The sequence below is a fragment of the Xanthomonas sp. NCPPB 1638 genome, assembly GCF_041475635.2.
GTDB lineage: Bacteria > Pseudomonadota > Gammaproteobacteria > Xanthomonadales > Xanthomonadaceae > Xanthomonas > Xanthomonas cucurbitae.
Window position 1 is genome coordinate 4342055 of sequence record NZ_CM192984.1, and the last position, 111251, is coordinate 4453305.

General features: G+C 66.0%; 109 protein-coding genes, 1 tRNA gene and 1 pseudogene (2 of these 111 running past the window's edge). 51 read left to right on the forward strand and 60 right to left on the reverse strand.

Features of this window, described 5'->3' with window-relative positions; genetic code table 11:
* From ACCQ13_RS18855 to speA, 3 genes are all read right to left on the reverse strand, one after another.
* Positions 1 to 718 carry the start of a non-ribosomal peptide synthetase gene (locus tag ACCQ13_RS18855; RefSeq protein WP_372372432.1) on the reverse strand. Its footprint begins 3209 nt before the window's first position, so the window shows 718 of its 3927 coding nt (coding positions 1-718); it begins with the start codon at positions 716 to 718; its stop codon lies off the left edge, out of view.
* Between the two features lie 23 nt (positions 719 to 741).
* Positions 742 to 882 carry a hypothetical protein gene (locus ACCQ13_RS18860; RefSeq protein WP_158251425.1) on the reverse strand — a complete coding sequence of 47 codons (141 nt, stop codon included), beginning with the start codon at positions 880 to 882 and terminating at the stop codon, positions 742 to 744.
* Positions 883 to 1476: 594 nt separating this feature from the next.
* The gene (gene speA / locus ACCQ13_RS18865) at positions 1477 to 3363 is read right to left on the reverse strand and encodes an arginine decarboxylase (RefSeq protein WP_104601833.1); all 1887 of its coding nucleotides are present in this window, start codon (positions 3361 to 3363) and stop codon (positions 1477 to 1479) included.
* Positions 3364 to 3595: 232 nt separating this feature from the next.
* Between speA and speE the strand changes: the two genes are divergently transcribed.
* Positions 3596 to 4453: a polyamine aminopropyltransferase gene (gene speE / locus ACCQ13_RS18870; RefSeq protein ID WP_104601834.1), complete on the forward strand. Its 858-nt coding sequence runs from the start codon at positions 3596 to 3598 to the stop codon at positions 4451 to 4453.
* A 216-nt stretch (positions 4454 to 4669) separates the two neighbouring features.
* Here the strand turns inward: speE and ACCQ13_RS18875 are convergent, their stop codons facing one another.
* The 4 genes from ACCQ13_RS18875 to ACCQ13_RS18890 all read right to left on the reverse strand — a co-directional run bounded on the left by ACCQ13_RS18875 (position 4670) and on the right by ACCQ13_RS18890 (position 9410).
* Positions 4670 to 5275, reverse strand: a complete 606-nt coding sequence (locus tag ACCQ13_RS18875; protein ID WP_159407764.1) for a PH domain-containing protein — start codon at positions 5273 to 5275, stop codon at positions 4670 to 4672.
* 192 nt (positions 5276 to 5467) lie between these two features.
* Entirely contained in the window at positions 5468 to 6256 is a 789-nt protein-coding gene (locus tag ACCQ13_RS18880) for an outer membrane beta-barrel protein (RefSeq protein WP_104601998.1), read from the reverse strand.
* A gap of 424 nt (positions 6257 to 6680) precedes the next feature.
* A complete protein-coding gene (locus ACCQ13_RS18885) occupies positions 6681 to 8648 on the reverse strand; it encodes a glycoside hydrolase family 84 protein (protein WP_104601836.1) in 1968 nt (655 codons plus the stop codon).
* A 387-nt stretch (positions 8649 to 9035) separates the two neighbouring features.
* Entirely contained in the window at positions 9036 to 9410 is a 375-nt protein-coding gene (locus tag ACCQ13_RS18890; protein WP_274392113.1) for a P-II family nitrogen regulator, read from the reverse strand.
* A gap of 149 nt (positions 9411 to 9559) precedes the next feature.
* On the opposite strand from ACCQ13_RS18890, the gene ubiK reads away from it, so the two are divergent.
* The 3 genes and pseudogenes from ubiK (at position 9560) to ACCQ13_RS18905 (ending at position 12251) form a co-directional block, all read left to right on the forward strand.
* Positions 9560 to 9844 carry a ubiquinone biosynthesis accessory factor UbiK gene (gene ubiK, locus ACCQ13_RS18895; RefSeq protein ID WP_104601837.1) on the forward strand — a complete coding sequence of 95 codons (285 nt, stop codon included), beginning with the start codon at positions 9560 to 9562 and terminating at the stop codon, positions 9842 to 9844.
* 15 nt (positions 9845 to 9859) lie between these two features.
* Positions 9860 to 11380: a YifB family Mg chelatase-like AAA ATPase gene (locus ACCQ13_RS18900; protein WP_104601838.1), complete on the forward strand. Its 1521-nt coding sequence runs from the start codon at positions 9860 to 9862 to the stop codon at positions 11378 to 11380.
* A 361-nt stretch (positions 11381 to 11741) separates the two neighbouring features.
* A pseudogene (locus ACCQ13_RS18905) lies at positions 11742 to 12251 on the forward strand (lipocalin family protein).
* 171 nt (positions 12252 to 12422) lie between these two features.
* On the opposite strand, the gene ACCQ13_RS18910 reads toward ACCQ13_RS18905, so the two are convergent.
* Positions 12423 to 12599 carry a hypothetical protein gene (locus tag ACCQ13_RS18910; protein ID WP_104601839.1) on the reverse strand — a complete coding sequence of 59 codons (177 nt, stop codon included), beginning with the start codon at positions 12597 to 12599 and terminating at the stop codon, positions 12423 to 12425.
* A 367-nt stretch (positions 12600 to 12966) separates the two neighbouring features.
* Here ACCQ13_RS18910 and ACCQ13_RS18915 point away from each other — a divergent pair, with 367 nt between their 5' ends.
* Positions 12967 to 14574 (forward strand): EAL domain-containing protein, encoded by a 1608-nt coding sequence (locus ACCQ13_RS18915; protein ID WP_104601840.1) that lies wholly within the window; start codon positions 12967 to 12969, stop codon positions 14572 to 14574.
* A 135-nt stretch (positions 14575 to 14709) separates the two neighbouring features.
* Here ACCQ13_RS18915 and ACCQ13_RS18920 read toward each other — a convergent pair whose 3' ends face one another.
* Positions 14710 to 15831 carry a fatty acid desaturase family protein gene (locus tag ACCQ13_RS18920; protein WP_104601841.1) on the reverse strand — a complete coding sequence of 374 codons (1122 nt, stop codon included), beginning with the start codon at positions 15829 to 15831 and terminating at the stop codon, positions 14710 to 14712.
* 8 nt (positions 15832 to 15839) lie between these two features.
* A complete protein-coding gene (locus tag ACCQ13_RS18925) occupies positions 15840 to 16916 on the reverse strand; it encodes a ferredoxin reductase (protein WP_104601842.1) in 1077 nt (358 codons plus the stop codon).
* A 92-nt stretch (positions 16917 to 17008) separates the two neighbouring features.
* Between ACCQ13_RS18925 and fabR the strand changes: the two genes are divergently transcribed.
* From fabR to ACCQ13_RS18955, 6 genes are all read left to right on the forward strand, one after another.
* Positions 17009 to 17656, forward strand: a complete 648-nt coding sequence (gene fabR, locus ACCQ13_RS18930; protein ID WP_104601999.1) for an HTH-type transcriptional repressor FabR — start codon at positions 17009 to 17011, stop codon at positions 17654 to 17656.
* Between the two features lie 294 nt (positions 17657 to 17950).
* The gene (locus ACCQ13_RS18935; protein WP_159407765.1) at positions 17951 to 18751 is read left to right on the forward strand and encodes a hypothetical protein; all 801 of its coding nucleotides are present in this window, start codon (positions 17951 to 17953) and stop codon (positions 18749 to 18751) included.
* A 607-nt stretch (positions 18752 to 19358) separates the two neighbouring features.
* A complete protein-coding gene (locus ACCQ13_RS18940; RefSeq protein WP_104601844.1) occupies positions 19359 to 19640 on the forward strand; it encodes a hypothetical protein in 282 nt (93 codons plus the stop codon).
* 55 nt (positions 19641 to 19695) lie between these two features.
* The gene (locus ACCQ13_RS18945) at positions 19696 to 19962 is read left to right on the forward strand and encodes a hypothetical protein (RefSeq protein WP_167526967.1); all 267 of its coding nucleotides are present in this window, start codon (positions 19696 to 19698) and stop codon (positions 19960 to 19962) included.
* Positions 19963 to 20039: 77 nt separating this feature from the next.
* Positions 20040 to 20633 (forward strand): DUF4142 domain-containing protein, encoded by a 594-nt coding sequence (locus ACCQ13_RS18950; protein WP_104601846.1) that lies wholly within the window; start codon positions 20040 to 20042, stop codon positions 20631 to 20633.
* Between the two features lie 221 nt (positions 20634 to 20854).
* Positions 20855 to 21742, forward strand: a complete 888-nt coding sequence (locus tag ACCQ13_RS18955; protein WP_159407766.1) for a TIGR01777 family oxidoreductase — start codon at positions 20855 to 20857, stop codon at positions 21740 to 21742.
* Between the two features lie 166 nt (positions 21743 to 21908).
* Here the strand turns inward: ACCQ13_RS18955 and ACCQ13_RS18960 are convergent, their stop codons facing one another.
* Positions 21909 to 22688, reverse strand: coding sequence for a histidine biosynthesis protein HisIE (locus ACCQ13_RS18960; RefSeq protein ID WP_104601848.1), 780 nt, complete (start codon positions 22686 to 22688; stop codon positions 21909 to 21911).
* Positions 22689 to 22936: 248 nt separating this feature from the next.
* Between ACCQ13_RS18960 and ACCQ13_RS18965 the strand changes: the two genes are divergently transcribed.
* The 9 genes from ACCQ13_RS18965 (at position 22937) to ACCQ13_RS19005 (ending at position 31160) form a co-directional block, all read left to right on the forward strand.
* A complete protein-coding gene (locus tag ACCQ13_RS18965) occupies positions 22937 to 24373 on the forward strand; it encodes a Do family serine endopeptidase (protein ID WP_104601849.1) in 1437 nt (478 codons plus the stop codon).
* A gap of 116 nt (positions 24374 to 24489) precedes the next feature.
* Entirely contained in the window at positions 24490 to 24852 is a 363-nt protein-coding gene (locus ACCQ13_RS18970; RefSeq protein WP_104601850.1) for a hypothetical protein, read from the forward strand.
* A 3-nt stretch (positions 24853 to 24855) separates the two neighbouring features.
* Positions 24856 to 25344, forward strand: coding sequence for a phage holin family protein (locus tag ACCQ13_RS18975; RefSeq protein ID WP_159407767.1), 489 nt, complete (start codon positions 24856 to 24858; stop codon positions 25342 to 25344).
* Entirely contained in the window at positions 25341 to 25724 is a 384-nt protein-coding gene (locus ACCQ13_RS18980; protein ID WP_104601852.1) for a hypothetical protein, read from the forward strand. Before ACCQ13_RS18975 ends, ACCQ13_RS18980 begins: the two co-directional genes overlap by 4 nt.
* A gap of 203 nt (positions 25725 to 25927) precedes the next feature.
* Positions 25928 to 27034 carry an AI-2E family transporter gene (locus tag ACCQ13_RS18985; protein ID WP_104601853.1) on the forward strand — a complete coding sequence of 369 codons (1107 nt, stop codon included), beginning with the start codon at positions 25928 to 25930 and terminating at the stop codon, positions 27032 to 27034.
* A gap of 115 nt (positions 27035 to 27149) precedes the next feature.
* The gene (locus ACCQ13_RS18990; RefSeq protein ID WP_159407768.1) at positions 27150 to 27875 is read left to right on the forward strand and encodes an HAD family hydrolase; all 726 of its coding nucleotides are present in this window, start codon (positions 27150 to 27152) and stop codon (positions 27873 to 27875) included.
* A gap of 52 nt (positions 27876 to 27927) precedes the next feature.
* Positions 27928 to 29298, forward strand: coding sequence for a leucyl aminopeptidase family protein (locus ACCQ13_RS18995; protein ID WP_104602000.1), 1371 nt, complete (start codon positions 27928 to 27930; stop codon positions 29296 to 29298).
* 231 nt (positions 29299 to 29529) lie between these two features.
* Positions 29530 to 30621, forward strand: coding sequence for a catalase family peroxidase (locus ACCQ13_RS19000; RefSeq protein ID WP_104601855.1), 1092 nt, complete (start codon positions 29530 to 29532; stop codon positions 30619 to 30621).
* Positions 30618 to 31160, forward strand: coding sequence for a cytochrome b (locus tag ACCQ13_RS19005; RefSeq protein WP_104601856.1), 543 nt, complete (start codon positions 30618 to 30620; stop codon positions 31158 to 31160). The genes ACCQ13_RS19000 and ACCQ13_RS19005 overlap by 4 nt, the downstream gene beginning before the upstream one ends.
* An 88-nt stretch (positions 31161 to 31248) precedes the next feature.
* Here ACCQ13_RS19005 and ACCQ13_RS19010 read toward each other — a convergent pair whose 3' ends face one another.
* The 3 genes from ACCQ13_RS19010 to ACCQ13_RS19020 all read right to left on the reverse strand — a co-directional run bounded on the left by ACCQ13_RS19010 (position 31249) and on the right by ACCQ13_RS19020 (position 33995).
* A complete protein-coding gene (locus ACCQ13_RS19010; RefSeq protein ID WP_159407769.1) occupies positions 31249 to 32037 on the reverse strand; it encodes a ThuA domain-containing protein in 789 nt (262 codons plus the stop codon).
* A gap of 91 nt (positions 32038 to 32128) precedes the next feature.
* Positions 32129 to 32728 (reverse strand): response regulator transcription factor, encoded by a 600-nt coding sequence (locus ACCQ13_RS19015; protein ID WP_104602001.1) that lies wholly within the window; start codon positions 32726 to 32728, stop codon positions 32129 to 32131.
* Between the two features lie 79 nt (positions 32729 to 32807).
* Positions 32808 to 33995: a sensor histidine kinase gene (locus ACCQ13_RS19020; RefSeq protein WP_104601858.1), complete on the reverse strand. Its 1188-nt coding sequence runs from the start codon at positions 33993 to 33995 to the stop codon at positions 32808 to 32810.
* Between the two features lie 402 nt (positions 33996 to 34397).
* Between ACCQ13_RS19020 and ACCQ13_RS19025 the strand changes: the two genes are divergently transcribed.
* From ACCQ13_RS19025 to ACCQ13_RS19045, 5 genes are all read left to right on the forward strand, one after another.
* A complete protein-coding gene (locus ACCQ13_RS19025; protein ID WP_167526968.1) occupies positions 34398 to 35642 on the forward strand; it encodes an efflux RND transporter periplasmic adaptor subunit in 1245 nt (414 codons plus the stop codon).
* Positions 35643 to 35820: 178 nt separating this feature from the next.
* Positions 35821 to 36510, forward strand: coding sequence for an ABC transporter ATP-binding protein (locus ACCQ13_RS19030; protein WP_104601859.1), 690 nt, complete (start codon positions 35821 to 35823; stop codon positions 36508 to 36510).
* A 12-nt stretch (positions 36511 to 36522) separates the two neighbouring features.
* Positions 36523 to 37683, forward strand: a complete 1161-nt coding sequence (locus tag ACCQ13_RS19035) for an ABC transporter permease (RefSeq protein ID WP_159407770.1) — start codon at positions 36523 to 36525, stop codon at positions 37681 to 37683.
* A gap of 7 nt (positions 37684 to 37690) precedes the next feature.
* On the forward strand, positions 37691 to 39016 hold the full coding sequence (locus ACCQ13_RS19040; RefSeq protein ID WP_167526969.1) for an ABC transporter permease: 1326 nt from the start codon (positions 37691 to 37693) through the stop codon (positions 39014 to 39016).
* Positions 39017 to 39194: 178 nt separating this feature from the next.
* Positions 39195 to 40310 (forward strand): alpha/beta hydrolase family protein, encoded by a 1116-nt coding sequence (locus tag ACCQ13_RS19045; RefSeq protein ID WP_159407771.1) that lies wholly within the window; start codon positions 39195 to 39197, stop codon positions 40308 to 40310.
* A gap of 72 nt (positions 40311 to 40382) precedes the next feature.
* On the opposite strand, the gene rarD is transcribed toward ACCQ13_RS19045, so the two are convergent.
* Entirely contained in the window at positions 40383 to 41300 is a 918-nt protein-coding gene (rarD, locus tag ACCQ13_RS19050; protein WP_159407772.1) for an EamA family transporter RarD, read from the reverse strand.
* Positions 41297 to 42193, reverse strand: coding sequence for a drug/metabolite exporter YedA (gene yedA, locus ACCQ13_RS19055; protein ID WP_159407773.1), 897 nt, complete (start codon positions 42191 to 42193; stop codon positions 41297 to 41299). Before yedA ends, rarD begins: the two co-directional genes overlap by 4 nt.
* Before the next feature lie 120 nt (positions 42194 to 42313).
* Here yedA and ACCQ13_RS19060 point away from each other — a divergent pair, with 120 nt between their 5' ends.
* Positions 42314 to 42703, forward strand: coding sequence for a Rap1a/Tai family immunity protein (locus ACCQ13_RS19060; RefSeq protein WP_104601864.1), 390 nt, complete (start codon positions 42314 to 42316; stop codon positions 42701 to 42703).
* A gap of 84 nt (positions 42704 to 42787) precedes the next feature.
* Here ACCQ13_RS19060 and ACCQ13_RS19065 read toward each other — a convergent pair whose 3' ends face one another.
* The 7 genes from ACCQ13_RS19065 to rocF form a co-directional block, all read right to left on the reverse strand.
* A complete protein-coding gene (locus ACCQ13_RS19065; RefSeq protein WP_167526970.1) occupies positions 42788 to 44440 on the reverse strand; it encodes a M28 family metallopeptidase in 1653 nt (550 codons plus the stop codon).
* Positions 44441 to 44527: 87 nt separating this feature from the next.
* Positions 44528 to 45466 (reverse strand): MBL fold metallo-hydrolase, encoded by a 939-nt coding sequence (locus ACCQ13_RS19070; protein ID WP_159407775.1) that lies wholly within the window; start codon positions 45464 to 45466, stop codon positions 44528 to 44530.
* Positions 45467 to 45549: 83 nt separating this feature from the next.
* Entirely contained in the window at positions 45550 to 46839 is a 1290-nt protein-coding gene (locus ACCQ13_RS19075) for a tryptophan--tRNA ligase (protein WP_167526971.1), read from the reverse strand.
* A gap of 154 nt (positions 46840 to 46993) precedes the next feature.
* Positions 46994 to 47203: a CsbD family protein gene (locus ACCQ13_RS19080; RefSeq protein WP_104601868.1), complete on the reverse strand. Its 210-nt coding sequence runs from the start codon at positions 47201 to 47203 to the stop codon at positions 46994 to 46996.
* A gap of 233 nt (positions 47204 to 47436) precedes the next feature.
* A complete protein-coding gene (locus ACCQ13_RS19085) occupies positions 47437 to 47571 on the reverse strand; it encodes an entericidin A/B family lipoprotein (protein ID WP_016904515.1) in 135 nt (44 codons plus the stop codon).
* A gap of 77 nt (positions 47572 to 47648) precedes the next feature.
* A complete protein-coding gene (locus ACCQ13_RS19090) occupies positions 47649 to 47801 on the reverse strand; it encodes an entericidin A/B family lipoprotein (RefSeq protein ID WP_003486606.1) in 153 nt (50 codons plus the stop codon).
* 109 nt (positions 47802 to 47910) lie between these two features.
* The gene (rocF, locus tag ACCQ13_RS19095; protein WP_104602004.1) at positions 47911 to 48834 is read right to left on the reverse strand and encodes an arginase; all 924 of its coding nucleotides are present in this window, start codon (positions 48832 to 48834) and stop codon (positions 47911 to 47913) included.
* A 319-nt stretch (positions 48835 to 49153) separates the two neighbouring features.
* On the opposite strand from rocF, the gene ACCQ13_RS19100 reads away from it, so the two are divergent.
* The 6 genes from ACCQ13_RS19100 to ACCQ13_RS19125 all read left to right on the forward strand — a co-directional run bounded on the left by ACCQ13_RS19100 (position 49154) and on the right by ACCQ13_RS19125 (position 54364).
* Complete coding sequence (locus ACCQ13_RS19100) at positions 49154 to 49606, forward strand: roadblock/LC7 domain-containing protein (protein WP_372372320.1); 453 nt, start codon at positions 49154 to 49156, stop codon at positions 49604 to 49606.
* A 67-nt stretch (positions 49607 to 49673) separates the two neighbouring features.
* Positions 49674 to 50033, forward strand: a complete 360-nt coding sequence (locus ACCQ13_RS19105; RefSeq protein WP_104601870.1) for a roadblock/LC7 domain-containing protein — start codon at positions 49674 to 49676, stop codon at positions 50031 to 50033.
* A 94-nt stretch (positions 50034 to 50127) separates the two neighbouring features.
* Positions 50128 to 51045 carry a hypothetical protein gene (locus tag ACCQ13_RS19110; RefSeq protein ID WP_159407778.1) on the forward strand — a complete coding sequence of 306 codons (918 nt, stop codon included), beginning with the start codon at positions 50128 to 50130 and terminating at the stop codon, positions 51043 to 51045.
* Positions 51042 to 51581: a GTP-binding protein gene (locus ACCQ13_RS19115; RefSeq protein WP_104601872.1), complete on the forward strand. Its 540-nt coding sequence runs from the start codon at positions 51042 to 51044 to the stop codon at positions 51579 to 51581. The genes ACCQ13_RS19110 and ACCQ13_RS19115 overlap by 4 nt, the downstream gene beginning before the upstream one ends.
* A gap of 539 nt (positions 51582 to 52120) precedes the next feature.
* Complete coding sequence (gene tmk / locus ACCQ13_RS19120; protein WP_104601873.1) at positions 52121 to 52801, forward strand: dTMP kinase; 681 nt, start codon at positions 52121 to 52123, stop codon at positions 52799 to 52801.
* Positions 52802 to 53173: 372 nt separating this feature from the next.
* On the forward strand, positions 53174 to 54364 hold the full coding sequence (locus ACCQ13_RS19125; RefSeq protein ID WP_274392008.1) for an ATP-binding protein: 1191 nt from the start codon (positions 53174 to 53176) through the stop codon (positions 54362 to 54364).
* A gap of 221 nt (positions 54365 to 54585) precedes the next feature.
* On the opposite strand, the gene ACCQ13_RS19130 is transcribed toward ACCQ13_RS19125, so the two are convergent.
* The 5 genes from ACCQ13_RS19130 to birA all read right to left on the reverse strand — a co-directional run bounded on the left by ACCQ13_RS19130 (position 54586) and on the right by birA (position 57904).
* Entirely contained in the window at positions 54586 to 54945 is a 360-nt protein-coding gene (locus ACCQ13_RS19130; protein ID WP_208800414.1) for a DUF1902 domain-containing protein, read from the reverse strand.
* Between the two features lie 290 nt (positions 54946 to 55235).
* Positions 55236 to 55311: transfer RNA gene (locus ACCQ13_RS19135), tRNA-Thr, on the reverse strand.
* 32 nt (positions 55312 to 55343) lie between these two features.
* Entirely contained in the window at positions 55344 to 56204 is an 861-nt protein-coding gene (locus ACCQ13_RS19140) for an SPOR domain-containing protein (RefSeq protein ID WP_159407780.1), read from the reverse strand.
* Positions 56205 to 56213: 9 nt separating this feature from the next.
* Positions 56214 to 56942 carry a type III pantothenate kinase gene (locus ACCQ13_RS19145; protein WP_104601875.1) on the reverse strand — a complete coding sequence of 243 codons (729 nt, stop codon included), beginning with the start codon at positions 56940 to 56942 and terminating at the stop codon, positions 56214 to 56216.
* The gene (gene birA, locus ACCQ13_RS19150) at positions 56939 to 57904 is read right to left on the reverse strand and encodes a bifunctional biotin--[acetyl-CoA-carboxylase] ligase/biotin operon repressor BirA (RefSeq protein ID WP_159408040.1); all 966 of its coding nucleotides are present in this window, start codon (positions 57902 to 57904) and stop codon (positions 56939 to 56941) included. Before birA ends, ACCQ13_RS19145 begins: the two co-directional genes overlap by 4 nt.
* 90 nt (positions 57905 to 57994) lie before the next feature.
* Here birA and ACCQ13_RS19155 point away from each other — a divergent pair, with 90 nt between their 5' ends.
* Positions 57995 to 58300 (forward strand): hypothetical protein, encoded by a 306-nt coding sequence (locus ACCQ13_RS19155; protein WP_159407781.1) that lies wholly within the window; start codon positions 57995 to 57997, stop codon positions 58298 to 58300.
* Positions 58267 to 59064 (forward strand): M90 family metallopeptidase, encoded by a 798-nt coding sequence (locus tag ACCQ13_RS19160; protein WP_159407782.1) that lies wholly within the window; start codon positions 58267 to 58269, stop codon positions 59062 to 59064. The genes ACCQ13_RS19155 and ACCQ13_RS19160 overlap by 34 nt, the downstream gene beginning before the upstream one ends.
* A gap of 106 nt (positions 59065 to 59170) precedes the next feature.
* Here the strand turns inward: ACCQ13_RS19160 and ACCQ13_RS19165 are convergent, their stop codons facing one another.
* The 12 genes from ACCQ13_RS19165 to aroE all read right to left on the reverse strand — a co-directional run bounded on the left by ACCQ13_RS19165 (position 59171) and on the right by aroE (position 72986).
* On the reverse strand, positions 59171 to 60355 hold the full coding sequence (locus ACCQ13_RS19165; RefSeq protein ID WP_159407783.1) for a DUF1501 domain-containing protein: 1185 nt from the start codon (positions 60353 to 60355) through the stop codon (positions 59171 to 59173).
* A gap of 41 nt (positions 60356 to 60396) precedes the next feature.
* Positions 60397 to 61977 (reverse strand): DUF1800 domain-containing protein, encoded by a 1581-nt coding sequence (locus tag ACCQ13_RS19170; protein ID WP_159407784.1) that lies wholly within the window; start codon positions 61975 to 61977, stop codon positions 60397 to 60399.
* 122 nt (positions 61978 to 62099) lie between these two features.
* Positions 62100 to 63470 (reverse strand): ATP-binding protein, encoded by a 1371-nt coding sequence (locus tag ACCQ13_RS19175; protein WP_208800720.1) that lies wholly within the window; start codon positions 63468 to 63470, stop codon positions 62100 to 62102.
* A 74-nt stretch (positions 63471 to 63544) separates the two neighbouring features.
* Positions 63545 to 64228 (reverse strand): response regulator transcription factor, encoded by a 684-nt coding sequence (locus ACCQ13_RS19180; RefSeq protein ID WP_002808458.1) that lies wholly within the window; start codon positions 64226 to 64228, stop codon positions 63545 to 63547.
* A 71-nt stretch (positions 64229 to 64299) separates the two neighbouring features.
* Positions 64300 to 64605: a hypothetical protein gene (locus ACCQ13_RS19185; protein ID WP_223214472.1), complete on the reverse strand. Its 306-nt coding sequence runs from the start codon at positions 64603 to 64605 to the stop codon at positions 64300 to 64302.
* Positions 64606 to 64927: 322 nt separating this feature from the next.
* On the reverse strand, positions 64928 to 65932 hold the full coding sequence (gene dusA / locus ACCQ13_RS19190) for a tRNA dihydrouridine(20/20a) synthase DusA (RefSeq protein ID WP_159407786.1): 1005 nt from the start codon (positions 65930 to 65932) through the stop codon (positions 64928 to 64930).
* Positions 65933 to 66377: 445 nt separating this feature from the next.
* Entirely contained in the window at positions 66378 to 66602 is a 225-nt protein-coding gene (locus ACCQ13_RS19195; RefSeq protein WP_167526973.1) for a hypothetical protein, read from the reverse strand.
* Between the two features lie 265 nt (positions 66603 to 66867).
* Positions 66868 to 67443 carry an ankyrin repeat domain-containing protein gene (locus ACCQ13_RS19200; RefSeq protein ID WP_372372321.1) on the reverse strand — a complete coding sequence of 192 codons (576 nt, stop codon included), beginning with the start codon at positions 67441 to 67443 and terminating at the stop codon, positions 66868 to 66870.
* A 56-nt stretch (positions 67444 to 67499) separates the two neighbouring features.
* Complete coding sequence (gene katB, locus ACCQ13_RS19205; RefSeq protein ID WP_208800416.1) at positions 67500 to 69005, reverse strand: catalase; 1506 nt, start codon at positions 69003 to 69005, stop codon at positions 67500 to 67502.
* Between the two features lie 412 nt (positions 69006 to 69417).
* Complete coding sequence (gene dinG, locus ACCQ13_RS19210; protein WP_159407788.1) at positions 69418 to 71553, reverse strand: ATP-dependent DNA helicase DinG; 2136 nt, start codon at positions 71551 to 71553, stop codon at positions 69418 to 69420.
* Positions 71554 to 71770: 217 nt separating this feature from the next.
* Positions 71771 to 72124 (reverse strand): hypothetical protein, encoded by a 354-nt coding sequence (locus ACCQ13_RS19215; RefSeq protein WP_159407789.1) that lies wholly within the window; start codon positions 72122 to 72124, stop codon positions 71771 to 71773.
* Between the two features lie 10 nt (positions 72125 to 72134).
* The gene (aroE, locus tag ACCQ13_RS19220; RefSeq protein ID WP_104601885.1) at positions 72135 to 72986 is read right to left on the reverse strand and encodes a shikimate dehydrogenase; all 852 of its coding nucleotides are present in this window, start codon (positions 72984 to 72986) and stop codon (positions 72135 to 72137) included.
* Between the two features lie 52 nt (positions 72987 to 73038).
* On the opposite strand from aroE, the gene ACCQ13_RS19225 reads away from it, so the two are divergent.
* On the forward strand, positions 73039 to 73920 hold the full coding sequence (locus tag ACCQ13_RS19225) for a TolB family protein (protein ID WP_104602009.1): 882 nt from the start codon (positions 73039 to 73041) through the stop codon (positions 73918 to 73920).
* A 61-nt stretch (positions 73921 to 73981) separates the two neighbouring features.
* Here the strand turns inward: ACCQ13_RS19225 and ACCQ13_RS19230 are convergent, their stop codons facing one another.
* Positions 73982 to 76516, reverse strand: coding sequence for a PepSY domain-containing protein (locus ACCQ13_RS19230; RefSeq protein ID WP_104601886.1), 2535 nt, complete (start codon positions 76514 to 76516; stop codon positions 73982 to 73984).
* 196 nt (positions 76517 to 76712) lie between these two features.
* On the opposite strand from ACCQ13_RS19230, the gene ACCQ13_RS19235 reads away from it, so the two are divergent.
* Positions 76713 to 77465, forward strand: a complete 753-nt coding sequence (locus tag ACCQ13_RS19235; RefSeq protein ID WP_104601887.1) for a DNA/RNA non-specific endonuclease — start codon at positions 76713 to 76715, stop codon at positions 77463 to 77465.
* Between the two features lie 161 nt (positions 77466 to 77626).
* Here the strand turns inward: ACCQ13_RS19235 and hemB are convergent, their stop codons facing one another.
* Positions 77627 to 78622 (reverse strand): porphobilinogen synthase, encoded by a 996-nt coding sequence (hemB, locus tag ACCQ13_RS19240; RefSeq protein ID WP_104601888.1) that lies wholly within the window; start codon positions 78620 to 78622, stop codon positions 77627 to 77629.
* A gap of 154 nt (positions 78623 to 78776) precedes the next feature.
* Positions 78777 to 78980: a hypothetical protein gene (locus ACCQ13_RS19245; protein WP_208800722.1), complete on the reverse strand. Its 204-nt coding sequence runs from the start codon at positions 78978 to 78980 to the stop codon at positions 78777 to 78779.
* A gap of 248 nt (positions 78981 to 79228) precedes the next feature.
* On the opposite strand from ACCQ13_RS19245, the gene ACCQ13_RS19250 reads away from it, so the two are divergent.
* Together ACCQ13_RS19250 and ACCQ13_RS19255 are read left to right on the forward strand one after the other, a co-directional pair.
* A complete protein-coding gene (locus tag ACCQ13_RS19250; protein ID WP_104601889.1) occupies positions 79229 to 79684 on the forward strand; it encodes a hypothetical protein in 456 nt (151 codons plus the stop codon).
* 279 nt (positions 79685 to 79963) lie between these two features.
* Positions 79964 to 80317 (forward strand): hypothetical protein, encoded by a 354-nt coding sequence (locus ACCQ13_RS19255; RefSeq protein ID WP_104601890.1) that lies wholly within the window; start codon positions 79964 to 79966, stop codon positions 80315 to 80317.
* 80 nt (positions 80318 to 80397) lie between these two features.
* On the opposite strand, the gene ACCQ13_RS19260 is transcribed toward ACCQ13_RS19255, so the two are convergent.
* The 3 genes from ACCQ13_RS19260 to ACCQ13_RS19270 form a co-directional block, all read right to left on the reverse strand.
* Complete coding sequence (locus ACCQ13_RS19260) at positions 80398 to 82212, reverse strand: DUF885 domain-containing protein (RefSeq protein ID WP_104601891.1); 1815 nt, start codon at positions 82210 to 82212, stop codon at positions 80398 to 80400.
* 174 nt (positions 82213 to 82386) lie between these two features.
* A complete protein-coding gene (locus ACCQ13_RS19265) occupies positions 82387 to 83337 on the reverse strand; it encodes an IS30 family transposase (RefSeq protein WP_159407712.1) in 951 nt (316 codons plus the stop codon).
* Positions 83338 to 83431: 94 nt separating this feature from the next.
* A complete protein-coding gene (locus ACCQ13_RS19270) occupies positions 83432 to 85660 on the reverse strand; it encodes a S9 family peptidase (protein WP_159407790.1) in 2229 nt (742 codons plus the stop codon).
* A 265-nt stretch (positions 85661 to 85925) separates the two neighbouring features.
* On the opposite strand from ACCQ13_RS19270, the gene ACCQ13_RS19275 reads away from it, so the two are divergent.
* Together ACCQ13_RS19275 and ACCQ13_RS19280 are read left to right on the forward strand one after the other, a co-directional pair.
* Complete coding sequence (locus ACCQ13_RS19275) at positions 85926 to 86249, forward strand: helix-turn-helix transcriptional regulator (RefSeq protein ID WP_159407791.1); 324 nt, start codon at positions 85926 to 85928, stop codon at positions 86247 to 86249.
* A 4-nt stretch (positions 86250 to 86253) separates the two neighbouring features.
* The gene (locus tag ACCQ13_RS19280) at positions 86254 to 87519 is read left to right on the forward strand and encodes a type II toxin-antitoxin system HipA family toxin (protein WP_274392009.1); all 1266 of its coding nucleotides are present in this window, start codon (positions 86254 to 86256) and stop codon (positions 87517 to 87519) included.
* A gap of 143 nt (positions 87520 to 87662) precedes the next feature.
* Here the strand turns inward: ACCQ13_RS19280 and ACCQ13_RS19285 are convergent, their stop codons facing one another.
* The gene (locus tag ACCQ13_RS19285) at positions 87663 to 88352 is read right to left on the reverse strand and encodes a glutathione binding-like protein (protein ID WP_159407793.1); all 690 of its coding nucleotides are present in this window, start codon (positions 88350 to 88352) and stop codon (positions 87663 to 87665) included.
* A 252-nt stretch (positions 88353 to 88604) separates the two neighbouring features.
* Here ACCQ13_RS19285 and ACCQ13_RS19290 point away from each other — a divergent pair, with 252 nt between their 5' ends.
* The 5 genes from ACCQ13_RS19290 to ACCQ13_RS19310 all read left to right on the forward strand — a co-directional run bounded on the left by ACCQ13_RS19290 (position 88605) and on the right by ACCQ13_RS19310 (position 96170).
* A complete protein-coding gene (locus ACCQ13_RS19290) occupies positions 88605 to 91619 on the forward strand; it encodes a TonB-dependent receptor (RefSeq protein ID WP_159407794.1) in 3015 nt (1004 codons plus the stop codon).
* A gap of 154 nt (positions 91620 to 91773) precedes the next feature.
* On the forward strand, positions 91774 to 92475 hold the full coding sequence (locus ACCQ13_RS19295; RefSeq protein ID WP_167526975.1) for a SapC family protein: 702 nt from the start codon (positions 91774 to 91776) through the stop codon (positions 92473 to 92475).
* Positions 92465 to 93478 (forward strand): cupin-like domain-containing protein, encoded by a 1014-nt coding sequence (locus ACCQ13_RS19300; protein WP_159407795.1) that lies wholly within the window; start codon positions 92465 to 92467, stop codon positions 93476 to 93478. Before ACCQ13_RS19295 ends, ACCQ13_RS19300 begins: the two co-directional genes overlap by 11 nt.
* 9 nt (positions 93479 to 93487) lie before the next feature.
* Positions 93488 to 95032 carry a tryptophan halogenase family protein gene (locus ACCQ13_RS19305; protein WP_159407796.1) on the forward strand — a complete coding sequence of 515 codons (1545 nt, stop codon included), beginning with the start codon at positions 93488 to 93490 and terminating at the stop codon, positions 95030 to 95032.
* Positions 95033 to 95162: 130 nt separating this feature from the next.
* Complete coding sequence (locus ACCQ13_RS19310) at positions 95163 to 96170, forward strand: energy transducer TonB (RefSeq protein ID WP_104601899.1); 1008 nt, start codon at positions 95163 to 95165, stop codon at positions 96168 to 96170.
* Positions 96171 to 96669: 499 nt separating this feature from the next.
* Here the strand turns inward: ACCQ13_RS19310 and ACCQ13_RS19315 are convergent, their stop codons facing one another.
* From ACCQ13_RS19315 to ACCQ13_RS19340, 6 genes are all read right to left on the reverse strand, one after another.
* Positions 96670 to 97863: an ABC transporter permease gene (locus ACCQ13_RS19315; protein ID WP_104601900.1), complete on the reverse strand. Its 1194-nt coding sequence runs from the start codon at positions 97861 to 97863 to the stop codon at positions 96670 to 96672.
* Entirely contained in the window at positions 97860 to 98606 is a 747-nt protein-coding gene (locus tag ACCQ13_RS19320; RefSeq protein WP_104601901.1) for an ABC transporter ATP-binding protein, read from the reverse strand. The genes ACCQ13_RS19315 and ACCQ13_RS19320 overlap by 4 nt, the downstream gene beginning before the upstream one ends.
* 31 nt (positions 98607 to 98637) lie before the next feature.
* Positions 98638 to 100194, reverse strand: coding sequence for an alpha/beta hydrolase (locus ACCQ13_RS19325; protein ID WP_104601902.1), 1557 nt, complete (start codon positions 100192 to 100194; stop codon positions 98638 to 98640).
* Between the two features lie 62 nt (positions 100195 to 100256).
* Positions 100257 to 100454, reverse strand: coding sequence for a helix-turn-helix transcriptional regulator (locus ACCQ13_RS19330; RefSeq protein WP_104601903.1), 198 nt, complete (start codon positions 100452 to 100454; stop codon positions 100257 to 100259).
* On the reverse strand, positions 100451 to 101038 hold the full coding sequence (locus tag ACCQ13_RS19335; protein WP_372372322.1) for a hypothetical protein: 588 nt from the start codon (positions 101036 to 101038) through the stop codon (positions 100451 to 100453). Before ACCQ13_RS19335 ends, ACCQ13_RS19330 begins: the two co-directional genes overlap by 4 nt.
* A gap of 453 nt (positions 101039 to 101491) precedes the next feature.
* The gene (locus tag ACCQ13_RS19340) at positions 101492 to 101764 is read right to left on the reverse strand and encodes a metal/formaldehyde-sensitive transcriptional repressor (RefSeq protein WP_104601904.1); all 273 of its coding nucleotides are present in this window, start codon (positions 101762 to 101764) and stop codon (positions 101492 to 101494) included.
* Between the two features lie 65 nt (positions 101765 to 101829).
* Here ACCQ13_RS19340 and dmeF point away from each other — a divergent pair, with 65 nt between their 5' ends.
* Entirely contained in the window at positions 101830 to 102807 is a 978-nt protein-coding gene (dmeF, locus tag ACCQ13_RS19345; RefSeq protein ID WP_104601905.1) for a CDF family Co(II)/Ni(II) efflux transporter DmeF, read from the forward strand.
* 88 nt (positions 102808 to 102895) lie between these two features.
* Here dmeF and ACCQ13_RS19350 read toward each other — a convergent pair whose 3' ends face one another.
* Positions 102896 to 103618, reverse strand: a complete 723-nt coding sequence (locus tag ACCQ13_RS19350) for a ferredoxin--NADP reductase (RefSeq protein WP_267313094.1) — start codon at positions 103616 to 103618, stop codon at positions 102896 to 102898.
* A 140-nt stretch (positions 103619 to 103758) separates the two neighbouring features.
* Here ACCQ13_RS19350 and ACCQ13_RS19355 point away from each other — a divergent pair, with 140 nt between their 5' ends.
* The 5 genes from ACCQ13_RS19355 (at position 103759) to ACCQ13_RS19375 (ending at position 108140) form a co-directional block, all read left to right on the forward strand.
* Positions 103759 to 104754, forward strand: a complete 996-nt coding sequence (locus ACCQ13_RS19355) for an ABC transporter ATP-binding protein (RefSeq protein WP_104601907.1) — start codon at positions 103759 to 103761, stop codon at positions 104752 to 104754.
* Entirely contained in the window at positions 104751 to 105563 is an 813-nt protein-coding gene (locus tag ACCQ13_RS19360; protein ID WP_208800418.1) for an ABC transporter permease, read from the forward strand. The genes ACCQ13_RS19355 and ACCQ13_RS19360 overlap by 4 nt, the downstream gene beginning before the upstream one ends.
* Positions 105527 to 106315, forward strand: a complete 789-nt coding sequence (locus ACCQ13_RS19365; RefSeq protein ID WP_104601909.1) for a DUF3800 domain-containing protein — start codon at positions 105527 to 105529, stop codon at positions 106313 to 106315. Before ACCQ13_RS19360 ends, ACCQ13_RS19365 begins: the two co-directional genes overlap by 37 nt.
* Before the next feature lie 115 nt (positions 106316 to 106430).
* Complete coding sequence (gene panE, locus ACCQ13_RS19370; protein ID WP_159407798.1) at positions 106431 to 107369, forward strand: 2-dehydropantoate 2-reductase; 939 nt, start codon at positions 106431 to 106433, stop codon at positions 107367 to 107369.
* 255 nt (positions 107370 to 107624) lie between these two features.
* A complete protein-coding gene (locus tag ACCQ13_RS19375) occupies positions 107625 to 108140 on the forward strand; it encodes a hypothetical protein (RefSeq protein WP_104601911.1) in 516 nt (171 codons plus the stop codon).
* A gap of 6 nt (positions 108141 to 108146) precedes the next feature.
* Here ACCQ13_RS19375 and ACCQ13_RS19380 read toward each other — a convergent pair whose 3' ends face one another.
* The 6 genes from ACCQ13_RS19380 to ACCQ13_RS19405 form a co-directional block, all read right to left on the reverse strand.
* Positions 108147 to 108554: an acyl-CoA thioesterase gene (locus ACCQ13_RS19380; protein WP_159407799.1), complete on the reverse strand. Its 408-nt coding sequence runs from the start codon at positions 108552 to 108554 to the stop codon at positions 108147 to 108149.
* A 256-nt stretch (positions 108555 to 108810) separates the two neighbouring features.
* Positions 108811 to 109137: a thioredoxin family protein gene (locus ACCQ13_RS19385; RefSeq protein ID WP_104601913.1), complete on the reverse strand. Its 327-nt coding sequence runs from the start codon at positions 109135 to 109137 to the stop codon at positions 108811 to 108813.
* The gene (locus tag ACCQ13_RS19390) at positions 109109 to 109603 is read right to left on the reverse strand and encodes a flavodoxin (protein ID WP_104601914.1); all 495 of its coding nucleotides are present in this window, start codon (positions 109601 to 109603) and stop codon (positions 109109 to 109111) included. The genes ACCQ13_RS19385 and ACCQ13_RS19390 overlap by 29 nt, the downstream gene beginning before the upstream one ends.
* 226 nt (positions 109604 to 109829) lie before the next feature.
* A complete protein-coding gene (locus ACCQ13_RS19395; protein ID WP_104601915.1) occupies positions 109830 to 110300 on the reverse strand; it encodes a hypothetical protein in 471 nt (156 codons plus the stop codon).
* Entirely contained in the window at positions 110300 to 110998 is a 699-nt protein-coding gene (locus tag ACCQ13_RS19400) for a DUF3800 domain-containing protein (RefSeq protein ID WP_104601916.1), read from the reverse strand. Before ACCQ13_RS19400 ends, ACCQ13_RS19395 begins: the two co-directional genes overlap by 1 nt.
* 41 nt (positions 110999 to 111039) lie before the next feature.
* On the reverse strand, positions 111040 to 111251 hold the 3' portion of the coding sequence (locus tag ACCQ13_RS19405) for a ribonucleotide-diphosphate reductase subunit beta (RefSeq protein WP_208800724.1). Its footprint extends 832 nt past the window's final position; 212 of the gene's 1044 nt are visible here — the last part of the coding sequence; its start codon lies off the right edge, out of view; the stop codon is at positions 111040 to 111042.

Here is a 111251-nt window from a genome sequence, read left to right on the forward strand (position 1 = left end):
AGGCCGCAATCAGCGAAATCAGCATCTGCGGCAGGCTGGCGCCGTACTCCTTGCCCAGCGCACGCAGGCGCACCATTTGCTGCGGCGAAAACTGCCCGATGCCACGCAGCAGCCCGGTGGACAGGTGATTGCCCGGCCGCGCCAGGGTCACCGGCGGCGGGAGATCGGCCAGCTGCTGCATCCAGTAACTGCGGTCGCGCTGAAAGCGATCGGAGTCGCGGTACTGTTGTTCCATCTCGATCAGCGACAACGCGCTGCCGTACTCGGCAGGCTCGGGCTCCACGTTCGCCGCATAGGCGTTATAGAGCACCGCCATCCGCTGCATCATGATCGAGGCGCAATAGCCATCCATCACCAGGTGGCTGACGCACTGCACCCACATGTGGTGATCCTCGCCGAGGCGGAACACCGCGCAATGCCACAGCGGCCCATTGCGCAGGTCCTCAGGCTTGCGGATCTCCTCGGCCACCCAATGCTCGGCGGCATCGCGCGGCGCCGGGTCGTCGCTGACGTCGAAGAACGGCACTGGCGCGGTGTAGTCGGGCAGCACGACCTGGTGCGGCATACCCTCGTGCTCTTGGATGCACAGGCGCAGCGTGTCGAACTCGCGCGCCAACTGCAGCGTGGCGCGGATCAACAACGCAGGATCCAGTGGGCCGAACAACTCCAGTGCTTCGGACAACATCAATGTGTTGTCGGTATATAACTTACTGGTCACCCACAGGCCACGTTGTGCCATGGTCAGGGGAAACGATTGAACAGCGTCAGCGCGCATTGCAGGCATCCTTCTGTGTGGCGCACGATCGAACGGCGTGCCTGCATCGCAATGCGGCAAAGAACACGCCGGATCAGCGCCTGGCGATATGCGGGGTCGTTGAACATCGACGACTGCCGACAGTCGTCGGCAATGCACGATGGAAACGCACAATGAAACAAGGCGCACAACCAAAGCCACGACAGGCAGGCAGGTTGTTTAGGCGCTTGTCCCCGAACAAATTAGGACCAGGCTAGCAACTCGCGAATCTTTTGGACCGTGCAACAATCACGAAATGCATGCATCCAAGGAAATTCATTCTCAAAAATGTGATTTCTGATATCCATCAGAAAGCATATCGGCACTCATTCCCGGTTCTGCAAACCACCGGTCACTGTGCGAGCGGAAGATACCGAACGCACCTGATCCTGAAGCTGGACAACACACTTGCGTCGAGGCGGCAAGCATGACGCCAAGCAGCGGCACGTGCTTCCGTTGAGCATCATCGGCAGTTGCAGACACCATCCGGCAGCATCGCTGCGGGCACTGCTGACCATCACGGTGACGCACGTGCAAGATCGTCAGTCCATCACATCACATGCGTCTTGCACGTAGATGACAAAGAACATCTCGCGACGATACGCACACCGCTGTTTCGATTGGCATGTATCAGCGCCCTCGGCGCACGCTGCGGCACGCAGGCCGCAGCGCGTGAGCAGACTTCAACTCAAGGGTTCGTCGGACAGGTAGGTGTAACCAGTCAATCCGGCTTCCAGCGCCTGGCTCAACTCCTGCGCGCGTTCCGGCGTCAGCTGCGCGGCGGCGATGCGCTCGGCATAGGTCGCGCGCAACGTGTCCAGGTGATAGCCCACGTAATCGAGCATCACATCGGTGGTATCACCACGCCGCTGCTGCACGATGCGATATCCATCGCCGTCCACCGCTACTTCCACCGCGTCGGTATCGCCGAACAGGTTATGGATGTCGCCCAGGATTTCCTGGTAGGCACCGACCAGGAAGAAGCCGATGCGATAGCTTTCGCCGGCATTGAGACTGTGCAGCGGCAGCGAGCTATCCAGGCTTTCGTTCTCGACATAGGTCTTGACCATGCCATCCGAGTCGCAGGTCATGTCGGCGATGATGCCGCGCCGCTGCGGCGCCTCGTTCAGGCGCTCGATCGGCACGATCGGGAACACCTGATCGATCGCCCACACATCCGGAATTGATTCGAACACGCTGAAGTTGACGAAGTACTTGTCCACCAGTCGCTCGTTGAGCTCGTCCAGCACCGGGCGGTGGCTCTTTTCGTCGAAGCTCAAACGTGCGCGCACGCCGTGGGCAATGGCATAGAACAGGTCGTCGATGCGCGCGCGGTGGGTCAGGTCGATCTGGCCCAGCGCATAGGCGCTCAAGCCTTCGGCATGGAAGTGCTGGGCCTCCTGGAACAGTTCCACCGCCGGACGCACGTCCAGTTCGCCGTGGATCTCGCGCAGGTGGCGGATGGCCGCCGGCTCGTCGTCGTGCGCATCCGGCACGCGGCCTTCCGGCGCCTGCTCCACTTCGGAGACGTTGGCGATCAGCACCGCGTGGTGGGCGGTCATCGCGCGGCCGCATTCGGTGACGATGCGCGGTGGAGTCAGGCCGTGTTCTTCGCAGGCGCTGGCCAGCGGCTGCACGATATTGCTGGCGTAGGAATGCAGGCCGTAGTTGATCGAGCAATAGCTGCGCGAGCGCGTACCTTCGTAGTCGATGCCCAGGCCGCCACCGACGTCCACGTGGCTGATCTTCGCGCCCAGGCGCGAGAGCTCCACGAAATAGCGCGTGGCTTCGCGCATGCCATTGGCGATGTCGCGCACGTTGGAAATCTGCGAACCCATGTGGAAATGCAGCAGGTTCAGGCTGTCGGCGTATTCGGTGTCACGCAGCGACTTCCACAGGTCCAGCACCTGACGCGGCGACAGCCCGAACTTGGCCTTGTCGCCGCCGCTGTTCTGCCATTTGCCCGCGCCCAGCGAGGCCAGGCGCATGCGCACGCCCAGGCCCGGCTTGATGTCCAGCGCGCGTGCCTCTTCCAGCACCAGCGTCAGCTCGGACGGCTTTTCGATGACGATGAAGGTCTGCAGGCCCAGCTTGCGGCCGATCAGCGCCAGGCGGATGTATTCGCGGTCCTTGTAGCCATTGCAGACGATCAGCCCACCCGGACGCGACAGCGCCAGCACCGCCATCAGCTCCGGCTTGCTGCCCGCTTCCAGGCCGAAGCCCTCACCGTGATGGCCGGCCAGGGTGCCGGCCACGCCACGGTGCTGGTTGACCTTGATCGGGTACACGGCCGTGTAGCCGCCGGCGTAGTCCCATTCCGACTGCGCCTGCGCGAAGGCCGCCTGCAGCTTGCCCAGGCGCTGGCCCAGGATGTCAGGGAAACGCAACAGCAGCGGCAGTTTGGCCCCGGCCGCACGCGCGGCATCCACCACTTCGGGCAGCGACACTGCCGGGCCATCGGCGGTCGGTTTGACCACCACATGGCCGGCGGCGTTCACATCGAAATACCCATCGGCCCAATGCGGGATCGAGTAGGTCTTGCGGGCTTGGTCGAGGGACCAATCGCTCATTTCGTTGTCTCGGCTGGGGCAAAAGGGCGTGAATTGTAACGCCTGGCATGGACAGGGTCCGTTACAATCCGCGCCGACTTCACGCCCCGCTCCTGGTCGGATCGGGCCGAGCAAGGGTCAGCCGCTGCGCCATCTGACTGCACGCGGCTGCGCCCAGCCCTCATCCGGCGCTTTGCGCCACCTTCTCCCGGTGGGAGAAGGGACAGCTCCCCTTCCTTTTTAGGATTTTTGCATGAGCAGCAACGACAACTGGTACATCGAACACTTCCAGCCCACCGGCTCGGCCATCGGCTTTCGCATCAGCGGCAAGCTGGACGAGGTGCAGTCCCCGTTCCAGAAGATCGAGATCTACCAGACCACCGATTGGGGCAAGCTGATGCTCATCGACGGCGCGGTGATGCTGACCAGCCGCGACAATTTCTTCTACCACGAGATGATCAGCCACCCGGCGTTGTTCACCCACCCCGCGCCCAAGCGCGTGGTCATCATCGGTGGCGGCGACTGCGGCACGCTGCGCGAGGTGCTCAAGCACCCGGGCGTGGAAAGCGCCACCCAATGCGATATCGACGAGCAGGTCACACGCATGTCGGAGAAATATTTCCCCGAGCTGTGCGATTCCAACCACGACGCGCGCGCCGAGCTGCTGTTCGACGACGGCGTGGCCTACATGGCCAACTGCCCGGCCGGCAGCGTGGATATCGTGATCGTCGATTCCACCGATCCGGTGGGGCCAGCCGAAGGCCTGTTCAACAAGGCGTTCTACGAGAGCTGCTTCAAGGCACTGAAGGACGACGGCCTGCTGGTGCAGCAGTCCGAATCGCCGCTGGCATTGCTGGACCTCATCAACGCAATGCGCACCGAGATGGGCAAGGCCGGCTTCCAGTCGTTCAAGACCCTGCCGTTCCCGCAGCCGTGCTACCCCACCGGCTGGTGGAGCGTGACCATGGCCAGCAAGCAGGCCAGGGCCGATTTCGCGTTCCGCAAGGCCGATGCGCAGGCCAAGGGCTTCGACACGCTGTACTACACCGCGCACCTGCACACCGGCGTGCTCGTGGCCCCGCCGTTCGTGGCCAAGGCGCTGGGTGAGTAAGCGCGCTTGGCATCGCGGGTGCCGCTGCGCGCTCGCGATGGCCTGGTCACTGCCGGCCTTGCGTAGGCACCAGAGTCAGGCGGAAAGGTCGTTGTCAGCGGCCTGCCGGCGGAGGCATCACCGGTCACGACCGTGCTGCTTCCCACACGTTCGCAGGTGCACCTGCCTGTCGGCCTCGCCGTCGTGTTTTCACGTCACGCCCAGCGGCGCGGCCGCTTACAGCCTTGCCAGTACCTCAGCCTTCTTCGCGTCGAATTCCTGCTGCGTGACCAGCCCGGCATCGAGCAGCTGCTTCAACTTGCCCAGTGCCTGCATCGGATCCTCTGCCGCAGGCGCTTGTGGCGCCGATGCGGGTGGAAGGTGCGCTGGCGGTGCGTGCACCACCACGCCACCGGCCGACACGCGCAGCTTCTCGATTTCCAGCTGCTGGCGTTTCTCGTAGGCGGCCTCCTCCACTTGCTGCGCGTAGGCGTACACCCGCCGCGCCTGCTTCTTGGGCAGGCTATCCACTGACAGATAGGCGCCCTGCGTGGTGCGGCACATGACCGTCGCCCCCAGCATCTGCTCGCTCATGTGTACATCGAGCACTTCACGCCAGGGGACATCACGAAACGTCATGCCGAACAACTTCGGATAGACCACGATGAACCGGCGGTTGGTCAGCACCACTGCATCGGGCGACAGGTTCATCACCATCTTCTTCTGCACGGCGATGTACTCGACCTGCTCGTCGCGGGTCAGCAACTCGGTGACCTTGGGCAGGATCTTGCCCACGGCCACCGGGTCTTGCTCGTCTGTCAAAAATTGCGCCAATGCGTCCATCTGCCCTTTCCAATGGCTGAGTCACTGCGTTGACCGTGACACTACAATACCCCGCATGGATGCCTGTGCAACGCCGGTGACCGTGAGCGGTGCGGCTCAAACAGGATCTTTGGCTGCAGCGTTGCTGATGCCACGCTGCCTGGGGCAGAAGGGCGGACGCTGCAGCCCGCCCTTCTGGACTATTCGCTCAGCTTAGAAACGGACTTCGAGTGAGGCGTTCAACACATCGGCTCGGTTGATGGTGAAGTCTTCTTCGCTGTAGTCGTTGGCGTAGAGATAGCGCGTGAACTGACCACTTAAACTGACATGCCGGCCAAGATCGATGCCCAATCCAGCGCCCAGATAAGCCCCATAGAAACGATCGCCGTCATAGCCGACAGACTCACCGCCCCAGTAACCCAGGCGAACCGAGGCGAACACCGGGCTGTCGCCGAAATTGAACCGCGCGTTCCCACCTAATCCTCCGAAACGAGCAGATGGGGCGAAAGCATCATCGGAGCTAAAGCGCTCGATATGTCCTGCAAAAGCCTCGATGCCGATCAGCGTGACCGCACCAGCACGCCAGCGATAGCCCACGCTCCCGCCAAGCATGTCCTGTTTGACGTCTTCAAACACCTCTGCCCTGCCACCCTGCACACCAAGGAAGACACCGCTTTTGAGGCGCTGTTCTTCTTCGCGCGGCGGCGGAGGTACATAGGCAGGCGCGACAGGCGCTGCCACTGCCGAGGTCTGCTCAGTCACCGTGCTGAAACCACTGGGCTCACCCGTTCCGCTTCCACCGACGGCCACCGGCGCTCCGCCGGTGCCGGCTTGCGCAGGGCGCGCCGATGGCGCTGCCGGCGCGGCGGCGCCCTGAGTGCCGGCCTGCTGCTTTTGCTGTTGACGATAATTATCCCAGCCGCGCGACAAGGATTGCGCTGAGGCCTGAGCCGTGACGCCAAGCGCCGTGCAGGCCAATAGCAGTGTTGCGGTCCTTTTCATCACATCCCCCTGAATGGTCGTCCCTCGTTTCCGCATCCTTACGCGCGCAGGCGGACCTGACGGGCGTCGGAAGTGGCATCGCTGCCGGTCATCTTTCGGGGGCGTCCCCACAGCGCGCGATACCGCCAAACCATCGCAGGCGACCTGGACAGGTATGCAAGCATGGGCGCGCTGCAGCCCCCTTGACCGCAGCGCGCACAGTGTCTGGAGTCGTTGTCGCTGTCAAGAAGCGCTCGGCCTGGTGGGCGACCGGGAGCGAACCCTGGCCGCACCTGCCCGCTGACTGGGTGCGTTCGAACGTCTCCATCCCGCGATACCAGCCTGTCGCAACGGAAGCCGCAGGCGACAGGCTGGTTCAGGGCACGCCCGTCTCGGGTACCCGCCAGGTCACCGAAGCGGGGCATGCCCGCCGCCACGCCCGCCGCTATGGTGTGGTGGCAGACGCCGCCGCTGGCGACCGATACGCGATCAGCTGCGGCGCCTCGGCCACGAACCGATCCAGCACGCCATCGGCGATCTTGACCGGTCCGCCGAAGCGCGTGGCGCCGGGAATCGATGGAATCGCGGCCGCCTTGGCCGCAACCGCGGCCGCATCGGCAAACAACGCCGTTGCCTCGCTGCTGCCGCGATTGGCCGCCTCCAGGCCGGCTGCGGTCTGCCGCAGCGCGCGGCCCCAGCCTTCCATCGCCTCCAACCACGGGCGTGATTGCTCGGCAAAGCCCTTGTCGGACACGCCGTCGCGGATGCGTTGCGGTGCGGCGGCGATCTCGTCGGCGGTGCGCGCCAATTCGGCAATCGCCTGGCTGCGTGCTGCCGTATCGCCCAGCGCGATCGCTTCGCGCACATGGTCGAGCACGGCCTTCAGGCGCGGCGCCTGTTCCTGCCACGGCTGGCTGCCGAAGGTGGGCGCCAGGTGCTGGGTATCGAAGAAGGTCAGCAATGCCGCCGTGACACGCGCATCGCCACCGGCCAGGTCGCGCGCCGCCGCATGCCAGGTGCGTTGCGCGTCGTAGCCTTTGTCGTTCCAGGCGTACGCCGTCAGCCCCATCACCGCAACGCGGCTGGGTACTTCCTGGTTCATCGGGTTGGATACGATGCCCGACAGCTCGGCCGACAGCCCCGCCTCGCGCCGTGCATACGGCGCCATCAGCAGGCGCCCGGCCGAGGTTTCGAAATCGTTGACCGGGTAGTTGTCCCACAACAGCGTCTTGCGGCCGAACGTCTTGGTGGCCGCGCGTGCATCCGGAATGGAAATGGCCGGCGGCACCACGTCGGTACCGGTCCACTGCACCACGATCTTCGGGTCCAGATGCTTGCGCAGCGCTTCCTTGTACGGGCTCTCCTTGGCGTCGAAGTATTCGGTGGGCACCATGATGAGTTCCGATGCCGCATCGTGGCGGGCAACCAGATCGGCCTGCACCAGGTTGAGCAGATGCGATTGCGCAATGCCTGCCGCCTGTGCGCCAGACTCACCGAAGGTGGTCTTGTCACGCTCGCAGTTCCATTTGGTGTATTCGATATCGTCCAGCGCCACGTAGAAGCTGCGCACGCCCAGCGCGCGGAAGGCATCGAACTTGCGCAGCAAGGCCTTGGCATCGGCCGGGTCGGAGAAGCACACCGTCGGACCCGGCGAGATCGCGTAGACGAAATCGACATGGTTGCGCTTGGCGGTGGCCACCAGTTGGCCCAGCGCCTTCAGGGTCGCCTTCGGGTACGGCGCGCGCCAGCGGTCGCGCGCATACGGGTCGTCCTTGGGGCTGTAGATGTAGGTATTGGCCTTGGTGCGCGCAAGGAAATCGATGTGCTTGATGCGATCGCTCATCGACCACGGCGCGCCGTAGAAGCCCTCGATCGTGCCGCGGATCGGCATGGCCGGGTAATCCTGGATCGTCAGCGTCGGAATGGCCGGCCGCTCGACCAGCTGGCGCAGCGTCTGCGCGGCATGGAACAGGCCATCGCCGTCGTGGCCGGCCAGCGTGATGAGGCCGCTGCCCAGCGCCACGCTGGCCAGCGTATAGCCTTCGGCATGGGTGTCCTGGCTGGCCTTGCTACGCGTCAGCGCATCGCGCACCACCTCAGCCTCGCCGGTCCCGACCACCACATGCGGACGGTCGAAGCTGGCAGGCAGACGCGAGGCAGTGGCAATCTTGGAGACCCCGGCCGAACCGAGCACGCGGCGCACCAGCGCGACTGCGGCCGGGTCGGCGCCCGGCGCCACCACCAGTACCACCGAGTCTCCCAGCGTGATCGTCCGGCCATCCAGGCTGATCGACACCGGGGTGGGGAAGATGGGCGGCTGTGTGACCGGTTCGGCCAGCGCCGGCAATGCCAGGGCCAGCGCCATCAATACCGGGAGCAGGCGCGCGCCCCGCTGCCTGTTGCCTAGCCGCATATCGAACTCCGGTATTGGAATGGTATTACTGCCTAGAGTAGGCAACTCGCGCCCCCGCGACAAGCGCAACCGGTTCTGCGCCCGCGCACCTTCTCAAGCAAGCTGGCACAGTCTCCGGCAGTCCGTGAGATCACTCAGACATAGCGACAGCCGAGCGTCTTCGGTATTGAAATGGTATGAATTCCGGGATCATTCGCGGCCTGCCGCGCCCGCAGCGCGCCCAGGCCGGCCACTACCGGCACGGCCAGCATCGCGCAGAGGTGGTTTCAAGACGCCAATGGAGCAGCCGGGGGCTTGCAACATGAGCGTGCAAGGTGATTCCAGGCACCCTCGCAGGCGCCGACCTGGCGACACTTCCGTCAGGTGGGCACGCCGGCAGCGTGCGCGTTACAGCGCGTCGCCGTCCAGCTCGCCGGTGCGGATGCGCACCACGCTGCCCAGATCGTAGACGAACACCTTGCCATCGCCGATCTTGCCAGTGCCCGCCGCAGCGACGATGGCTTCGACCACGCGCTCGGCCTGGTCGTCGGTCACCGCCACTTCGATCTTCACCTTGGGCAGGAAATCGACCACGTACTCGGCACCGCGATACAGCTCGGTGTGGCCCTTCTGGCGGCCGAAACCTTTCACTTCGGTCACCGTGATGCCTGCCACCCCGCAGCCGGCGAGCGCTTCGCGCACATCGTCGAGCTTGAACGGTTTGACGATGGCCATAATCATCTTCATCGGTGCAGGTCCCAGGGCGTGGCGGGCGCGCAGCATACCGTGGACGGCTGCAACACTCATCCACGCCGGCCCCTCCGTTTGGACGACAGCCGAATGGGACTATCCTTACCGCCTGCCGACTGCCTTGCCGATGTCCCGCGTGTTCCGGCCTGCATTAGGCTTCTGACGAACCTGCGGAGACCACCATGATCGATTTCAATCAGCTCGACGACCTCGCCCGCCGCCTCAGCGACCTGGTGCCGCCGGGCCTGCGCCAATCGCGCGAAGAACTGCAGAGCACCTTCAAGGGTGCCTTGCAGGCCGGCTTGGGCAAGCTGGACCTGGTCACCCGCGAGGAGTTCGACGTGCAGCGCGCCGTGCTGCTGCGCACGCGCGAAAAACTCGACGCACTGGAGCAGGCCGTCGCCGCCCTGGAAGCACGCGCAACCGGCACGCCGCCCAGTGCGGCGCCCGCCTCCAATACCCCCTGACCCGAGCCTGCCGCCATGAGCCTGGCGCTGGTGCACAGCCGTGCCCGCGTGGGAGTGCACGCGCCTGAGGTTCGGGTGGAGGTGCATCTCTCCGGGGGACTTCCCTCCACCCAGATCGTGGGCCTGCCCGAAGCCGCCGTACGCGAATCGCGCGAACGCGTGCGCGCTGCGCTGCTGTGTGCGCAGTTCGAATTCCCGGCCCGGCGCATCACCATCAATCTGGCACCGGCGGATCTGCCCAAGGAGGGGGGCCGCTTCGACCTGCCGATCGCGCTCGGCATCCTGGCCGCTAGCGGGCAGATCGACCGGCAGGCGCTGGCCGAGTACGAGTTTCTGGGCGAGCTGGCGCTGACCGGCGAGCTACGCGGCGTGGACGGCGTGTTGCCAGCCGCCCTGGCCGCCGCACAGGCGGGACGACGGCTGATCGTGCCACTGACCAATGGCGCCGAGGCGGCCATCGCCGGGCATGTCCAGGCCTTTACCGCACGCACCCTGCTGGAGGTCTGCGCAGCTCTCAACGGCACCCAGCCGGCGCCTGCCGCGGAACTGGCGGTTGCCGCAGTCGGCGCGCGCGCGCTGCCGGACATGGCCGATGTGCGCGGGCAGCCGCATGCGCGCCGCGCCCTGGAGATCGCCGCCGCCGGTGGGCACCATCTGCTGCTGGTCGGCAGCCCCGGATGCGGCAAGACCTTGCTGGCCTCGCGCCTGCCCGGCTTGCTGCCGGACGCCAGCGAAGCCGAAGCACTGGAAACCGCCGCCATCAGCTCGGTCAGCGGCCGCGGGCTGGATCTGGCCCGCTGGCGCCAGCGGCCCTACCGCGCCCCGCACCACACCGCCAGTGCGGCTGCGCTGGTCGGTGGTGGCACGCATCCGCGCCCCGGCGAAATTTCGCTGGCGCACAACGGCGTGCTGTTCCTGGACGAATTGCCCGAATGGCAACGGCAAACCCTGGAAGTGCTACGCGAGCCTTTGGAATCGGGACTGGTCACGATTGCGCGTGCGGCGCGCAGCGTGGACTTTCCGGCACGCTTCCAGTTGGTCGCCGCCATGAACCCCTGCCCCTGTGGCTGGGCCGGTGATGGCAGCGGGCGTTGCCGCTGCAGCAGCGATAGCATCCGCCGCTACCGCAGCCGCATCTCCGGGCCGCTGCTGGACCGTATCGACCTGCATGTGGAAGTGCCGCGCCTGCCGCCCCAGGCGTTGCGTAGCGGCCACCCTGGCGAGGACAGCGCCAGCGTGCGCGCCCGCGTGGTCGCCGCACGGCAGCGGCAGCTTGCGCGCGGCGCCCTGCCCAACGCACAGCTCGATCAGCCCGACACCGACCGCCACTGCCGGCTGCACGGCGACGACCAGTTGCTGCTGGAACGCGCGATCGAGCAGCTGCAGCTGTCCGCACGCTCGATGCACCGCATCCTGCGGGTGGCGCGCACCATCGCCGACCTGGACGACAGTGCGGCAATTGCCACCGGTCATCTCACCGAAGCCATTGGCTACCGCAAGCTGGATCGCGCGCCGGGTACTGCCAGCGCGGCATAGGCGCAACCGCGACCGGGCTGCCTGACAGCAGCGCAACCGGCCCCCGGCAAGCGCTGTGCCGTATTGGCCGCTTGCCGCACCTGCAACTGGCACAGCGGCCGCCCCAGCCATTGCCGCCCCATCGCAGAAGGACAGCCTCCACGACGCTACCTGCCGCCATCCGCAGACTTGCACGATTGCCGGAATAGGCGATCGCCTGATTGCAGGACGCGATCGGCGGAGACCGGGTGGGCGAGCGATCGCGAACGCCATGGCGAGGGCCGCGGCTCCATGCGCCGTCGGTCGCCACAGGCCGTATCCCGACATGCACTTCATGGCCGTGCACGTACAACATCAATCATCCACCTGTCCGGAAGCCGTCATGCGCCAGCACCCCGAATTGTCCACTGTCACGTCGCTGGATCTGGATCGCTATCTGGGCACCTGGTACGAAATCGCCCGGCTGCCGATCCGTTTCGAGGATGCGGACTGCACCGACGTGTCGGCGCTTTACACGCTGCAAGACGATGGCTCCGTACGTGTGCAGAACCGCTGCCTGTCCGTGGACGGCAAGCTGGAAGAAGCCATCGGCTAGGCGCGGCCCATCGACGACTCCCGCGCCCGACTGGAGGTGACCTTCCTGCCCGAAGGACTGCGCTGGATTCCCTTCACCAAGGGCGACTACTGGGTGATGCGCATCGATGCCGACTACACCGCCGCCCTCGTCGGCAGCCCGGACCGCAAGTACCTGTGGCTGCTCGCACGTCTGCCGCAACTGGACGAGAACATCGCCCAGACCTATCTGTCGCACGCCCGCGAGCAAGGCTTCGACCTGGGCGCGCTGATCCATACCCCGCATACGGGGCGATTGACCGAACAGCCCCTGTCCTGAGTCCCGACAGCCGCGCCAGGCAACCGCCGTTGGCGCGATCGGGCGGGCGCCATGCGTCGGGTCCGATCGATCCGGCAACGCCAGGACCTGGAACGGCGGGGCGTCCTACCGACTGCATCACCGACCGCCCCGCCATCACGCCGGCTCGCCCTTGACCGACAGGCGCATGTTTCACCGGTTGAGCGTATCCAGATCCCTGGCCGCTGCCTGCGCGCCCTCCAGGCTGTCGAACGCAACGCCGGTCTCGCCGACCACGTACTTGATGAGTTCGCCATCGCGGGTGGTTTCGTGCATCTTGAAAATCGGCACCGCGTCGGTGCCGCCGACGCGCTCTTTCTGTGTTGTCATGAGTCGTTCTCCACTGCGGGGAGCGGGCCGAGCCGGTGAGCCCGGCAAAACCCGCATGGATGCATACGACCCTAGCGCGTGCACGCACGCGTGCGCGTGAACGTTGCCGCGACCGATGGCAATGGGTGCAAGAGGCGGCGATGGCTAAGGAATTCATCATTAATTCGCAGCGACAGCGCGCGCAGCACGCGCGCGTGGCGTACATTCGCCGCGTGCAGGCTCATCCGTTCCCATCCGTGTTCTTCATCGCATCGTGCTCCATGCATCGAGGCCGTTCCGTGACCAAGTCCGATGCAACACCTGCATGTCTGGCGCGTCAGTCGACGCGCCGCCATGCCGGATGCTTGCCACGCCTGCGGGCAGACGGGTGAAGCGTCAGCGCATCATCCGCGTCACCGTGCTGTTGGTCGTGTTGTGCGCCAGTGTGCCGGTCGGCCTGTCCTACTACTTGGCCTGGCGCCTGGCGCTGTCGCGCGAGCAGAGCAGGCTCAGCCAGTTGGCGTCGCTGTCGATCCGGCGCACCGAGGCCGCCTTTGGCCAGGCGCATGCCATGCTGCTGGACATGGCCAAGACGCGCACGCCGGCGTGCTCGCCCGCGCATCTGGCACAGATGCGCGCACTGGTGCTGACCAGCCCTGCCATCGAGGAGCTGGGGCACTTTCGGCAGCAGCGCCTGCGCTGTACCTCGTGGGGCAAGCTGCCCAAGGCACTTCCCCAGGCCCCGGCAGACTTCCTCGTGCGCAGCGGCATCTCGGTCACCACCCGGCTGCGCCCATTGGCCAATCCGCAGCACCCGCTGATCGCCCTGCGGCTGGGCGATTACAACGTGCTGATCGATCCAACCACGTTGGTGGATATCGATGTCCCGCCCGGCCTGCAGCTGGCAGTCGGAACACCCGAGGGGCACATCCTCAGCAGTACCGGCGCTGCGGCCGAGCGGCTGCTGACGGCTACGCATGCGCAGCCCACCGCACACGCCACGCAGGAGCAGGAACAAGAGCAGGTGCTGTACGGACGCGATCGACGGGGCGATTGGGTCGCCGTGGTCACCGAGCCGGTGGCCTATCTGCGTGGGCCGCTGGCAGCGGCTCGTTTGCAGGTGGTGCCGGCAGGCATCGCCGTGGCGGTGCTGCTGGTGACGCTGGTGCTGTGGGTATCGCGGCGGCGATTATCGCCATTGGCGCGGCTGCGGGTCGCGGTGCGGCGCGGCGAATTCGTGGTGCACTACCAGCCGATCATCGCGCTGGAGAGCGGCGCCTGTGTCGGCGCCGAGGCGCTGGTGCGCTGGCAGCAGCCCGATGGCCCGCTGGTGCCGCCGGACGCCTTCGTTCCGCTGGCCGAAGAAAGCGGCCTGATCCTGCCGATCACCGACCTGGTGGTGGCGCAGGTGGTGCGCGAACTCGGCCCCACCCTGGCGGCCGATCCCACCCTGCATGTGGCCATCAACGTCTCGGCCGAAGACATCAAGAGCGGCCGCGTGCAGTCGCTGCTGGCCGAGGCGCTACGTGGCAGCGGCGTTGACAGCGGGCAACTGTGGGTGGAGGCCACCGAACGCAGCCTGATGGATATCGAGGCCGCGCGCGCCACCATCATCCACCTGCGCGGTGCCGGCCACACGGTGTCGATCGACGACTTCGGCACCGGCTACTCGAGCCTGCAATACCTGCAGGGCCTGCCATTGGATGCGTTGAAGATCGACAAATCCTTCGTGGACACCATCGGCACCCACTCGGCCACCAGCGCAGTCACCGCGCACATCATCGACATGGCCAAGACACTGCGGCTACGCACCATCGCCGAAGGCGTCGAGCGCCAGGAACAACTCGACTACCTGCGCGCGCACGGCGTGGATCTGGCACAGGGCTGGCTGTTTTCCCGCGCACTACCGGCACTGGGTTTCATCGCCTACCACGCACGCGCCCGCGCGCGGGGCGCAGCGCAACACGCTAGAACCAGTCCCGCGCAGCCCGGTTGATTGTCCGCTGCGATGTCGAACGCGCATCGGCATCACATGCCTCGCGCGCCTGCCACGATCCGCCCCCCGCGCCTGGCCGCCACCGCTGGCCGCACGCCCACAACGCAGAAGGCCGCCCACCGGCGGCCTTCTGCGTCACGCGCGCTGCAACGCTGCGCTGTCCTGGGCAACCGGCCTGGGCCGGCTGGGGAAGGCATGCCGCACGATCCGCCACATCACCTGCCCGAACTGCCGCGGCAGCGAGCCGGTGTTGTAGTGCTGGCCGTAGCGCGCACAGACCTGCTTCACGTCGACCGCAATCTGCGCATAGCGGTTGGCCGGCAGGTCGGGATAGAAATGATGTTCGATCTGGTGGCTCAGGTTGCCCGACAGCACGTTCATCAGCTTGCCGCCGGTGAGGTTGGACGAGCCACGCAGCTGGCGCAGGTACCAGTGACCACGCGATTCGTTGCGGATCGACTCTTTCGGGAACACTTCCGCATCGGCGGTGAAGTGGCCGCAGAAGATGATGACGAAGGTCCAGATGCTGCGCAGCACGTTGGCGGCCAGGTTGCCCAGCAGCACGGTCAGGAAGAACGGACCGGCCAGCGCTGGGAACACGATGTAGTCCTTGAGCATCTGGCGGCCCATCTTGCGGCCGACCGGCAGGAACGAGGCGCGCAATTCGGCCGCCTTCATCTTGCCGGCGAACCAACGGCCCAGACGCAGGTCCTGGATCGCCACGCCCCATTCGAACAGCAGCGCGAACACCACCGCGATGAACGGCTGCAGCAGGTAGAACGGGCGCCAGCGCTGCTCGGGGAAGATGCGCAGCAGACCGTAGCCGATGTCATCGTCCATACCGCGCACGTTGGTGTAGGTGTGGTGCTTGTAGTTGTGCGTCTTGCGCCAGTTGTCGCCGGTGGCAACGATGTCCCACTCGTAGGTATTGCCGTTGAGCTGCGGGTCGCCCATCCAGTCGTACTGGCCGTGCATGACGTTGTGGCCCAGCTCCATGTTCTCCAGGATCTTGGACAGTGTCAGCAGCAGCACGCCGGCGATCCAGGCCGGAATCAGCACGCTGTGCACGAAGGCGCCCAGGAACAGCAACGCGCGGCCGGACACACCGGTCCAGCGCACCGCGGCCACGATGCGGCGGATGTAGCGCGCGTCGTCGGCGCCCACCTGGCGCTGCACGCGGGCGCGGATGGCATCGAGCTCGTCGCCGAAGGACTGCAGTTCGGCAGCAGACAAGGCGCGGTTATGGACTCGGCTCATGAGGTTCCTTACAGATCCAGGATCAGGTCGGTGCTTGGGGCACTGATGCACAGGCGCACCTGTGCGGTGGGTTCGTTGCTGCGCTCGCCGGTCAGCAGATGGCGCGTGGTGCCGGCCTGGCGCGCGCAGGCGCAGCTGTTGCAGATGCCCATGCGGCAGCCGTGCTTGGGCCGCAAGCCCTGGGCTTCCAGCCCTTCCAGCAGCGACTGGCCGCGCGACAGGCTAACGGTGCGGCCGCTGCGTGACAGCTGGACCTGCACCTGCCCGGCCTCTGCCTGTTCCAGCGTCGGCACGCTGAAGGCCTCGGCCTGAAATGCCGCCACGCGGCCCTCCAGGCGTGCACGTGCGGCCTGTACAAAGCCGCCCGGGCCACAGGCCATGACATGGCGCTGGTCCAGCGCGGCAATCTCATCCAACGGATAGGTGTCGATACGTGCAGCCGGTGTCTCGCCTTCGCGGGTGGTCAGCAGCTGCACATGCAGGCGCGGGTGCGCTGCAGCGAGCGCGTGGAACTCGTCCAGGAAGCAGGCGTCTTCGCGCTCGCGCACCCAATACAGCAGGTCGATGTCAGCCGGCATGCCGGCCTGCGCTGCGGACCGCAGCAGCGCACGCATCGGCGTGATACCGGAGCCGGCGGCCAGCAGTAGCAAGGGGGTCGGCGTAGCCGGCAGCAGCATGTCGCCAAACGCCGGGTCCAGCGACACCACCGTCCCCAGCGCGACCGCGTGTGCCAGGTAGCGGCTCACCTGCCCGCCCTCGATCGGCTTGACCGTGATCGCCAGGCGGCCGTTGTCCAGCACCGTCGGGCTGTAGCTGCGCAGCAGACGACGGCCGTCGATCTCTACGCCCAGGCTGACGTGCTGGCCGGCCTGCAGACCCTGCCAGTGGCCATTGGGCTGAAACACCAAGGTCACCGCATCGCGGCTGGCCGCACTGCGCTCGACCAGGCGGGCCATCGGCCGTTCCAGTGTCCACAGCGGGTTGATCCGGGTTGCCCAGAAGTCGAACAACTGCGGCGACACCAGGCGGCGCGCCAGCCGTGCGGGCAGCGGGGGGGAAGACTTGAGGGGAGGTGCCAGGCTCATGGAAGGAACTATACGCGTGCATGCACAGCCGTGTATACACTTGTATACTGAAGTAAGCGGCTATGATTCAGGCCCAAGCCTGGCTGTTGCCCATGACCTCCATCGCCCTGCCGTCTCACGACGCGTCGCCGTCACGCAAGCCGGCGATCTCACGCGAAGACCTGATTGCCGCCGCGCTGTCGCTGATCGGCCCGCACCGCAGCCTGTCCACGCTGAGCCTGCGCGAGGTCGCGCGCGAAGCCGGTATTGCGCCCAACAGCTTCTATCGCCAGTTCCGCGACATGGACGAGCTCGCCGTGGCGCTGATCGACCTGGCCGGGCGTTCGCTGCGCACCATCATCGGCCAGGCCCGCCAGCGCGCCACCTCCACCGACCGCAGCGTCATCCGCGTCTCGGTCGAGGCCTTCATGGAACAGCTACGCGCCGACGACAAGTTATTGCACGTGCTACTTCGCGAGGGCGCGGTGGGCTCGGATGCGTTCAAGCAGGCGGTGGAGCGCGAGCTCGCCTACTTCGAAGACGAGCTGCGGCTGGACCTGATCCGCCTGGCCGCCGCCGACAACGCCACCCTGCACGAACCGGCGCTGGTGTCCAAGGCGGTCACCCGGCTGGTATTTGCGATGGGCGCAGTGGCGATGGACCTGCCTCCGGAGAAGGACCCCGCGCTAATCGAGCAGATCTCGCAGATGCTGCGCATGATCCTGACCGGCGCACGCACGCTGGGCACGCACGGCCACTGAGCCCGACCGCCCGGCGCCAGCGGGCAATGGCCGTGGCCACGAACAGCGTCCGCGGGCCGACAGCATCCAAACCCGCATGGCGCAATCGGGCCTGGCAAGGGCGCCGCACAAGCGGCGCTTATCGTCCACAGCGGTGCAAGGCAACCTCATCCGCATGCGACCTGCATGGTTCAGTCATGTGGCCGCAGTACTCACCTCTACGCACATCCGTTTTACTCCTGCGACGCCATCGTGGCCCCACATTCGCGAGCCTGCCATCAGTCAGGACGCGTCCTTGAGCAACCCGGAGGCGACATGACCAGTGACGACAAGCAGCAACGCAGAGCAGAAGCGCAGGACCTCAACCGCGACCCAATTTCGGGTGCACCCGGGTCACATCCCGTGGGTGTGGGTGTAGGCGGCATTGCCGGCGGCGCGGCAGCAGGGGCGCTGGCGGGCACAGTGTTCGGGCCGCTGGGCACCTTGATCGGAGCCGCTGTGGGCGTGGTTGCAGGCGCCGCCGCCGGCAAGGGCGTCGCCGAGCGCCTGGACCCCACCGTGGAAACCGAATATTGGCGCCAGGAACATCGCAATCGCTCCTACTACAAGGAAGGCACTGATTACGACCGCGACTATGCCACGGTCTATGGATTCGGCCTGCAGGCGCGCGAGACGCGGCCCACCAGTACCTGGGAAGAAACCGAAGCCACGCTGGCGGGCGAGTGGCCGCGTAACCGTGGCCAGTCGCGCCTGGAATGGGACGACGCCCGCCATGCGGCGCGCGATGCGTGGGATCGTGCCGATCGCACCCACGCCGTGTACCGCGATGGCGATACCCATTATGAGGGCCGCTTCGATAGCGCCAGCTACCGCGATTCCGAATATTCCTACGACGATTATCGCCCCGCCTATCGGTACGGCATGCAGGCGCGCCAGCAACATGCCGGTCGCCAGTGGGACGATCATCTGGAGCGCGATCTCGGCGACGGCTGGGACCGCTTCAAGGCCGGTTCGCGGCTGAGCTGGGAAAAAGCCAAGCACGCGGTACGCGACGCATTCGATTCGGATCGTCACGACGACGCGGCACGGCGCTATTCCACCGACCCGCGCGTCTGATCCATTACACCAGTCCAGCTTCAATCGCTGCAGCGAGGACGGGTCTCAAGCGACCCGTTCTCGCACGCGGATCGACGTTGCTCATTGCACCATCAGGCACAGGCCAAGGACGAGCAAAGCGACGACGACAAGGCTAAGGATCACGCGCCCGCCTCGCAATTCCAGCAAGGCATGCCACCACGGGTTCGCTGGCGGTGTAACGCTCGCGGTGTGCCGTTGGCCACGACCGTCCTGACTCTCCTGCATCCTGGATGCTCGCTCCATTGCGTCCTCAGCGCACCGTAGCAACCGGACGTTACAAGTGCGTGGAACGCAGCAATCAGCGTGCGTGAACTGACAGTGCCGTGGTCGGATTGGCAAGCTGGCGACCGCTCACACGCAAGCTGCGCGTCTGCATGCATGCGCGTCGATTCACACCCGCAACGCCGCAGCTAATCGCACGCTGCCCATCGCATGCATGCGAAGCGTGTACATCCTGGACGCAAGTCTGACCAGTTAAGCGCATCGGCCTGCGCGATGGCGACATGGTCCGGTTCGATGATCGTCCGTTGACATAGCCGCAGCTACCCTGCGGGTCAAGTTTGTTTACGTTGGACTATTTCAGATCATGAGCAGAGACCCATCCGTCATCGATGTGCAGGCCGAGATCGCGCATTGGCAGGCGCGGCACGCCCAGGGCAATCTGGGTGCAGGCAAGTTCAGCGAACTGTCCCCGGTGGTGAAGATGGCCTGCGACATCTATCTGCAGGCGCCACGCTCCAGCGATCAGGAACGGCTACGGCTGTTCCGCGATCGCCTGGAGCATCACTTCATTTCGTCCAGCACCCAGTCCAACTACGAACAGTTGGCAACCGATTGCTGGCAACGCCTGGGCGCAAGCAACAACTGAGCATGCAATCGCTGCAACCGTGTAGAGCAGCACCCGTTATCCCTTGGAGATCGTCATGAAAACCCCGTATCAAGTGCAGCAGGAGCTGGAACGACTGGAGCGGCTGGTGCCGCACATCATCAGCGACCAGGGCGACCGCGCGGAGGAAATCCTTGGCTTCCATGTTGCCTGCCTGCTGGGCAGCGCACCTGCCAGCGAACACGGTCTGGTTCGCGAACGCACTGCGCGGATGGCGCGCCAGTGCCGCACCGCGCAGGATGCGCTGCGGGCACCGGTCCGCTCCTTGGGGATTGGCGCGGTCGCGCAGCCGCAGTGGGCCTGATCGACATCTCCCCGATGCCGCGCGGCGGCTGTTTCACATTTCAACGCCGGCACCTGCCGGCATATGTCAGGACATCCATGAAATCCCTTCTTGTCGCTGCTTCACTGTTGACCGTACTGTCCCTGACTGCCTGTGATCGCCCTGGCGGCGACGCGTCGCGCACTGCCCCTGCGGTGTCACCCAAGCCGACCGCTGCGCCGGTTGCCGGTAGCGGCACGACGGAATTGGCCAAGGGCGATGGTGGCGCGTTGGGCGTGTTGGCAGCCATCGACGAGAACGAAATCGCGCTGGCCAAGCAGGCCATCGCACAGGACCTGGGTGGTGCGGCCGGCCCATTCGCCGAACAGATGCTGCATGACCACCAGGCCAATCTGGAAAAGACCAAGGCGCTGGGCGCAGCCGACAGTCCGCGTGCGCAGGCCATCCGTGCCAAGGGCAAGGCAGCGACCGATGCGCTGACCCAAACGCTGACCCTGCCCGATGGCAAGGATGCGTACCGCAACGCCTTCATGCGCACCATGGTCAGCGACCACGGTGACGCCATCAAGATCCTCGACGCCGAGCTGCTGCCCGCCGCCGAAAGCGCGCCGGTCAAGCAGCATCTGGAACAAACCCGCCGGGTGGTCTCGGCGCACTTCGAGCGCGCTCACGCGGTGTCCTCGTCGAGGTAATCCGGCCGCACGTTCCGCCGAGCAACGAACGCGCCGGCTCGCCCGGCGCGTTCGCGTGAGCCAGCAAGCGATGCACTGACGGTTACTGCCAACAAGGATGCGCCGCTGACCCCACGGCACCAGGCGCAAACCGTCAGCGCGATCATGTCATCGCGTAGCTTCACCCGACTTGGGTGCACGCTGGCCTATCGTGCCGCATCGACTCGCTCCAGGACTTGCGCATGCGTCTGCTCATTACCGGTGGCACCGGCTTCATCGGCCAGGCCTTGTGTCCGGCGTTGTCCGCTGCCGGCTACCAGGTCTGCGTGCTGACCCGGGATGTGCAACGGGCCACGCGTCACTTCCCCGACATCGTCGCCGTGGACACGCTGGAGGGCGTGCAGGCCGATGCGGTCATCAACCTGGCCGGCGAGCCATTGGCGGAAGGCCGCTGGAGCGCCTCGCGCAAGCGACGCTTCCGTGACTCGCGGCTGGGCACCACGCGCCAGCTGCACGACTGGATCGAACACCAGCCTGCTGCGCAGCGCCCGACAGTGCTGATCTCCGGCTCGGCCGTGGGGTACTACGGTGAGCGTGGCGACACTATCCTGACCGAAGCCGATGATGCCGGCGACGACTTCGCCGCAGTGCTGTGCCGCGACTGGGAGCACGCCGCAGCCGGGATCGCGGCACTGGGTCCGCGCGTGAGCTGGGTGCGCACCGGCATCGTGCTGGACCGCGACGGCGGTGCGCTGGCGCGCATGCTGCCGGCGTTCCGGCTTGGCGGCGGTGGGCCGTTCGGCAATGGCCGGCACTGGATGAGCTGGATCCATCGTGGCGACATGGTCGCGTTGCTGTCATGGCTGCTACAGCACGGCCAGGCAGGCGCCTACAACGCCACCGCACCGACACCGGTCACCAACGCCGAGTTCGCACAGACGCTGGCCCGGGTGCTGCGGCGCCCGGCCATGCTGACGCTGCCAGCCGGCTTGCTGCGCCTGGGCCTGGGCGAAATGGCCGATCTGCTGCTCATCAGTCAGCGTGTAGTACCGCAGCGTGCGCTGGAGGCGGGCTTCGACTTTCAACATGTCCAGCTGGAGACCGCACTGCGCGCGATTCTGCTGCGCTGAAGCAGCACGTCGTCCGCTCACGCCTTGACGCGGCGGCGCGCGGTGATCCAGACACTGAAAACAGACGCTGCCACGCGGCCATTGCAGCGCGGGAAGTGCGCGCGGCCGCGACCGCCGCGCACTGCGTCACCCTGGCCTGCAATGACCACGACAACCGCGCTGCCTGTCAGCGGGAGACGCGCTTGGCGACTTTCTTGCCAACCGCCTTGCGTGCCGCCGTGGTCTTGGCCACCGCGCGCGTTGCCGGGGTCTTGGTCACCTTGGCGGCCTTCTTCAATGCGGTCTTGGTCACCGCCTTCTTGACAGCGACCTTCTTGACGGCGGCTCGGCCGGCCGCCGGCGCCTTCTTGGCAACGCTACGGGCCACCGCCTTCTTCACCGCTGCCGAGGTCGCGGCGGTTTTCTTCGCTGCGGTTCGGGCACCCACCTGTGCCACTGCCGTCTTGCGTGCGGCGCGCTTGGCGGCCGTCTTGCTGCTCAGCGCAGCGGCATCGGCCTTGGCGTTGGCCTTGGCGGTTTCCAGCTTGTGCCTGGTGGCAGCCTTGCTGTCGGCGATCTTTTTCCTGGCGGCAGTCCCGGTGTTGCTCAACGCCTGCTTGGTCGCTGTCAACCGCTGCTTGGCCGCCTCCTTGGTCGCAGTGAGTTTTTCCTTGGCCGCGTCTTTGGACGCGCTCAGCGAGCGCTTGGTCCTGGCAACGCCGCGCTTCACGGCACCTGCCGCCTTGCTCGCCTTGTCCACAGCACTGTGCTCTGCCGCAGCAACGGCCTGACGCGCCTTGCGCACGCGCGTCTTGACCTCGTCCACCGCCGCGCCGGCGGCCTGCTGCACATTGCTGGCCGCCGCACTGGTGGCGGCGGAGAGGGTTTCGCTCAGTTCGTTGGCTGTGTTCTTGACGCCATCGACGGCGTCGGACAGCGTTGTGGTGACACCATTGCCGTTGCTCATAGACCCTCCTTCAGGGCGTCAGTGCTGAAACCGCGAGCGATGCGCGACGGCATGCGTGAATGCTGAACAGGCATCGGATCAAGCGGACGCTACGCCCGGCATCTACCGCTGTCAACGCGGCGGCACCATCGGCGGCCAGTTGCTTTCACCGGCAGTTACATTGCCGGCCGGCACTCTCGTTCAGCTTGATTTATGCCGTCAGACGCCCTAATTGTCTTTCGCCCATCGCGTAACCCGGAATCCGTTCCATGCGACCGCTTCCCACCCTGCTGACGCTTTCGCTGGCCGCCGCGTTCGGTGGCTTCGCCGCCACCGGCATCAACGCCTGGCTCGACAACCGCGCCGAGGCCACGCCCCCCGGCAATGCCGCTGTTACCCTGCCGGCGACGGCGGCGTTGCCCGCCGCCGCCGCCGGGCAGCCGGTGCCTTCACTGGCGCCGATGCTGCAGCAGGCGATGCCGGCGGTGGTGAGCGTGAACACCAAGCAGGTGGTGCGGGTGCGCAATCCCTTCTTCAACGACCCCATCCTGCGCCGGCTGTTTCCCGAGATTCCGCAGGAGCGCATCAACGAGTCACTCGGCTCGGGCGTCATCATCGATGCGCAGAAGGGCTACGTGCTCACCAATCACCATGTCATCGAGAATGCCGACGACGTGCAGGTCACGCTCGGCGACGGACGCACGGTGAAGGCCGACTTCATCGGCTCCGATGCCGACACCGATATCGCGCTGATCCGCATCAAGGCCGACAAGCTCACCGACATCAAGCTGGCCGATAGCGACCAGCTGCGCGTCGGCGATTTCGTGGTGGCCATCGGCAACCCGTTCGGCTTCAACCAGACCGTCACCTCCGGCATCGTCTCGGCGGTGGGCCGCAGCGGTATCCGCGGGCTGGGCTACCAGAACTTCATCCAGACCGATGCGTCGATCAACCCCGGCAATTCCGGTGGTGCGCTGGTGAACCTGCAAGGCCAACTGGTGGGCATCAATACCGCCAGCTTCAATCCGCAAGGCAGCATGGCCGGCAACATCGGCCTGGGCCTGGCGATTCCGTCCAACCTGGCACGCAACGTGGTCGAGCAGCTGGTGACCAAGGGTGTGGTGGTGCGCGGCACGCTGGGCCTGGAAACCCAGAACCTCACCCAGCAGATGTCGCAAGGCCTTGGCCTGGAATCGCAACGCGGCGCGCTGGTGACGCGTGTATTGCCGGGTTCGGCCGCAGCCGCGGCCGGGGTGCAGCCAGGCGACGTCGTGGTGGCCGCCAACGACCAGCGTGTGGACAGCGCCGAAGCCCTGCACAACTATGAAGGTCTGCAGGCGGTCGGGAGCGCGGTGACCCTGGATATCCGCCGCGACGGCAAGCCGCTCAAGCTCAAGGCGACCCTCAAGGAACAGGACCGCACGGTCGCCGGCGACATGCTGGACCCACGCCTGGGCGGCGCGACGTTCGCAGACCTGCCCGAGTCGCTGCGCCAATCCGGTATCAGTGGGGTCATGGTCAGCGAGGTCAAGCGCGGCGGGCGGGCGGCGGCCAACGGCCTGGTCTCTGGCGATGTGATCGTGGCCAGCAGCGTCGGCGAGGTGACCGACCTGGCCAGCTGGCGTGCCAACTTCCAGCGCAAACCGCAGCAACTGGTGGTGCGCATCCTGCGTGGCAACGCGCAATACGACGCATTGATGCGTTGAGGTGATGTGCAGTGCGACGGCATTCCACTAACACCTCCTACACCATCTCGATGCTATTGCTATTGCACGACCGCACGTGAGTGGCGGCTGCCATCAACGACCGAAGGAGATATCGCATGAGCCCCACCAATACCGAACAGCTGAAGGACAACCTGAGCGAAGCCGGCACCCACCTGAAGTCGGCTGCCAGCGCCGCCGGTGAAGCCGTCAAGGGCGCCACCAGCGCTGCTGGCGACGAACTCAAGCTGGGCCGCGCCAACGTCAAGGCCGAGCTGTCCGACACCGCGCTGGCCGGCATGGCCGCCGCCGAGTTCGGCGGTGCCGCCGCCAAGGAACAGATGGACGTGCTGGTCGCCAAGGGCAATGACCTGCTCGATAGCGCCACCGACCTGATTCGCGAGCGCCCGCTGGCCGCGTTCGGCGTGGCATTCGCCGCTGGCTGGGTCATTGCCAAGCTGGCACGCAGCAACGACAACTGATCCGTGAGCGATCAGGCTTCCACGGCGCCCGGTCCGGACGCCCCCGACGGACGCGGCGCAACGCCGGGGTTGGATGAAAGCGTACGCGCTGTCGGCACAGCCGGCCGCGCGACGCTGGGGTCGGCCAAGGACACCGGTCGCGCGCTACGCCGGCTGGTGTCGGCCGATCTGCAACTGGCCCGCAGCGCCTTCGGGCGCGGCCTGGCCTGGGCGTGCGTGGCGGTGGTGTTCGGCGCCTCGTCCTGGCTGTTGCTGGCGGGTGCGATCATCGCCTTGTTGCAGCGTGCCGGGTTGTCGTGGTTCCAGGCCATGTTCTTTACTGCGTTGGCCAGCTTGGTGGTCACCGGCATCGCAGCGTGGCGGGTGTTCTTCTACTTCGACCACACCGGCCTGAACGCTACGCGGCGTCAGCTGGTGGAACTGGGCATTTTCGATGACGGCAGCGGTGACGAGGACACAACGTCCTCGCCCGCCAGCGGAGGACGCGCATGAAATTCGGCACCTTGCGTCAGCGCGTGGATCGCGCTGAGCTGTTGGTTGAAGGCCGTGCGCAGGAAACACGCGCACACTGGGGTCAGTTGCGGGACAGCTGGCGCGCCGGCTGGTCGCCACTGCGGATTCTGGCAGTGGGGTTCGGAGTGGGGTTTGTCACCGGCCGTAACGAACCGCAGGCCGCACTCGGCAGCATTGCCGGCAAACTGGGCGGCATTCCCAAGATCCTGCAGATGATAAGCACGCTCTCTGCGTTGTTCACCGCCCACCGCGCGCAGGAGGCCTCCGAGCAGGCCGAACGTGCTGCGGACAACGCCGAAGAGGTGGCGGCCGATCCGCCAGTGACGGTCGTGCAGGTGCCGGTGGAACGCGCAGCCTGAGCCAGTCCTGCATTGACGATGTGGCCAACGCGCAGACAGCCAGTTGGCCTACCAGGGCGATCATCGGCATTGCATCTCCGCTACGGTCTCCCCACACGGGCGCGTGGTGAATACTGCACGCACATGTTCTGTGCGCGCTGTTGACACAGTGTGCCGATAATGGCGCACCGCTGGCAGCACGCCAGTCTGCTGCCAGGGCGCGCATGTCTCTTCCCATCGATTCACCCGATCCTGCCGCACCGGCAGATCCGCTCCCGCCGACACCGGCACCTCGCCCGCGCGCTCCCGCCTCGTTGGTGGTGCTGGCGACCCTGGCAGTGGGTTTCACGCTGTGGGCGGCGCAAACCATCATCCTGCCGATCATGCTGGCAGCGTTCTTTGCGCTAATCGGTAACCCCATCCTGCGCGGGCTGCGCAAGCTGTACATTCCGCGCTTCCTGGCTGCGTTGATGGTGTTGTGCCTGGGCCTGGCCGCCACCGTGGCGTTGGCGGTGCAGCTGGCGGGTCCGGCAGCGGAATGGGTGCAGCAGGCGCCGCGACAGATGCGCCAGATTGCGCGCGACGTGCACGACCTCACCAAGCCGGTAATGCAGGCCAACCAGGCGGCGGAGAATTTCGCGCGTGCGGCCGGCGGTGGCGGGCAACGCGGCGTGCAGATCGTGCGCACGCAGATGGATGACCCGTACAAGATGCTGGTGCGCACACCCAAGCTGGCCGCCTCGGTGCTGGCGGTGGTGCTGCTGACTTTTTTCTTCATGGTGTATGGCGAGAGCCTGCAACGGCACGCGATCGCCCTGCTGCCCAATCGGCAGCAGCAACGCTTCACCACCGAAATCATGCTGGATATCGAGCGCGAGGTATCGCGTTATGTGCTCACCATCAGCGTCATCAATACGCTGGTGGGCCTGGTGTTCGCCGGCATTCTCTACGCGTTGCAAATTCCCCTGCCGGAAGCGCTGTTGTGGGGCACGGTGGTGGCGCTGCTCAATTTCGCGCCGTATGTTGGCCCGCTGATCGGCGTGATGCTGATGTTGCTGATGGGCTTTGTGGAATTCCGCACCACGCTGTCTTCGCTGCTGCCCGCCATCCTGTACCTGGCGCTGCATACCATCGAAGGCCAGGTGGTGACCCCCATCGTGCTGGGCCGCCGCATGGCGATCTCGCCACTGATGCTGATCCTGGCGCTGATGCTGTTCGGTTGGTTATGGGGCATGGTCGGCCTGCTGCTGGCGGTACCCCTGCTGGTCTGTATCAAGATGGTGCTGAGCCGGGTGGAGGGCACGCAGCGCTGGGCAAGGTTGCTTGAGTAGCCGGGAATGGGGAATGGGGAATGGGGAATCGCAAGAGCAGTGATGCGGCCCGCAGCTGCACTGCTCTACCGATTCCCGATTCCCCATTCCCACGCTACAGCCGTAAAATCGCGTGATGAGCTTCCAGATCAGCGCCATCACCCTCGACCTCGACGATACGTTGTGGCCTTTCGCACCGATCGGTGCGCGCATCGACCAGGTGTTATACGACTGGATGCGCGAGCATAGTCCGGTGACCGCCGAGCGCTTTCCGGTGGAGGCCATGCGCACGCTGCGCGAGCGCAGCTTCGCCGACAACCCGCAGCTGCATCATGACCTGAGCGCGCTGCGCCGGTTGACGCTGGAAATGGCCTTGCGCGAAAGCGGCGGCGATCTGGCGCTGGTGGAGCCGGCCTACGAAGTGTTCTATGCCGCACGCAACCAGGTGGAGTGCTACCCGGATGCGCTCGACGCGCTGGCACGCATGGCCCGGCACGTGCCGGTGGCCGCGCTCAGCAACGGCAATGCCGACCTGCAGCGCATCGGGCTGATGCACCACTTCGCCTTCCAGCTGGGTTCACGCGAACACGGCAGCGCCAAGCCGGAGGCGAGCATCTTCCTGGCCGCCTGCGCACGCCTGCAGGTACCGCCTGCACAGGTGCTGCACGTAGGCGACCACGAGCGCATGGATGTACTCGGCGCGCTGGATGCCGGGCTGCGCGCGTGCTGGATCAACCGCGACGGCGCGCAGTGGTCGCATCCCACCCAGCGACCGGATCTGGAATTCGACAGCCTCACCGGGCTGGCCGATTGGCTGGATGCCCAGCACCCGCACCCCGGCGGCGCGCGCGATGGTATCTGACCTCCCGCCTGAGCCGCCCCCATCTGGCGCACGGCGCCATTGAAGGATGTCCATGTCGCACCTCACCGGTTTCACCGATCCCACCGCCGCCGCGCTGCCGCTGCACGTACTCGACCGCGAAGGCTTCGCGCAGTGGTGCGCCGCGCAGCCCACGCGCGTGCTGGCGTGGGCGCAGGCACAGCGTTTCGATGCCGCACCGGGTAGCGTGTTGCTGCTGCCGGACGAGCAGGGCCTGGCAGGGGCGGTCATCGGGATCGGCGACCGCGCCGATGCCTACGCCTATGCGCATGCGCCGATGGCGTTGCCGCCGGCCAGCCGCTGGACCGTGGCGACTCCGCTGGATGCTGCCGAGCAAGCGTTGCTGCACCTGGGCTGGGGGCTGGGCGCCTATCGCTTTGCGCGCTACCGCAAGGTACCGCGCGCACCTGCCGAACTGGCGGCCACGCCGTCTGCGGCGACGCGCGCGTTGATCGAGGCCTGCATCCGCGTGCGCGACTGGGTCAACACGCCCACCGAAGACATGGGCCCGGAACAGCTGGAAGCGGCCACCCGTGCCGTGGCGCAGGCCCACGGCGCGCAGGCGGAGGCCATCGTGGGCGATGCGCTGCTGGCGCAGAACTTCCCCACGATCCACGCCGTGGGCCGCGCCTCGCATCGTGCGCCGCGGCTGATCCAGCTGCAGTGGGGCGATGCCGCGCATCCGCACTTGGTGCTGGTCGGCAAGGGCGTGTGCTTCGACACCGGCGGGCTGGATCTCAAGCCCGCCGATGGCATGCGCAACATGAAAAAGGACATGGGCGGCGCCGCGCACGCGCTGGCGTTGGCCGGGCTGGTGATGGCGCAGCAACTGCCGGTTCGGCTCACCCTGCTGATTGCGGCGGTGGAAAACGCCGTGGGCCCGAATGCCTTTCGCCCCGGCGAAGTGCTCACCACCCGTGCCGGCGTCACCGTGGAAGTGGACAACACCGATGCCGAAGGCCGTCTGGTGCTGTGCGATGCACTGAGCTACGCCACCGAGCAGAAGCCCGACCTGATCCTGGATTTCGCCACCCTCACCGGCGCGGCGCGCATCGCGCTGGGCCCGGATCTGCCGGCGTTGTTCGCCAACGACGATGCGCTGGCACAGGCCTGGATCAGCGCCGGCGAGCAAACCCGCGACCCGGTCTGGCGCATGCCGTTGTGGCGGCCTTACCTGCGCTATCTCAACAGCCATGTGGCCGATCTGGCCAACGCCGGCTCGCGCATGGCCGGCGCGGTGACCGCCGCGCTGTATCTGGAGCGCTTCGTCGCACCGGGCCAGCCATGGGCGCATCTGGACGTCTACGCCTGGAACGACAGCGACCGACCGGGGCGCCCGGCCGGTGGCGAAGCGCTGGCGCTGCGCTCGGCGTTTGCGATGCTGCAGCAACGTTACGCCGGCTGAGCAGCCTGGCGCCGTTGGGCTGCGGCGCGCCTGGACACCCGCCCGCCCTGTGCGCGGCAGCGGTAGCGTCTGTCTGGAACCACCTGGCGTGCCAGGCGCTGCGCCGCGGCGCTGGCCTCACACGCCCACCGCAGCGTGTTGCGGATGATGCGCCCAAGGCGTGGTCGGCGGCGGCGAAGGCGCGGCCGCACGCCCTGCCACACGCCGCCCATCGCCCCGCCGGAGCCAGCCATGACATTGCCACCTCCCTCCCCCCAGCGCGCGCGCCATCCGGTGCTGCCGCTGCTGGGCATTGCGGCTATTGCCGGTGGCATTGCCATCGCCTTCGCGTGGACCGCTGGCTGGATCGGCGGCGACCGGCTGACCGCCGCGCGCATGACCGACACCATCGAATCCAGCGGCCCGCCGCACCCGGGCTTCCGGCGCGCGCATACCAAGGGCGTGTGCGTCAGCGGACAGTTCCAGTCCAGCGGCAAGGCGAGCTGGCTATCGTCGGCGCGCGTCTTCGGCCAGACCAGCACGCCGGTGCTGGGACGGATGTCGATCGGCGGTGGCGACCCGCATGGCGCCGATGGACAGGCGCGCGTGCGCAGCATGGCGCTACTGCTGCGCAGTGACGACGGACAGGAATGGCGCACGGCCATGAACAGTTTCCCATTCTTCGTGGTGGCCACGCCGGCCGGTTTCCAGGCCTTGAGCGTGGCCTCCAGACCCGACCCGGCCACCGGCAAACCGGACCCGGCCAAGCTGGCGGCATTTGGCAAGCAGTATCCGGAGGCGGCCAAGTTCCAGCAGTGGGCCAAGACCGCGCCCTGGTCCGATAGCTGGGCCAATACGCAGTACAACGGCGTCAACGCCTTCCGCGCAGTTGCAGCCGACGGGCGCGAGCGCTACATCCGCTGGTCGATGCGCCCGCATACGCCGTTCAAGGAATTGAGCGCCGAGCAACGCAAGCAGGCCGATGGCGATTTTCTCGCCACCGATCTGGACGCGCGGCTGGCGCAGGGGCCGTTGCGCTGGGACATGGTGCTGACCGTGGCCGAACCCGGCGATGCAGTGGATGACCCCTCGCAGCCGTGGCCACAGAACCGCAAGCAGATCGTGGCCGGCACACTGACCCTGGATCGTGCGCAGCCGCAGGCCACCGGGCCGTGCCGCGATCTGAACTACGACCCGCTGATCCTGCCCAAGGGCCTTGCCGCCTCCAACGACCCGATCCTGGCCGCGCGTTCGTCGGTGTATTCGCAATCGTTCAACCGCCGCGAGCGCGAGATCGCCAGCGGCACCGGCAGTGCCGCCACCGGCCAGGGAGCAGGTCAATGAGCCGCCCGACGCATTTCAATCTCCCCGCACGCGTGCTGCATTGGCTGATGGCCGCGATGATCCTGACCATGTTGTTCGTCGGCGTCGGCATGGTCGCCTCGGTGACGCAACGGCCGTGGTTGATCGACCTGCATCGCCCACTGGGCATCGCAATCCTGATCCTGGCGGTGCTGCGCCTGGTCAACCGCCTGCGCCATCGCCCGCCGGCGCTGCCTGCCGACCTGCCGGTCTGGCAGAAGGCCGCGGCGATCGCCTCGCACTGGCTGTTGTACGCCTTGATGCTGGGCATGCCGCTGATCGGCTGGGCGATGCTGTCGGCCGGTGGCTACCCGATCGTACTGTGGCCAGGCGCCAACCTGCCGCCGATCGCCCCGCACGATCCGGCGCTGTACGCCTGGCTGCGCAGCGCGCATGGCTGGCTGGCGTACCTGTTGTTCGCCACCGTGCTGGGGCATCTGAGCGCGGCCCTGTTCCATGCCTGGGTGCGCCGCGATGGGGTGTTTTCCAGCATGGTGCGTGGGCAGCGGTCGGCGCGTTGATGGATTGGATGAGTGGTGGAACTCGTCTTGCACGAAGTGATTTCACTGCGCGGATGTACTCATCCCAGGAGGGAGAGGCGGCTAGGCGTCAATCACGGCGCTTTGCTTTGGCCGCTGGTGCAGGCGTTTCGATGCCCTTGCCGGTGGCGGCCCAGTAAATCCCGCCATACAGATGCTCCAGATAGCGCGGGTCGTTGTACGCCTCGGCCTGGTGGCCTAGCGCGGTGGCGAACACACGGCCACCTTCGAAATGGTGGTACCACGCCACCGGGTGGTGCTTGCCCATGCCCTTGGCGACCTGGCCCGGCCAGATCAGCGTGGGGTCGTAGCTGGTTTCATCCACCGTCAACAGCGTGACCAGATCGTCGCTGTAGGGTGGGTCGTACTCGTACCACTCATCGCTCCATACCCAGCGCCTGGGCAGGCCGGCGGTGGCGGGGAAGTTGGCATCCACCACGTCGACCATCGCCGTCTGCAGGTAGGGATGGGTGCGGAAGGAACGGCCGATCAGGTGGTCGTACCACTCCCACTCGCCGCGCTTGATCGCAAAGGCCTTGTGCACGGCGACTACGCCACCGCCATTGCGCACGTATTGTTGAAAATTGGCGCGCTGGGCCGGGTCCAGGTCGGTGGCCGGTGTATTGAGCAGCACGATGGCCGCGTACTGCGAAAGATCGCCATCGAAGGCCTTGGCATTCCATGCCCACACCATCTCCACATAATACTTGCGCGCCATCGCTTCGAACTGCGGCTTGGCGACGGGGATATAGTCATGGTGATACTGATTGGGGATAGCCGCCACCAGAACCTTGAACTGCTCGGCGCAGGCATTGCCTGCGCAGGCCAGCAGCAGGCCGAACAGCCATAGGGATTTCATGTGTCGCTCGCCATGTCCACGCTGGTTGCGCAGTGTAGCTGCATCCCTGCGGCATGCCTTCGCATGGGTTTGGCATGGCGGTGGCGCGTTTCTACAACCAGCCCTTCTGCCGGGCCAGCCGATACGCTTCGATGCGGTTGGCCACACCGAGTTTGCCGATGCACTCGGACAGGTAGTTACGCACGGTGCCGTGCGACAACTGCAGCTGTTGCGCAATCTCGCTGGCCGAGCGGCCTTCGCCGGCCAGGCGCAATACCGTGCGCTCGCGTTCGCTCAACGGGTCTGCTTCCACCCAGGCATCCATCGCCAGTTGCGGGTCGATCACCCGGCCACCGCGATGCACCTGACGCAAGGCGCCGACCAGTTGTTCGGCCGGCGCATCCTTGAGCAGGTAGCCGGCCACTCCGGCATCCAGCGCGCGCCGGAGAAAGCCCGGGCGCGCGAAGGTGGTGACGATCATGACCCGCACCGGCAGCGAATGGCGCTGGATGCGCTGGGCCAGCTCCAGGCCGCTCAGCCCGGGCATTTCGATATCGGTGACCAGCACGTCCGGCTGCAGCCGCTGCAACTCGCGCCAGGCGCTCTCGCCATCGCCGGCGCTGCCGACCACGGCGATATCGTCTTCCAGCCCGAGCAGGGCCACCAGCGCGCCACGCAACAAGGCCTGGTCTTCGGCCAACAACACCCGGATCGTCACTTGCGCTCGCCTTTGTGCAACGGTTGCGCACGATAGCAGCGCGGGCCGGCAAGGTGCAGCGGCCGGCCGGCGCTCAGCGTGGTTGCGGCGCCAACGGCAGCGGCGCAGGCGGTTGGGCCGGCTCCGGCACAGGCTGCGGCAATGGCACGCTCGCGCGCAGGCGCATGCCACGCGGCAACGCCTCGACCTCCAGCGCACCGCCCACGGCCTGCAGGCGCGCGCGCATGCCGGCCAGGCCGTTGCCGGGCACGATCACCCCGCCACGTCCATCGTCGGTGATGTCCAGCAGGGCCTGTCCGCCCTGCGCCTGCAGGCTGACACGCACACGCTTGGCCTGCGCATGGCGCTGCACGTTGGTGGCTGCCTCGCGCAGCACCAGGGCCAGCGCGGTCTCGTGCCCGGACGGCAGTGGCAGCGGCTCCAGCCGGTCTTCCAGCACGATCCCATCCATGTCCAGCAGCACCCGCGCCGATGCCAGCTCGGCCACCAGCCCAGCCGCACGGATGCCGGTGACGGCATGGCGCACCTGCGCCAGGGCATCGCGCGAGATCTGCGCCACCGCCGCGATCTCACCGCGCGCTGCCTGCGGATCGCGCTCGATCAGGCGCACGGCCAGGTCGGACTTGAGCGCCACCAACGACAAGGTGTGGCCCAGCAGGTCATGCAGGTCACGGCCGATACGTTCGCGCTCGGCGGTGGCCGCCAGCCGGCGCACTTCATCCTGCGACAAGCGCAGCAGCGTGTCCTTGCGTTCGTTGACGCTGTAGACCGCGCCAACCGCAGCCATGCCCAGCACCGACACCGGCAACCACACCAGCGACGGCCAGGCCATCCCGAGCCAATGCGCCCAGGCCAGATAGCCGGCATTGAGCACCAGCAACAGCGCGAAGTGCCGCCACAGCGCCTGCCGCGTGGAGGGGCGCAGACTCAGGCAGGCAAACACGAAGTAGCTGATGCCCGCCGTGTACACCGGCAGCAGGGCGGCACTGAGCAGCCCCATTGCCCAGGCATAGCGGTTCAAGGTGTCGCGTGGCGCCAGCAACATGCGCGCGTACAACAGCAGGAACAGCGGATACGACAGCAGGGTGCAGAGCAACCAGGTGGTGTCGTAGCCTCGCGGAGAAAACACCGGCACCACGAACACCCAGGCCGACCACAGCAGGTGCACGCTGTCCATCCACGGCGACTGCGCTTGCGCCAGGCGCGCCGCCACGCGCGAGGTTGTGGCCGGACGCAGCCAGGCGGGAAGCTTCACATGCATCGCGGTCGGTCCCGAGGGGTGGATGGATTCTGCCACTGCCCGGCTTGCCTGTATCAACGCAGCGGCAGGGCGATGCCGGGCGAGTGCCCCCGTGGCTGTCGGCCGCTGGCCCTTGCGACGAGATGCGAGGCCGCCGCGCGGACAGGGCTTCCGGGCTGGCGCGCTGGTCGGGCAATGCATCCTGGCCGCCAGCCCCGGCCGATGACAGTCGCGCCTGTCATCGGCGTGGAGTGACAGCTGTCACTGGTGGGTGCGACGGTGCGGCCGCATGCTGCGCAGCACCTCGCAGGCATGCCGGGCCGTGCGACCGTCTGTCGCCACGGTGCCATTGGTGGCCTCCGGCAGCTTGCAGCGGGCCTGCTGGCCCGTCACATTCTGCGCAGCCTTCCGTCCTGGTTATCGATGAACACCTCCGCCGATCTGCTCAAGCAACTCCGTATCGACCGCCAGCAGCCGGTCACACCGCCGCCTGCACGCCGTGGCGGCTGGATCATTGCCGCCATCGTCCTGGTGCTGGTGCTGGCAGCGGCGGCCTGGTGGTTCACCCGCGCGCCGGTGGTCAAGGTGCAGACCGCGCCGGTGGTGGCGATCAGTGCCGGCAGCAGCAGCGCCTCGGTACTGGACGCATCCGGCTACGTGGTGGCCCGGCGCATGGCCACGGTGTCGGCACAGGTCACCGGCAAGGTGCGCGAGGTGATGATCGAAGAAGGCATGCGCGTCGAGCAGGGCCAGGTGATGGCCACGCTGGACCCACTGGATGCCGATGCGCAGCGCACGCTGTCGGCTTCGCAACTGTCGGCCGCGCGCAGCCAGGTCGACAACATGCAAGCGCAGCTGGCGGTGGCCAATGCCGATGCCGCGCGCCTGCAGTCGCTGGTCGGCGCGCAGCTGGTGTCGCGCTCGCAGTACGAGCAGGCCATCGCGCAGCGCGATGCCCTGCGCGCGCAGCTGCAGAACGCGCAACGCAACGTGCAGGTGGCGGCCGATCAGTTGGCCATTGCCGGCATCCGTTCGGACTTCAACGTGGTGCGTGCGCCATTCGCCGGCGTGGTGACTGCCAAGGCGGCGCAGCCGGGCGAAATCGTCTCGCCGTTGTCGGCCGGCGGCGGTTTCACCCGCACCGGGATCGGCACCATCGTGGACATGGAGTCGCTGGAGATCGAAGTGGAAGTCGGCGAGTCCTTCATCGGCCGCGTGCAACCGAAGATGCCGGTGGAAGCGGTGCTCAACGCCTACCCGGACTGGAAGATTCCCGGCGAGGTGATCGCCATCATTCCCACTGCCGACCGCGGCAAGGCCACGGTGAAGGTGCGGGTGGCGCTCAAGGTCAAGGACGCCCGCATCGTGCCGGAAATGGGCGTGCGGGTGAGCTTCCTGGAGGCGGCCAAGCCGCAGCAGGCCGCCACGCCGCAGGGCGTACGCGTCCCTGCTGCGGCGCTGGTCGAACGCGATGGCGACACGCTGGCGTTCGTGGTCGGCGAACGCAACACCGTGGCCGCCAGGAAAGTCACCACCGGCCTGGTGATGGGCGACGACCGGCAAGTGCTGACCGGATTGCATGCGGGCGATCGCGTAGTGCTGAACCCGCCACAGACGTTGAAGGAGGGTGGCACGGTGGCCGAAGCGGAGCCGGATGCGGCCGAGTAGCCGTTTTCGTGGTGGCAGCGCACACGCGCTGCGGTTGCGGCCCGGTACGGGTTGTCGTTGCTGCTGTGCCTGAATGTCGCTTTTCATCGCTGCCACAGCAGCGTCCCCGCCTCACCGCTGATGCAGTTGCCGTTGCCGCCCTTCGCTTCCCTCTTCCCTTGCATCGCCAGGACTCTCCATGACCGCTCTTGTCAGCTTGCGCAACATCACCAAGACCTACCAACGCGGCGCCGAGCAGGTACAGGTGCTGCACGGCATCGATCTGGAAATCGCCAGCGGCGATTTCGTGGCGCTGATGGGGCCGTCCGGCTCGGGCAAGACCACCTTGCTCAATCTGATCGGCGGCCTGGACAGCCCCAGCGGTGGCGAGATCGAGATCGAAGGCCAGCGCATCGACCGTATGAGCGGCGGCCAGCTCGCCACCTGGCGCAGCCATCACGTCGGCTTCGTCTTCCAGTTCTACAACCTGATGCCCATGCTTACCGCGCAGAAGAACGTGGAACTGCCGTTGCTGCTGACCTCGCTCAACGCCGCGCAGCGCAAGCGCAATGCCGAGATCGCGTTGACCCTGGTCGGTCTGCAGGAACGTCGCAGCCACAAGCCCAGCGAACTCTCTGGTGGCCAGCAGCAGCGCGTGGCGATCGCGCGCGCCATCGTGTCCGACCCGACCTTCCTGATCTGCGACGAACCCACCGGCGATCTCGACCGCCAGAACGCAGAGGAAATCCTGCGCTTGCTGCAGGAGCTCAACCGCGAACATGGCAAGACCATCGTGATGGTGACCCACGACCCCAAGGCCGCCGAGTACGCCACCCACACCATCCATCTGGACAAGGGCGAGCTGGCCGATGCGCCGCTCGTGCTCTGAAGGAGCGCTGCCATGAAGTATCTCTCGCTGGTGTGGGCGCAGCTGTTCCGCAGCAAGACGCGCACCTTGCTGACGTTGTTGTCGGTGGTGGCGGCGTTCCTGTTGTTCGGCATGCTCGATTCGGTGCGCGTGGCCTTCAGCTCCGGTGGCAGCGTCAGCGGCGTGAACCGGCTGGTGGTAGCCTCGCGGCTGTCGATCACCCAGTCGCTGCCGATCCGGCTGGAAGCGCAGGTGCGCCGCGTGCCGGGCGTGCGCGATGTGACTTCGGCCATGTGGTTCGGCGGCATCTACCGCGACCCGAAGAATTTCTTTCCCAACTTCTCGGTGGCGCCGAATTTCTTCGACGTCTACAGCGAATACGAGATCCCCAAGGACCAACTCAAGGCCTTCCAGACCACACGTACCGGCGCGGTGGTGGGTGAAACCCTGGCCAAGCAGTTCGGCTGGAAGATCGGCGACACCATTCCGCTGCAGGCCACCATCTTCCCGCGCGGCGGCAGCAACGACTGGCCGTTGCAGCTGGTCGGCATCTTCCGCATGAAGGACCGCACGGTGGCGGCCAACCAGGAACGCCAGTTGATGATAAACTGGAAATACTTCGATGAATCCAATGACTACATCAAGAACCAGGTGAGCTGGATGACAGTGACCCTGAGCAATCCCGACCAGGCCTCGCGCGTGGCACAGGCCATCGATGCGCTGTCGGCCAACTCCGATCACGAAACCAAGTCGCAGACCGAATCGGCGTTTCAGCAGGCCTTCGTCAAGCAGTTCGCCGATATCGGCCTGATCGTCACCTCGATCATGGCCGCGGTGTTCTTCACCCTGCTGCTGCTGACCGGCAACACCATGGCGCAAGCGGTGCGCGAGCGCATTCCCGAATTGGCCACGCTCAAGACGCTGGGCTTCCAGGACCGCACGGTGTTGAGCCTGGTGATGATCGAGTCGGTGGCGTTGATCGGCCTGGGCGGTTTGATCGGCATGGGCCTGGCGGCACTGGTGATCCCGGCGGTGTCGGTGCGCAGCGGCGGATTGATCCCCACGCAGAGCGTGCCGCTACAGACCTGGCTGGTGGCGCTGGCCCTGATGGTCGGTATTGGCCTGGTGGTGGGTGTGCTGCCGGCATTACGCGCGCAGCGCTTGAAGATCGTCGATGCCCTCGCCGGCCGCTGACAGGAGCATGCAGATGCAAAGCAAATGGAAGAACCGTGGTGCGAACCTGCTGTCGGTCGTGCTGCTGGCGGTGGGGCTGGGAATCTGGATCGCGCTGCCGTGGATCGGCGTGCTGGGTATCGCGGTGGCATTGACGCTGTGGCTGGTCGCCACCCGTAGCGGCCGCCTGTCGCTGGCCGCCGCACGCATCGGCATCGCCAGCCTGCCCCAGCGTTGGGGCTCCACCTCGGTGATCGTGGTCGGCATCGCCGGCGTGGTCGGCGTGCTGGTGGCGATGCTGGCAATGGGCCAGGGCTTCCAGGCCACGCTCAACAGCACCGGCGACGACACCACCGCCATTGTGTTGCGCGGCGGCTCGCAGGCGGAGACCAACTCGGTCATCACCCGCGACCTGGTGCCACTGATCGGTAGCCTGCCCGGCATCGCCAGCGATGCCAACGGGCGCCCGCAGGTGTCCCCAGAGCTGTCGCAGGTGGTCAATATCGCCTCGCGCACCGATGGCACCGATGTCAACGCGCAACTGCGCGGCGTGGGCGAGCAGGCCTGGGCGGTGCACCAGAAGGTCAAGGTGGTGCAAGGCCGCCGCTTCACTCCCGGCCTGCGAGAACTGGTGGTCGGCAAGGGCGCGTTGAACCAGTTTCGCGGGCTTGAGCTGGGCAAGACGCTCACGCTCGGCAGCCAGCAGTGGACCGTGGTCGGCGTGTTTGCCTCCGGCGATGCGCACGATTCGGAGCTGTGGACCGATGCGCAGACCCTGTCCAACACCTATCGCCGCAGCGCTTACCAGTCGATCAATGTGCGCACCACCGGCAAGGCCGGCTTCGCGCAGTTCGAGGCCGCCATGGCCGCCGACCCACGGCTCAAGCTGGATGTGGAAACCACCCGCGCGTACTACGGCAAGCAGGGCGGCGGCTTGAACAGGGTGATCCGCATCCTGGGCACGGTGATTGGCACGATCATGGCGGTAGGCGCGGTATTCGGCGCGCTCAACACCATGTATGCGGCAGTGGCCACACGCGCGCGCGAAATCGCCACCATGCGCGCGATCGGCTTTCGCGGCACACCGGTCATCATGGCGCTGATGCTGGAAACCATGTTGCTGGCACTACTGGGCGGGCTGCTGGGCGGGTTGATCGCCTGGGCGGTGTTCAATGGCTATACCGTGTCCACGCTGGGCAACAACTTCAGCCAGGTGGTGTTCCAGTTCAAGGTGTCGCCGGAGCTGCTGTGGAGCGGGCTGAAATGGGCACTGGGCATCGGATTGGTGGGCGGGCTGTTTCCGGCGTTGCGGGCGGCGCGGTTGCCGATCACCACGGCCTTGCGCGAGGTGTAGGCGGGCGGTGGCCCGCCCGGGAATGGGGAATGGGGAATCGTGACGGCCAAAGCAGCGCAAGCACGCCGCTGCGGCTGAATGTATTGCAGGCTGTCATGGTTTTGTCACCGCCGTGCGGTAGATGCACGGGCCGGCAGGCCGTAGCCTGCCCGGCCGTTTGCTCGATTGATGTACTGCCATGACGCGCCTGCTTCTGCTGGCCTGCGCCTGCCTGTGGCTGGCCGGCTGTTCTTCGTCTTCCACCTCGCTCAGCGAGCGCCTGGTCGCGCCCGGTGGGGTGTCGCCGTTGCTGGACGAAGAGCGCATCGCCGCCGCCATCGCCACGGTGCCCAACCGCAGTGGCCATGTGGTGACGCGCGACCAGGTGCCGATCTTCTGGCGTGCGATCGATCCCGGCCAGTACGCCCTGCACTACCGCTACCTGGGCCAGCGCCACGATCCGGCGCACGCGCTGGATGTGGACTTCACCTTTTCCGTGCCCACCGCCACGCCGCCTGCGCCGCGCGGCACCGTCGTGCTGCTGCATGGCTGGATGATGGATGGCGACTCGCTGCTGCCCTGGTCGCTGCAGCTGGCGCAGGCCGGCTACCGGGTTATCACCATCGACCTGCGCAACCACGGCCATTCCGGTGGCGGCCCGTCGGGCTACGGCACGCGCGAGTCCGATGACGTGATCGACGTGCTCAATACACTGCAGCCGCGTGGCGAAATCCAGGGGCCGCTGTACCTGTTCGGCATTTCCTATGGCGCAGCCACGGCGCTGTTCACCGCCGACAAGCTGGGGCCGCGCGTCGCCGGGGTGGTGGCGATGGAATCCTTCGCCAATGCCGGGCGCGGCATCCGCGACATGGTGCCGCACCTGCTGGCCGGCCAGCCCAGCGGCTGGCGCGGGCGGGCGGTGGCCGCGTATGCGCGCTGGCGCTACGCCGACCAGAACATCGACGCGGTGATCGCCGCAGCCGATACCCAACTCAAGCTGGATCTGGATCATGTCGATGTCGCGCACGCCCTGGCCGACACGCGCAGCTGCGTGCTGCTGCTGCATGGCGATGCCGATCAGCACATTCCGGTGGCACATGGCCGCGCACTGGCGCTGGCTAGTCCGCGTGCGCATTACCTCGAGCTGCCCGGCGAAAACCACCTGAGCCTGCCGCTACGGCTGGATCTGCTCGGCGGGCCGATCGGTCAATGGCTGGCGCAGGTGCAGCAAGACCCCGCCCATTGCCCTGCACCGCAAGCGCTGCCGGCCTCCACGCTGGCGGTGGCCAGCCCCTTGGCGGTGCCCCGCAGTTGAGTGCGGCAATCGCTGCGCGCTGGGGCGCAGCGCGCGTGCCGATCCACATCCCGGGCCACACGTAACGCTCGCTCAGCGCGGCGCCAGCGGTTGCCGCGAACGCAGCACACTGTCGCCGACGAACAACAGCAAACCGACCCAGATCGCGGCGAATCCAATCGCCCGCCCCTGGTCGAACGGCTCGTGGAAGAACCACACCCCCAGCAATAACTGCAGGCTCGGCCCGATGTACTGCAGGATGCCCACCAGCGACAGCGGGATGCGCCGCACACCGTACGCAAATCCGATCAGCGGCACCGCCGTCACCACGCCACCGAAGATCAGCAGCAGATCGGTCCGCAGATCCCAGCCGCTGAAGAACGCGCCGCCATGGCCCTGTTCGCCCCATGCGGCAACCAGCAGTGCCGGCACGAACAGGTACACGCTCTCCACCCCCAGGCCCGCCACCGGGTCCACCGCCACCAGCTTGCGCAGCAACCCATAGAGGCCGAACGAGACCGCCAGCCCCAGCGCAATCCATGGCGGCGCACCGGCATCGATGGTCAACCACATCACGCCGATTGCGGCGCACACCACCGCCAGCCACTGGATGCCGCGCAGGCGCTCTTTCAGCACCAGCACGCCCAGCAACACGCTCAGTAATGGATTGATGAAGTAGCCCAGGCTGGCTTCGATCACATGCCCGGCATTGATGGCCCAGATATACAGGCCCCAGTTGAAGGCGATCGCCGCGCTGCTGGCGGCCAGCATCGGCAGTGCGCGCGGTTGCGCGGCAATCGTGCGCCACCAACGCAGGCCCGAGGTCGCCAGCAGCCACGCCACCACCAGCACTGCGCTCCACACGATGCGGTGCGCAATGATCTGCAGCGACGGCACCGCCTTGAGCAGATGCCAATACAGCGGCACCAGGCCCCAGATCACGAAGCTCGCGGCGGTCATCAACAGACCGCGCCGCGCCTCCACCGCCGACACCGGCACAGCCGCGCTCATCGCCGCGCCCTGGCCAGGGTGACCACCAGGACGCCGGCCAGGATCACCGCCATTGCGCCGATATCGTGCGCGGTGAAACGCTCATGCCCCAACCATGCACCCAGCGCCACCGCAATCACCGGATTGACGTAGGCATAGCTGCCCGCCAATGCGGGGCGGACGTGATGCAGCAGCCACACATAGGCAGTGAATGCCACGATCGAGCCGAACACGCACAGGTAGGCCACCGCCAGCAGCCCCTGCGCCGTTGGCCAGGCATGCGGACGCTCGCCGATCAGCAAGCCGGTACTCACCAGCAACACACCGCCGCACAGCATCTGCCCGGCGGCGGTCATGAACGGCGACGGCAGATCGCGACCACGCGACCACATCGAACCGAATGCCCAGCCGATCGGCGCGATCAGCAATAGCACCAGCCCACCCGGCGTGGCAGTGAGGCTGCTGCCGGCGTTGAGCCATACCACCCCTAAGAATCCGATCACGATCCCCAGCCATTCGCCGCCACTGGCATGCTGCCCACGCAAGGCGCCGAACAAGGCCATCCACAACGGCACCGAGGCCACTGCGGTAGCGGCCAGGCCGGAGGACACGCTGCGCTCGGCCAGCACCACCATGCCGTTGCCCAGCAGCAACAGCGCCGCACCCATCAAGGCCACGTTCTTCCATTGCGCGTGCGTGGGCGCTGCCACGCCGCGCCAGCGCAGCACGCCGTAGAGCACGCTGCCGGCGAGGATGAAGCGCGCACCGGACACCATCGTCAGCGGCTGCGCCCCACCTTCCAGCGCGAACCGGATCGCCAGATAGGTCGACCCCCAGACCACGTAGACCAGCAACAACGCACTAACGACCAACCCGCTGCGCGCGGGCGCGGCAGCGTCGTGAGAGAAAGACATCGGACCTGCCAACTGCAGCGGAAGCGTCAATTCTAGATCACCTGCACGCGCCGACGCCGCACAGACGGTGCACAGCGCGCGCGGTAGGGTGCGACTGACTCTCATCACGATGGAATGCCCATGCAGCGTCGTACCACTTGGTTGGCCCTGGTCGCTCTTGGCCTGTTCTCCACCACCGCAGCCGCCGCACGCGCGCCCGAGTCCTGGGAACTCACCGGCCGCGCGCTGATCGAAGCCGGACTGGATGGCTCGCTGGCACCGGAGATCGACGCACCCGGGCAGCCCGAGCTCAAGGTCATGGTCTCGGCCAGCCGTGCCGGCGCCTACCTGCTGGGCGTGGCCAGTGCCACGTATCGCACGCAGTGGTGCATCCCCGCAGACAAGGCCGGCCCGCCAGACCTGCGGGTGATTACCGCCGATCTCGCCGCGCTGCCCGATGCACGTCTGGACGAGCCAGCACCTGGCCTGATCGTCCAGGCGCTGGCCAAACGCTATCCGTGCCGCAGGTAGAACGCTGGCAGGCAGGTGGCCGGGGCAAGGCCTGCATGACAGCCGAGGTAACCAGGGCGCCCCAGGCAACGACGCCATCACGCGTTATTGCCGCGCCGCCTCGCTACGCGCGCGGATGGCCTTGAATTCCGACCCATCCTGCCAGCTCGGCCACTGCCGGCCATTGGCCAGCGCCACACCGACGTCGTAGACCAGCGTGGTATCGGCGGCATGCCCGCTGGCATCCCACTGCGGGCTCCAGCGGTCGCAGGGCTGGTGATAGCAGTCGGCGAAATACTTGTCGCGCAATGCCTTGCCCTTCGTAACGCCGCCTTCGCGCATATCCAGGCCGGGGCCGGCGGTGATCGCCGGCACGCCCATGCGCGCGAAAGCGAAATGGTCTGCGCGGTAGAAGAAGCCCGCTTCCAGATTCGGATCCGGCGAGTACGTGCGCCCGCGCGCCTTGGCCGCCTGCTCCAGATCGCCTTCCAGCGATACCCGCCCACGCCCCCACGAGGCGATGTCGCGGGTGGGACCATCAGGGCTGAACATCTCCATGTTGAGCACCGCCACGGTCTTGTCCAACGGCGCCAGCGGGTGAGCGGCGTAGTAGTTGGCGCCAAGTAAGCCCTTTTCTTCGGCGGTCAAGGCAATGAAGTACAGCGTGCGTTGCGGCTTGGGGCCGGCGGCGAACACGCGCGCCAGTTCCAGCACGCTGGCCACGCCGGTGGCGTTGTCCACCGCGCCACGGCGCACCGTATCGCCGGAGGCGTCGGCCTTGCCGATCCCGAACGCATCCCAGTGCGCGGAGAAGATCACCGTCTCGTCCGGGTGCTGGCTGCCGGTGAGTTTGGCCACCACGTTATGGGTGACCACGCGTTCGCGCTTGAGCTTGAAGTCCACCGACAGGCGCGCATCGCCCAACGCCACCGGCGCGAAATCGCGCTGCTGCGCACGCGCCTTGGCCTGTTCGAAATCCAGCCCGGCCTGCTTGAACAACGACTGTGCCAATGCGCGTTGCATCCAGCCGCGCACCGGCACATGTTGCGCACGGGCATCGGCATCGCTGCGTTCGATATCGAACAGCGGCGACAGGCCCGAGCTCTGCACCGTGGCCCAGCCGTACGCGGCCGGCGCGGTCTCGTGCACGATCAGCACGCCGGCCGCGCCACGCCGCGCGGCTTCTTCGTACTTGTAGGTCCAGCGGCCGTAATAAGTCACTGCCTTGCCGTCGAACGCCCCAGGCTGCGCGCTCTCGAAGTCGGCATCGTTGATCAGCATCACCGCGATCTTGCCGCGCAGATCCACGCCCTTGTAATCGTCCCACTGCCGCTCCGGCGCGCTGATGCCGTAGCCCACGAACACCAGCGGTGCATGCTTCAGCGCCACGGCGGCCTGCGGGCGCAGGCTCTGCAAGGTCACATCGGTGCCGTTGACCAGGGTCTGGGTCTTGCCGCCCACGCGCAGGGTGGCCTGCACTGGTCCCTCCACCTGCGCACGCACCAGCGGCACCGCCTGCGTCCAGCGGCCTTGCTCGCCACCGGGCTGCAGACCCGCCGCCTTGAATTGTTCAACAAGGTAATCGACCGTGCGCTGCTCGCCGGCACTGGCCGGCGCACGGCCCTCGAAGTCGTCCGATGCCAGCAGGCGCACATGCCGCGACAACGCCTCGGCATCGATGCCGCCACCCGGCAGGTCGTTGGCGGCCTGGGCCACACCTCCGACAAACAGGCAGGCGGACAACAACAGGATGCGCATCGGGTTCACGGTGAGGCCTTGCAACGGATGGATGACAGACAGTTTACAAGCGCGGACCCCGAAGCGGGGCTCAGACTGCGCAGCGCGTCAACGCACCGCACGATCGAGCCAGCAGCCCAATCCCTGCGCATTGAGTTCGATATCGGTGGCCAGCAGCCGTGCCACGGCGGCATCGTCCAGCCGGCAACCGTGCTGGCGTGCGCGCTCAAGATAGAGCGCGGTCAACGCCGCCACCATGCAGCGATGGCGGTCTGCGCGTGCTACGCAACCCAGCGCAATCTCGGTCATCGCATGGATCTGCTGTACCAACGCCTGCGCCAATACAGCGGGCGATTCGACTCGTCCATAGTGGGTGAGATACATCGCCTGCGGCGCAGCCTCCACCAGGCGTGCGATCGATTGCAGCATCGCTTCGGGCTCGAATTGGACCGGCGAAGAAGTCGGCAAGATGAAGGCGCCCTGCTCGCTGTCGAGCTGGCGATACGACAGCCCGAAGGTATCGCCGGTGAACCAGCTGCGACTGCGCGCATCCCACACGCACAGGTGATGCCGCGCATGTCCAGGTGTCTCCAGGGTGCGCAGCACGCGCTCGCCCAGCAGCACCGGCTGCCCGTCGGCGGCCTCCACCACCCGCTCGGCCGGCACCGGCACGATCTGGCCGTAACTGCGTGCCACTTCCTCCTCCCCATACACCGCGGTGGCACCGGCAATCAGCCGCATGGGGTCGATCATGTGCGGCGCACCGCGTGGATGCACCAGCACGCGCGCGTTGGGCAGGTGCTGCAACAGGGCGCCGGCACCACCGGCGTGATCCAGATGCACATGGGTCAGGATCAACCATTCCACCTGTGCCGGCGCCAGCCCGGCCGCCTGCACGGCAGCAAGTAGGTGCGGCACCGACAGCGAGGTGCCGCAATCGATCAAGGCACCGCGCTGCGCCTCGACGACCAGGTACGCCGCATCGAACTGCGCCCCGCCAAAGCCGGTGTCGATGGTGTGGATACTGCAATCAACCGATGCTGTCATGGCGACTCCGTGGCTGCACGAGGCGTGATCGCAGGACCGTCGCCACGCGCGACCGGCTGTGCCCTGCCCAGCGAGGGTGGCAATCAGGCTTCGCGCAGCGCCTGCAGGGCGGCAAGAATCCCATCGGCATCCGCCTGGGCATGCACACCCGGCAACTGCAGATCGCTGGCCTGCGCGGCCTGCTTCAGCCGCGCGATCAACTGCCCGGCATCGCGCGGGGAGGCAAAGCCATCGCTCTGCAGCAGCAGTGCGCCGGCGCCATCGTTCAACTTGAAGTAGAACTGCCCATCGCTTTCCCGGTATTGCTTGAACACCGGCAAGGCGATTTTTTCGCCGGCCTGCACCGCTGCCGGGCCCGCCTGATCGGATAGATCACGCAGCCCTACCGCGTCGCGCAGCTGGGCCAGCAGCGGGGTGGCGTAGCGCGCGCGCAGGCGTGCACCGCCAGCGCGCAGAATCGCTTCGATCCTGGCCGGCTCGGCCATCAGCGCCTCGTAGCGCGTGCGCAGCGGCGCAATCTCGCCATCGATGCGCTCGAACAGCTGCTGCTTGGCATCGCCCCAGCTGATGCCTGCGGCAAACGCCTGCCCGAAGGCCACCGTCTCCGCCGGCGTGGCGAAGGCCTGGTACAACTGGAACAACGCCGAACCCTGGGTATCCTTGGGCTCGCCCGGCGCGCGCGAGTCGGTCAGGATGGAGAACACCAGCTTGCGCAACTCCTCGCGCGAGGCGAACAGCGGGATGGTATTGCCATAGCTCTTGCTCATCTTGCGGCCATCCAGGCCCGGCAAGGTGGACACCTGCTCGTCGATCACCGCATCGGGCAGGGTAAAGAAGTCGCGGCCGTACACATGGTTGAAGCGCTGCGCGAAGTCGCGCGCCATTTCGATGTGCTGGATCTGGTCGCGCCCCACCGGCACCTTGTGCGCGTTGAAGATCAGAATATCGGCCGCCATCAGCACCGGGTACATGAACAAGCCGGCGCTCACGCCGGCATCGTCGTCCTCGCCGTCGGCGCGGTTCTTGTCCACCGCGGCTTTGTAGGCATGCGCGCGATTGAGGATGCCCTTGCCGGCCACGCAGGTCAGCAGCCACATCAACTCGGTGGTCTCGGGCACGTCGGACTGGCGATAGAACCACACCTTGTCCGGGTCCAGCCCACAGGCCAGCCAGCTGGCGGCGATTTCGAGCGTCGATCGCTGCGTGCGCGCCGGGTCCTGCGCCTTGATGAGGCTATGCAGGTCGGCCAGGAAGTAGAAGCTCTCGGCGTCGGCGGCCGCGCTGGCCTGGATGGCCGGGCGGATCGCACCGACGTAGTTGCCCAGGTGCGGTGTGCCGGACGTGGTGATGCCGGTAAGAACGCGAGTGGTCATCTGCAAAGGCCAGGGAATCAGCCAACAAGTTTAACGGTTCCGCGCCGTGCCAGCCGTCATCCAGCGCCGCCGGCCCCGCACAAAAAAAGACGGACCGCATGCGGCCCGCCTTCCGGACGACGTGCTCAACCCCAAGGCGAGCGGGCGAGGTGACTCAGCGGTCGTCGTGCAGCGACTTTTCAAAAGCGCGCACTTCGGTCTGGGCGCGGTCGCGGTCCCAGCCGTAGCGCTCCTGCAACTTGCCCTGCAGATATTCGGCATTACCTTCTGCGACCTTGAAGTCATCGTCGGTGAGGTCGCCCCACTTGGCCTGCATCTGGCCCTTGAGCTGGCTCCACTTGCCGGAAATGATGTCTTTGTTCATTGCGGTTCTCCGCTGCATGCGGTCGCGATTGACCGTGTTGCCAGAGTGGTGCCAGCAGCGTTCCGCACAGGTCAAGAGATGTCTAGCCCATGCTCACCGCGATGAATGGTTGCCACGCCGTACGCCGCTTCCGAACGACTGGACCACGCCGCAGCGTTGTCTGGGTGAATCCCGAATGCCAACAGAAAAACGGGCCTTTCGGCCCGTTCTTGTTTACCGCTTCAGCAAGTAGATCACTTGCGTGCGGCGTCTTCCACCTTCTCGCCGGCGCCCTGCACGTCCTTGCCGGCACCTGCGACGGTGTTGCAACCTGACAGCATCCCGACCGACAACACTGACAGCACCAGCAGCACGATTGCACGCTTCATAACAGACTCCTTCATGGGTAAGCGGCGCGTTGCCGCAGATCAATCAATTTGAACAAGCCCCACGCAATGGGGGCGAATCAGCACTTACCGTCGCTGCATTTTTCGGCCGTCTTCTCGACCTTGTTGCCGGCGCCCTGCATGTCCTTGCCGGCGCCGGCCACGGTGTTGCAGCCCGTCATCACGCCGGCCGAAAACAGGCCCAGCACCATCAGTGTCAGCAGTCGCTTCATCGCTCTTCCTCGGTCTGCGCCCGGTGCGGTCGCACCTCGCTTGGCGCCAAATCTGACGGCGCGGACGTGGATTTGATGTGAACGGCGGCGTATCACGTTCAGCACTGGATCAATCGCGCATCAGGGTCGACTTGCCAAACAGGCTCTCCACCAGATCCACTGCCAGTTCCGCGGTGGCATTGCGGTTGTCCAGCACCGGATTGAGCTCGACGATGTCCAACGACCCCATGCGGCCGGTATCGGCAATCATCTCCATCACCAGCTGCGCCTCTCGGTAGTTCGGGCCACCTGGCACGGTGGTGCCCACTCCCGGTGCGATGCTGGGATCAAGAAAATCCACATCGAAGCTCACATGCAGATGAGTGTCGGCACTCATGCCCTGCAGCGCCGCTTCCATGGTGCGCTTCATGCCGGCTTCGTCGATGTAGCGCATGTCGTAGACGTCGATGCGGTGCTGCTTGATGAGCCGCTTCTCTTCCGGGTCCACCGAGCGGATGCCGATCTGGCGTACCTGCTCGGGCAGCAGCGCCGGCGCACTGCCGCCCAGGTGCGTGAGCGCCTGCGGACCCAGCCCGCACAGGCAGGCCACCGGCATGCCGTGCACATTGCCCGACGGGGTCACCTCGCTGGTGTTGAAGTCCGAATGCGCATCCAGCCACAGCACCCGCAGTGGGCGGCCCTGCTCGCGGCAGTACCTGGCCACCGCCGTGATCGAGCCGATCCCCAGGCAATGGTCGCCGCCCAGCATGATCGGCATGCGCCCGGCCCGCAGCTCGGCATCGCTGGCATCCATCAACGCCTTGTTCCAGGCCACCACTTCGTCCAGGTGCCGGTAACCGGCCTGCGGCAGCTGCCACGGATTGCGTGGACCGTCCAGATTGCCCAGGTCGCGCACCTCGATACCGCGCCCGGCCAACGCCTCCTGCAAGCCGGCGATGCGTAGCGCTTCCGGCCCCATCCGTGCGCCGCGGTGGCCGGCACCGATATCGGTGGGAACGCCAATCAGGGAAACCGGCAGATACTGCGTTGCCATGCATTGCTCCAGCATCGATAAAGCCATGTAGTCTAGGGGCGCGCGCGCGCCGTGACGTGCGGCAGCGCAGCACGCTGCCGCGCCTGCCGCCGTTCCGGTATCACGGCGCCGGGGTTTAGATCTGCCGCAGCGTGCCGCTATCGTGTCGTGCCGCAGACGTGGCGGCGCGCTGAACGTTGCGGATTCTGCTTGTCTGATCGCTCAGTTAAACGCCTGAGGTTGGTGTGGCTGCGTGCTGGTACCGCGATGGTATGGCGCGCCCGCCAGCGCAGACCAGGCACCACGTACGCGCCAGGGCCATCAGCAACAGGGGATCTTCATGCCGCATAACGCCGTCAACCAGGTCGTCAAGGCTGCCGTGGGCGAGATCGCGCGGGCGTCGCATCTCTACGATTTGCAGCGCATCGGGCGCGAGTTCGCGCAGACCATCGAGCGCGAGCCGGGCATTGGCCTGCTGATGCTGTCCACCGCCGATGGCCGTGCCATCACCGAGCAATCCAGCCTGGACGTGGATGGCCGCCGCCTGGCGGCGATGACCAATTCGTTCCTGACCCTGGGCGAGACCCTGGCGCGCGAATCCGGCCTCAGCGAAGCCGACTACGCCACCATCAGCACCCGCGGCGGGCAGCTGGTGCTGATCCGCATTCGTGCCGACAAGCCGTTGACGCTGACCGCCGTGGGCGGCGCCGACCTCAATGCCGCCGCGCTGCTGTTCAATGCGCGCGATTGCGCCGGGCGCCTGGCCACCGCGCTGGCACAGCCTGCCGGCTGATCCGCACGACACGGTGCGTGCCTGCAGCGCCATACCAATTTTCTCACCGTTTGGAAGGGGACCACCGATGTCGAAACTCAATCTGGAACAACTGCATTCGCTCGCCGGCTTCGTTGGCGCCGCCCTGGTCGACAGCGATAGCGGCATGGCGCTGGGCATGACCGGCGGCACCGACCTCAACCTGGAACTGGCCGCAGCCGGCAATACCGAAGTGGTGCGCGCCAAGCGCCGCATTGCCGAGCAGCTCGGCCTGAACGACACCATCGAAGACATCCTGATTACGCTGGCACGCCAGTACCACCTGCTGCGCCCGCTGGAAAGCAACGGCACGCTGTTCCTGTACGTGGTGCTGGACCGTAGCAAGGCCAACCTGGCGATGGCCCGTCACGAACTCAAGGCCTTCGAAAAGACCCTGGATTTCGGTTGATGCCATTGTGGCGGCGCGCACGCGTTGCCTGCCCTGCCTATCGGTGCAAGCCGGCAGGCGTTGCCGCTTCACTGCGCCCGGACGGCACCTGCGCATGACCGCACCCATCCACGCCATGCGGGTCGCCACGGCCGGCCTGGACCTGCTGCACACCACGCGCCTGAAACTGGCGTGTTCGCTGCTGCTTGCCGAACGCATCGACGTGCAGCTGGGCGAATGGCCGCAGCACGCGGCCGATGTGGTGGTACTGGGCCTGGAAACCGCCGAGGGCCTGGCCGCCTGGCCGGCCTTGCAAGGCCAACCGGTGCGGCTGCTGGTGATCTCGCGCACTCCCGTGGCCGGCGCGTGGCTCGCGCACGGCGCCACGGTGCGCGAACTCAACGAGCAGCTGCGCCTGCTGCTGTCCTCCCCGCAGACGGCGCAGACCGCCGAACCGGCACTGCTGCTGCGGTACTGCCGCGGCGAGTTCGGGCCGGCGCCGGTCCTGCTGCAACACGCGGGCCTGCAGGTTGGCGTGGATCCCGCCAATGGCTGCCTGCGGCTACCGGCCGGGGTCCGCCTGCCCACGCTGATCGCCGCCCTGGATCGTCCCGGCTGGCAGCATCTGGCCGATACCACCGATACCGTGCTGACGCAGCGCATCTCCTGCGAGGCGCTGTATTTCGCCCTGCCCGAGCATCTGCGTCCGGCGTTGCCGGCGGTGGATCCCCGCCATGCGCTGCAATTGCGGCAATGGCCAGAACTGAGCGCCGACACCAGCTCGCCCGCACAGCTGCTCGCCATTGCCCATCTGCATGCGCGGCCATGGCGCCCGCAGGCGCTGGCCAGCGCTTGCAAGCTGCCGCTGCAAACGGTGGAATGCCTGTTCGCCGCCGCATTGGCCAGCGGCCTTGCCCAGACTGCGGAGAGTTCCGTGCCTGCACTGCCGCCACGTCCGGATACCGGCAATTCCCGGTTCTTCTCCTGGGTCGCACGCCGCTTCGGCCTTTCTCTCTTCCAGGCACAATCATGAGTCTTCCAGCCAACAAACTGGTGTTCGTTGGCGGCATGGGCGCCGGCAAGACCACCGCAGTGCGCGCCATCTCCGACGTGGAACCGGTCAGCACCGAGATGCCGCTCAGCCAGGACGCCTACGGCGACAAGACCTATACCACCGTGGCGCTGGACTACAGCTCGATCGAACTGGAAGACGGCGAACTGCTGCACGTCTACGGCGTGCCGGGGCAGAAGTACCTGGATTTCATGTGGCCGTTGGTGTGCGACGGCGCACTGGGCGTGATCGTGCTGGCCAACGCGCGCGACCCGCAGATGCCGGCGGCCACGCTCGCATTGCTGCACGAGTTTGCCCAGATCGCTCCCCAGGCCAGCCTGGCGGTGGGCGTCACCATGACCGACGAGGTCGAACACTTCCTGCTGCCGCCCTTCCGCGACGCGCTGGTAGCCGCGGGCTTCCGCATTCCGGTCATGCGTGTGGATGCGCGCTCGGCGACCCAGATCACCTTCCTGGTCAAATCGTTGCTGTCCTATCGCTACACCAACGCAACCTGAGCCAGCGCCGCGCCGGGTACGGCAAGGACCCGCAGGAAAACAAGGAATCCGGTCACGACGTGCCTGGTGGGCGTCACGCGGGGGATGCCGCCTCTAGGGTGGCGGCGACGCGTCCATCTTCCTTGCCGCCAGAAGCACGACTCGATCATGGTATGAATGAGTCCTGCGTCTGACTTATTCAGTATGACCAGCGGACCGAAGCGCTGGCATCGGGACGTTCCCGACATCGTGCAAGACATATCCGCGATGCATTATCGGACATAACGACGCCGCAACGGCCACGTCTGCCGTCATCAGGCGTCATGCGAGCGAGACACTGGCACGCCATGCGCCGCCGGTAGTCGCCTACGGCACGCCCGATGCCGCAGGCGCATGCTGCGAGGGGACAGCCGGCCGGTCGCGCATGGACCGGACAGGTCACCCCCTGGCCTGGCACGCACCTGCACGGTGCTGTCCGGGCGGCGTTACCGTGCATGGCAGCGGGCGCGGACGGCGGCGCGCAATACTGTTCCATTGGCGCGATCGGATAAAGTAGCGCGATGACAATCGAACTGAAGCCCGGCGGGCTATTGATCGCGATCGAAGGCATCGACGGCGCCGGCAAGACCACGCTCGCGCGCAGCCTGGCCACCGCCTTGCAGACGTCCGGTGCACGCGTGGTGCAAAGCAAGGAACCGACCAACGGCCCCTGGGGCACCCAACTGCGCCAGTCCGCCGCCACCGGCCGCCTGAGCGCCGATGAAGAAGCCGACCTGCTGATCCGCGACCGCCACGAACACGTGGACACCTTGATCGCCCCGGCGCTGGCGCGCGGCGACATCGTGATCCTGGACCGCTACTTTCCGTCGATGGTCGCCTACCAGGGCGCCGCCGGCCTGCCGCTGGACACGCTGCTGGAACGCAACGCCTTCGCCCCGCGCCCGGACGTGCTGCTGCTGCTCGACCTGCCGCCAGCCACCGGCCTGTCGCGCATCCGCGCCCGCGGCGATGCGCCCAACCATTTCGAAACCCAGGACAACCTGGAACGCTGCCGCACCATCTTCAATCGCCTGCAGTTGCCGGGCAAACATGTGCTGGACGCCAGCGCCGACGCCGACAGCGTGCTGCGCCAGGCACTGGCGATTGTCGCCGCCGCCCTCGCGCAACGGCTACGCAACGATGTCCATGCCGACCACGGCACTGCCGCGCTCCACGCCCTGTCGGCCGGCCGGCCGGCGTGAACGCTGCCTGGCGAGGCCCGCCTCGTGGAGCGCCGCTTGGCGCCCCACCAAACACCAACTGCACGAATCGAACCGGCGAGTTGACGCGACGTTCTGCCCACACGGTAGGGCGACGTACGCGACTGGCCCCATGAGACAACCTGCAAGTCGCAGCCGTCCACCATGACAAGCAACGCACCGCGACGGGGAACAATTTCCAGATGGTGCCTGAACCCGGATTCAAGCCTCATTGTCCTGTAAGGGTTTCCAGATAGTTCGGGGAATTCCTGCTAACCCAGCCCTGAGGCTCGCGGTTGATATGCTCCTCACCACTTGCGTCTTTGTGAAGTTACTATATCTTATCAGAACTTGATAAGTCATGGTAAGGTCGCTATGGATCCTCGTACCAACCCATACGCCCCTGGCGCCGGTACGCCGCCCCCTGAGCTTGCGGGTCGTGACGCCCTCATTGATCGCATCGACATTGCTCTAGACCGAATCAAAGCTGGTCGCGCGGCGAGAAGCTTTGTGCTCTATGGGCTGCGCGGAGTAGGAAAAACAGTTCTCCTCAATAAAGTACGCGCAGATGCGCAAGCATCTGGCGTTTTTTCGGTGACAGTGGAGGCGCCAGAAAATCGATCGCTTCCTGCAGCTCTTGCTCCTAGCCTTAGGGCAACTCTACTCCAACTATCCCGACGCGAAGCAGCTAAGGAGCACGCAGCTAAAGCCCTGCGTGCACTGGGCGGCTTCGTAAATGCGCTGAAAGTGAAATTCAATGACATAGAGATTGGTATGGAGCTGCCGATCGAAAGCGGCCTCGCTGATAGCGGTGATCTAGATCATGACATGACACAGCTAATCAACGAAATTGGTCTAGCAGCTAAAGAGCAAGATACTGCGGTCGTTCTTTTCATCGACGAAATTCAACATGTACCAGAACATCAGCTTGCCTCTCTGATTATGGCGCTCCATGCGGCTGCGCAGGCACAACTTCCGGTCACAATGGTCGGAGCGGGGCTGCCCCAGTTGCTTGGACAGATGGGAGACGCGAAGTCTTATGCGGAAAGACTGTTCGAGTTTGTCCATGTTGACAAGTTAGATAACGCCAACGCCGAGTCAGCTGTGAGGGTCCCGGCTGAACGAGAAAATGTAGTCTTTGATGAAGATGCCTTGGCCGAAATCCTAGCGAAAACGTCAGGCTATCCATACTTTCTTCAAGAGTGGGGCAAGCACGCTTGGGATGCTGCAGCCACAAGCCCTATTACCTTGGCCGACTCGCAGGAAGCAAATCAGCGCGCGCTAGCTGAGTTAGATGCGTCTTTTTTCCGGGTGCGACTAGACCGATTGACTAATGCTGAAAAAACATACATTCGCGCGATGGCCGAACTCGGTGCAGGACCCCATAGATCCGGTGACATTGCTGCTTGCCTCGGAAGAAGGGTTGAATCGGTAGCTCCAACCAGAAGCAGCCTGATTCGCAAGGGAATGGTCTATGCGCCCAATCATGGCGATACGGCATTTACAGTCCCGCTGTTTGATGAGTATATGCGCCGAGCAATGCCTAATTTTCAAGCAAATAATTAAAGCACCATACACTTGTGGGTCGCTTACTCGGCACAAACCCTGCCGCCAGATTACAAGGCCGCCATCAGCGCGCGAACGTCGCGCTATCAGGCATAGCTGACCGTGGTGGGTGCACGTCCCCCAGTGCTCGTGCTAGGTCCCATTCTGGGGCCTAGACTCAAAGCCCAGTTGCTTCAGAACTCTTTGTGCGTGACCGGTCGCTCCTTGACCATACGATCCGATCAGCAAGACGCAGGAACAACCGGAAGCATTTCCCGGAAAGGCTTCACGTCGCGCGCTGTGCAATGGAAAGCGCGTGCGATCTTCGCGACGTATTTGATGGCGTAGTAGCGGAGCCACTCAGAGGCCGGCGCCTTGCGGCGCGTCAGAAGATAGTAGGCGTGCTGCTTATCCGGCCCAGCCAGGGCGTCCTTGACGTAATCGAGGATCTGCTCGTCCAGCTTGCGCCTTGCCTCTTCAAACGAGTCGGCTTGAGCGGCAAGTGAAAGATCGAGGCAGACTGCCATCCACAGCGCACCATCGCGCTCTGCGTAGCAGCGCAAGATTAGCTCGCTTGGGCGCATAGCGGCCTCCTGAGGCATGGATCAACCACCTTCCTGGTGGGTTGATCGGCAAATTCAGCAAAAACTTCAACACCCAGTTTGCACGGATGCTAGGTGCTTGACGACGGATCCTAAACCCACACAGGACATCTTGTTTAGCCTCTCGTCAAACACAACCATGCACAGCAGCACACTCCCGGCCAAGCCATTGATCGGAATCGCTTTTTTTGACATGACAAAGTTTGAAGACAGACGGCGCGAGGAACCAGACCTGGCATGAATCCCTGCAGGCTGCGTCTCAGACTACTACGCGACACACCCTTCCGAGGTGGTGCCGGCACCCGGATTCGAACTGGGGACCTACCGCTTACAAGGCGGTTGCTCTACCAACTGAGCTATGCCGGCAAAGGCAGGCGCGTTGCGCGCCGGTGCGTAGTCTAGCGTAGCGCGGCGCATTCTAGCGACCGCAGCCGGGAGGCGCCCACCGTGGCCTGCAAGGCGCCGGCCGCCACCGTGCTGCGCACATCGATCCACCAGCGCGACTGACCGCTGCCGCTGGGCACCAGCTGCGCCGGAAACCCTGCGCTCACCAGGCTGGCCTGGCGCCGTTCGGCGCGCTCGCGGCTCTGGTACTGCCCCAGTGCAACGGTATTGCCCTCGCCTTGGGCGATCACGTAATAGTCGCCGATGCCGGCGGCCGCAATCCGCTTGACCAGGGCCTGCGCGGCCGCGCGGTCGCCCACGTTGGGCAGCATCACCCGGAAGATGCTGACACCGGCATCGGCGTCTTCGCGCACGCTGGCACGACTCACCTGCCCCCGCAGCCGCGTCAGCGCGGCATCGGCATCGCTGCGTGCCGCATACGGCCCGAGACTGGCGCAGCGCTCGGCTGCGGCCGGTGGTGTCTGAGCCACCGACGCGGGCGCGGACGTTGCTGCAGCAGTCGCCGCCACGGTAGGCGTGGCATCGCGCGCAGGCAGCGCTGGCTGCTCGGCGGGCGGGGAGACGCGCGTGACGCCTGGGTCCGCAGGTGTCGTATTGGAGACAGCCGCTGTCGCCACGACCGGTGCCGGTGCCGGGTCACTGGAGGCGGTGACTGCGTCAGCCTCCGTTGGCGCAGCGACGGCCGGCGGCGGCCGCGAGGCGGCGGTCGCCGGCATCGGCAACACTTCCAGCCGCGCCACGCCGGTTGGCTGCGGCGGTGCCACCGGCGGTGCCGGCGGCGGCTGCATCGCCCACCACAACGCCACCCCGGCATTGAGGACGATCAACACCACGATGAGCGCGCGGACATACATGCGGCGATTCTAAGCGCAGGACGAATGGGTCGCCCAGGTGGCCAGGCCGTCCAGCACCAGTGCGGCGCGGAAGCTGGCGTCGGGCAACAACGGCAGCAGTGGCGGCGCGCCACCGCCATGCACCAGCAGTCGCACCGGCTCGCCCAGGCTGCGTTGCGCGTGGTGCAGGCTGCGCTCGATCAACGCCACCGCGGCGCCGTCGCAGCCGGAGGTCAAGGCATCGTCGGTGTCGTTGGCCAGCTCCACATAGTCGCCACCGCTGGCCGGCAGCTGCACCGCGCGCGCATGCAGCGCTTGCCGCATGGTGGTGGGCGAGGCGGCGATGCGCCCGCCATGATGCTGGCCGTCGGCACCGAGCACATCGATGGTCAGTGCCGTGCCCACCCCGGCCACCAGCACCGGTGCATTGCCCCGCGCACCCAGCAAGGCCAGAAACCGATCCACGCCAAACCGGCTGGGGTCGGCGTAGGCGATGCGAATGCCGGCGCAGTCGGCCACGGTGCGTGCGATGCGCACCTGCGCGAAACGCTCCTGCAGGCAGCCGATCATGCGCTGCGTCAATGCCGGCGCCGCCACGCTGGCCACGTAGGCAACGCGCCCGCACGGCAACGCCGCCAGTGCGGTCGCATCCATCGCTTCGGCGCCATGCGCCCAGGCCTGCACCTCGCCTGCGCGGTTGCCGTGCAGCGGCGCGTACTTGAACCGCGAATTGCCCAGGTCGAACAACCACTCGCTCATGCAGGTCTCACACTGACTTCTCCGGAGTGGAACAGCCGCTCGGCCTCGCCCAGTTGCACCCGCAAGGCACCGTCGGCGGCCAGGCCGAGGGCGACGCCGTGATGCAGGCTGCCGGCCTCTTCCACCTGCACCGTACGGCCTTGCAGCACATCCAGCGCCGCATAGCGGGCCAGGAACGGGGCCAGCCCCTGCGCCTCGAACAGGTCCAGCGCCGGCAGCAGCGCCGACAGCACCGCGGCCACCACGGTATCGCGCGTCACTGCGCGGCCGGCCAGGGTATCCAGGTCCACCCACGGTTGGTCGATGGTGGCCGCGGCCGCTGGCGGCATATGCACGTTCAGGCCCAGGCCGATCACCGCGCGCGCGTTGCCCGCCATCTCCCCGCCGCCTTCGATCAGCAGTCCGCCCAGCTTGCGCCCGCGCGCCAGCAGGTCGTTGGGCCACTTCAGGCCGACGTCCGCAAACCCGCAGCCGCGCAAGGCCTCCGCGACCGCCACCCCGACCGCCAGGCTCAGCCCGGCGAGCTGGCCCAGCCCGCCGCTGAAACGGCGCGAGGCCGACAGATAGACATGCGCCCCCAGCGGTGAGGTCCATTGACGGCCGCGGCGGCCGCGCCCGCCGGTCTGGCGCTCCGCCAGCAACACCTCCACCCCGCACTGCGGTGCCGGACGCGCCAGCAGGCTGGTATTGCTGGATTCCAGCGTCCAGGCCACCTCCAGCGCCGCCAGCCCGGCGGCGGCCTCAGCGGTCATGGCGGCACGGATGCGCGCGGCGTCCAGCAGGTCCAGCGGTGCGGCCAGCCGGTAGCCATCGCCAGCGCGTCCTTCGATGGCGACGCCTGCGGCGCGCAAATTTTGAATGCGCTTCCACACTGCGGCGCGGGTCAACCCCGCATCACGCGCCAGCGCATCGCCGGACAGCCGGCCGCTCGCAAGTTTGGCCAGCAACGCGCGGTCATCCACGGCAACGGTTCCCAAATCGATCCGCGAAAGTATGCGCCAAGCCTTCCCCCCCGCCCAGCGCGGCTTGCGTGAGGGAGTGAAAACCGCGTTATGATCGGCGACTCACGCCGCTTGCCCTGGATGTGGACGATGCGCCGACTCACGGTTTGCCTGCTGCTGTCATTGGTTCCGCTTGCCGTCCTGGCATCGGACCGGCCGGTCGACGGCGATCATGACAGCTGCATCAGCGACAACTCGGCCGCACGCGGCAGCGCGCATGGTGGCGAGCCGGCAACACGCACGCAACCGCACAAGCCGGCGCCATCCAGCGGCGGCGGCGGCGATACCGAAGGGCTGCTCCCGCGCGCGCGCATGCTGCCGCAATGGCACAGCTTTCTGCCCGGCATGTTCCGCTGATCCAGGGATGGCTGCGCTGGCTGCGGCGGCGCCCGCTGGAGATTCCCGATGCGCTATGGAACCCGGTACGCAGCGAATGCGCCTGGGTGGCCGCACTGGATCCATTGCGCCAGCAACGCCTGCGCACGCTGGCCGCAACCTTTCTGCATCAGAAAACCATTTCGCCGGTTGATGGCCTGCAGTTGCAGCCCGGGGATCAGGTGTTGCTGGCCGCCACCTGCTGCCTGCCGCTGCTGGAATTCGGGGCCGCCGGGTGGCGTGGCTGGTCGCAGCTGATTGTCTATCCGGATGCCTTCCGCGTGCAGCGCAGCCACATGGATGCGGCCGGCGTCATGCACGCCTGGGACGACACCCTGATCGGCGAGGCCTGGGAGCAGGGCCCGCTGATCGTCAGCTGGGCCGACGTGCAGGCAGACCTGCACGACCCGTGCGCCGGCTTCAACGTAATCGTGCACGAGATGGCGCACAAGCTCGATGCCCTGGATGGCGTGCTCGATGGCACCCCACCATTGCCGCGCGAACTGCAGCGCCGCTGGGCGCGCGACTTCCAGCAGGCCTTCGATGCCTTCTGCCAGCGTGTGGAGGCCGGCGAAGACACCGAGATCGACCCGTATGCCGCCGAAGCGCCGGAGGAATTCTTCGCGGTGGTCAGCGAATACCACTTCTCCGCGCCGCAGGTGCTGGAACGGGTGATGCCGGCCGTGGCCGCGCATCTGGTTAGCGTCTATGGACCATCGCCGTTTGCGCCGCAGCCAGCGCGTTGATGCTGCCGCGCGGTGGCAGTGCATGACTGCGGCAGTCGCGTGAGTGAACTGCCCTCGCCAGTCAGATAACGCAGCAATCGCTCCTGCAGGCGCCTGTTGGCCGCGCCTACACCAAGCCAAGATCCCGTGGCGTCGCGTCCGGAAATACGCGCGCCAACTGCGCCGGTGAGAGCCCCCATAGCCGCTGCAGCACGCCGCCGAACAGACTGCGGTAATTGGTCAGCACCGGGTAATCGCGATTCTGCAGCAGCTGCGCCTGTTCCACGGCAACCTGTTCGCCCGCGATGCGCCCGCCGTGCACGCCGCCGCCCAACACCCAGTAGGTGGTGCCATGGCCATGGTCGGTGCCCTTGCTGCCGTTCTCGCGGAAGGTGCGGCCGAACTCGGAAATCACCACCACCACGGTGTCGTTCCAGGCCGGGCCCAGTGCATCGGCGTACGCGGTCAACCCTTCACCCAGGTTACGCAGATTGTTGGCCAGGCCGCCTGCGACACTCCCCTGGTTGGCATGCGTATCCCAGCCACCGACATCGACAAACCCCAGCCGGTACCGCTCGCGCATCAAGCTCGCCATGCGCCGGGTTTCATCGGCAAACGTGCGCGCACTGGCAGCGCCGCGCCCGGCCTGCTCCATTTCCTCGCGCAGCTGCGCGGTGACTTGCTGGCGCAAGGCCAATCCATCGCGGGCTGCGGCCGCCAGCGGCGTGCTGTCGTACATCTGCGACAGTATCTGTGACTGGCGCGCGTCCAGCCCGCCCTTGCCGATGCCCCGCAACGAAACGTTGGGCAGATCGCCGCCGCCTTGAAAGGTCAACGGTAGCGAATCGGTGAAGGCAATCGCCGGCACGCCGCTGAGCACGCCCGACAGGCGCGCCATGAAACCGGAACGGTAATCGCGGTGCTTACCCGCCTGACCGGATTCGATATCGTCCTGGGTTTCGAAATGGCTGCGCGAGGTGTCGTCGGTGCCGGCGAACGGCACGAACGCCAATTGCCTGCGCTGCCACAGCGGCAGCAAGGCATCGCGCATCACCGGATTCAAACCCCACTGCGTATCCAGCACGATGGCGCTGTCGAGATTTGCAGGATCCGGCCGCGCAATCGCCAGCGTGGGCCGCGATTGGTAATAGAAATCGCTGGCGTGCGGTACCAGCAGGTTATTGCTGTCGTAACCGCCACGCAGGAACACCACCAGCAGGCGCGCACTGTCGCGCGGGGCGGCAAACAGACGGCCTGTCCACGGCAGGCTCGCCGCAGCGGCGGAAGCAAGCAGAAAGCGACGACGTTGCATGGAGGTTCTCCTGCGGCGATGACCACACCGCATGCGATGAATCAGCGATAGTTGAAATCCGGCGACGACAACAAGAATCCATTCCATTCCGTCGGCGAGCGCGCCTGCTCCAGCGCCTGGCGCGTGCCCGCCGACAACGACGGTGCCAACCAGCGATACGACGCGCGCGTATCGATCTGCGTCACTGCGGGGATCGGCGTGTCGGTATCGCCGTCGCGCCGGAACAATTGTTTGGGCCCACTGCCCAGCGCGCGCGCCACCTCGAACCGGCGCGCCAATTGTCCGGAGCTGGTCCAGGCCTGCGATTGCATCGACCACCCATCCGGCGTGATACGGCCGAACAACGGCTCACCCAGTTGCTGTACCCAACTGGCCATCGGGCCGGCGTTGCGGACCGGCTGGTCCGCATAAGCCAACCGCATCGCCGACACCACGAAGCGGTTCGGGCCCTTGAACTTGCGCGGTTGTGCCTGTGCGAACTCCGCAGAATCCAGCATGGTCTGCATGACCTTGGCAATATCGCCGTCGCTGTGCTGGAAGGTGCTGGCCATGCGCGCCACCAGCGCCGCCGGTGGCGTGTCGCTGACGAAATATTCGGCCAGGCGCTGCGACACGAACTGCGCGCACGCCGGCTGGCGCACCAGCAGGTGCACGGCCTGTTCGATCTCCTCCAGCCCGCCACCGGCAATGCGCTGGCCGAGCAGCAACTTGTCGCCGGGCTGGTGACGCGCCGGGTTGAATTCGAACAACCCCTTGCGCACCACCGGTGGCTGACCAGGCTTGTTTACCGGCAGCGGCGGCGCGCCCGTTGCCTTGATCGGCACCAAGCCAGCGCCGGTGAGGATCAAGGCCAGCTGCTGCACATCCTGCTGGGTGTAGCCGCCATGCACGCCCAGCGTATGCAGCTCCATCAGCTCGCGCGCATAGTTCTCGTTGACCTTGCCCTTGGCGTTCTTGGCGTTGTCCAGATACTCCAGCATCGCCGGGCTTTCCAGCGTGGCCATCACCAGATCGGCAAACTTGCCGGTGGCGTTGGGGCGGATGGCGTTTTCCATGTAATCGGCGGCCATCCACTTCACCCGGCCCTTATCGGCATACACGCTGAAGTGATTGAGCCAGAACCACACCAGCTGCTCGCGCAGTTGGTCCGGCGCGTACACCGCCCGCAACAACTGGGCCTGGCGCGCCTGGGTGAGCATCTGTCCGCCGCGTGCCTGCCAGTCCTTGCGCAGGGCAGCCTTCTCATCGCCATCGGGCATGTCCTGCAGGCGGATCTTGTCGGCCTCGTACTGGGTCAACAGGGTCACCAACGGCGTATGCAGCGCATCGAACTGCTGCAGCTGCGTGCGGATGGGTGCCGGCAAGACGGCATCGGCGCTGGGCCGCAACAGCAGCGTGCCGTAGCCCTTGGAACCGAGCCGCCGTAGCTGCATTGCACTGTCGGCATCCACGCCGTAGGTGGCGCGCTGCAACCAACGCATCTGCATCGCCGTCAACGGCGCTTCGGCAGCGTGGCCGATGATGGCGCAAACGCCGCTGGCGACCAGCAACGCAACGCGCCAGCGGCGGACGCTCGCTGAGCGCGTTCCCACGCCAGGTGCCTGTGCAACGCGCTTGACCATGCGGCTCTCCATCGCAACTGCCTGCCATCGGACCAGTATGGTCAAGCCAACGCACTAGGCGTTAAACGGTTGTCGGAGCGTTGGATGCCATTGCCGAAGAGTTCATCGGGCCAGGCGGGGCATCACAGTCCCGGCGGCAGGGTCACATCGAAGCGGGCGCCGCCCAGCTCCTGCGAGCGCACCACCTGCAGTTCGCCGCGGTAGGCCTTTATCAAGTCCTGCACGATCGACATGCCAATGCCGTGCCCCTGCACGCGCTCGTCGCCGCGCACGCCGCGCTGCAGGATCTTGGCGACATCTTCCGGCGCGATGCCGGGACCGTCGTCTTCCACCGACAGGATCAGGCCGGCACGGCGGCTCCCGGTGGTGGGGCCGGGCTGGGCGGTCAGCAGCACGCGGCTACGCGCCCACTTGAAGCCGTTCTCCAGCAGGTTGCCCAGCAGCTCCTGCAGATCGCCCGGCTCGCCGTGGAAGCGCGCCTCCGGCGCGATATCGAATTCGCACAGCACACCCTTGACCGAATACACCTTCTCCAGCCCGCGGACGATTTCTTCGGCGGTTGGCTCGATCGGCAATGGCGCAGCAAACAGCTTGTGGCCGCTGGAGGCCGCGCGCGCCAGCTGATACGACACCAGGTCGTTCATGCGACGCAGCTGCACGTCCATTTCGTCGTGCAGGTCGCGCTCGGAGGCACCGCTGTCCAGCTGGGTGCGCAGCACTGCGATGGGCGTCTTGAGGCTATGCGCCAGATCGGCCAGCGTATTGCGTTGGCGCTCCAGATTATCGCGCTCGCTCTCGATGAAGGCATTGATGCTGTCGGTCAACGGCTCCAGCTCGCGCGGATGCTGCTCGCTCATGCGCTGGATCTCGCCGCGCTGCACCTTGGTCAGCTCGTTGATGACCCGCCGCAGCGGGCGCAGGCTCCATTGCAGGATGAAGGCCTGCAAGACCAGTAGCACCACGCCGGCACTGCCCAGGTAGAACCACACCGCACCGCGGAACACCCGCAGCTGCGCGCCCATCGAACGGGCGTCTTCCATCACGTAGATGGTGTACGGAATCTCGCCACCATGCTCGCGCTCGACGTAGCTCACGCCCAGGCCATAGCGATACAACTGGCCGACGCTGCCGTCGATCTGGGTCATCTCCAGCGGGCCGATGAACTCTTCCTGGCGCGGTTCGAGCATGCGGCCATGCGGGATGTTCGGCCCTTCGGCCGACATCGAGGTCCAGCTTTCATCCGGGCGCACGACTTCGACATACAGCCCGCCACCGGGTACGTCGAAACGCGGATCGGGTGGCTGTCCACCGATATACAGTGAGCCGTCGCGCACGAAGTCGATATTGGCCGCATAGGCGGAGGCGTAGTTCTTCAGCCGCTCGCGCAGGTTGCGCTCGGCGGTGTCGGCGAACGCCACGTCCAGCGCATAGCCGGCCAGCGCCAGAAAGGCCACCAGGCTAAGGCTGGCGGCCAGCAGCTGGCGCGCCTGCAGGGAGCGCGGGCGCCAGCGTTTGTACCATTTGGAGCGCCCCGGCACGAAATCGTCCTGCTTGCCGACGTGGGACCTCAGCCTTCGGTACGCGGGATGGCGAAGCGGTAGCCGCGACCGCGCACGGTCTCGATCGGCTTCAGCTCACCATCGGGATCGAGCTTCTTGCGCAGGCGGCCGATGAACACTTCCAGCACGTTGGAGTCACGGTCGAAATCCTGCTGGTAGATGTGCTCGGTGAGGTCGGCCTTGGAGACCAGCTCGCCGGCATGCATCATCAAATATTCCAGCACCTTGTACTCATAGCTGGTGAGGTCGACATTGGCGCCGTTGACACTGACCGTCTGCGCCGCCAGATCCAGCGCCACCGGTCCGCATTCCAGCGTGGGCTTGCTCCAGCCCGCCGCACGACGCAACAGTGCATTGACCCGCGCCAGCAGCTCCTCGACGTGGAACGGCTTGACCAGGTAATCGTCGGCGCCCTGCTTGAGGCCTTCGACCTTGTCCTGCCAACTCGAACGCGCGGTGAGGATCAGCACCGGGAATTTCTTGCCTTCGTCGCGCAGCGCCTTGATCAGTTCCATGCCCGACATCTTGGGCAGGCCCAGATCGATGATGCCGACGTCGAACGGCACTTCGCGGCCCATGTAAAGGCCTTCCTCGCCGTCCTGTGCGGCGTCGACCGCAAAGCCTTCACGCTTCAGGCGGGCGGCAAGGGTCTCGCGCAGCGGAGCTTCGTCTTCGACCAAAAGGATACGCATGCACTCTCCCTAATTACGTTGGCGGCCGGCGGCCTGGGAATTTATGAGACTGAACGCCTGACTATCCACGTTCAGTGGTTATCGTCGCGTGGTGGGGTGCCGGACGGCGGCGCCCGCGGCCCATCGGCCTGCGCCTGCTGTTCCGGCTCATACACGGTGTGCACGCGCCCATCCTTCATGTACTTGACCCGGTTGAGGTTACCGCCATCGAACGGCACGCGTTCGGCACCCAGGATCTGTCCACCGGTGGACCGCTGTACGTGCCGGATGGTGTCCGACAGGGTGCGGCTGCCGCCGCGCGCCGGCGCAGGCATCGCCTCACGCCCGCCCTGGCCCATCGGCGGATAGCCCTGCCCCCACGCCAATGGCGCAACCATGGCAACCGACAAGGTAGCCAAGGCGATGGAGCGGGCGCGGTGGGAGACTTGGGTCACGGCTGAATCCTAGCGGGTTGTTCAGGAACATTCAAAATGTGTGAAATCGGCAATCCATCGCAGCATCGCCAGGCAGCGGATACGCGCCAAATTCTTGATTTTGTGGGGTGAATCCGATCTGAACTTTTTAGCACGGAGTTAACGCCGTTCAGCCAAATGAACTCTGCACTTGCCGTGCATGCGTGCTGGTATGCCTGGCCATTCGACGTCCCTGGCGTTCAATGGCCGCACGCCAGCCGTTCAGCCAATGCAAGCGGCGAGCCAATCAGGCGACCACGCGCCAGGGCCGCTCGTCGGTGCGCTGCAACGCCTGCTCGACCAGCTCCCAGCCAGCCCCGGAACGATGCGCGCCTTCACTCAGCACCTGCCGGAACGCCCGACCTCCCGGCTGACCGTGGAACAGGCCCAACACATGGCGGGTGATGTGCTTGAGCGCCAGGCCCTGGTCGAGCTGCGCCTGCACATACGGCCGCAACGCGCGCAGCAGGTCCTCGCGCGAGCGCTGCGGGCGGCCGCTCAGCGCAGCCTCCAGGCAATGCAATACATAGGGATCGTGGTAGGCAGAACGGCCGAGCATGACGCCGTCGGCCCGTTGCAGGTGCGCCAGGGCGGCGTCGACGGTGGCGATTCCACCGTTGACCACGACCGGCAGCGACGGACGTTCCTGCTTGAGCCGATAGGCCCAGTCGTAGCGCAGCGGCGGCACCTCGCGGTTTTCCTTCGGGGACAGGCCTTTGAGCCATGCATTGCGCGCGTGCACCACCACCATCGCCGCACCGGCGGCAACCACCTGGTCGACAAAGCTGGCGAACACGGCGTAGTCCTCGTCATCGTCCACGCCCAACCGGCACTTGACCGTGATCGGCAGCGTGGTGGCGGCGCACATGGCCGCCACGCACTCGGCCACCAGCGCCGGCTCGCGCATCAGGCAGGCGCCGAAGCGCCCGGCCTGCACGCGATCGGATGGGCAGCCGCAATTGAGGTTGATTTCGTCAAAGCCCCACTGCTGGGCGATGGCGGACGCCTGTGCCAATATCCCCGGCTCGCTGCCGCCGAGCTGCAGCGCCAACGGATGCTCGACTGGGTCGAAACCGATCAACCGCATCCGATCGCCATGGATCACCGCATTGGCATGCACCATCTCGGTGTACAGCCGCGCCGACGGCGCCAGCAGACGGTGGAACACCCGGCAATGCCGGTCGGTCCAATCCATCATCGGGGCAACGGACAGGCGCAGGGAAGCAGCGTAGCGATCGGCAGAGACGGTCATCGACGGTGGGCCGCAGCTGGCGGCCATTCGGAATGCGAAGCAGGATCAATAGCTTACACGGGCCTGGATGAATCTGCGGCCGTGCGCGACGGCAGGCTGCCGGCGCAGCGATCGGTCGGCGGAGTGGTCGCCGATCCATGGGATGACAGGTCCCCAACAATGGGCCGGCTACGACCACTTCGCGTGGCAGCAGATCGGACGGGCAGTGCCCTCAGGTAGGCGAAAGTGCGGGGAGATCTACTGCAGAAAGCGGCCGGCAAGAGTGCTTGGCGCGACTGGGTCTTCCGTTGTGCACCGAGGATGCAGCCATCGGGTGGCATCGCATTGGCAATGCGTAGTGCTTGCCAGCAGTCGCCTATGCGCGGCGGACGGTGTGCATCCCCGATGACGCACGCAGCGCCCTGGACCGGTATCCGACTAGGCGCGCGGGTCTGGACAGGGGCGATCAGGGGTTGCGGATACCGACGCGCTCTTCGGCGCTCAGCGGCTTGCCGAGTGCGTGATACGAGGCGACCAGGGTCATCAGTGCGGTGCCCATCACCGCATAGAACGTCCACGAGGTGGCCAGTACGTGCACCTGGCCGAACACCAAGGCGACGACAGCGGTGGCGGTGCACAGCACCATGGCCAGCAGCGACATCAGGAAAGGAATGGAAGGATCGAGCTTCATGGTCCGGGGGTTCCAAGGTGCACTGACTGCAGCATCGGCTTTCCCGGCGGATTCTTGAATTGTTTTTCGCAGGCGTTTTTTTGCGCTTTCCAGGCCAGTCAGGGTGCGCTCAGTTTAATGTCAACGTCTTGGCGCGCAAGGGATTATGCATCAGGATTTTCCCGACACCCTGGCGGTGGCAGCGCAGGGGACGTCAATGTTTCAGCGCAGTTGCGGCGGAAAACCGACGCTGCGTACGCAGCGCCGAAAAGGGCGCGCGATGCGCTCAGCGCGCCGTGGCAGTGGCGAACTCGCCGCGTTGCAGCTGGGTGACATCGTTGCCTTGCCCGTCCTTGAGGCTGAGGTCTGCGCCCTTGGCGGCCAGATCCTTGAGCACGTCGGTGCGCTGGAACAGCGCCGCGTACATCGCTGCCGTCTGGCCGGCGTTGTTGCGTTGGTCGGGCGCGCAGTCGGCCTGCATCAGGCGCTTGGCAATTGCCAGTTCACCCTTGAAGATGGCACCCATCAAAGCGGTGTTGCCGCGTTTGTCCTGCGCGCAGGGGTCGGCGCCGGCACTGAGCAGCTGCTCCACCGCCGGGCGCTGGCCGTGATAGGCAGCCAGGATCAACGCGGTGTAGCCCTTGTCGTCGCGGGTGTTGAGGTCGTAATGCGAGCGGATGAATTCGGCCAGCATGTCCTGGCGGCCTTCGCGCGCGGCATCGAAGAAATACTCGCGCAGTTGCAGTTTGATCTGCGCGGGGCTGGCTGCCGCAGTGCGTGCCGCTGCCGGCGGGGCCACCGGCGAAGCGGCCATGGCTGGCACGCAGACCGCGCTCAGCAAGATCAGCATCAGCGTGCGCATGTCGCTCTCCTGAAGAAGGACGGCACCGCGGCCTGGCCGCGATGCCGTTGGGTGGATCAGTCCTGCAGGCTGGAGGCCAGCTGCTTGACGCGCGCCAGATCGCCCTTGGCCACGCGGGCAACGCCGGTGCCGTACTCCGGATCGGCCTTGTACAGGAACGACAGGACGATGTGCTTGCTTTCGGCGTCGGTGTTGGCCAGCGACTCACCGAAGCTTTGCACCAGATCGGCGCGGTCCTTCTTGCTGTAGGAGCGATACAACTCGCCGGCCTGCTTGAAGTTCTGCTCGCGGGTGATCTTGGCCTGCTGGGTGGTGCCCGACAGCGGCAGTTCGCTGTAGCGCGCCGCGGTGTCCTGCGGACGCGGCTCCAGGCGGCTCGGCTCGTAGTTCACGCCGCTGGTGGTCTGGCCGATGTTGCCCTGGCCGTCCTGGTTGCCGTTGTTGACGGCCACGCGCGGGCGGTTGACCGGCAGGCTCAGGCCGTTGGCGCCGATGCGATACAGCTGGGTATCGGCATAGGAGAAGATGCGACCCTGCAACAGACGGTCTTCCGAAGGTTCGATGCCCGGCACCAGGTTGGCCGGCGCCATGGCGACTTGCTCGGTTTCCTGGAAGAAGTTGTCCACATTCTTGTTCAACACCATCTGGCCGACCTTCTGCTCCGGCACGTCCGGCCAGATCTTGGTGGCATCGAGCGGGTCGAAGTCGAACTTGGCCAGGTCTTCGGGCTTGAGCACCTGCACGTACAGGTCCCACTTCGGGTAGTCGCCCTTCTTGATCGCGCCGACCAGGTCGTTGGTCAGGTGGCTGTAGTCTTTGGCCTGCACTGCGGCAACCTGCTTGGGGTCGAGGTTCTTGATGCCTTGCAGCGTCTTCCAATGGAACTTGACGTAATGCACTTCGCCCTGCGCGTTGACCAGCTTGTAGGCGTGCACACCATTGCCGTCCATGAAGCGGTAGCCGGCAGGCGTGCCTTCATTGGAGTACAGCAGGGTCAGCGTGCGGGTACCTTCGGGCACATGCGAGAAGAAATCGAAGCGACGCGAGTCGTCGTCCAGATTGGTGCGCGGGTCCGGCTTGAACGCGTGCACCATGTCCGGGAACTTGATCGCATCGCGGATGAAGAAGGTGGGGAAGTTGTTGCCGACCAGATCCCAGTTGCCTTCGCTGGTATAGAACTTGGTCGCGAAGCCATGCGGGTCGCGTAGCGTTTCCGGCGAGTGATTGCCGTGCACCACCGATGAAAAGCGCACGAACACCGGGGTCTTTTCGCCGGCGCTGAACACCTTGGCCTTGGTCAGGCTGGACAGATCGGCGGTGGCGGTGAACTCGCCTTTGACGCCGGTGCCGCGCGCATGGACCACACGCTCGGGGATGCGCTCGCGATCGAAACGCTGCAGTTTCTGGATCAGCTGCACGTCCTGCAGCAAGGTCGGGCCGGTGGCACCCGCGGTCTGCGAGTTCTGGTTGTCGCCCACCTTGGCGCCGTTGTCGCGGGTCAGCACGGATTGGGCGAAGACCGGCGGGGCGATCAGTGTGGGGGCTAGCAGGGCTAGCACCATGAGGGATCCAGGGCGCATGGCGTCAGCTCGTAGTGATGGAGCTGAATCATGGCTAGCGGGCGATGGCGTGAGAAGTCGTTAGTTCTGATCGTTCTGATAGGCGAACATGATGATGATCGCGATGCGTGATATGCATCACTTTCTGCGTGGCATGGGGTTGCAGCCAACAGCGCTTCTCTGCATGTGGCCGCGCCGCTGGCGTTTGCATTGCATGACGAAACTGCCGATGACGATCAGGAAATACTGCCCAGTGAGGCGTGTCGATACGCCACTGTGCCAAGCGGCATTGCATTGCATCATACGGATCATCTGCGTTCGATCCGCAAGGCCCGTCACCTGCGGCCCACTGTCCGATGAAGCGATCCGGCCCGATGCGCCCTTCGTCGCGGCACAGCAGGTTCAAGGCACGCCATCAGCGCCCGATCACCCGCTTGAACGGCGGCAAGGCGTCGATGATGCGCTTGCCATAGCGGCGTGTGAGCAGGCGCGAGTCGAGGATGATGACGCGGCCATGGTCGCTGGAGCTGCGGATCAGGCGACCGGCGAACTGGGTAAGCGTGCGCAGTGCATGCGGGATCGCGATCAGGTTGAAGGCGTTGTGGCCGCGGCTTTCCAGCCATTCACTCAGGGTCGAGGTCTGCGGGTCGGTGGGCACGGCGAACGGCACCTGGGTGATGACCACGGTGGTGCAGGCTTCGCCCGGCAGGTCCAGGCCTTCGCCGAAGGAGTTGAGCCCGAACAACACCGAGCTCTCGCCGGCCGCGATGCGGCGCAGGTGTTCGGTGATGAGCTGCGACTTGTTGCCCTCGCCTTGCACCAGCACGCGGTTGCGCTGCGCCAGTGGCATCAGGTCGGCGACCTTTTCCATCTTCCAGCGCGAGGTGAACAAGACGATGCTGCCCTTGGCGCTCCAATCCAGTTCGCGCACCAGGTACTTGGCCACTTCCTTGGGATGCCCCTCGCGGTCGTCGGGAGTCACCGGGAAATTGGGCACGATCAATTCGGCCTGGTTGGGTAGATCGAACGGCGAGGCCAGCGACGCCATCTCGGCGTGATCGGGCAGACCGTTATCGATGGCGAAGGACTGGAAGTCGCCGCCACCGGTGAGCGTGGCCGAGGTCATCACCACCGAATCGACCTCGTTCCAGATCATCGTGCGCAGCACTTGTGCGGCGGAGACCGGCGAGCAATGGCAGATCAGGTCACCATCGCGCGAGAGGGTGATCCAGCGTGCCATCGGCGGCTGGCCTTCCTTGTCTTCGCGGCGCCAGCCGCTCCACAGAGCGTGTTGCTGCTCGGCCATTTCCAGCGCCAGCCCCAGGCTGCGTTGCAACCGCTCGCGCGCGGCATCGTCCTGCTTGCCCTTGGCCACGGCGCTGTGCGCGGCGTGCACCCAGTTGAACAGCGCGCGGGTGTCTTCGCCCAGTTCTTCGATGGCCGGGCTCCATTGCGACGGTAACTTGCCGTTGGCCGCACGCCACAACGGGTCGCGCTCACCGGGCTCGGGTTTCCAGACGCGTTCGACCTCGGCATGGAAGGCCTTGAGCAATTTGGAAACGCGCGCAGCCACGTCGATGGCTTCGTTGGGCAGCAGGTTGCCGATCCTGTCCTTGTCCACCGCGCGATACGCCGCGGCGATCAGGATCTGCAGGCGGCCGGTGCGCTTGGCCATGTCGTCCAGCGGCAGGTTGGCCGCGCCCTGGTCGATGGCCACGCCGGCGATGTGGTGGCCTTCGTCGAGCACCAGCAGCATGTCCGCTGGCGGGGCGATCAGCGGCTGGCCGTTTTCGGCATCGCCCAGCGACAGGGAGGACAGCAGCAGGGCGTGGTTGGTGACCACGATCTGCGCTTCGCGCACATCGGTACGTGCCTTGAGCACCGGGCACTGCGCGGCGTAGCTGCAACGGCGCCCCGCACAGCCCGAGGCCGGGGTGGTGATGCGCATGCGCAGCGGCACCGAGACCTGCTCGGGGGCATCGTCCAGGTCACCGTTCCAGGTACGCGCGGCGTAGGCCTTGGCGAGGCGCTTGGCCAACTCCGCATCCACCGGGCTGAGCGGGCGGTCGTAGAGCGCCTGCTCGTCTTCGAACATGGCGTTCTGGCTGGTGTCGCCTTCCAGCTCGGCGGCATTGCGCGTGCACAGGTAACGGGTGCGGCCCTTGGCCAGCGCCACGCTGGCCTCCAGCCCGGTGGCCTTGAGGAAGGCCGGGATGTCGCGTTCCACCAGCTGCGATTGCAATGCCACCGTGCCGGTGCTGATGACCAGCTTCTTCTTGGTGGCCAGTGCGATCGGCACGCCGGCGGTGAGGTAGCCCAGGCTCTTGCCGACACCGGTCGGTGCTTCGGCGATGCCGATGCCGCCGGAGGTAGCCAGCGCGCGCGAGACCAGGCCAATCATCTGGCTCTGCGCGCGGCGGGTGGCAAAGCCGGGTGTGTTGGCCTGCAGCTTGGCATAGGCGTCGCGGATGCCGGCCTTGATCGGGTCGGTCAGCACGCGCTGGGGGGGAACGGGCGCAGACGGCGCGGCCGGTGGGGCGAGATCACTCATCGCGCCATTTTCGCATGGACTGGCGCAGCCGCTGCGACCGACCGACGGCGCGGCTGAACGTGTGTGCCGAGCGCGCTGCGGCCAGACGTAGTGCTTCGCTGCAAGGCATGCCGATGGCATGGCCGGGCACCAAGGCGCTGCAACTGCCTCGATGCAAGGCGGCGGGCATGTGCCGCCGCACCGCCCTACCCCACGCCGGCAGGCGGCCCGAGCAGGATCAGCCGGGTCGACCCACGTCCGTCGGCAAGCGTTGCAGGCTGCGCGCCAGGGTCCACACCAGCAGGCCGATGCCCACCGCCTGCACGGTGGTCAGCACGAAGCTGCCGACCCCCATCAGCAGGGCGATCCTGCGCACGTCGCCCTGCTGCAGCAGCAGCATCGGGAAGGCCTGCAGCGCGACTTCGGCCAGCACGCAGCCCAGCAACAACCCCACCCCGGCCAGGCCGGCGCGCCGCAGCGGGCCGGCCGGCGCACGCCACAACAGCACCACGCCCAGCAGCACCGCGATCAGCAGCGGAACCCGCGACAGCAGGCTGGTGACCAGGCCCAGCAGCAGTTCGGTGGTGGTCATCGCTGCCGGTTCAGTCGGCGCTGACCAGCACCGCCTCGCGGGCGCGCAGCGCGGCATAGACCGGGTCGGTCTCCGGGCGCACGCCATGCCACAGCGCGAAGCTTTCGGCGGCCTGTTCCACCAGCATGCCCAGCCCATCGATGGCGTACCGGCACTGCGCCGCCCGCGCCCAGGCCAGGAACGCGATGGCGGTGGCGCCATAGTTCAGATCGACCGCGGCGGTCAGGCTGTTGACCAGGCTCAGCGGCAAGGCGAAGGCACCGGCATCGCGGTCGCGCCCGGCCGCGGTGGCATTGACGATCAGCTCGAAGTCGCCCAGCTCGCGCAGGTCTTCGATGTAACGCGACATCACCCGCGCCGGTTCGCCCAATGCATCGCACAAGGCATCGGCGCGTTCGGGCGAGCGGTTCACCACCACCATGTCGGTGATGCCGGCCTCCAGCAGCGCCGGTGCCACGCCACGCGCCGCGCCACCGGCGCCGAGCAGCAGCACGCGGCGGCCGCGCAGATCCAGGCCGTGGCGCTCGGTGAGATCGCGCACCAGGCCGGCACCGTCGGTGTTGTCGCCCTGCCACTGACCGTCGTTGCGCACCAGGGTATTGACCGCGCCGGCCAGGCGCGCGCGCGCGCTCAGGCTACTGGACAGGGCAAAGGCCGCCTCCTTCAACGGCAGGGTGACGTTGGCCCCCTTGCCGCCTTCGTCGGCGAAGCGCTGCAGCGCGGCGGCGAAGTCTTCCGGCAGCGCATCGATGGCGGTGTAGTCCAGCGCGATGCCGGTCTGCTTCCCGAAGTCGGCATGGATGGCCGGCGACAGCGAATGGGCAACGGGGTGACCGAACACGGCATAACGGGAGACGGGCATGTAACGCTCTCTGGTTGACTAGACTGTGCGCAGGATGAGGCAGGAACACCGCATGCAACTTCGATGGATGCTGCCCGCGCTGGCGGCGAGTTTACTCTTCGCGCCGTCGGCATCGGGACTGGCCGAATTCGGCATCGAAGGCATGGGCGTGGTCTCCACGCCGGCCAACGAGGCACGCGCCACGCTCAGCCCCGATGGGCAGCGCATCGTCTGGGCCAGCGATCGCCCCGGCGGGGCTGGCGGCTGGGACCTGTGGCAGGCGCAACTGCGCGGCGGGCGCTGGCAGGACGCGCAGCCGCTTGCGATCAACACCGCCCAGGACGAGACCACGCCGGTGCTCAGTGCCGACGGCCGCTGGCTGCTGTTCGCCTCGTCGCGGCCTGGCGGGGCCGGTGGTAGCGATCTGTACCGGGTGCCGGTGGATGCGCAGGGCCGGCTCGGTGCGGTGCAGTCGCTGGGCGCAGCGATCAACAGCGCGGGCAACGAACGCGCGCCCACGCTGTCGCTGGACGGGACGCGCCTGCTGTTGGCCAGCGACGGGCATGGCGGTGCGGGCGGCATGGACCTGTTCGTGGCGCGCTGGGACGGGCGAGCCTTCACCGCCCCCATGCCGTTGGGCGACATCAACACCGCAGCCGACGAATCCGACGCGGCCTGGCTTGCCGATGGCCGCGGCCTGGTGTGGGCGCGCGGCGCGGTCGGTGGCCCCAGCCAGCTGCTGCTGGCGACCTGCATGGGTGGCCACTACGGTGCAGGCCAGCCGCTGCCGCTGTCGTTCAACGGGCCGCAGGAACGCACCTTCGGTGCGGTGGTGGATGCGGCCAAGCCGGGCGAGCTGCTGGTGACCGGCAGTGCGCGTGCACCGCGTGCGGGGCAACTGGATATCTACCGGATGAAGGCACCGACGGTGGAGGGAGAGACCAGCTGCCGCTGAGTGGGCCGCCATCGGCCGCGCATGCCCGCCGCGACGATGTTCCTGCGGCGGCGGGCTCCGCTCAGTAGACATCGCGCCGGTAACGACCGGCGGCGGTCAGCGATTCCACCCGCGTCTGGCCCAGGATCTCGCGCAGCGCGGCATCCACCGCACGCGCCATGCTGTCCAGGCTGCCGCAGACGTAGAGCACCGCACCGCGATCGATCCAGTGGCGCAACGCGTCGCCGGCCTCGTGCAGACGATGCTGCACATAGCGCTTGTGCGCCTGATCGCGCGAGAACACTTGGTCCAGCTGTTGCAGATGGCCACTGGCCTGCCAGGCCTGCAGCTCGTCGTCAAACAGCCGGTCGTGGGCGGCCTGGCGTTCGCCGAACAGCAGCCAGTGCCCGTGCACCCCGGCCAGTTCAGCCTCGCGCAACAAGGCCCGCAGGCCCGCGATGCCGGTTCCGTTGCCGATCAACACCATCGGGGCAGCCTCCACCCGATGGAAGCCGGGATTGCGGCGCAGGCGCGCCTGCACCGGCATGCCGATCGGTGCGTGATGGATCAGCCAGCCCGAGCCCAGCCCCGGGCGGCCATCGGCGCCGGTGGTCAGCCGTACCACAACGGTCGCAATGCCATCGGCGGCGACGCTGGCCAGCGAATAGTCGCGGGTCGGCAGCCAATCGCAACCCTCCAGCCAGGTCTGCGGGTCCGGGCGGGACACTGCAGCGGTCGCCGGCGGTTCGGGCAGCACGCGCTCGGCGGCCGCACGTTGCAGCGGCAGCAGTTGCGCCTGCACATGCACCGACGCCTCTGCCGGCAAACCCCAGGCCGCCAGGCAGGCGTGTACCTGCGTGTCGGCATGCGCGGGCTGCACCTCCAGGATGTCGCCAGCCTGCCAGTGCGCATCGGCTGGCGGCTGCAGATCGATGCGCCAGATCGGCGCGAATTCGCTACCCGGATTCAGATGCGTGCGCGACGCCAGCACCCAGGGCGTTCGCTGCGGCCGCACCAGCGGTGCTGCGGTCAGCGGCGTCCCGGCAATCTGCTCCAGCTGCGCATGCCATTGCGCCAACGCCTGCGGATCGGTGTTGTCCATTTCCACCGCCGGGAACAGCGCGCGCGCGCCCTGCGCCTGCATCCATTGCTCGACCCGCCGCGAAAACCCGCAGAACTGCGCGTATTGCCGGTCGCCCAATGCCAGCACCGCGTAGGCCAGCTGCGGCAGTGCAATGCGCTGACGCAGCAGCTCACGTTCGACGTTGCGCGCCGCATCCGGCGGCTCGCCATCGCCGAAGGTACTGATGACGAACAAGGCGTGCCGCGTGGCGTGCAGCTGCGGCGCATCCACCTGCCCGAGCGGGCGCACCTGCACCGGCAGGCCGGCCGCCTGCAAATGCCCGGCCGCCTGCCAGGCCAGCCGTTCGGCAAACCCGCTCTGGCTGGCGAAGGCGATCAACCACGGTTCGGCCTGCGAGGCCGGCGGCGTGCCTTGCAACACCACACGCGCCGCACGCAGCGCACGCTGCTTGCCCCGCCGATCCAGGTACAGCATCCAGCCGCTGACGAAGAACACCGACATGCCCAGGCTGGCCAGCATCACCACGATGCGCCCCGGCAGCCCAAAGAAACTACCGGTATGCAACGGAAACATGCTGAGCATCCACTGCTGCCCGCGCGCCAGCAGCGCATAGTCGCGGCGCCCCAGCAGCGCGCCATTGCCGGGGTCGATCTCCAGCGTGTCGAAGGCACGGTCGTGATCGGGGTTGTCAGGCAGGAACCGCGCGATCAGCGGTTGCCCTGCACGCGCGGGAATGCGCAGATCCAATGCCGCGTGGCGGGTGGCCGGGATGCTGCCGAGGGTGCGCTGCACCTGCGCGAAATCCACCGTGGCCTTGGCGTGCGAGCGCTGCTCGACGTGCGGCACCGGCGCGGCGTCCAGCAGCACTGCCATGCCATCGCGATACCAGGTGTAGGACCAGGTCAGACCGGTCAGCGCCACCAACAGATAGACCAGCAGGCACCAGGTGCCAAATACCGCGTGCAGGCTCCACAAAAAGCTGCGTCCCTGCCGCCGCCATTCCACCGCCAGCCAGGTGCGCGGGCTCCACCAACGCCGCGGCCAGCGCAGATACAGGCCCGAGATGCAGAAGAACAGCAGGATCAGCGCGCACGCTCCGGTGATCGCCTGGCCGCGCTTGCCGGCGGCGAGATTGCGGTGCAGATCTTCGATGAAGGCAAATGCGCCGCTCAGCCGAGGGGCCGCCACGCGCTGGCCGGTGTAGGGATCGAAATACACCCGCGCGCTGCCCTTGGCAGGCAGGCGTGCGTTGGACGGCCGCATCCCGGTGGGGTCGATCAGCATGCGCGTGACCAACGGGCCGTTGCCGGGAGCATGCTGTGCCAGATCGAGCCGCTGCAACAGCACATCCACCGGCAATGCCTGCTCACCCGCCGCATGCCGCTGCGCCAGCTGCGCGATGGCTGGGTTGGCCAGCCGCACGACCTCGTCCTCGAACGACATCAACGCGCCGGTCGCCCCCATCACCGACAGCACCAGGCCAGCAGTGATGCCGAGCACCCAATGCAGTTGAAACAGCAGCGATTTGATCAAGACGGCACGAGATTGAATGACGTGAAGGCATTGTAGATGAGAATGCGTCTCATGCGGTGCGGCGCCCGAAACGGCACGCTGCGCGCGCCGCCCCGCAGGCGTCGGCGTCGGTCATCGGATGCACACCTCGCCGTCATCCAATGGACACGGTGCCTTGCCATTTTCTTCGCTCCCCCACTGGCAAGCGAGTCATCCAATGTGCTTCCTGTTGCGCGGCTGCCTGGTCCTGGCAGCGTTGTTCAGTACCTCCGCAGCGCTGGCCGCCACCAACTGCCCCTCGCTATACGCCAACGGCACGCCGCCGGGCGTGCGCACCGCCACCACGCGCACCACCGAGGTGTGCCATACCGAATACGCGCTGTTGGCCTCGGGCGTCACCAGGGACCCGGTGTATTCGGCCGAGCACCTGACCGACCAGCAGGTGGCCGGCGCCGAGGCCATCGGCCGGGTCGGTTCGTTCCATGAAGAAGCCGGCATCCCGGCAGCGGACCGTTCCAAGAGCAGCGACTACACCAATACCGGCTTCGATCGCGGGCATATGACCCCGGCCGGCGACGCTTCCACCGAAAGCTCGGAGAAGGAAACCTTTTCCATGGCCAACGTGGTGCCGCAGGACCACAAGCTCAACACGGGCGAATGGGCGCATATCGAAGAACAGGTGCGGCAGCTGGCCAAGCAGCACGGCGAGTTGTATGTGGTGACCGGCCCGGCGTTCGACAGCGGCACGGCGCCGACCATTGGCACCGACAAGGTCGCCGTCCCGGCTTACGTGTGGAAAGCGATCTACGAGCCGGGCGTGGGTGCCGGCGCCTATCTGTGTGTCAACGACAGCAGCATCAATTGCGACGTGGTCTCCATCGACGATCTGATCGTAATGACCAACGTGGACCCGTTCCCGTCGCTCAGCGCAGGCATGAAGTCGCAGGCGATTGCGTTGGTGTTGCCTTGAGGCGGAATGGCGGTTTGCGATTGGCAACAGCGGCGGCTGAGCCAGCGATGTGAGTGGTTGGCTCGGTGCAGCACCATGCGGTGAGAACGGCTCGGCGATGCCAGCCGCGCTCATCGATGTGCGCGAGCATCCGCTTCCCGGATGCTCGCGCGGCGTGCAGATCAGCGAGTTTCCTCGCGCAACCAGCGCGCCACCTGCGGCGCGAAATAGGTCAACACGCCATCGGCACCGGCGCGCTTGAAGGCCATCAGCGCCTCGAACACGCACTTACGCTCATCCAGCCAGCCGTTGGCTGCGGCCGCCTTGAGCATCGCGTACTCGCCGCTGACCTGATACGCAAAGGTCGGCACGCGGAATTCTTCCTTCACCCGGCGCACCACATCCAGGTACGGCATGCCTGGCTTGACCATCACCATGTCCGCGCCTTCTTCCAGGTCCAGTGCGATTTCGCGCAAGGCTTCATCGCCATTGGCCGGGTCCATCTGGTAAGTGGTCTTGTCGGCCTTGCCCAGGTTGCCGGCGCTGCCCACTGCGTCGCGGAACGGGCCGTAGAACGCCGAAGCGTACTTGGCCGAATACGCCATGATGCGCACGTTGAGATGCTTGTCGGCATCCAGCGCGCGACGGATCGCGCCGATCCGCCCGTCCATCATGTCCGAGGGCGAGACGATGTCCACACCGGCCTGCGCATGCGACAACGATTGCTTCACCAGCGCCTCGACAGTGATCTCGTTGAGCACGTAGCCCTTGTCGTCGATCAGCCCGTCCTGGCCGTGCGTGGTGTACGGGTCCAGCGCCACGTCGGTCATGACGCCCAGCTCCGGGAAGCGCGATTTCAGCGCACGTACCGCGCGTTGCGCCAGACCGTCCGGATTCCAGGCTTCGGCCGCGTCCAGGCTCTTGCCGGCCGGGTCGATCACCGGGAACAGGTCGATCACCGGAATGCCCAGCTCCAACGCGTTTTCCGCCTCGCGCAGCAGCTCGTCCAGCGACAGGCGCTCCACGCCCGGCATCGAGGCGATCGGCGCGCGGCCGGGCAGTTCATGCACGAACACCGGCCAGATCAGGTCATCGGCGGTCAGCGTGTTTTCGCGCATCAAACGACGCGAAAAGGCGTCGTGGCGCATGCGGCGGGGGCGATAGTGCGGGTGGGCCATGACAAGGCTCCTGGGGACAGCGCGCAAGTCTACGCCCGCCACCCCGCGCCAAACGCGCTGCGATGCAGTGTCGCAACGCTGCAACGCACCGGCCTGGCCCTGCTCCCGCCGGTGGCGCCTGCACGGGGCCGGCCCGGCATGGACGACACCGCTCTCAGATCACCCCGCCCCCCAGGCTCAGCCGGATCACCCCGACCACGATCACCAGGCCGTTGAGCAGCAAGCCGGTCTTGGCCCGGCCGCGATTGCCGGCCGAGGTGAACAGCAACGCGATTGCAGCGATCAGCGCACCCATCGCCGCGAACGGAATCAGGAACCAGTTGCCCCAGCCCAGCAACGGGATGAAGGCCAGCACCATCCACAACAGCGCCACGATGCCCCACAACAGGCTGATGAGTCCCAAAGTCCACCCCTCGTCGTCCAAAGAAGGCGCAAGCTTAGCCGTGCGCCCGGCAAGACGCCGTGGGCGGGTGGTCACCCTGACCAATGGCGGCTTGGCGACGGCCTCACGCAGGCCTGGCTAGTGTTGGGATCTGTCCGCTCAACTGCGGCGCCGTTCAGTCCGGGCGCCGGATCATCGCCATCACTACCCACGGGGGCTTCGGTATGAACCTGCATTCGCACATCAAGCGCGCCACGATCGCCGTGGCCGCCGCCGCCCTGCTGGCCGGTTGTGCCAGCAGTTCCAAGGTGATGCTGGGGCAGGCGCGCGCACCGATCGATCCGGCGCAAGTGCAGGTGTACCCGCACGCCCCGCCCGGCTCGGTGGAGATCGCCCAGCTCGAATCCACCAGCGCCGCCGGCTTCGGCACCCAGGGCCAGACCGATGCGGCCGTGCAGCGGCTCAAGCGCGAGGCGGCCAAGCTCGGTGCCAATGGCGTGGTCATCGTCGGCGTGGGCTCGGAGCGCTCCGGCGGGGGCCTGTCGGTGGGCGGCGGCAGCTATGGCGGGCGCGTTGGCGGCGGCCTGGGCATCGGCATCCCGACCACCCAGAAGCGCGCAGCCGGCATGGCGATCTGGGTGCCGGCGGGGGCGCAGACCCCTTCGCCCACGCCACCGTAAGTGCGGTGGCGGCCATGTCCCACTTTCTGCAGATCTCTTTTGAACGCTTTTCAACATCCACTGCTAAAGCAGCCAGGACCAGCCAATCCTGAATCGTAATGGCAGAAACCAGGCATGCCTCATGCTTGATGAAATCTGACGAACACCTCGGCCAGACTTGCTGAGCTGCTTTTTGCGAACGCTGCACAGGCCTGTATGCTTGGGCCAAAATTCGCAACCCTCGGGTCGATTGTTGGCCTCAGGGCTTGCAATAAACCGTCATTGACAGAAGGAATCGTGATGAAACGCTGGATATGGATATTGATCGGGGCTATCGGGCTTCAAACCTCCGCAACGGCAAGCACACCGCACCAAAGACTGGTCTGCCGCATGGACGACCCCTTCCTGTTCTGCTCGAAAGGATGCGACGACCCAGATTACAACTGGAAGCCGATCGATCCGATTTCAGGCACCTGGGTGGCGGTTCCTCCTTATTGTCCCGGCCCAACGCCTGTATCAACGAACTATTGCCAGGGATGGACGATGACAGCCATCGCGGCGCTCCAGCAATACACCAGTGTTTGTCCGGGTGCATTGAAGCAGGGGCAGTGGAAAGGCACCAAGCAACCAGAAATGGTGCCGTTCAAACACTAAGCAGTGCAGCCCGCGCCACACATGCAGCCGCATGTGTGGTTGCCCCAGTTGACAGTGACACCACTGCCGGGTCTCTGGCTTCAGTGCCTGTGCTGCTGCGCCGGAACGAACTGCGTTTCCACCGCCTTGGCCAACTGGTCCGGCGGGAGCAGGCCCTGGTCGAGCAGGAAATTGTTGAACGCCAGGCGGTCGAACTGCTTGCCCAGCGCCAGTTCGGTGCGCATGCGCAATTCCAGGATGCGGGTGTAACCGTAGAAATAGCTGCCGGCCTGGCCGGGCGCACGCACGCTGTAGCGATCCAGTTCCTGGCGGGTCATGGCCGGGGATAGGCCGACATCGTCTTCCAGCACCTGGCGTGCGCGTTCGCGGTCGATCAGGCCCAGGTTGAGCATCGGGTCGAGCATGGCACGGGCGGCGCGCAACAGGCGGAACTGCAGGGCGATCAGCTGCCCGTCGAGCGGCTCGTACGGCACCATTTCGGCCTCGGCATACAGGGCCCATCCCTCGACGTTGACCGAATTGAACGCAAACAGGCTACGCGCCAGCGAGACGCCGCGTTCGACCATCGCCGTGAACTGCAGCTCGTGGCCGGGGCGGCCTTCGTGCGCACTGAGCGTCCAGGCGGCCGAGCCGAAGTTGAAGTCGTCGTACTGCTCCTTCTGGCTGCCATCGGCGGACGGGTTGCCCAACGGCAGCACGAACTGCCCCTGCTGGCCGGTGTTGCCGATCAGCGGTGCGGGACGGAAGTGCGGGGCCGGCGACGCCGCGCTTTCGGCGGCGCTGCCCAGCCGCATCTGCATCGGGCGGTTGGGCACAGCGACGATGCGTTGCTGGCGGATGATCTGGTCGATCTGGTCGATCACGCCGCGGTAGTGCGTTTCCAGCTGATCGTCGGCGATCTTGTTGCCCTTGAGCGCGCGAATCACCTGCACGTAATCATTACCCTGCACGCCCTTGGCCTTGGCCACCAGTGGCGCCAACTGTTGCATGACCGAACGGGTTTCCATGAATTCCAGCTGCGCGCGCTGGATCAGCAACTGCGGGGCGATATCGATCCCCACCTGCTTGAGCTGGAACGTGTACAGCGGCTCGGGTAACCGGGTGTCCTTGCGCGCCTTGGGCAGCACGGTCTTCTTCGTCCAGGCGGCATAGTCCTTGAGCTGGGTGGACATGGCCTTGAGCGCCTCATCGGCGCCGGTGATCTTGTAGTCGGCGAACAGGTCCTGGATACCGGCGACGTAGGTGTCCACGTTCGCCAGCGCCTGCTGCACCTCGCGCTCGGTCGGCTGCAACAGCGCCTTGTTGCCGAGCTGTTCTTGGTAGCGTTGGCGTGCGAGCGTGGTGATCGGGGTGCTGCCCGGCAGCAATCCGAGATAGCGTTTGAGGCGGTCCAGCGCCTTGGCCCGCCGCGCGGCCGATACCTGTTCGGACAGCAGGTCGTTGAGGCCGCTGAACACCATCTGCGGCGCATCGACCCAAGGCAACAGATAGCGCTCGTTGAGCTCGCTACCCTGGATGTTCTGCTCGGCCGCGCCGATCATGATCTGCAGGTCCTGGCGCACGTTGGCATCGCGTTCGCTGGCAAGCCTGGCCTGCAGTTCGCCGCGCGCCTTGCGCATCGCCTCGCGATAGCGCTGCGCGTTGTTCGGCCCCAGATCGGCCACCTGGTCGTCGTAGCCTTCCAGCCCGAACGCCGTCGCCGACTCGGGCTGGAACGGTGCCTGCGCGGTCAGCAGGATCTGCGCATACCCGTTGCTGGTCTGCACCCAGGCCGGGCTGGCCGATGGCGCAGGAGCGGCCTGGGTCGATGCGGAGGTACCGGGCGGCTGCGGCTGTGCCAGCACCGGCAACGAGACGCCCAAAGCGAGTGCGACGGCGATCACAAGTGGTTTCATGGGACAGCATCCGTAAGAAGTAGCGCGACCCTACCCATCTGCGTCGAGGTCGGCAATGCCTCAGGAAACTGCACGTCGTCGAGCTAGGAACGCGCCGGCGCGCGAAGCCTTCCCGGTAACGCCCGTCGCGCTCGGGCGCGCTCCTACGGGAGCGCGCTGGCGGGGGGGGTGGATTCACTCACGAAGTGCAAGGGTATCGTAGTTGAAAAAGACCTCGGCTGGAGTGAGATAGCTCAATCGTTTTCTGGGTCGGTTGTTGAGTGAATGTTCAACCTGCTGCAGCTCTTGCGCCGTGATGGTGCTGAAGTCACGACTGCGCGGAAAATACTGCCGGAGCAGTCCGTTGAGATTCTCATTGCAGCCGCGTTGCCAAGGGGCATGTGGGTCGGCAAAGTACACCTTGGTCGATAGCCGGTCCTCGATGCGGGCATCCTGGGCGAACTCGCTACCGCGATCGCAGGTCAGCGTCAGCACCTTATCGCGCACACGCCATAGGCGCGCGCAAATGACCTCGGCAACAGCATCGGCGGTGCCGTCAGGACTCCAGCCCAGACGCACATAGCCACTGCTGCGTTCGACATGCGTCACCAGCACGCCAGTGCCGCGCGATGGGCGGACCGTATCCAATTCCCAATGGCCTAACTGCGCACGTGAAGCCACATGCGCGGGGCGTTGGTGAATGGATTTGCGCTCTTCAAATCGCTTGGCACGGCCACGCCCATAAGGACGCCGCCGTGTTGGCAGGCGTAGCAAATGCCGTAACCGGTGACGCTTGAGATAGCGATACACACTGGCCACCCCTACCATCGGTTGACCCAGCAAGCGCGCACGGCCGTGGATCTGCGCAGGGCTACATTTTTCGGCCAGCCCGGCCAGCAATGCAGCCTGCATCGGCGCGTCCATCTGCGCGTGGCTACTGCCTTGACTGCGACGCTGGCGGGCGGTGCGGTGCGCCTGCTGGGCACGGTACGTTCCACTACTGGCATTACGATTGCGCGCGCGCTCGCGGCCAATCGTACTGGCATGACGACCGAGCTGACGGGCGATGTCCGCATTGGAGACAGAGAGATCACACCCCCAGGCAATCTGGTACCGTTCGTCCTGGGTCAGGTGTCGATAGCGCATGTGCAACTCCACTTGGTCGTGTAGGGGCTCAGGCTACGACACCTGGCCCGCTACGTTATAGGACTGTTGCACTTCGCGGGCGAATCCACCGGGATTACGGCATCAGGCAACGCTGCAAAAACGCCTCTGCGGTCCGGTAGCGGTGCAGCGCAGCGCTGCCGGACAAGCCGTGCTTTGCGCCGGGATAGGTCATCAGTTCGAACGCGGTACCGCGTTGCTGCAACTCGCTCATCAGCGTGGTGGCGTTGGTGAACAGCACATTGTCGTCGGCCATGCCGTGGATCAGCAGCAACCTGGCGTTGAGGCCGTCCAGGTGGGTGGCGACGCGCGCGGCGCGGTAGCCTTCGGCGTTGCGGCCGGGTAGGTCCATGTAGCGCTCGGTGTAGTGGGTGTCGTACAGGCCCCAATCGGTGACCGGTGCGCCGGCCACGCCACAGGCGTACGCGTCGCTATGCCTGGCCAGCAGCATCAAGGTCATGTAGCCGCCGTTGGACCACCCCTGCACGCCGATGCGTTGGGGATCGACCCAGGGTTGCTGCTTGAGCCAGGCCACGCCTTGCAACTGGTCGTCCACTTCCACCGTGCCCTGCCTGCCGTACAGCGCACCACCGAAGTCGCGGCCACGCCGCGGGGTGCCGCGGTTATCCAGCGAGAACACCACATAGCCGCGCTGGGCCAGGTAGTGATCGAACAAGGCATCGCCGCGGCTGGGCCAGGCATCGAGCACGGTCTGCGCCGCCGGGCCTCCGTAGACGTAGACGATGACCGGGTAGCGCCTGGACGGGTCGAACTGCGCCGGCTTGGTCAGGCGGTACTGCAAGGGCGTCTTGCCGTCGGCCGCGGTCAGCGTGCCGAACTCCACCGGCCGCTGCGCGTCACGGTATCTGGCGTAGGGGTGTTGCGGATCGGCGAGATCGTTCTTCAGCAGCGTGGCGATTTTTTCGCCATTGGCGCGAAACAGTTCGATCTGCGGCGGGGTGGTGGTATTGGACCAGGTGTCGACATACACGCTGGCATTGCTGGCGAAGCTGGCTGCATGCGTGCCGTGGATGGCAGAGCGCTTCTCGATCGCGCCGCCGCTCAGCGGCACGGCGTAGATGTGGGTCTGCGTGGGCGCATCCTTGCTACCGGAAAAATACACCTGCCCGGCTTGCTCATCGACGGCGAGCAGCGCATCGACCACCCAGGGACCGGACGTCAGCGGCGTGAGCGTGCGCCCGTCTTCCGATGCCACGTACAGATGCTCGTAACCGCTGCGCTCGGAGTTCCAGATGAAGCGGCCATCCTTGAGAAACCGCAGGTCGTTGGTGAGCGGCACCCAGGTGGGCGAGGTTTCGGTGATGAGCGTGCGCTGCCTGCCGGTGGCCAGCGTGGTTTCGATCAGCTCAAGGGTTTTCTGGTCGCGCGACTGGCGTTGGAAGGTCAGCCGCTGCGCATCGCGCCAGTCCACCCTTGCCAGATAGATGTCCGCGTTCTTGCCCAGGTCGATCCACCTCGGTGCGGAACCGGCGCGCGGGGCGATCACGCCCAGTTGCACGGCCACGTTCGGCTGGCCGGCCTGCGGATAGCGTTGTTCGATCACCTCGGTGTGGTCGGCATACACCTCCGGTCGCTTTTGCACCGGCACGCGGGATTCGTCGATGCGCGCGAAGGCGATCGCCGAATCGTCCGGCGCCCACCAATACCCGGTGTGGCGGTCCATTTCTTCGTCGGCGACGAATTCGGCCACGCCGTTGCCGATGGTGGCGCTGCCGTCGCCCGTGAGCTGCACCTGCTTGCCGCTGGCCAGGTCGATCACCCACAGGTTGCGTGCGCGCACGAAGCTGACGAAGCCGCCCTTGGGCGACAGCTTGGCGTCGGTGGCGAAGCCTTCGCCATGGGTGAGCTGGCGCACGGCCGCCGCGCCGGTCTTGCGCAGGTCATACAGATACAGCTCGCCGCCGAGCGGAAACAGCAGCGATTGCGCATCCGGCGCCCATTGGTAATCGACGATGCCGGCGTAGGCGGCGATACGCTGGCGTTCACGCCGGGCCTTTTCGACATCGCTCAAGGTCTCGGTGCCGGGCAACACGACCTTGGAATCCACCAGCCGCCGGGTCTGGCCGCTGGCGATGTCGTATTCCCACAGGTCCAGCTGGTTGCGGTCGCTGTCCTTGCCGCGCAGGAAGCTCACCCGCGCGCCGTCCGGTGCCACCTTGGGTTTCATCAGCGTCGGGCCGGACAGCGGCAACGGGCCGGTAATGGCCTCCAGGGTGAGTTTTTCGGCGTAGGCCATGGGAACGGTGCTGAGCATGAGGACGAGGGCGGCGAACAGGGCGCGCATCGAGGATCCTGGCGGGAGTGCGGGGGACAGGATGCAGGGGTGGGGTGGGTTTGAGAAGCGGTGGCCGTCCCGGCCGGCAGACCGCCGGTCCCAGGCCATTGTCCCAACGCTGCAGGACCGAGGTAGGTCGCCGTGTATCGCTTCTGGTCAATGAGGTGATTGTCCCATCCCGTTCGGTTGGCTCATGGCGTGCTCATCGCCTCCAACTGGCAGAAAATTTCTTAAATGATATGCTTCTTCCTAATTCATATAGTTTATGAAATTTATGCGCCGTCTCGAGACTGCCTACGCCACCTCTGCCAGCCAGCAAACCGCGCAGCACTTGGCCACACTGGTGAAGAATGCCCGGATTGCGCGTGGCTGGTCCCAGCTGAACCTGGCCGAGCGCGCCCGGATCAGCCCCGCCACCATGAGCCGTATCGAACAAGGCAACCTAGGCGCCTCCCTGGGTACCTGGTTGGCGGTATTCGAGCGGCTGGGGCTGCTGGCCAAATTCGCCCAGCTGAGCGATCCCGCGTCCGAGGCGATCCTCGATAGCACGCGCGCCAAGCGCCCGTTGCGCTCCAATACCCCCGACATGGATTTCTAAAGGCATGCCCTATGTCTTCGTGCATCTGCCCGGCGAAACGACCGCCGTCCCTGCCGGACTGGTGACGCTGTTCGAGCAGGGCATCCAGCTGCAGGCCTCGCGGTTCGCCTATGGCCGGCGCTACCGGGACCGGAACGCGCCGGCGGCGATCGCCGTCGATCCGGTCTCCCTGCCATTGGCCGATGCCGCTGGCGACCAGGTGCCGATCAACGGCCTGCCCCTGTTCGGTGCCCTGCGCGATGCCACTCCCGACGACTGGGGCCGGCGGGTGATCGAGAACCGGCTGGGGGTTCCCGCCAACGGGCTGCCCGAATCGCAGTACCTGCTGTTGGCCGGGAGCAACCGGGTTGGCGCGCTCGACGTGCGGCCCGCGTTGGACAGCACGCCGGACACTGCAGGCATGCCGGCGGCGATCGACCTGCAATACCTGGTGGCCGCCGCCGAGCGAGTGGAGCAAGGGCTGCCGGTGCCGAAAGCACTGGAGAACTATCTAGTCGGGGCCCCTTCCCTGGGCGGGGCGCGACCGAAAGCCACCATCGCCCATGACGCGCGTGAATGGATCGCCAAGTTCCCCTCCGTGCGCGACAGGTTCGACGTGCCCAGCGTGGAGCGGGCCACCCTGGAACTAGCACGGCGTGCAGGGCTGTCCGTTCCCGAAACCGCGTTGCAGACCTTGGCCGATGGCCGGCACGTCATGCTGATCGAACGTTTCGACCGGAGGCCTGTGGCTGGCGGAATGGGGCGCCGGCACACGGTCAGCGCCCTCACGATGCTGGGGCTCTCCGAACAGCAGTCCCCGGACGCGCGCTATGCGCAGATCGTCCGCGTGATCGAAGACCGGGCGACCGATGGCCAGGTGGCAGCGCAGCGCGAGGAACTGTTCGCCCGCATGGTGTTCAACATCCTGGTCAGCAACGATGACGATCACCTGCGCAACCACGCCTTCGTCCACGACGATGGCGCATGGAACCTGAGCCCACTGTACGACGTCGTGCCCAAGCCGCAGGTCGGCAGCGAGCGGACGCTGCACCTCGGGGTGGGGCCCAGGGGGCGATGGGCCACGCTGGACAACGCTCTGGCCGGCCATGGCGACTTCGGACTCAACCAGCAGCGGGCGGCCAGGTTGATTGATCGCGTCGCAGCTGCGGTGCGTGTGTGGCGCGAGGTGTTCGAGGAGCTGGGCGTGTCGGAGAAGGACTGCACGTTGGTGAAAACCGCCTTCCGGCGTGCCGCCGATGTGGGCATGCGCGAAGTGGAACGCCATCTGTAAGCGACCGCCGGCCGTCGGCCCACGACACCTCACCTCATGCAGGCGGTGCTGGGCGGGCAAGCGCCGCGTTGCACTGCACACGCATGCCTCTGCCGACGCAGCGCGCCAGCACTGCGTCGGGCCTTCGCCCGACGCGAACTGCCTCAGCGCTTGCCGAACAGGTGCTTGCGCTCTTCATCGCTGAGCGGCTTGCCGGCGTTGTGGTTGACCTTCTCTTTGAGGGCATACGCGCGCTGGGTGGCCGGGCGGGCGGCGATGGCGTCGTGCCAGCGCTGCAGATGCGGGAAGGCGGCATAGTCGGGCTTGAGGTCGCCATACACCTCGATCCAGGGGTAGCTGGCCATGTCGGCGATGCCGTAGTCGGCTCCGGCCAGGAACGCGTGCTCGGCCAGACGCTTGTCGAGCACGCCGTGCAGGCGGCGGACCTCGGCGTTATACCGCTCGACCGCATAGGGAATCTTCTCCGGGGCGTAGACATTGAAGTGTCCCATCTGGCCGCTCATCGGGCCCAAACCGCCCATCTGCCAGAACAGCCACTCCAGCGCGGCGATACGGCCACGCGCATCGCGCGGCAGGAAGCGGCCAGTCTTCTCGGCCAGATACAGCAGGATCGCGCCGGACTCGAACACGCTCTGCGGCGGTCCGCCGTCGGCAGGCGCATGGTCGACGATGGCCGGCATCTTGTTGTTGGGCGAGATCTGCAGGAACGCCGGCTCGAACTGCGCCCCCTTGCCGATATCGACCGGCTTGACGGTGTAGTCCAGCCCGGCCTCCTCCAGCAACAGGGTGACTTTGTGGCCATTGGGGGTAGGCCAGTAGTACAGATCGATCATGGTGCGCTCCGGTGGGTCACGGGGCGACGCCCAACGGCGCCGGCTGCCCACGATGGTAAGACCGCCGGGGTGGCGGACGGGCGCACCCACCGGGCTGGGCTCTGAAACACTGTGTGGCACCAGTGACTCGCGCCCGATGCTGCATTGCAAGTTGACTTTGTTAAGCCAGCGGTCACAAATGCGCGATTGTTTGACGACCTTCACCTGTCCCGGACCGGGATCGGTGTTCTTTGCCCCGGGGAATGAATCATCGTGAAAGAACTACGCACCCTGCCGCGCACGCGGCGCTTGACGTCTGCCTTGCTGTTTGCATTGTCGGCTCCGCTGGCGGCACAGACCGCTCCAGCGCCGCAATCGGCGTCTACCGTGCCAGGTTCCAGCCAGTCCGACCCGGCTACCCTCGACACCGTCCAGGTCAGCGGCATCCGCGGCAGCCTCACCTCGTCGATGAACGTCAAGCGCGATGCGCAAGGCATCGTCGACGGCATCGTGGCCGAGGACATCGGCAAGTTCCCCGACACCAACCTGGCTGAATCGCTGCAGCGCATCAGCGGCGTGTCGATCGATCGATCGCTGGGCGAAGGCTCGCGCGTGACCGTGCGCGGCGTCGGCCCGGACTTCAACCTGGTGCTGTTGAACGGCCGCCAGATGCCCGGCGCCAGCATCGAGGAATCCAACGCTTCCAACTCGCGCGCGTTCGACTTCGCCAACCTGGCGTCCGAGTCGATCTCCGGCATCGAGGTGTTCAAGACCAGCCGCGCCAGCACGCCCACCGGCGGCATCGGCGCCACCATCAACATCAAGACCACCCGTCCGTTGGACAATCCCGGCCTGCACGCCAATGTCGGCATCAAGGGGGTGCACGATGCGTCCAACGAGAACCTGCCCGGCCGCCTGCAGGGCGACTCACTGACGCCGGAAATCTCCGGCATCTTCAGCACCACCTCGGCCGACGGCCGTTTCGGCGTGGCGGTGACCGGCAGTTACCAGGAACGCGACTTCGGCTACAGCCAGGTCGGCGTGCCCAACGGCTGGCGTGCGTTCCGTGGCGATTCCACCGCCTACGGCACCATTCCGCAGCCCGGTGCGCCGGGTTCGGAGAACATCGTCAACCGCCCCGGCCCGAACGATATCTACTCGGTGCCGCAGAACCTCAACTACCGCGTGGTCGGCGTGGAGCGCCAGCGCACCAACGGCCAGTTGACGCTGCAGTACAAGCCGCTGGACAACATCACCACCACGCTGGATTACACCTACTCGGAAAACAAGATCCAGCAGCAGCGCAACGAAATGTCGGTGTGGTTCAACTATGGCCCGTCGGCCAGCGCCTGGACCAATGGCCCGGTGGCCGGCCCGATCACCTATTCGGAAATCGTCAATCCGCCCACCAGCGACCTGGCCACCGCCGGCTCCAACGCGGCCACCCGCGCCCAGAACAAGTCGCTGGGCTTCAACGTGGATTGGGCGGTGAACGACCAGTTCAAGCTCAACTTCGACATCCACCGCTCCACCGCCGAAGCCGGCCCCGACAGCCCGTACGGGTCGAGCAACTCGCTGGGCGTGTCCGGTTTCTACCGCGGCACCTCGGTGGTGGATTTCAGCAAGGATTTCCCGGTGCTGCAGCAGCAGCTGGGCGCCGGCCTGACCGGGCTGGACCCGTCGCGCACGTTGGTCACCGGCTCGGCGTTCCGCAACAGCTACATGAAGTCGGAGATCGACCAGGCCCAGGTCAACGGCGACTTCACCTTCGAAAACTATTCGCAGTTGAAGTTCGGCATCGGCAGCACCGAGGTCAAGAACCGCTCGGCGTTCTCCAACGTGCAGCGCGATACCTGGGGTGGCAACGGCACGGCGGCCGATTATCCGGACGACCTGTGGATTCCCAGCACGTTTACGCAGTACTTCGATGCGATCAACGGCAGCGGCAATCCGGCGCAGTTCAACCAGCTGTTCCTGTTCGACTTCGAGCGCGCACGTCAGGCCGCTGCCCGGGCCGCCGGCGATGAAGCGCTGTACCGCACCTCGCCGATCTACAACACCGACCGCCGCGTCACCGAAAAGTCCAAGAACGCCTACCTGCAATGGGGCAACAGCTGGGACGATCTGCGCGTGCCGATCAGCCTGGCGGCCGGCGTGCGTTACGAAGAAACCAAGGTGGGCGCGCAGGCGCTGGTGCCGGTGGCGGTGGGCATCGACTGGGTGGCCAACAACGAGTTGCCGATCCGGCTGGCCAACTCGGCGTTTTCCGGGGCCAGCGGCAAGTACGAATACTGGCTGCCCAGCCTGGACCTGAGCTTCAAGCTCACCGAAGACCTGGTGCTGCGCGGCAGCTATGGCGAAACCATCGGCCGTCCCGGCTGGGGCGACATCCAGGGCGGGCAGACGCTCAACCAGATCGCACGCATCGAAGGTGGTACCGGCCAGGAAGGCAATCCCGGCCTCAAGCCGCTGCTGTCGCACAATATCGACCTGTCGCTGGAGTGGTACTACAGCGACGCCAGCTACGCCTCGGTCGGTTTCTTCCGCAAGAACATCGACAACTACGTCGGCGTGACCACCCGCAACGATGCCTCGTTGGGTCTGAACACGCCGATCGGCGGCGCGTACTGGAACCAAGCCCTGGCCAATAGCTGCGCCACGGCCGACCTGACCTGCATCCGCAACTACATCTTCCGCAACTTCAACGGCCAGCCGGGTGTGGTGCGTGGGACCGACGACGCCAATGGCAATGCCACCGGCGTCATCAGCGGGCGGCCGGGCGACCCGGTGGCCAACTTCGCCATCACCGCGCCGGCCAACCAGCGCTCGGCCTCGCTGGACGGTTGGGAATTCAACGTCCAGCACATGTTCGGCGAAAGCGGCTTCGGCGTCTCGGCCAACTACACCAAGGTCGATTCCGGGCTGACCTACGACAACGCAGTGATCGACGAGCAGTTCGCGCTGGAAGGCCTGAGCGATTCGGCCAACGTGGTCGGCTTCTACGACAAGGGTCCGTGGCAGGTCCGTGCCGCCTACAACTGGCGCGACCAATTCCTGGCCGCGCGGTTCGATGGCAGCGGCCAGCCCAACCCGGTCTATACCGAAGCCTATGGTCAGCTGGACCTCAACATCGGCTACCAGTGGAACGAGAATCTGTCGCTGAGCCTGGAGGCGATCAACCTCAACGATGCGGTACAGCGCCAGCACGGCCGTCATCCGAACCAGATCGTCTTTGCCACCCAGACCGGCCCGCGTTACATGCTGGGTCTGCGCTACAAGTTCTGGTGATGTGAGGCGATACCAGGCGTCCCGGCCGCGTGGCTGCCGGGGCGCTGTGCCAGCCTTCGTGTGCAAGTGCCGGATGCAGTGCGTCCGGCACTTGCCTGGCGAAAGGCAACTGGCCGAGCATGGGCCTCGCGCCCCCGCGTAGTAGGGTTGCCCCATGAACAATGCCGTGTTGTTGAACAATCTCGATCACCACGATCTGCGCGTGATTACCGCCCATGGCGCCGCCTATGGCGACAACGTGATGTCGGCGGCGACCTTTCCGCAAGAATTCCGCCAGTTGCAGGCGCAGTACCCGATCGTCTTCCACCGCAGCAGCGAGGGGCGGTTCCAGCCATTGGCCCTGCTGGGCTTGCGGCTGGGCGAGAACCTGTTCCTGGACGGCGCGCGCTGGGATGCGCCCTACGTGCCGCTGGCGATCCAACGCCAACCATTCTTGATCGGCCAGCAACCGGAGGGGCCGATGGTGCATGTGGATATGGACAGCCCGCGCCTGAGCAGGCACGACGGCGAGCCACTGTTCCGCGAGCATGGCGGCACCACCGCCTTTCTCGATCACATCAGCCAGCTGTTGCGCACCCTGCACGACGGCCTGGCGGCCAGCGATGCCTTCGTCGAGCGCGCACAGCGCTACGAACTGCTGGAACCGTTCGTGTTCGAAGCCACACTGGACAATGGCCTGGACTGCCGCCTGGCCGGTCTGTACACCGTGCATGAAGAGCGCCTGCGTGCGCTCGGCAATACCGCGCTGCTGGACCTGCACCGCCACGGCGATCTGGAGCCGCTGTACATGGCGGTCGCTTCGATTGCGCAATTGCGTCATTTGCTCGAACGCCTCAACCGCCGCCATGCCGGCTGAGCCGCGCGCCATCGACGAACGCCATGGCCTGGCTGCGCAGCAGCTGGATCCGGCGCTGCTGCGCTCGACCACGCCGCTGGTGCTGCGCGGGCTGGTGCGTGACTGGCCGCTGGCCCGCGCCGGCGCGCAGTCCGCACAGGCCGCCGCCGCCTACCTGCGCGGCTTCGACCGCGGCGAGGCGGTGGTGGCGCAGGTCGGCCCGCCGGAGATCGGCGGGCGCTTCTTCTACAACGCGGACCTGAGCGGATTCAATTTCCGCCCTGAGCGCGTGCCGCTGGGCGTGGTGCTGGACACGCTGCTGCGCGACCTGGACAACGCCCAGCCGCCGGCGATCTATGTCGGCTCCACCACGCTGGACACCTACCTGCCCGGCCTGCGTGCGGCCAACCCGATCGCGCTGCCGCAGGCCGAGCCGCTGGGCAGCATCTGGATCGGCAACCGCACCCGCATCGCCGCCCACCAGGACCTGCCGGACAACCTGGCCTGCGTGGTCGCCGGCCGCCGTCGCTTCACCCTGTTTCCGCCGGACCAGTTGGCCAATCTCTACATCGGCCCGCTGGATCTCACCCCGGCCGGGCAGCCGATCAGCCTGGTGGACATCACCGCGCCGGATCTGCAGCGCTTTCCGCGCTATGCCCAGGCGCTGGAGCACGCGGTGTTGGCCGAACTGGAGCCGGGCGATGCGCTGTTCATCCCCAGCATGTGGTGGCATCACGTCCAGGCGCTGGACGGCTTCAACGTGCTGGTGAATTTCTGGTGGCGGCAAAGCCCGGCCTACATGGATTCGCCGATGAACGCGCTGATGCTGGCGCTGCTCACCGTGCGCGACCTGCCACCCGAACAGCGCGCCACCTGGCAGGAGGTGTTCCGCCACTACGTGTTCGAGCCGGATGCGCACACCGCCGCACACGTGCCCGAGACCGCGCGCGGGGTGCTGGCGCCAATGGACGACAGCCGTGCCCGCACCCTGCGCGCACGGCTGCTGCAACGTTTGAATCGCTGAGGATTGCCGATGGACCCTGCCCCCGCTTCCGATCCACGCCAGCGCCCGGTGCGGCGCGTGGTCATCGCCGGTGGCGGTACCGCCGGCTGGATGGCCGCCGCCGCCCTGTCCAAGCTGCTCGGCCGGCAGCTGCAGATCACCCTGGTGGAATCGGACGAGATCGGCACCGTGGGCGTGGGCGAAGCCACCATCCCCAGCCTGGTCACCTTCCACCGCCTGCTGGAGATCGACGAGGCCGCCTTCATGGCCGCCACCCAGGCCACCTTCAAGCTCGGTATCGCCTTCGATCACTGGCGCGACGTGGACAGGCACTACATCCACTCCTTCGGCCACACCGGCACCGATCACTGGAGCGCCGGCTTCCACCACTTCTGGCTGAAAGGCCAGCAGCGCGGGGTGGCGCGCGACTTCGGTGACTACTGCCTGGAACTGCGCGCCGCCCAGGACGGGCGTTTCGCGCACCTGCCCAATGGCGGCATGAACTATGCCTACCACCTGGATGCGGGGCTGTACGCGCGTTTCCTGCGCCGCTTCAGCGAAGGCTTCGGGGTGCAGCGCATCGAGGGGCGTATCGGCCAGGTCGAAACCGACCCGGAGAGCGGCTTCCTCACCGCACTGACGCTGCAGGACGGCACCCGCGTGGAAGGCGACCTGTTCATCGATTGCACCGGCTTTGCCGGGCTGCTGATCGGCAAGACGCTGGGCGTGGGCAGCGAAGACTGGTCGCAGTGGCTGTTCGCCGACAGCGCGCTGGCGGTGCAGACCGAATCGGTAGGCCCGCCGGTGACCTACACCCGCGCGCGCGCCGACCAGGCCGGCTGGATGTGGCGCATTCCGCTGCAGCACCGGGTGGGCAACGGCATCGTCTATTCCAGCCGCTACACCGACCAGGACAGCGCCCGGGCGGTGCTGGAGCGCAACCTGCAGGGACGCGCGCTGACCGAGCCGCGCGCGTTGCGCTTCACTCCCAACCAGCGCCACCGCGTGTGGGAAAAGAACTGCGTGGCGCTGGGCCTGGCCAGCGGCTTCCTGGAGCCGATCGAATCCACCAACATCCACCTGATCCAGCGCGGCATCGTGCGCCTGCTGCAGACCTTTCCGCAGGTCATCCACCCGGTGGACATTTCCGAATACAACCGCCAGGCCGCCGACGAGATTGCCCATATCCGCGATTTCGTGATCCTGCACTACCACGCCACCGATCGCCGCGACACGCCGTTCTGGCGCGATTGCGCGGCCATGGACATCCCCGACACGCTGCGTCACCGGATCGCGTTGTTCCGCGAGAGCGGGCGGGTGTTCCATCGCGCCAACGAGTTGTTCGCGGAAAATTCCTGGGTGCAGGTATTGCTGGGCCAGGGCATCATCCCCCGCCAGCACCATCCGGTGGCCGACCTGATGGGCGATGCCGAGCTGGGCCAGTTCCTGCAGGGCATCCGCAGCCGGGTGGACAGCGCGTTGGTGCGGCTGCCGGCGCATGCGGACTTCCTGCAACGCTACTGCCCTGCCCCGCCGCCGCTGGGGGCGGCAACACCGGCCAGCCCGGCGCGATGAAATCGACCTGCGCCCGACGCAAGGCTTGGCTTCCACCGCCCCAGCAATGCTAGATTGCGGCTTTGCCGTCCACTGCGGGAACAGGGGCCGGCGCTCACCGCAGCTTTCGCACTCGGGGTAAGGGGGACGCATGTTGGATCTGACACAGGGCCGTATGGCACGCCGGATCGCGCCGGTCATTTTGCTGGTCGGCCTGGCCGCCTGCTCCAAGCAGGAAGACAAGGCCGCCACCACCGCCGCCACACCTGCCGCGCCTGCCGCCGCACCGGCACCGACGCCGGCCACCGCAGTCTCGCCGCAGGTGCAGTCGATGGGCGCCGACCAATTGCGCGAATCGGCCACCAAGGCGCTACAGGACAACCGCATGTACGCCCCGGCCGGCGACAACGCGGTGGAGTACTACCTGGCACTGCGCGAGAAGCAGCCGCAGGACGCCACCGTCAACAGCGCATTGACCGACCTGCTGCCGTACACCCTGATCGCCGCCGAACAGGGCATCAGCCGGGAAGAGTTTCCCGAAGCGCAGCGCCTGATCGCGCTGATCGAAAAGGTCGACCCCAAGGCACCGGCACTGCCGCGCCTGAAGAGCGGCCTGGACACCGCCATGAAGACCGCCGCCAGTCGGTCGGAGCAGGACGCCGAGCAGGCCAAGAAGCTGGCCGACGACAAGCTCAAGCAGGCCGCCGAACAGAAGCGCCTGGCCGAGCAGCAATCGCGCGAGGCTGCCGCTGCCCAGCAGATTGCCGCGCAACAGGAAACCGCCCGTCAGCAGGCGGCCGAAGCCGAGCGCCAGGCGGCCGCCAAACGGCCTGCCGAACCGGCAACGCCGACAGCCGCCGCACCGCGCCCGGCACCGGCCGCTGCTGCCGCTGCACCGGCAGCGCAATCGTTGCGCGCGATCAGCACCCCGGCACCGCGTTACCCGGCCGAAGCGCTGCGTGCCGGCACCTCCGGCGAAGTGCTGGTGGAGATCACCGTCGGCACCGACGGCTCGATCACCGCCTCGCGCGTGCTGCGTGCCAACCCGCCGCGCGTCTTCGATCGCGAAGCGCTCAATGCCGTGAAGCGCTGGCGCTTCGAACCGGTGGCCGCACCAGTGACCACCCGCCGCACGCTGTCGTTCAACCCGGGCAGTTGATGCAGCACCAAGCCCGACACGCCCTCGTAGGAGCGGCCCAGGCCGCGAGGGCGTTACCGGTATCCCTAACGCGCCGTTGCTATCGGTAGTCCCCCATCGCGGCCGGGTCCGCTCCTACGTGGTTGGTCGAGCGGCTGATGGCCGAGCACAGCCTGCGGCATCCAATCCCAACGCTCCTGTAGGAGCGGCCCAGGCCGCGAGGGCGTTACCCGTATCCCTAACGCGCCGTTGCTATCGGTAATGCCCCATCGCGGCCGGGTCCGCTCCTACGTCGTCGGTCGAGCGGCTGATGACCAAGCGCAAGCTGCGGCATCCCAATCCCCACCGCACCTGTAGGAGCGGCCCAGGCCGCGAGGGCGTTGCCCGTATCCGTAACGCGCCGTTGCTATCGGTAATGCCCCATCGCGGCCGGGTCCGCTCCTACGTGGTCGGTCGAGCGGCTGGGCGTTAGGTCGGAGACTGGAGACCTGCGGCGAACCACGGGTTGATCGAAAAACGCTTATCCCGAAATCGCCAAACGTTCCTGGTGGTAACGACGCACCGCTGCATACCACAGCACGGCCGCCACGCCGAAGCCGGCCAGCAGATACACCGCCCAGGTCTGCGCAGTGATGGTCTCGTGGCGGATCACCTTGAGCAGCATCTGGTTCTGCGCCAGGAACGGGACCGCGAAGTGCCACAGCTGGGTCTTCAGCGGATACGCCATCAATGCATAGCCCGGCAACATCGGCAGCAACAGCAACCAGGTCATGTGCGCCTGGGCCTCTTTCATGCTCTTGGCCGCAGCGGCCAGATAGGTCAGCAACGAGGTCCCCACGAACAGCATCGGCACCAGGATGAACAGCATCTGCAGCATCGGCACGAAGCCGACATTGAGCTGGCGCCCCATGTTGGAGGTGGACAACTGCGCGCTGAGCTTGAACGCCAGCAAGGTGAGCAGCAACGACACCATGCCGATCACGCAGGCGGCGGCGATCTTGCCGCTGACGATCGCACCGCGTGGGGCAGGCGTAGCCAACAGGGGTTCCAGCGACTGGCGTTCGCGCTCGCCGGCGGTGGCGTCCAGGATCAACGAGGCGCCGCCCAGGAACGAGGTGATCACCAGCAGCACCGGCAACAGCATCGCCATGACCTGGCCGCGCTTGGCATCGGCGGTGGCCAGGTCCTGCGCAGCCACTTCCAGCGGCCTGCCCACCTGCGCATCGATGCCGCGCGCCAGCAGGCGCAGGGCCCCCACCTGTTGGCTGTAGGCACTCAATGCCGCCTGCAGGCGCAGGCTCGGTACGTCGGCTTCGCGGCGGGTGCTGTCCTTGATGACCTCCACCAGCGCCGGACGCCCTTCGCGCCAGTCCTGCGCGTAGCTGTCGCTGATGCGCAGCGCCACATCCACATCCTGGTTGCGAATGGCCGCGGTCATATCGGCCGGCGGCGCAACGGCGTTGAGCCCCTGCGCGGCCAGGAAGCGCACCAGATTCGGAGCGTGTTCGCGACCGAGCGTGGGAATGTCCAGCGGCTTGTCGATCTGGGTGCGCACGCGGCTTTCGCTCAAGGCGCCCATGCCGAGGATCAGGATCGGATACAGCAACGGTGACAGCAGCAAGGCCAGTGCCAGCGTGCGGCGGTCGCGCGCGATATCGCGTAATTCCTTGCGCAACACCGTCCACCATGTGGCCAAAGGGGATGTCTTGCTCATGCGTGCAACCCCTCTTCCGATCCGATCGCCTTGACGAAGGCGTCTTCGAGATTGTCTTCACCAGTGGACGCGCGCAGTTCGTCGGCGCTGCCGGAGGCCACCACCGTGCCCTTGGCGACGATGACGATGCGATCGCACAGCGCCGCCACCTCCTGCATGATGTGGCTGGAAAAGATCACACAGCGCCCTTCGGCACGCAGCTGCTGCAGGAATCCACGCATGGCGCGCGTGGTCATCACGTCCAGGCCGTTGGTGGGTTCGTCCAGAATCACGTTGCGCGGGTCGTGCACCAGCGCCCGCGCAATCGCGGTCTTGGTGCGCTGGCCCTGGCTGAAGCCTTCGGTCTGGCGGTCGAGGATGTCGTCCATGTCCAGCGCGCCGGCCAGCAGCTGCGTGCGCTGGACGATCTGCGCACGCGTCATGCCGTGCAGCTCGCCGAAGTAGGCGATGTTCTCGCGTGCAGTCAGCCGCTTGTACACACCGCGCGCATCCGGCAGCACGCCCAGCGCACGGCGCACCGTCACCGGGTCGCGCGCGGCATCCGCGCCATCGACGGTGACACGCCCCTGGTCGGGTGACATCAGCGTGTACAGCATGCGCAAGGTGGTGGTCTTGCCGGCACCGTTGGGCCCGAGCAGGCCGGTGATCTGGCCATCGGCGGCGCTGAAACTGACCCCGTCGACCGCCTTCACCACGCCGGTCTTGGTCTTGAACGATTTGTGCAGGTTATCGACGACGATCATGCGTGCGCCTCCGTGGCGTGCTCGATGCGGCTCATGGTTCCCATCCATTGAACGAGGTGAAGGCGGGGACGGCGGAAAGATCGGCCACGCAGCGCGTGTCCAGCGCGCGCGCGTTGGTGCTTTCCAGAAACTGGGCCATCAGCTTGGGCATGCAGCCCAGTGCCATGACGCTGTGGCCCTGGCCGGGCGCCACCAGATGCCGACCGTTCGGCAAGCCCTTGAGCACCACCTCGGCATAGCGGGGCGGCGTCACCGGGTCCAGTTGACCGGACAGCAACAGCGCCGGTACCTGCGAGCGCAGCGGCGCAGTGAAGTCGGCGGCGCGCTTGCCGGTGGGCCACACCGGGCAGGCGGCAAACACGCTGCGCGGCACTTCCTCGCCCAGCAACAGCGGCTGGTGCGCCGGGCTCGGACGATAGCGATCCGCGTCCTCGGCGCACACCACCGACCATTGCATCGGTTGGTTGATCTGCATGTCCATGTGCGACAGCGCCATCAACGGCGCGTAACGCCCGGCGGCCGCTTCATCCAGCACCAGCGGCAGCAATGCCGCGCTTTGTGGCGCATAGGAGAACATGAAGGCCAGGCCGATCACCGCATCGGCGGTCACCCGATCGCGCTTGACCGCATTAGTCCGCAGATCGCGGTAGTCCACTTCCGGCGACTCCTTGCGTAGCCGCTCCATGAGGGTGCGCAGCTGCACGCGCACATCGGTGGGAAAGCGCGCATGGCATGCCGGATTGGCGCGGCACTGCTCGGCCTGCAGCGTGAGCGCATCTTCGAAGGTCCGTGCGAACTCGCCACTGATGACCAGGTCGCTGGGGGCAACCCCATCGAGCACGATCGCCCGCGTGTGCGAGGGATAGCGCCGGGCATAGTGCTGCGCAACGCGCGTGCCATAGGAGACGCCGACCAGATCGATCTGCGGCACGCCCAGGGCCGCCCTGACTGCATCCAGATCGCCGATCGCCTCGGCGGTGGTGTAGTAGCGTGGATCGGTAGAGGCGCTCAGCGACAGCGCGCACTGGCGCACGTAGGTCAGCATCGCCTCCGGATTGGAGGAGATCTCCGCCTGCAGCGGCGTGCCGTCGGCATGTTCGCAGCGCAGCGGATGCGAGCCGCCGGTACCGCGTTGATCGACCAGGATGATGTCGCGCTTCTTGCGCACTTCACGCAGCGCGGCCGCAGCAATGGCCGAGACCTCGGTTGCCGATTGCCCTGGCCCGCCGGCGATGAAGAACACCGGGTCCTGCGTCGTGCCACCGCCGGCGTCGCTTTCCAGCCAGGCGATCTTCAACGCGATCTGCCGCCCCTGCGGGGCAGCCGGATTTTCCGCCACCTGCAGTTGTGCGCATTGCGCCTCGATGTTTCCTGCGGCGCTGCCGGAGCTGAGCGTGCAGGGTACGAACTGCAGGCGGCCATAGTGATTGCCGGCAATCGTGGCAGCCGGCGTGGCGGCGCTGCGCGGTTGCCCACTGCCGGGTGCGGATGCATCGGTCTTGCCGGTCGTGGGCGCTTGCGCGCGCTGGCATCCGGCCGCCAGCAACGCCGCCAGCAATGCCGCGGCCAGCGTCAGTTGTCTTCCCATTCCACCTCTCCTAGTGCCTGTTCGCTGACGATGCTGCCGGCCGCGTGTGACTGCCGCAGCGACTACCCTTCTTCATACAGAAACACCTGCTCGATCGGCTCGCCAAACAGGCGTGCGATGCGAAACGCCAGTGGCAGGCTGGGATCGTACTTGCCGGTTTCCAGCGCATTGATGGTCTGCCGCGAGACACCCAGCTGTTCGGCCAGTTCGCCTTGGGACCAGCCCTTGGCCTCGCGTAATGCACGCACACGGCTGTTCATTGATAGCGGCGTGCGTTGATGGCCTTGGTAAATCCATAGGTCATGCACAGCGCCGGAAACACCCAGATCATCGCCGCCGCTGCCGGCACTGCGATCAACTGCGCCGATTGCAGGAAGCCGGCAGTCATATAGACCATGCTGACCAGGCCAGCCGCAATGGCAATCGACTCCAGCTCGATGCGGCGTTGCATTTCATCCGAATCGCGCACGAAGCGCGCCACCGCGCGGATCACCAGCATCAACAGCAACGCAGGCAGCAGCGCAATCAGCACCCGCATCGCATTGGTCTGCACGCCGGCCAGCAACTGCCTCCAGCACAGCATCACCGCGACATAGCCCAGCATCGGCGGCGCAAACTCCTTGCGGTAGCGACGCACCAGCGCAGGCGGCGCGCTGTCGCGCAGGCTGTCGCGCCCCACATGGAGCATCAAGGCCACCAGCAAACCGCCGATGCCGCAGCCAATCAGCAAACCCTGGGTATAGTCGCTCATCTGCCACCGCAACCAACGCTGCGCCCCTCCCAGCAGGATCAGCACGACACTGGCGACCTGCAGCACACGCACCGCCACCGTTTTTGCGCTCACCGTGCACCAGCCGACGCAAAGCGCGCCCTTGGCGGTGATGCGGGCGGCTGCACGGCCGCGCCCGGAATTGCACTGCGGCACTCCTGCGCGGGGACAAGCGATCTGTTCCAGCCGTTTTTCACCCTGCACCCCTGTGTCAAGCTTCCTTGACACACAGCGTGCGCGCCGATGCAGGCCATGTCAAGCATCCTTTACATCGATTTCAGGGTTGCCGCTGCCGCCGAAGAGCGAACGCCGGCATCCGGCAACACCAGGCCACACCCCTGACCCATGTGCGCAGCAAGCGTCTGAAGCCGGACGTGGCCCATGCATTGCACAGCGTCCCCAGCCACAAAACTACATGGCCCGCAGGCCACCAGGGCGCCTGCCGACGCGCGCTGGCGTGTCGATCGCGCGTGCAACAGCGCGCAAGCATGCGATGACGCGCGCACCGCTGCCACCCTGTGCTGCGGCTTACTTCAGGTAGGTCTTGAGGATGGCCGCGATATCGTCCACGGCCAGCTCGCGGTCGGCCAGCGCCGGCGGCGTGGCGACGTGGTGCTTCAGATGTTCGCTGAGCAGCTCCACCATCAAGCCCTGCGCTGCGCCACGAAACGCGGCGACCTGGGTCAGCAGTGCCGTGCAGTCCACGTCCTGCACCAAGGCCTTTTCCAGACCCTCCACCTGCCCCCGGATCCTGCGCACGCGCGCCAGCAACCGGGATTTGTCGTGATTCAGATGCGCCATCGCTATATACCCCATGGGGGTATCTGAGATACCCTGTGGGGGTATCCTAGTCCGAGCGCTTGCCCATGTCGATCACCCAGGCCGCACCCCACTGCGCGCAGTCGCACCGCTTTGCCAGCGCCAACCCCCTGGCCGAACGCAGTACCCGCAAGGCCGTCATCCTGACCGTGGCGATGATGGTGGTGGAAATCGTCGGCGGCTGGACCCTCAATTCCATGGCCCTGCTCGCCGATGGCTGGCATATGAGCTCGCACGCGCTGGCGCTGGGCCTGGCCTTGTTCGCCTACCGCTTCGCGCGCCGGCATGCCACCGATGCGCGCTTCACCTTCGGCACCTGGAAGGTGGAAGTGCTGGGTGGCTACACCAGCGCGCTGCTGCTGTTGGGCGTGGCCGGGCTGATGACCTTCCAGTCGGTGGAGCGGCTATTCGCGCCGCAACCGGTGCAGTACCAGGAGGCCACCGTCATCGCCGTGATCGGTTTGCTGGTCAATCTGCTGTGCGCGTGGTGGTTGCGCAACTCCCACGACCATGCGCACGGTCACCATCATGGGCATGACCATGGGCAGACGCACGACGGACATGCGCATGCCCACCAGCACGACGGGCATGCCGACCTGAACCTGCGCGCGGCCCATCTGCACGTCGTGGCCGATGCCGCCACCTCGGTGCTGGCCATCGTCGCCCTGGTCGCCGGCATGCATTGGGGGCTGACCTGGCTGGACCCGCTCATGGGCATCGTCGGGGCGGTGCTGGTCACCGTGTGGGCCTGGGGGCTGCTGCGCAGTACCGGCAGGGTGCTGCTGGATGCGGAAATGGACGCGCCGGTGGTGGCGGAAGTGAAGCAGGTCATCGCCGCGTTCCCGCAGCCCATCGCCCTTGCCGACCTGCATGTCTGGCGCGTCGGCAGTGACCGCTATGCCTGCGTGGTGAGCGTGGTCAGCACGGCGCAGATCGACGCGGACGCGGTGCGCAGGGCGTTGCAGATCCACGAAGAGCTGGTGCACATCACGGTGGAAGTGCAGCACGCGGCGGCACTGGTGTAGCGCGACGACGGCGTGGCCGCCTGCCAACAGGCAGGCGGTGCATCAACACCAGGCGCCCGGCGCATCGCACGGCGCCTGGTGCGCCTGCTCAGGTCTTCGACGGCGCCGAACTGACGTATTTTTCGCGGCGGATCTGCGCATTCGGCAGGCCGGCGGCCTTCAGCGCCTCGGCGCAGGCGTCCACCATGTCCGGGTTGCCACACAGGTAGGCGATGTCGGTCGATGCATCGGGGGCGATCTCGGCCAGGTGCTGCTGCACATAGCCATGACGCACGTCGGCATGCGCCGGGGCGGGCAGCTCGCGCGAAAGGCACGGCAGGTAGCGGAACTGCGGGTGCGCCTGGGCGAAGGCGCGGAAGTCATCGCCATACAGCAGCTCGGCCGGCGTCCGTGCACCTTGCAGCAACACCACCTGCACGCTGCGGCTGGCGATCGCCTCGGCCAGCAACGGCAGCATCGAACGGTACGGGGTGACGCCGGTACCGGTGGCGATCAGCACGTAGCGCTGGTTGTGGTCGCCCGCCTGCAGGCAGAAGCGGCCATACGGCCCGCTGGCCTGCAGCGGGTCGCCGATCTCCAGGCCTTCGAACAGCGCCGTAGCCGAGCCGCCGGGCACGAAGCTCACCGCAATGTCCACCGCCTCGCCCGGTCCCAGCGCATGGTCGTGGATGGTAGCCAGCGAATAGCTGCGCTTGGTCGGGGTGCCATCGGCAGCGGCGAAATGGATCTGGATGAACTGCCCGGGCTGGAAATCCAGCGGCTGGCCGTCATCGCGCACGAACTGGCAGTGGGCCACGGTGGGCGCGAGCATGCGCCGGTCGACAAGCTTGAGGGGGAATTGAACGGGCACGAACGTATTTGGCACAGTCTGTGATCGGGGCAAGCCCCCACGGGCTTCTATAATAGCGGCTGCAACTCGCTGCGCCGTGACCCCGGCGCGAAGGATCCTGCTTGACGCTTCCCTCTCCCGGTACGCCCGCGCTGCGCGTGTGCGACCTGCGCAAGACCTACGACAACGGCACCCAGGCGCTCAAGGGGGTGTCGCTGGACGTGGAGCCCGGCGACTTCTTCGCCCTGCTCGGCCCCAACGGTGCGGGCAAATCCACCTTGATCGGCATCATCAGCTCGTTGGTGAATCTATCCGGCGGGCAGGTGGAGGTCTTCGGCACCGACCTGGTCGCCCATCGCAGCGAGGCGATGCGCCTGATCGGCCTGGTGCCGCAGGAAATCAACTTCAACCTGTTCGAAAAACCCTTCGATATCCTGGTCAATTACGCCGGTTTCTATGGCATGCCACGCAGCGAAGCCGAGGCGCTGGCCGAAGTGGAACTGCGCCGCGCGCATCTGTGGGAAAAGGCCCAGGTGATGAGCCGCACGCTGTCCGGCGGCATGAAGCGGCGGCTGATGATCGCCCGCGCCATGATGACCCAGCCGCGCCTGCTGATCCTGGACGAACCCACCGCCGGGGTGGACATCGAGATCCGCCGCGACATGTGGCGCGTGCTCAAGGACATCAATGCCTCCGGCACCACGATTATCCTGACCACCCATTACCTGGAAGAGGCCGAGCACCTGTGCCGCAACCTGGCCATCATCAACCACGGCCAGATCGTCACCCAGGGCCCGATGCGCCAGCTACTGGCCAGGCTCGACGTGGAAGGTTTCCTGTTCGATATCGACGGTGAACTGCCTGCCCAGTTGCCGGCCATCGAAGGCACCACGCTCACCGCCATCGACGGCCACACGCTGGATCTGGACATGCCGCGCGCGATGGACCTCAACCGCGTGTTCGCCGCACTGGGCGATGCCGGCATCCGGGTGCGCTCGATGCGCACCAAGAGCAACCGGCTGGAAGAATTGTTCGTTCGCCTGACCGGGCCCGGCGAGAGTCCTGCCGCCCCGGCCCCTGCTGCAGCGGCGCCCGCGCGCCCGGCAGGTCACCCATGAGTCCTTCGGAGCCGTCGATGCCCGCCACGCCCGCAACACCCCGCCAGCGCAACTGGATCGCGCTGGGCACCATCGTGCGCCGCGAAGTGCAGCGCATCCTGCGCATCTGGGGCCAGACCCTGGTGCCGCCGGCCATCACCATGACGCTGTACTTTTTGATCTTCGGCGGGCTGATCGGCTCGCGCGTGGGCCAGATGGGCGGCTACAGCTACATGCAGTTCATCGTGCCGGGCCTGGTGATGATGAGCGTGATCCAGAACAGCTACGGCAATATCTCCTCGAGCTTCTTCGGCGCCAAGTTCGGCCGCCACGTGGAAGAGCTGCTGGTCAGCCCGATGCCCAACTGGGTGATCCTGTGGGGCTATGTGGCCGGTGCGGTGCTGCGCGGCGTGATGGTGGGCGCCATCGTGCTGGTCATCGCCATGTTCTTCACCCCGGTACGCATTCCACACCCGATCGTGACGCTGACCACGGTGCTGCTGGGCGCGACCATCTTCTCGCTGGCCGGCTTCGTCAACGCGGTGTACGCCAAGAAGTTCGACGACGTGGCGATTGTGCCCACCTTCATCCTGACCCCGCTGACCTACCTGGGCGGCGTGTTCTATTCGGTGAAGCTGCTGCCCGGCTGGGCCGAGGCGGCCACGCATGCCAACCCGATCTTCTACATGGTCAACGCCTTCCGCTACGGCCTGCTCGGCAGCTCCGACGTCCCGATCTGGGTGGCCTACACGCTGATGCTGGGCTTTGTCGCGGCACTCAGCACATTGGCGCTGTGGCTGCTGCGGCGTGGTGTGGGGTTGCGGAGCTGAGCGTGCAGTTCAGCGACTACATCGTGTTCGTGGATGAAAGCGGCGACCATGGGATGGCCAACATCGATCCGGCCTTTCCATTGTTCGTGCTGTCGTGCTGCCTGACCAGCAAGCGCGATTACATGGCTGCAGTGATACCTGCGATTCAACAGATCAAGTTCGCGACATTCGGCCACGATGCGGTGGTGTTGCATGAACGTGAGATACGTCGGGATTCTGCTCCGTTTTCGGTATTGCGTGATCGCGATAGGAAGCAGGCGTTCATCGATGCGCTGACAGACGCGTTGGCGTCCGCACCGATGACGATCTTCGCCACTGTGATCGACAAGCGCCGTCTTCAGGATCGCCAACGTGGTGAAAACCCCTATGAAGTCTCGATGCGTTTCTGCCTTGAGCGGATGTACTACAAACTCAACAAGCAGGGCCAGGTCACGCAATGCGGCGCGCCACTGACCACGCACGTCCTGTGCGAGGCGCGCGGACATAATGAGGATCAGGATCTGGAATTGGCATTTCGCCGAATCTGTGGCGGCGACAACTTTTCTGGTGTCGAACTGCCATTCGATCCGGTGATCTGCGACAAGAAAAGCAACGCGATCGGGCTTCAACTTGCAGACCTGATCGCTCGCCCCATCGGGATGCGTCAGCTGCGGCCGGAGCAGCCAAATCGCGCCTGGCAGGTCATCGAGCAGAAACTCGACAAGGATGCGACAGGCCGTTACCTGGGTTATGGGCTGAAGTGTTTCCCCTAAACAAAAGGCCCCGGCGAGTCCGCCAGAGCCTGATGCCGACCGAGAATCCCCGATCCGGTTGCAACCGTAGCACAGCGCCCGGCACCCACCAACTATCACACTGAACGGAGATCCTATGCGCATCCTCATCCTCGGCGCCGGCGGTACCGGCGGCTATTTCGGCGGGCGGCTGGCGCAGGCCGGTGTGGACGTCACCTTCCTGGTGCGCGATGCACGCGCGGCGCAGTTGCAGGCCGATGGCCTGCGCATCCGCAGCCCGCTGGGCGATGCGCAGGTGCCGGTGGCGCACGTCACCGCGCGGGACTTGCCTGCCCTGGTAGCGCAGCAGCCATTCGATCTGGTGATCCTCAGCTGCAAGGCCTATGACCTGGACAGCGCGCGCGAGGCGATTGCGCCGGCGGTCGGCGAGCACACCACCGTGTTGCCCATCCTCAACGGCCTGCGCCATTACGCGGCACTGGACGAACGCTTCGGCGCAGCGCGGGTGCTGGGCGGGCTGTGCTTCATCAGCGCGACCAAGGGCGAGCACGGCGAGATCGTGCACCTGGGCAAGCCGGCATCGCTGACGTTCGGCGAGCGCGATGGCAGTGGAGATTCTTCGCGGGTGCAGGCCTTCGCTGCGGCCTGCGCGCAGGCCGGCATCGACTACGTGGCCAGCAAGCAGATCGCGCAGGAGCAGTGGAACAAGTACAGCTTTCTCACTGCGCTGGCCGCGGCCACCTGCCTGATGCGCGCACCGGTCGGGGCGATCGTGGCCACCGACGATGGCCGCGCCCTCATCAATGGCCTGTACAACGAATGCCTGTGGGCCGCCGATGCGGCCGGCCAGCCGATTCCGGAAGGCGCGCGTGCCAAGGCGCTGCAGACGCTGTTGCAGGTGGATTCGCCAGTGAAGGCATCGATGCTGCGCGATCTGGAAGCCGGCCAGGATGTGGAAGCGGCGCAGATCGTCGGCGACATGCTGGCGCGCGTGCGCGAGACCGGGCGCAATGCACCGCTGCTGATGGCCGCCAACGTGCACCTGCAGGCGTATCAGGTGTTGCGGCATAGCTGATCGGTATGGCGGGCGACCGTGCGCATGCATCGCCCCCCCATCCGCCCTTCGGGCAGCTTCCCCCGCACGCGGGGGAAGGCATTAGTGGCTAGCGCAGCATTCCACCAGATCGCCTAACCGTTGCAGATCCTTCTCCCGCATGCGGGAGAAGGTGGCGCAAAGCGCCGGATGAGGGCACGCCGGGTTGGCACAACCTTCGCGCGGCCGCGACGTCACGCACACGATGCTCTGCATCCCTTCCCTGCCGCGCCTGCCATGAAGCTGCTCAGCCACCTGTTCCGTGCCGGTCATTTCGTGATCCTGGCGTTCTTCGTGCTATGCGCGGCAGGCCTGGTGGCGATGGCCGGGCTGGAGTTGTGGCACGGCTTCACGCCCGGTGGCGACATGGTGGTACGCGACCGCTTCAACGTGGTGCTGGAAGCCATTGGCCTGCTCACCGTGGCCTTGGTGACGCTGGAGCTGGGGCAGACCATCTTCGAAGAAGAGATCCTGCGCGACGTCAAGGTCAGCGGGCCCACGCGCGTGCGCCGCTACCTGTCGCGGTTTTTCGTGGTGATCGTGATCGCGCTGGCGATCGAAACGCTGGTATCGATCTTCGAGCTGATGCACTCCGACCCGGCCAAGCTGCCGTATGCCGCCGCAGTCGGGTTATGTGCGGCACTGCTGCTGATCGCCTGGGGCGTGTTCGTCAAACTCAATCGCAGCGCCGAAGAACTGGAACCCGAAGCGATGGAGGAAACCAAGCGCGAGGACCGCGAGGTGCAGGAATGAGCCAGGTCAGTCGCTGGAGTGCGGCAGCGGTGCCACGGCCGTAGGCTTGCCATCGGCATCCAGTGCGATCATCACAAAGTGGCCGCGCGTGCACAGCTCGCGCGCGCCGCTGAGCAGGTCTTCGGCGATCAGTTCCACTTCCACCTTGATCGAGCTGCGGCCCACCGACACCACGCGCGCGATGGTTTCCACCATCTGCCCCTGCCGGATCGGCAGCTTGAAATCCACCTGGTCCGAACGCGCGGTCACCACGGCGCGCCGCGCATAGCGCGAAGCGGCCAGGAACGCGGCCTTGTCCATCCACGCCAGTGCCTGGCCACCGAACAAGGTGCCCATGTGGTTGGTGTGATTGGGGAACACGATCTCGGCCATGCGGGCTTCGGTCGGTGGGTGGGTCTGGGAGCTGTCCGACATGAGGGTGTCCATTGGGGGTGGGGTGATCGATGCGTGCGGACGCAATTGCAGCAGTAGCGCCGCCGGGAAGCCGCGTATTGGACGCAGCGGCGTGCGCGAGAGCGCAGTGGAGTCGAACGTTCTACGTCAGCCGGCGGGCGTGGCGATGATCCATGGCACGACCTGGTGCGATGGGGTTTATCGGTAACGCCGTCGCGGCCGGGTCCGCTCCTACGGCAATCTTGTGCGCGTCGGCATTTGCAGGCCGACCGGTGATTCAGAGGCTGGTCTTGACTGCGGTTTCCACCTGCGCCGGGGATTGGAAACCGGGCAGGCGCGCCACTTCCGCGCCATCGCGGTACAGCGCCAGGGTCGGGGTCTGGCGCAGGCCCAGGTCGCGGAAGAATTCCTCGCCAACCACTTCCAGCTTGACCTTCAATAAGGCCACACCATTGGCGGCGTCGCTGTTGGCGAACTTGTCCAGCGACATGTCGAGCATGCGGCAGCCGGGGCAGTTGTCCTTGTAGTAGTCGACCAGCAAGCGCGGATGCGCGGCCAAGGCGGCGGTGTAGTCGTCAGGGGTAGAGGCGTGGAGCGTCTGCATGGGGGAGGTTCTCGAACGGTGTATCGGTGAGGGCAAGGATGTGATCGGTCCAGCGCTGGATCTTGGTGGCGTCGCGTTCGCCGTGGGGCATCTGTTCGATTTCCAGCCGCGGGTAGCGCGTACCGAAGAACGCAGCCATGCGCCGGGCTGCACCGCAATAGTTCTCCTCGCCCCACTGCGTCTCGCCAGTGCCGAATACTGCCAGGCGTTCCGGCTTGCCGACCGCGGCAACGAGCTGTTCGATGAAGCGCTTCATCTCCGCCGGCGTGCGCCCGGCGTTGATGCTCCAGCTGCCGAGGATGTAGAGATCGTGCTCGGCACCATCCGGGCACGCCTGCGCCAGCGTCTGGATGTCGGCATCGATCCAGGTGACCGCGTGGCCAAGTTCCTCGCAGCGCGCACGGATCGCACGCGCGACATCGCGGGTGTTGCCGCTGAGCGATGTGTGGGCGAGGAGGATGTGCATTTGCTCAATGATTAACAGATTCAGGAAAATTAAATAACAAAAACAATGGGTTGCGGCTTTCTTCGCCGTTTGGAGCTTCTTGACACCGCGGCACAGTGCCAGGCGCACTTGACTCTAACGTTGGCTGAGCTAAGCTCCGCCTCGAGTTCACTGCCTATCGGCTTTGAACCTATCGAGGTCTCGGCCGCTGAACCCGCGTAGCGAATCAGCGGCCTTTTTTTGTCTGCTATTTGGCTTTGGTCAGCGAGCGGATGCACTCTTCGCGAGACCACGTCGGCGAACTTCGAATCTTTCCTATGCTGCTATCTGCTTGGTAGCAAGTGATGAAGTTAGCCTTCAGTGCCAAATCTTGTTTGAGCGATAGTGCAATCACGACCACAAAATCTTCATAGACCACCGCCACCCGGCGGGTGGCGTCAACCTGTCCGGCAGTTTTATCCCAGCCTTGAAATAGAGTGGCGTCCGGATGCGTAAGGGTCGCCTGAATCCAGTCGATTCGCTGCGCTCTTACTTCTGAGAAGGTGTCCTTCCGACCATCCCACCCCGCGCTCTCGTAGAACGCGTGGTCAAACTTTTTTGCATCGAAGTAGACCCGGATCTCGTCTGGTGTCTGGATCTTGCCACGACAATAGATACGTTCGTAGTGCTGTCGGTACTGGGCAGAAGTTTCGTATTTGACCAACGGAGGCAATGGCATCACCAGCCTCCGTTGAGTCGAATCTTGAACAGGTTGAATTTCTCCTCGCCCTTGCTCGTTGGACCAAGTTCGCGACCTAATGCGCTTTCAATGCGGCTAACAACGGTGAACTTCGCAGTGTTAGGCATCAAGGTAGAATTGATCTTGCTACTAGCCGCTCCCAGCAACAAATCACACATCTGAATCAGTACTACTTCGTTAGACGGTAAGGACTGAACACTTTCAATTCTCGAGCTCAAATTTGCTCGCGACAGACACTGGGCGAGGACAGGCAAGCGCTTGGAATCACGATTGCTTTTCGCGTCACAGAAGATTCGATATTCATTAAAATCGAGAATCCAGTGGTGAAGGAGCTGGTAGTAGAACTTGTAGAACCCCAACTCCGCATCATCGTCATGCAGCGAAAGATCAATTTGGGTCCGATCAACCGCAATACATCGAAAACGAAGGTTCTCGCCATATGCGAAGAAAAGGTCGACCAGTTCTACGTAGAAGTCGCGACGATTAGGCGCAACCTTGCTCCACTTGATCTCGCCCCAAGCCCTATGTCGTTTTCGAAGGTCGCCAATGCGCGACTTAAGCTCATTCCGAACTTCCTGTGGAAGCCAAAGGCTTCCGATCATGAGGTAACGCGCACGCGGATTAGCAGACGTCAGGACGTCCGGATTCGCCTCATCGCAGTACACCTCAAATCTCATATGAGTTCGCAGATAGTTGGGAGATATGAGTGGTGAGATTCTTACAAGTCGTCGAAGCCGTTATCCGAGTTGGTCTTCTTGTACGACGCATTGCGCATCTCGAAGAAGTCGGTCTTGGTCTCGGTGAAGTTGTCGGCGTAGGCCTTGATCCACGGCATCACGTTGTCGTTGGCGCCTTCGTACAGCTTCTCGATGCCGAGCATGCCGGCCATCTTGTTGGCGCGGTACTTCACGTAGCGGATCATCTCGTCCA

What these genes read in the sequence shown, in the direction of transcription:
- ACCQ13_RS19375 (WP_104601911.1), top strand. Translation starts at nt 107,625, where the DNA reads ATGAAGCTGCTCAGCCACCTGTTCCGTGCCGGTCATTTCGTGATCCTG.
- ACCQ13_RS19385 (WP_104601913.1), bottom strand. Translation starts at nt 109,137, where the DNA reads ATGCAGACGCTCCACGCCTCTACCCCTGACGACTACACCGCCGCCTTG.
- ACCQ13_RS19125 (WP_274392008.1), top strand. Translation starts at nt 53,174, where the DNA reads ATGGATCCTCGTACCAACCCATACGCCCCTGGCGCCGGTACGCCGCCC.
- ACCQ13_RS18875 (WP_159407764.1), bottom strand. Translation starts at nt 5,275, where the DNA reads ATGGACGCATTGGCGCAATTTTTGACAGACGAGCAAGACCCGGTGGCC.
- speA (WP_104601833.1), bottom strand. Translation starts at nt 3,363, where the DNA reads ATGAGCGATTGGTCCCTCGACCAAGCCCGCAAGACCTACTCGATCCCG.
- ACCQ13_RS19075 (WP_167526971.1), bottom strand. Translation starts at nt 46,839, where the DNA reads ATGACCACTCGCGTTCTTACCGGCATCACCACGTCCGGCACACCGCAC.
- ACCQ13_RS19130 (WP_208800414.1), bottom strand. Translation starts at nt 54,945, where the DNA reads ATGCCTCAGGAGGCCGCTATGCGCCCAAGCGAGCTAATCTTGCGCTGC.
- ACCQ13_RS19045 (WP_159407771.1), top strand. Translation starts at nt 39,195, where the DNA reads ATGACGCGCCTGCTTCTGCTGGCCTGCGCCTGCCTGTGGCTGGCCGGC.
- ACCQ13_RS19145 (WP_104601875.1), bottom strand. Translation starts at nt 56,942, where the DNA reads ATGAGCGAGTGGTTGTTCGACCTGGGCAATTCGCGGTTCAAGTACGCG.
- dusA (WP_159407786.1), bottom strand. Translation starts at nt 65,932, where the DNA reads ATGACCGTCTCTGCCGATCGCTACGCTGCTTCCCTGCGCCTGTCCGTT.
- ACCQ13_RS18920 (WP_104601841.1), bottom strand. Translation starts at nt 15,831, where the DNA reads ATGAGCCGAGTCCATAACCGCGCCTTGTCTGCTGCCGAACTGCAGTCC.
- ACCQ13_RS18945 (WP_167526967.1), top strand. Translation starts at nt 19,696, where the DNA reads ATGAAAACCCCGTATCAAGTGCAGCAGGAGCTGGAACGACTGGAGCGG.
- ACCQ13_RS19155 (WP_159407781.1), top strand. Translation starts at nt 57,995, where the DNA reads ATGATCGGCGACTCACGCCGCTTGCCCTGGATGTGGACGATGCGCCGA.
- ACCQ13_RS19025 (WP_167526968.1), top strand. Translation starts at nt 34,398, where the DNA reads ATGAACACCTCCGCCGATCTGCTCAAGCAACTCCGTATCGACCGCCAG.
- ACCQ13_RS19010 (WP_159407769.1), bottom strand. Translation starts at nt 32,037, where the DNA reads ATGAAATCCCTATGGCTGTTCGGCCTGCTGCTGGCCTGCGCAGGCAAT.
- katB (WP_208800416.1), bottom strand. Translation starts at nt 69,005, where the DNA reads ATGGTGCTAGCCCTGCTAGCCCCCACACTGATCGCCCCGCCGGTCTTC.
- ACCQ13_RS19140 (WP_159407780.1), bottom strand. Translation starts at nt 56,204, where the DNA reads ATGTATGTCCGCGCGCTCATCGTGGTGTTGATCGTCCTCAATGCCGGG.
- ACCQ13_RS18965 (WP_104601849.1), top strand. Translation starts at nt 22,937, where the DNA reads ATGCGACCGCTTCCCACCCTGCTGACGCTTTCGCTGGCCGCCGCGTTC.
- ACCQ13_RS18960 (WP_104601848.1), bottom strand. Translation starts at nt 22,688, where the DNA reads ATGAGCAACGGCAATGGTGTCACCACAACGCTGTCCGACGCCGTCGAT.
- ACCQ13_RS19340 (WP_104601904.1), bottom strand. Translation starts at nt 101,764, where the DNA reads ATGGCGCATCTGAATCACGACAAATCCCGGTTGCTGGCGCGCGTGCGC.
- rocF (WP_104602004.1), bottom strand. Translation starts at nt 48,834, where the DNA reads ATGGCAACGCAGTATCTGCCGGTTTCCCTGATTGGCGTTCCCACCGAT.
- ACCQ13_RS18890 (WP_274392113.1), bottom strand. Translation starts at nt 9,410, where the DNA reads ATGCTGCGCGCCCGCCACGCCCTGGGACCTGCACCGATGAAGATGATT.
- ACCQ13_RS19030 (WP_104601859.1), top strand. Translation starts at nt 35,821, where the DNA reads ATGACCGCTCTTGTCAGCTTGCGCAACATCACCAAGACCTACCAACGC.
- aroE (WP_104601885.1), bottom strand. Translation starts at nt 72,986, where the DNA reads ATGCCCGTCTCCCGTTATGCCGTGTTCGGTCACCCCGTTGCCCATTCG.
- ACCQ13_RS19225 (WP_104602009.1), top strand. Translation starts at nt 73,039, where the DNA reads ATGCAACTTCGATGGATGCTGCCCGCGCTGGCGGCGAGTTTACTCTTC.
- ACCQ13_RS19215 (WP_159407789.1), bottom strand. Translation starts at nt 72,124, where the DNA reads ATGACCACCACCGAACTGCTGCTGGGCCTGGTCACCAGCCTGCTGTCG.
- ACCQ13_RS19255 (WP_104601890.1), top strand. Translation starts at nt 79,964, where the DNA reads ATGAAACGCTGGATATGGATATTGATCGGGGCTATCGGGCTTCAAACC.
- rarD (WP_159407772.1), bottom strand. Translation starts at nt 41,300, where the DNA reads ATGAGCGCGGCTGTGCCGGTGTCGGCGGTGGAGGCGCGGCGCGGTCTG.
- ACCQ13_RS19245 (WP_208800722.1), bottom strand. Translation starts at nt 78,980, where the DNA reads ATGGTGCTGGCCTTCATCCCGTTGCTGGGCTGGGGCAACTGGTTCCTG.
- ACCQ13_RS18935 (WP_159407765.1), top strand. Translation starts at nt 17,951, where the DNA reads ATGACCAGTGACGACAAGCAGCAACGCAGAGCAGAAGCGCAGGACCTC.
- ACCQ13_RS19180 (WP_002808458.1), bottom strand. Translation starts at nt 64,228, where the DNA reads ATGCGTATCCTTTTGGTCGAAGACGAAGCTCCGCTGCGCGAGACCCTT.
- ubiK (WP_104601837.1), top strand. Translation starts at nt 9,560, where the DNA reads ATGATCGATTTCAATCAGCTCGACGACCTCGCCCGCCGCCTCAGCGAC.
- ACCQ13_RS19250 (WP_104601889.1), top strand. Translation starts at nt 79,229, where the DNA reads ATGAACCTGCATTCGCACATCAAGCGCGCCACGATCGCCGTGGCCGCC.
- ACCQ13_RS19350 (WP_267313094.1), bottom strand. Translation starts at nt 103,618, where the DNA reads ATGCTCGCGCCCACCGTGGCCCACTGCCAGTTCGTGCGCGATGACGGC.
- ACCQ13_RS19325 (WP_104601902.1), bottom strand. Translation starts at nt 100,194, where the DNA reads ATGGGAAGACAACTGACGCTGGCCGCGGCATTGCTGGCGGCGTTGCTG.
- ACCQ13_RS19005 (WP_104601856.1), top strand. Translation starts at nt 30,618, where the DNA reads ATGAGCCGCCCGACGCATTTCAATCTCCCCGCACGCGTGCTGCATTGG.
- ACCQ13_RS18880 (WP_104601998.1), bottom strand. Translation starts at nt 6,256, where the DNA reads ATGAAAAGGACCGCAACACTGCTATTGGCCTGCACGGCGCTTGGCGTC.
- ACCQ13_RS19070 (WP_159407775.1), bottom strand. Translation starts at nt 45,466, where the DNA reads ATGACAGCATCGGTTGATTGCAGTATCCACACCATCGACACCGGCTTT.
- ACCQ13_RS19040 (WP_167526969.1), top strand. Translation starts at nt 37,691, where the DNA reads ATGCAGATGCAAAGCAAATGGAAGAACCGTGGTGCGAACCTGCTGTCG.
- ACCQ13_RS19260 (WP_104601891.1), bottom strand. Translation starts at nt 82,212, where the DNA reads ATGAAACCACTTGTGATCGCCGTCGCACTCGCTTTGGGCGTCTCGTTG.
- ACCQ13_RS18940 (WP_104601844.1), top strand. Translation starts at nt 19,359, where the DNA reads ATGAGCAGAGACCCATCCGTCATCGATGTGCAGGCCGAGATCGCGCAT.
- ACCQ13_RS18980 (WP_104601852.1), top strand. Translation starts at nt 25,341, where the DNA reads ATGAAATTCGGCACCTTGCGTCAGCGCGTGGATCGCGCTGAGCTGTTG.
- ACCQ13_RS19115 (WP_104601872.1), top strand. Translation starts at nt 51,042, where the DNA reads ATGAGTCTTCCAGCCAACAAACTGGTGTTCGTTGGCGGCATGGGCGCC.
- ACCQ13_RS19065 (WP_167526970.1), bottom strand. Translation starts at nt 44,440, where the DNA reads ATGCGCATCCTGTTGTTGTCCGCCTGCCTGTTTGTCGGAGGTGTGGCC.
- ACCQ13_RS18885 (WP_104601836.1), bottom strand. Translation starts at nt 8,648, where the DNA reads ATGCGGCTAGGCAACAGGCAGCGGGGCGCGCGCCTGCTCCCGGTATTG.
- ACCQ13_RS19275 (WP_159407791.1), top strand. Translation starts at nt 85,926, where the DNA reads ATGCGCCGTCTCGAGACTGCCTACGCCACCTCTGCCAGCCAGCAAACC.
- ACCQ13_RS19000 (WP_104601855.1), top strand. Translation starts at nt 29,530, where the DNA reads ATGACATTGCCACCTCCCTCCCCCCAGCGCGCGCGCCATCCGGTGCTG.
- ACCQ13_RS19330 (WP_104601903.1), bottom strand. Translation starts at nt 100,454, where the DNA reads ATGAACAGCCGTGTGCGTGCATTACGCGAGGCCAAGGGCTGGTCCCAA.
- ACCQ13_RS18950 (WP_104601846.1), top strand. Translation starts at nt 20,040, where the DNA reads ATGAAATCCCTTCTTGTCGCTGCTTCACTGTTGACCGTACTGTCCCTG.
- ACCQ13_RS19390 (WP_104601914.1), bottom strand. Translation starts at nt 109,603, where the DNA reads ATGCACATCCTCCTCGCCCACACATCGCTCAGCGGCAACACCCGCGAT.
- ACCQ13_RS19295 (WP_167526975.1), top strand. Translation starts at nt 91,774, where the DNA reads ATGAACAATGCCGTGTTGTTGAACAATCTCGATCACCACGATCTGCGC.
- ACCQ13_RS19305 (WP_159407796.1), top strand. Translation starts at nt 93,488, where the DNA reads ATGGACCCTGCCCCCGCTTCCGATCCACGCCAGCGCCCGGTGCGGCGC.
- ACCQ13_RS19200 (WP_372372321.1), bottom strand. Translation starts at nt 67,443, where the DNA reads ATGCGCACGCTGATGCTGATCTTGCTGAGCGCGGTCTGCGTGCCAGCC.
- ACCQ13_RS19080 (WP_104601868.1), bottom strand. Translation starts at nt 47,203, where the DNA reads ATGAACAAAGACATCATTTCCGGCAAGTGGAGCCAGCTCAAGGGCCAG.
- ACCQ13_RS19035 (WP_159407770.1), top strand. Translation starts at nt 36,523, where the DNA reads ATGAAGTATCTCTCGCTGGTGTGGGCGCAGCTGTTCCGCAGCAAGACG.
- ACCQ13_RS19395 (WP_104601915.1), bottom strand. Translation starts at nt 110,300, where the DNA reads ATGCCATTGCCTCCGTTGGTCAAATACGAAACTTCTGCCCAGTACCGA.
- ACCQ13_RS19315 (WP_104601900.1), bottom strand. Translation starts at nt 97,863, where the DNA reads ATGAGCAAGACATCCCCTTTGGCCACATGGTGGACGGTGTTGCGCAAG.
- ACCQ13_RS19185 (WP_223214472.1), bottom strand. Translation starts at nt 64,605, where the DNA reads ATGGTTGCGCCATTGGCGTGGGGGCAGGGCTATCCGCCGATGGGCCAG.
- ACCQ13_RS18970 (WP_104601850.1), top strand. Translation starts at nt 24,490, where the DNA reads ATGAGCCCCACCAATACCGAACAGCTGAAGGACAACCTGAGCGAAGCC.
- ACCQ13_RS19380 (WP_159407799.1), bottom strand. Translation starts at nt 108,554, where the DNA reads ATGTCGGACAGCTCCCAGACCCACCCACCGACCGAAGCCCGCATGGCC.
- panE (WP_159407798.1), top strand. Translation starts at nt 106,431, where the DNA reads ATGCGCATCCTCATCCTCGGCGCCGGCGGTACCGGCGGCTATTTCGGC.
- ACCQ13_RS18985 (WP_104601853.1), top strand. Translation starts at nt 25,928, where the DNA reads ATGTCTCTTCCCATCGATTCACCCGATCCTGCCGCACCGGCAGATCCG.
- ACCQ13_RS19235 (WP_104601887.1), top strand. Translation starts at nt 76,713, where the DNA reads ATGTGCTTCCTGTTGCGCGGCTGCCTGGTCCTGGCAGCGTTGTTCAGT.
- ACCQ13_RS19110 (WP_159407778.1), top strand. Translation starts at nt 50,128, where the DNA reads ATGACCGCACCCATCCACGCCATGCGGGTCGCCACGGCCGGCCTGGAC.
- ACCQ13_RS19320 (WP_104601901.1), bottom strand. Translation starts at nt 98,606, where the DNA reads ATGATCGTCGTCGATAACCTGCACAAATCGTTCAAGACCAAGACCGGC.
- ACCQ13_RS18860 (WP_158251425.1), bottom strand. Translation starts at nt 882, where the DNA reads ATGTTCAACGACCCCGCATATCGCCAGGCGCTGATCCGGCGTGTTCTT.
- dmeF (WP_104601905.1), top strand. Translation starts at nt 101,830, where the DNA reads ATGTCGATCACCCAGGCCGCACCCCACTGCGCGCAGTCGCACCGCTTT.
- ACCQ13_RS19265 (WP_159407712.1), bottom strand. Translation starts at nt 83,337, where the DNA reads ATGCGCTATCGACACCTGACCCAGGACGAACGGTACCAGATTGCCTGG.
- ACCQ13_RS19100 (WP_372372320.1), top strand. Translation starts at nt 49,154, where the DNA reads ATGCCGCATAACGCCGTCAACCAGGTCGTCAAGGCTGCCGTGGGCGAG.
- tmk (WP_104601873.1), top strand. Translation starts at nt 52,121, where the DNA reads ATGACAATCGAACTGAAGCCCGGCGGGCTATTGATCGCGATCGAAGGC.
- ACCQ13_RS19085 (WP_016904515.1), bottom strand. Translation starts at nt 47,571, where the DNA reads ATGAAGCGTGCAATCGTGCTGCTGGTGCTGTCAGTGTTGTCGGTCGGG.
- ACCQ13_RS18910 (WP_104601839.1), bottom strand. Translation starts at nt 12,599, where the DNA reads ATGACAACACAGAAAGAGCGCGTCGGCGGCACCGACGCGGTGCCGATT.
- ACCQ13_RS18955 (WP_159407766.1), top strand. Translation starts at nt 20,855, where the DNA reads ATGCGTCTGCTCATTACCGGTGGCACCGGCTTCATCGGCCAGGCCTTG.
- ACCQ13_RS19300 (WP_159407795.1), top strand. Translation starts at nt 92,465, where the DNA reads ATGCCGGCTGAGCCGCGCGCCATCGACGAACGCCATGGCCTGGCTGCG.
- ACCQ13_RS19170 (WP_159407784.1), bottom strand. Translation starts at nt 61,977, where the DNA reads ATGGTCAAGCGCGTTGCACAGGCACCTGGCGTGGGAACGCGCTCAGCG.
- ACCQ13_RS19360 (WP_208800418.1), top strand. Translation starts at nt 104,751, where the DNA reads ATGAGTCCTTCGGAGCCGTCGATGCCCGCCACGCCCGCAACACCCCGC.
- ACCQ13_RS18990 (WP_159407768.1), top strand. Translation starts at nt 27,150, where the DNA reads ATGAGCTTCCAGATCAGCGCCATCACCCTCGACCTCGACGATACGTTG.
- ACCQ13_RS19270 (WP_159407790.1), bottom strand. Translation starts at nt 85,660, where the DNA reads ATGCGCGCCCTGTTCGCCGCCCTCGTCCTCATGCTCAGCACCGTTCCC.
- ACCQ13_RS19160 (WP_159407782.1), top strand. Translation starts at nt 58,267, where the DNA reads ATGGCACAGCTTTCTGCCCGGCATGTTCCGCTGATCCAGGGATGGCTG.
- ACCQ13_RS18995 (WP_104602000.1), top strand. Translation starts at nt 27,928, where the DNA reads ATGTCGCACCTCACCGGTTTCACCGATCCCACCGCCGCCGCGCTGCCG.
- ACCQ13_RS18925 (WP_104601842.1), bottom strand. Translation starts at nt 16,916, where the DNA reads ATGAGCCTGGCACCTCCCCTCAAGTCTTCCCCCCCGCTGCCCGCACGG.
- ACCQ13_RS19195 (WP_167526973.1), bottom strand. Translation starts at nt 66,602, where the DNA reads ATGAAGCTCGATCCTTCCATTCCTTTCCTGATGTCGCTGCTGGCCATG.
- hemB (WP_104601888.1), bottom strand. Translation starts at nt 78,622, where the DNA reads ATGGCCCACCCGCACTATCGCCCCCGCCGCATGCGCCACGACGCCTTT.
- ACCQ13_RS19060 (WP_104601864.1), top strand. Translation starts at nt 42,314, where the DNA reads ATGCAGCGTCGTACCACTTGGTTGGCCCTGGTCGCTCTTGGCCTGTTC.
- ACCQ13_RS19285 (WP_159407793.1), bottom strand. Translation starts at nt 88,352, where the DNA reads ATGATCGATCTGTACTACTGGCCTACCCCCAATGGCCACAAAGTCACC.
- ACCQ13_RS19165 (WP_159407783.1), bottom strand. Translation starts at nt 60,355, where the DNA reads ATGCAACGTCGTCGCTTTCTGCTTGCTTCCGCCGCTGCGGCGAGCCTG.
- ACCQ13_RS18900 (WP_104601838.1), top strand. Translation starts at nt 9,860, where the DNA reads ATGAGCCTGGCGCTGGTGCACAGCCGTGCCCGCGTGGGAGTGCACGCG.
- speE (WP_104601834.1), top strand. Translation starts at nt 3,596, where the DNA reads ATGAGCAGCAACGACAACTGGTACATCGAACACTTCCAGCCCACCGGC.
- ACCQ13_RS19280 (WP_274392009.1), top strand. Translation starts at nt 86,254, where the DNA reads ATGCCCTATGTCTTCGTGCATCTGCCCGGCGAAACGACCGCCGTCCCT.
- dinG (WP_159407788.1), bottom strand. Translation starts at nt 71,553, where the DNA reads ATGAGTGATCTCGCCCCACCGGCCGCGCCGTCTGCGCCCGTTCCCCCC.
- ACCQ13_RS19090 (WP_003486606.1), bottom strand. Translation starts at nt 47,801, where the DNA reads ATGAAGCGACTGCTGACACTGATGGTGCTGGGCCTGTTTTCGGCCGGC.
- yedA (WP_159407773.1), bottom strand. Translation starts at nt 42,193, where the DNA reads ATGTCTTTCTCTCACGACGCTGCCGCGCCCGCGCGCAGCGGGTTGGTC.
- ACCQ13_RS19020 (WP_104601858.1), bottom strand. Translation starts at nt 33,995, where the DNA reads ATGCATGTGAAGCTTCCCGCCTGGCTGCGTCCGGCCACAACCTCGCGC.
- ACCQ13_RS19105 (WP_104601870.1), top strand. Translation starts at nt 49,674, where the DNA reads ATGTCGAAACTCAATCTGGAACAACTGCATTCGCTCGCCGGCTTCGTT.
- ACCQ13_RS19400 (WP_104601916.1), bottom strand. Translation starts at nt 110,998, where the DNA reads ATGAGATTTGAGGTGTACTGCGATGAGGCGAATCCGGACGTCCTGACG.
- ACCQ13_RS19310 (WP_104601899.1), top strand. Translation starts at nt 95,163, where the DNA reads ATGTTGGATCTGACACAGGGCCGTATGGCACGCCGGATCGCGCCGGTC.
- fabR (WP_104601999.1), top strand. Translation starts at nt 17,009, where the DNA reads ATGACCTCCATCGCCCTGCCGTCTCACGACGCGTCGCCGTCACGCAAG.